Below are 92,558 nucleotides of genomic sequence, written 5' to 3'. Positions count from 1 at the left end.
CGTCGACGATGTTCACGTCCAGCGTCGCATTGGCGGTGGTGCCGTTGTCATCGACCACGGTCACGGCGAACTGCTCGTTGAGCACGTTGGCGCCGTTGGCATTCGGGTGCGCTTCGTTGTCGACCAGCGTGTAGCTGTAGCTGACGACGCCGGTGGCGGCGTTGAAACCGGTGATGGTCAGGGTGCTGCCCAACGGAGTGACGATGGATTGCGGGAAGCCTGCCGCCACACCGTTGGTGACCACGGCAATGCCGCCGATGGTCAGCGTAGTGACGCCGTCCAGTGCGGTGATGGTGAAGGTGCCGCTCTGGGTCAGGGCTCCCGAATCCGGGGCGCTACCGTCGCCGAGGTTTTTCTCGTAAACGGTGAGTTCACCGCCCTCGACGTTCAACCCGTTGATGATCACTGGATCGTCGTTGTTGTGGATCTGCAGCACGAGGTTGGCGGTGCTGGTGTCGCCGTCGGCATCGGTCAGGGTGTAAGTGAAAGTCTCGGTGCCATTGCCACCGCCATGCAGATTTTTGAAGTCCGCATCACTGGTATTCAGCGTGTAGGTGTAGGTGCCGTTGGCATTCAGCACCAAGGTGCCGTAAGTCCCGACGAATGTACCGGGGGTGATCGGGCCGGCATTTTCGCCGACGGGTACGCGGTCGGCGCCCTGCACATCGTTGGTCAGCACGTTGCCGGTCAGCGTCAGTTGAGTCTCCGTCGCCGTACCGTTGTTGTCATCGAACGCTTTCGGCACGTCGTCGGTGATGTTGACGTCCAGCGTGCCGGTGGCGGTGTCGCCATTGCTGTCGCCGGCGATCACGGTGAATTGTTCGCTGAGGTTATTGGCACCGTCGCCCGCCGCGTGGGTTTCGTTGCCATTGAGTGTGTAGCTGTAGCTGACCGTACCGGTGGCCGGGTTGTAGCCGGTGATGGTCAGGGTATTGCCCAGTTGTGTGGTGATCGATTGCGGGAAACCGATCGGCACGCCACCGACGATCACGTTGATGCCGCCGATGCTCAGGCTGCTCAGGCCGTCCGGTGCCGACACCGTGAAGCTGCCGGTCTGGGTCAGCGCGCCAGGGTTGGCGGCGGAACCGTCGGGCAGATTGGCTTCGTTGAGATTCAATTCACCACCGGCAACAGACAGCCCGGTGAGTGTTACCGGGTTGTTGACTGGCGGTGGTGGTGGAGCGGGCGGCGCGGTGTCGTCACCGTTGTCGATCACCGCGTTGTGGCGTTCTTCGGGAAACTCGGGAATGCCATTGAAACCGGCGGTGGGGAAACCGATGACCGGATCGACCCGGCCCGCCACTTCAGTCAACAACACGAAACTGTGGCCGCCACCCAGTGCGCCCGGCGCACCACCGGTGGCGCCAGGACCAGCCGCCGTCGCTTCGGCGGTTTGGGTCGGGTCATCGCCGGCGGCAATGGCTTTCTGGATCTGTTCGACGTCGGTCAGTTGCGACTCGCTCGGGGTCACCGCTTCCGGTGCATTGACGTGAGCCGCCTGATCGGCGAGCAACTGGCCGGTCATGGTCAGGCTGCTGTCGCGGCCGAGGGTCAGTTCCTGGCCGTTTTGCAGATGAACGGCAACCGCCCCCTCCGCCCCGGTGATCAATTGATCCCCTGCAAACAGCCGATCGCCTTCGACCAGTGCGCGACGAGTGCCGTCCGCCGACTGAGCGAAAACCTGACCAATGACTTTAGTGACGATCCCGATGAGCGTTGCCATGTGCATTCCTCCGCTGCCGACCACCGTCGGCGCTGGTTCGCGAAGCAGCCCATGGCTCAAGCGGGTTGTCGGGGCGACGCTCGCACCTCGACAGTTCGTTTCGCAGGTTGTGCAAATCCAGAAACGCCAGCGCCATCAAGCACTTGGAATCTCTGTTCGATGCAGCACGCCCACTAGCGCTACGTAACGGTGGTGAATCACCCGAGTGACAAAAAACTGTCGCTCATCAGCCGCTACGCGTCCCTCCCCTTTAGCAGTACTTCGCCGTATGTCGCAAAGTGAGTGGAACTTTCCTCAAGCCTTTCTGCACTCCCTAAAGCGCATAAAACAAAGGCTTTCGAGTGGAACAATGTGCTGGATTTGGCGAAGCGCATAAGTTTTTTTTGGCATAACCCTTATGAAAATTTTTTCTTAGCTACGCTTCAGGATGTTCTTAGCTCTGTTGTTACAGGCATGAAACGCTTTTTACTAAAAATATCGTCAATAAATTGGCGACAGCGAAACACCATCAGGACTCAGGGAGATGCACCCATGCGCGTACTAACCCCCCTCTGCAGCGCGGTTTTGCTGGCCATGGCTTGCACTTCTCAAGCCCAGGCCATGAACCTCACCGAAGCGATCCAGAGCACCATCGCCACCCATCCGGAACTGGCCTCGCGCGTGGACGCGCGCCTGTCAGCTGATGAACAGGTGAAGGTCGCCAAGGGCGGCTTCTATCCGTCGGTGGATCTGAACGCTGCTTACGGGCGCGGCTACAGCGACAACACCAACACCCGGGCCTTCGGTAACCACCACACCGAAATCCTCAACTACACCCAGTCCGAGCTGCGGCTGCGGCAGATGCTGTTCGACGGTTTCAACACCGCCAACGAAGTCGAACGCACCAAGGGCGTTTCCAACTCGCGCGCCTATTACGCGCAAGGCACCGCCCAGGATTTGGCCCTGCGCACCATCGAGGTCTACCTCGAAGTGCTCAAGCGCCGTGAACTGGTGACCCTGGCCAAGAACAACCTGCAGGCGCACTTGCGCGTCAACGATCAGATCGGCCTGCGCACCGAGCGTGGCGTGGGCAGCACCGCCGACTCCGATCAATCGGTCGCCCGTAAGGCGCTGGCCCAGAACAACCTCGACACCGCCGAAGTCGATCTGGCCGACGCCGAGTCGAACTTCTACAGCGTGGTCGGGCGCATGCCCGATGAGCTGGAAACCCCGGCCTCTACCCGCGGCGAATTGCCCGCCACCTTGCCTGAAGCCCAGCAGAGCATGGTCGAGAACAACCCGTACCTGAAATCTGCCCAGGCCGACGTGCAATCGGCCGAGAGTCAGTATGAAGTTGCCAAGTCGCCGTTCTACCCACGCTTCGACGCAGAAGCGGCGGTCGGCGCCAACAACAACGTGCAGGGTGACGAGGGCCACGACAACGAATGGCGGGTCGGCGTAGTGATGAACTACAACTTGTTCCGTGGCGGCAGCGACAAGGCGCGACTGGCCTCCGACGCGCACCAGATCAACCAGGCGATGGACATCCGCAACAACGCCCTGCGTCAGCTCAACGAGAACATTCACCTGGCGTGGAACGCCATGCTCAACGCCAAGAAACAAACCCCGACCGCCCGCGAATACGCCGAAACCACCAAGCGTGTACGCGCCGCGTATCAGGATCAGTTCGGCCTCGGTCAGCGCACCCTGCTCGATGTGCTCGACAGTGAAAACGAGCTGTACAACGCCAACCGTCGCTACACCGAAATCCGCTACACCGAGGAATACTCGATGTACCGCGTGCTGGCGAACATGGGCCAGTTGTTGAGCAAGCAGCGCGTGGTGCTGCCGGCCGATGCGATTGCCGCGACCGAGGTGAAGAACGAAGCACGCTTGCCCGAGCTGAAATAACCACTCTGCCGGAGCTGCCGAAAGCTGTGATCTGATCGTTCCCACGCTCCGCGTGGGAATGCAGCCCGTGACGCTCCGCGTCACTGGACGCGGAGCGTCCCTAGAGGCATTCCCACGCGGACGGTTCGACGCCTCGACGTGGGAACGATCAACTGAAGTAGTGCCAGGGGGAGCGATCAATATGACCAGCATGCAACCCGGTAACGCCGGGATCGATCCGCGGCTGAGCTTCGATGACCCGTTGCTCGACGGTCTGTTGATCCTCTGCAAACTCCATGGCGCGACGGTCAGTCGCGCCAGCCTGAGCGCCGGGCTGCCCCTGGACAAACAACGCCTGAGCCTGGACCTGCTGCCCCGCGCCGCCGCCCGGGCCGGGTTGCAGGCGCGCTTGTTGCGTCGGGAACTCAAGGACATTTCACCGCTGAACCTGCCGGTGCTGTTGCTGTTGGGCAACGGGCGTACGGCGGTGTTGCGACGTTTTGCCGAAGACGGCAAGGCGCTGATCCTGCCCAGCGAAGCCGACGGCGGCGAGCAATGGGTCAGTCGTGAAGAACTCACCGAACACTACAGTGGCCAAGCCCTGTTCGCCCGGCCACGGCATGAACTGGAAGACCTGCGCTCGCCGCTGGTGCCAAGGGTGCAAGCGTGGTTTCGCGACACCCTGAAGCTGTCGAAATGGCTGTACAGCGACGCGATCCTCGCCAGTTTCCTGATCAACCTGCTGGGCCTGATGGTGCCGCTGTTTGTCATGCAGACCTACGACCGTGTGGTTCCGAACCAGGCCACGTCGACCCTGTGGGTGCTGGCCATCGGGCTGTTGATCGGCACCGGTTTCGAACTGGTGCTGCGGGTGGTACGTGCGCATCTGCTGGACACCGCCGGCAAGAAGACCGACGTGATCCTTTCCGCGACTTTATTCGAGCGCATCACCGGCATGTCGATGAAGGCCCGGCCGGCGACCATCGGCGGATTCGCCCAGAGCATTCACGACTTTCAGGGCCTGCGCGAATTTCTCACCGCCGTGACCCTGACCAGCCTGATCGACCTGCCTTTCGTGGTGTTGATGCTGGTGGTGATCGGCCTGCTCGGTGGCTGGCTGGTGGTGATTCCGCTGCTGGCGTTTCCAATCACGATCGTCTTCGCGATGATCATTCAGGCCCGTCTGCGCGACACCGTGCAGAAAAGCCTGAGCCTCGGCGCCGAGCGTCAGGCGTTGCTGATCGAAACCCTCGGCGGCCTGGAAACCCTCAAGGCGTGCAGCGCCGAAAGCGAGCGCCAGCACAAATGGGAAAGCACCCACGGCGCCCTCACCCGCCTCGACAGCCATGCGCGCAATCTCTCGGCGCTGGCCACCAACGGCACACTGTTCATCCAGCAGTTTTCGGGGATGGCGACGATTGTGGCCGGGGTCTACAGCATCATCGCCGGTAACCTCAGCGTCGGCGCGCTGGTAGCGACTTACATGCTCGGCAGCCGCGTGCTCGCACCGCTGGGCCAGATCGCCGGGCTGATTACTCGTTACCAGCAAGCGCAACTGACCATGAAAAGCACCGACGCGCTGATGTCCCTGCCTCAGGAGCGCGACGGCAAACAACGGCCACTGGAGCGCACGCAACTGCAAGGCGCGCTGGACGCCAACGCGGTGACCTTCCACTACAACGGCCAGAACGCGCCGGCCCTGAATAACGTCAGCTTCAGCGTCAAACCCGGCGAGCGGATCGGTATCATCGGCCGCAGCGGCTCCGGCAAAAGCACCCTGGCGCGGCTGGTGATGGGCTTCTACGAACCGGAAGAAGGCCAGTTGCTGCTCGACGGCCTCGACCTGCGGCAACTGGATGTCGCCGACCTGCGCCAGCAGATCGGTTACGTCGCCCATGACTTGCCGCTGCTGGCCGGCAGCCTGCGTGACAACCTGACCCTCGGCGCCCGCTATATCAGCGATTCGCGGATGCTTGAAGTGGCCGAACTGACCGGCGTCACCGAGCTTGCACGGCAGCATCCGCAAGGCTTCGACCGGCCGGTGGGCGAGCGCGGGCAACTGCTTTCCGGTGGCCAGCGCCAGGCGGTGCTGCTGGCGCGGGCGCTGTTGCTCGATCCGCCGATCATGCTGCTCGACGAACCCACCAGTGCCATGGACAACAGCAGCGAAGACGTCCTGCGCCAGAAGCTGCACGGCTGGGTGCAGGGCAAAACCTTGTTGCTGGTCACCCACCGCACCTCGATGCTGAGCCTGGTGGACCGGTTGCTGGTGCTGGACAACGGCCGGATCGTCGCCGACGGTCCGAAAGAAGCGGTCATCGATGCACTGCGCAAGGGCCGGGTCGGCTCGGCAGCGGTCTAGGAGTTGCCCCATGTCTGCTTCTTCCTCTTCAAAACCCCGCGGTTATTTCGACAGCTTCGGTAAAAGCGCCGAAGCCGAATTCATGCCGGAAACCGCCGGTGCCTCGCTGCAGGATTCGCCGCGCTGGTCGCGCATTACCGTGTGGCTGGCGGCGGCGCTGCTAATCAGTGCGCTGGTCTGGGCCAAGTTCGCCGTGCTCCAGGAAGTGACCATGGGCGAAGGCAAGGCGATTCCGTCGAGCAAGGTTCAGGTGATCCAGAACCTCGAGGGCGGGATCGTCACCGAGATCTTCGTCCGTGAAGGGCAAATGGTCAGCAAGGGCGACACCTTGCTGCGGCTGGATGACACGCGGTTTCTGTCGAACAAGGGTGAGAGCGAGGCCGATCGTTATGCCCTGACCGCGCAGGTCGAACGCTTGTCCGCCGAGGCCGAGGGCCGGCCGTTCAAGCTCTCGGACGAGGTGATCGCCAAGGCCCCGCAAGTCGCCGAGGACGAGCGCTCGCTGTACGAACAACGGCAACGGCGGCTGGCCAGCGAGCAACGCACCCTCAGCGAACAGCTGCGACAGAAGGCGCAGGAGCTGGCGGAATTTCGGTCGAAACAGGGGCAATACAGTTCGAGCCTGGCGCTGCTGCAACAGGAAATGAACATGTCGGAACCGCTGGTGAAAACCGGCGCGGTTTCGCCCGTGGAGATTCTCCGCCTGCGTCGTAGCGCAGTGGAAATTCGCGGTTCGTTGAATGCCACGACGCTCGCCATTCCCCGGGCCGAATCGGCGATCAACGAGATCAAGAGCAAGATCGACGAATCGGAACAGACCTTCCGCTCCGAGGCGGCCAAGGAGCTCAACGAGAAACGCACCGACCTGTCGAAAATCACCGCGTCGAGCATCGCCATCGACGACCGCGTCAGCCGCACCACCGTGACTTCGCCGGTACGCGGGGTTATCAAGCAGATGAAGGTCAACACCATCGGCGGCGTGGTGCAGCCGGGCAGCGACATGGTGGAAATCGTGCCGCTGGAAGACAACCTGTTGATCGAAGCCAAGGTCCGGCCGCAGGACGTGGCGTTTCTGCATCCGGGCCAGAAAGCCATGGTCAAGTTCAGCGCCTACGACTACACGATCTACGGCGGGCTCAGCGCCAAACTTGAGCTGATCGGCGCCGATACCATCACCGACGACAAAGGCAACAGCTTCTACCTGATCCAGGTGCGTACCGACAAAAATCATCTGGGCGGGGATGTGAAACCGCTGCTGATCATTCCGGGGATGGTGGCGACGGTGGACATCATCACCGGAGAAAAAAGCGTGCTGGATTACCTGCTCAAACCGGTGCTGAAGGCCCGGACCGAGGCGATGCGCGAACGCTAGTGATGATCCGGACTGATCGTTCCCACGCTCCGCGTGGGAATGCAGCCCGGGACGCTCCGCGTCCCTTCGCGACGGTGACGCAGAGCGTCACTGTATGCATTCCCACGCAGAGCTTGGGAACGATCAGTACCCGTCCGATCAGCCACCGTGATTCTTCTGGAAAGTCTCCTCCCCCATCGCCGCAATCTGCCCTTCAATCAACACCTCGAACGGCTTGAGCAACGGCTCGAACGACGTCGGCGCTTCCAGCGTCTGCAACGCCTGAACAATCGCTTCGATCGTCGACAACGCCCCCGGCCCCGGTGCCTTGCGCAGCCGATACCGCGACACCCCACCCTCCGCCAAAGTCACCCGTGGCAACGCCGCCAGCAGCGGATTGAGGTGCAGCATCTTGCGCGCCTTGCGCCACGTGCCATCCGGCACCACCAGCAACAGCGGTTCATCGGACGCGGCGTAAGCCTGCATCGGTTGCGCATCGTCCGCCGGAAACAACAACCGCGCCCGATACCCCGGCCGGTTCAGCAGCGCGGGCAGATCCTCGAACACTTCACCGACAATCAGCTCGGCATTGTTCAAACCGAGCGCCGCCAGCCGAGCCGTGTTGAGCGCGTGATTGACCTCGCTCGGGTGCTGCAACAGCAACACCCGGGTGCGGCTGTCGAGGCTGGGGATCAGCGGGCAAAGGCAATGGGTTTGTGGGCGCAGGCAGCGCGGGCATTGGGGTCTGGACATTGTCTTATGCCTGATTGAGCTGCGCTTTGAGCAGATCGCGGAAAGTCTGGATCAGCGGCTCGCGGCTGCGGCCCCGGCGCATGATCATGGAAAACGGTGCCTGATAACCGAAGGTCGCCGGCAGCAGCACCCGCAGGTCACCTTTGTCGGCCCAGGCCTGGGCGTAGTGCTCCGGCAGATAACCGATGTAGGCGCCGGACAGCACCAGAATCAGCTGCGCCTCCATACTTTCCACGGTCGCGGCGCTGTGTTTGAAACCGTGGCGCGCCAGTTCGGCCTGGCTCCAGTAACCGCGTCCGACCATGCGTTGCTGGGTGATGACCTGCTCGGGAATCCGCCGCTCGTTGAACAACGGATGACGGCTGCTGCAATACAGCCAGTGCTGCTCGCGGTACAGCGGCATGTACACCAGACCGCTCATGCGCGTTGAGAATGCGCCGATGGCCAGATCGAGGCGGTTGTCCTGCACGCCGAGTTGCAGTTCGTAAGGGCTCATCACCGACAGATGCAAATGCACCGCCGGGTGTTCCTGGCTGTAGGCGCCGATGGCTTCGGCGAACGGCAGGGCCTTGTCGCTGACCGTCGAGTCGATCACCCCGAGGTTGAGCGTGCCGCGCAATTCGCCCTTGAGCGCTGCTGCGTATTGCTCGAAACCTTCGAGTTCGGCCAGCAGACGCAGGGTTTCCTGGTGGAACAGTTCGCCCTTGCTGGTCAGGCTGAAACCACCGCGCCCGCGATGGCACAGCACCAGACCGAGCGCGGCTTCGAGCTGACTCATGTAGGTGCTGATCGCCGAGGTCGACAGGTTGAGTTCCTGCTGCGCGTTGGCAAACCCCTGATGACGCACGACGCTGACGAAGATGCGCAACAGTTTCAGGTCGGGTAAAGCGTTGGCCATGTCTACTCCAAGGATCGTTCCCACGCTCTGCGTGGGAATGCCGCCCGTGACGCTCTGCGTCACCTGCGATTACGGCTGGACGCGGAGCGTCCGTGGATGCATTCCCACGCAGAGCGTGGGAACGAGCACGTAGGGGAAGTCTGGCATTAGTTTAGAAATTTCTGAACTAAGTATTTGCCCGTAGCGATTCTTCCGCCCCACTACATTTCGCAGAATCGGCCCACAGCGGTGCCCGTGCTCCTTGCGAATGCGGTGCGCCGACATAAATAAAACAAAGACGATGAGGCCCTACCCGTGGACAAGATTCTTCACCAACCACTGGGCGGCAACGAAATGCCGCGCTTCGGCGGCATCGCCACCATGCTCCGACTCCCCCATGTACCGACCGCTGCCGGCCTGGACGCTGCCTTCGTTGGCGTGCCACTGGACATCGGTACTTCGCTGCGCCCCGGCACCCGCTTCGGGCCGCGCGACATCCGCACCGAATCGGTGATGATCCGCCCGTACAACATGGCCACCGGCGCTGCGCCGTTCGACTCGCTGTCGGTTGCCGACATCGGTGACGTGGCGATCAACACCTTCAACCTGCTCGACGCCGTGCGCATCATCGAAGAAGCCTACGACAACATCCTCGAGCACAACGTGATCCCGATGACCCTGGGTGGCGACCACACCATCACCCTGCCGATCCTGCGTGCGATCCACAAAAAGCACGGCAAGGTCGGTCTGGTACACATCGATGCCCACGCTGACGTCAACGATCACATGTTCGGCGAGAAGATCGCCCACGGTACGACCTTCCGTCGCGCCGTCGAAGAAGGCCTTCTGGACTGCGACCGCGTGGTGCAGATCGGTCTGCGGGCGCAGGGCTACACCGCTGACGACTTCAACTGGAGCCGCGATCAGGGCTTCCGCGTGGTGCAGGCCGAAGAGTGCTGGCACAAGTCGCTGGAACCGCTGATGGCCGAAGTCCGCGAGAAAGTCGGTGGCGGCCCGGTGTACCTGAGCTTCGACATCGACGGCATCGACCCGGCGTGGGCGCCTGGCACCGGCACTCCGGAAATCGGTGGTCTGACGACCATTCAGGCGATTGAAATCGTTCGCGGCTGCCAGGGCCTCGACCTGATCGGCTGCGATCTGGTAGAAGTCTCGCCCGCTTATGACACCACCGGCAACACCTCGCTGCTGGCCGCCAACCTGCTGTACGAAATGCTCTGCGTACTGCCGGGCGTCGTCCACCGCTGAGGGTCGGGTCATGAACGAACGTGATCAGGTTCTGAAAGCGGCCGCCGATCTGGTGTCCGCCTTCGCCCGCAACGATCGCGAAGCCTACTTCGGCGCGTTCAGCGCCGATGCCAGCTTCGTGTTCTACACCCTCGAACAGCCCCTGCTGTCGCGCGATGCCTATCAGGCGTTGTGGGACAGCTGGCGCGCCGAGGATGGCTTCGAGGTGTTGTCCTGCACCTCGAGCAACGCCTTCGTCAGCCTGCAGGGTGACGTGGCGATTTTCATCCATGACGTGGCCACCGAGCTGCGCATGCAAGGGGAGCAACATTTCAGCCAGGAGCGCGAGACGATTGTTTTCAAGAAACAAGCGTCGAGCCTAGAACAACAAGGCCATTGGCTGGCCTGCCACGAACATTTGTCCGCAATGCCGGAAGGGCTGCCATCCCCTTAGCCAAGACAGGTGACGCTCACGCACGATGAGCGCGCCTTTATGATCGGAGCAGATCATGAATAACAACAACAAAGACCAAAGCCTTACGCAGATTGAAACCCACGGGGTCGAACAGATCCCGGACAACGAACGCACCGCCGGTCCCGTGGACTTGTTCCGCATGATCTTTGGCGGCGCGAATACCTTTGCCACCGCCGTGCTCGGCAGTTTCCCGGTGCTGTTCGGCCTGTCCTTCCAGGCGGGCGTCTGGGCGATTGTCTCGGGCGTGCTGCTTGGCTCGCTGATCCTCGCACCGATGGGCCTGTTCGGTCCGCTCAACGGCACCAACAATGCCGTGTCGTCCGGTGCGCACTTCGGCGTGCACGGGCGGATCGTCGGTTCGTTCCTGTCGCTGCTGACCGCCATCGCCTTCTTCTCGCTCTCGGTGTGGAGTTCCGGAGATGCGCTGATCGGTGGTGCGAAACGCCTGATCGGCCTGCCGGAAACCGACCTGACCCTGGGCCTGGCCTACGGTCTGTTCGCGATTCTGGTGTTGACCGTGTGCATCTACGGCTTCCGCTTCCTGCTGTGGGTGAACAAGGTCGCGGTGTGGAGCGCGAGCCTGCTGTTCCTGCTGGGCATCTTTGCCTTCGCCGGTCCCTTCGATTCGCACTACGCCGGCACCGTCAGCCTCGGCCAGCCGGGCTTCTGGGCCGCGTTCATCGGCGCCGCGCTGGTGGCCATGAGCAACCCGATTTCCTTCGGCGCGTTCCTCGGCGACTGGGCCCGCTACATCCCGCGTGAGACCTCGCGCAAGCGGATCATGGCGGCGGTGGTGCTCTCGCAGATCGCCACCTTCATCCCGTTCCTGTTCGGCCTGACCACCGCGACCATCGTCGCGATCCAGGCGCCGGACTACATCGCGGCCAACAATTACGTAGGCGGTCTGCTCGCGGTGTCGCCGAGCTGGTTCTTCCTGCCGGTGTGCCTGATTGCGGTGATCGGCGGCATGTCCACCGGCACCACATCGCTGTATGGCACCGGGCTGGACATGTCCAGCGTGTTCCCGCGCCTGCTGTCGCGGGTCAAGGCGACGCTCCTGATCGGTGTGCTGTCGATTGCCTTCATCTTCATCGGGCGCTTTGCGGCGAACCTGGTGCAGAGCGTGTCGACCTTCGCCGTGCTGATCATCACCTGCACCACCCCTTGGATGGTGATCATGATCATCGGCCTGGTGGTACGTCGCGGCTTCTACTGCCCGGACGACCTGCAAGTGTTCACGCGCGGCGAGCAAGGCGGACGCTACTGGTTCAGCCACGGCTGGAACTGGCGCGGTCTGGGTGCGTGGATCCCGAGCGCGGCGGTCGGCCTGTGCTTCGTCAACCTGCCGGGGCAGTTCGTCGGCCCGCTCGGTGAACTGGCCAGCGGCATCGACATCAGCCTGCTGGTGACCCTCGGTCTGGCGTCGGTGATGTACCTGATGCTGCTGAGCCTGTTCCCGGAACCGGCGCTGGTCTACGGCCCGAAGGATCCCCGCAGCAAAGGCGCGCATGCGCCGGCTGAAGCGGCGCTGCGTCAGGCTGCCTGAATAAACGAATCGCCTGTGGGGGTCAGCCTTCTCCCACAGTGTTCCACCCCATAAAAAAGACAATCGGAGACACGCCATCATGGCTTTGGATTTATTCGTCGTCCTCATCTACGCCGCCGGCATGCTCTTGCTCGGCTACTTCGGCATGCGCAAGGCCAAGACCAACGAGGACTTCCTGGTCGCCGGGCGTAACCTCGGCCCGAGCCTGTACATGGGCACCATGGCCGCGACCGTTCTCGGTGGCGCGTCCACCGTCGGTACCGTCCGCCTGGGCTACGTGCACGGCATTTCCGGTTTCTGGCTGTGCGCGGCACTGGGTTGCGGCATCGTGGCGCTGAACCTGTTCCTGGCCAAGCCGCTGCTGAAACTGAAGATCTACACCGTTACCCAGGTCCTGGAAAAACGCTACAACCCGATGGCCCGCTCGGCGAGCGCGGCGATCATGCTGGCCTACGCGCTGATGATCGGCGTGACCTCGATCCTCGCCATCGGCACCGTGCTGCAAGTGCTGTTCGGCCTGCCGTTCTGGATCTCGGTACTGCTCGGCGGTGGCGTGGTCGTGGTGTATTCGGCCATCGGCGGCATGTGGTCGCTGACCCTGACCGACATCGTCCAGTTCATCATCAAGACCGTCGGCCTGATGTTCATCCTCCTGCCAATCTGCCTGTACCGCGTCGGCGGCTGGGACGAGCTGGTGCTGAAACTGCCGGCCACCGCCTTCAGCTTCACCACCATCGGCTGGGACACGATCATCACCTACTTCATGATCTACTTCTTCGGCATCCTGATCGGTCAGGACATCTGGCAACGGGTGTTCACCGTCAAGAACGAAAAAGTCGCTCAGTACGCCGGTAGCTTCGCGGGCATCTACTGCATCCTTTACGGTCTGGCCTGTGCCCTGATCGGCATGGCGGCGCACGTTCTGATCCCGGATCTGGACAACGTCAACAACGCCTTCGCCGCGATCGTCAAACTGTCGCTGCCGGACGGCATCCGTGGTCTGGTGATCGCCGCTGCCCTGGCCGCGATGATGTCCACCGCCAGCGCCGGCCTGCTCGCCGCTGCCACCACCCTGACCGAAGACCTGCTGCCAAAACTGCGTGGCGGCAAACAGTCGAGCCTGGGTGTGAACCGTCTGTTCACCCTGCTGACCGGTGTCGTGGTGCTGGGTATTGCTCTGGTTGTGAACGACGTGATCAGCGCTCTGACCCTCGCTTACAACCTGTTGGTGGGCGGCATGCTGATCCCGCTGATCGGTGCGATCTTCTGGAAACGCGCGACCACTGCCGGCGCCATCGCCAGCATGGGCCTGGGTTTCGCCACCGCCCTGCTGTTCATGTTCAAGGACGGTCTGGATGCCAACACGCCGATCTACTACAGCCTGGCTGTGGGTCTGGTGAGTTTTGTGGTGGTCAGCCTGTTTTCCCGTCGCCCTGCCCCGGTGGCCAGCGCGGTCTAAGCTCGCTATAACGACTTGATGCTTTCTTCGGCGGGTGTGGCGTCGGTTGCCACACCCGTTTTTTTCGTCTGGAGAAAATGCTTGATGAAGATTGTTTCTCGCGATCAGTGGTTCGAAGTGCAAACCCTGAGCGACGGCATTCGGCTGATTCACGAGCCGTTCATCCGCCCGTTCTATCGCTGCAACCTGTGGCACGTTCAGGGGCGGGACAAGGATCTGCTGCTCGACAGCGGTTCCGGGCTGGTCAGCCTGCGCGAACAGCTGCCGTGGCTGACCGAACGGCCGCTGGTGGCGGTGGCCAGTCATTGCCATTTCGACCACATCGCCGGGCACCACGAATTTGCCGAACGGCTGGTGCATCCGGCCGAAGCGGACATTCTGGCGGCGCCGGATGGCGAGAACGATCTGAGCCGGGCCTTCGTCGGCGACGACATGTTCGAAGCGCACCCGGATTGCCCGTTGTGCTACGCCGAATACCGGGTCAAGGCTGCGCCGGCCACCGGTTTTGTCGAGGATGGCGATGTGCTGGACCTCGGCAACCGCGCGTTGCAGGTGCTGCACACGCCGGGCCATTCACCGGGCGGGATCAGCCTCTACGAAGCGGCCAGCGAAACCCTGTTCAGCGGCGACATCATTTACGACGGGCCGTTGATCGAAGACGCCTACCATTCCAACCTCGACGACTACGCCGCCAGCCTGCGCCGCTTACAGGCTCTGAAGATTCGCACCGTGCATGGCGGTCACTTCGGCAGTTTTTCCGCAGAGCATCTGCACGGGATGATTGACGAATGGTTGCGCCGCCACGCCTGAGGCCTGCTGTACTTCAGTCAGACTAACAACACAAAGATCTGCCATGAGAAGAGCTGCCGTGCGTGCTGCCGTGCACCGGTTCATCCTGCGCCTGCTGGAAAATCGTGAATTCGACGACAACACCAGCCTCGCGCAGCTGGGGCTGGAAAAAGCGGATATCGAGGATCTGATCTTCCATCTGGAAGATGAATTCGGCCTGACGGCCTTCACCGCCGAAGAGGACCGGATGCTCAAGACCGCGAAGACCGCGAATGACCTGAGCCAGTTTCTGATGGAAATCGGGCGTCACTGAAAACAAAAGATCGCACCCGCCCGCCACTCCAATGGAGCGACAGCCGGGTGCGATCTTTTGTCGTTTAAATCCTTTGATCCTTCAAAGCGGGGCATTACCGCCGACGTGGCTGACGCCGACGCTGTTCGTCATCGGTGCGAATCGGGACCGGTTGCAGAGGCGGTTCGATCAAGCCGAGGGCAACACCCAAATCGTGCAGCCAGTTTTGAATTTTCTCTTTCATCGTCATGCCCCCTTCAGGGTGGTGCTGAGCGTCCGGAATTCTGAGGCCGCTTCGCACTGATAATAGTCCGAAGTCCTACGCAATGCTCGGCCAAATCCGCAATGATCTGTTACTGAATTGATCCAAATCCCTGACCGTACGTTCAAGCCGTGTCCCGCACGTCTTCGCCAGCCACGGGATAGAGCGTCTGCTGCTGTTCGATCCATGCGTTGAGGTTGGCACCGACCATGCCCCGCCGCCACATGAGCCATGTTGTCGCACTGGCAAAAGGCTCGGCCAGCGGGTGCACCGCCACGCTTTCGCGCCCCGGCAGGCTTGCGAGCATCGACTCCGACATCAGCGCCACACCACTGCCGGCAATCACGCAGGCAAGCATGCCCTGATAGGACTCGATCTCCATCGCCCTCCCCATCGCCGCCTGATAGTGGGCAAACCACGCTTCCAGCCGCGCACGATAGGCGCAGCCATGGCGAAAGGTGAATACCGCCCGACCTTCGACATCCCTGGCGCTGCGTATCGGCGGGTGATCGGCCTCGCTGATCAGCACCAGCCGTTCGTTGCACAGTGGCACACCGTCGATCCCGGCCAATTGCGGCGGGCCGTCTACCAGCGCCGCGTCGAGACGCCCGGTGAGCAGGCCTTCGAGCAATTCACCGCTGGGCCCGGACTGCACCTGAAGATTCACCGCCGGATATTGCTTGTGATAGCGCGCCAGCAGCGCCGGCAAATGGATCGCCGCCGTGCTGTACAGCGTGCCGAGCACGAAATCCCCCGCCGGTTGCCCGCCCATCACCGCTGCACTCGCCTGATCGCGAAGGGCGAACAGTTTGCCGGTGTAGTCCAGCAGGACTTTTCCCGCAGGCGACAACTGCAAACGCTGACGCTCACGGACGAACAGTTCGACACCCAGTTGCTCCTCCAGCTGTTTGAGCCGGGTCGACAGGTTCGACGGCACGCGGTGCAAACGTTCGGCGGCGCGGGTGATCGAGCCCTCCTCTGCCACGGCCTGGAAGATCCGCAATTGGCTGAACTCCACAACCTTTCTCCTGAACAGAACAAGTTACTCACTATTATTCAATTTTAAAGAAAGTCAATCAGTCCTAGCCTGACGGTCATTGAACCTCCAACGGAATTCAGAACATGTCACCGCTGATTCGCTTATCCGCCTGTTTCATTGCCCTGATGATGGCCATGGGCATCGGGCGTTTCGCCCTCACCCCGCAACTGCCGCACCTGCTCAGTGAAGGGCAGATCGACCTGACTGCCGCCGGTCTGATTGCGGCGGCCAACTACCTCGGTTATCTGCTCGGCGCGGTGGATGCGATGTTTTCCCGCCGGCCGGATCAAGTGCAGCGGCGCCTGCACGGCGGTCTGTGGTTGTGTGTGTTGCTGACGCTGGCATCGTTCTGTGCCAACGGTTTCTGGTCGCATTTGTTGCTGCGCTTCGGTACCGGTGTGGCGAGTGCCTGGGTGCTGGTGATGATTACTGCGTTGAGTCAGCCGCTGGCTGCGGCGGCGGGTCGTCCGCGATTGGGCGCGCTGGTCTTTGCCGGGCCGGGGCTGGGGATTTTTCTGACGGGATTGCTGGCGCTGTTCTCACATCTGGCGCAGCAGACTTCCGCGACTCTGTGGCTGATCTATGCCGCCGTGGCGCTGGTGATGTTGCTGGGAATCGTGCGGATCCTGCCGCAACCGGGCGGCGGTGTGCCGGTCGTGCCGGCTGCCGTGAGTTCATCAAATCGTGGCATTGGGCGCTTGGCGGCGGTGTATGCCTTGTATGGCGTGGGCTACATCATCCCGGCCACGTTTCTGTCACAGATGGCCAACGCGCAATTTCACGGGCAGTGGCAGGCCGATCTGTTCTGGCCGTGCTTTGGCCTCGGTGCCGCAATTGGCGTTTTGCTGGTAAGTTTGCGTCGGCACGATCCGCAAACCACCCGGCACTGGTTGATGGCGACGTTGTGGCTGCAGGCTGCCGGGGTGTTCGCTTGCCTGTTGGGCAGCGGCCTCGGTCTGGCATTGGGCGTGGTCCTGTGCGGCACGCCGTTCCTGGCCTGCATGCAACTGGTGATGCAACGCTCCCGGGAACTGGCGCCCCACGCCACCCAGCGCAACGCCGGCCTGCTCACCGCGTGCTTCGCCGTCGGTCAACTCAGCGGGCCGTTGCTGGCGGCGGTCAGCAGCCATTTCAGCGGCGGCCTGCAACCGGCGCTGGTGATTGCCGGCAGCGGCCTGCTGATTGCCGGCGGTCTGGCCTGCAAATCGGTTACGGCTGACCGAGGGCTTTGCGCAAACGCCGACGCACCCACTGTTCCGCGCTGACGAAGGTGATGCCGAGCAACACCAGCACGGCGCCGATGATGAAGTTCAGGCTCAGTTCTTCGCCGAGCAGCACCACGCCGAACGTGACGCCGAACAACGGTGTCATGAAGGAAAACACCGCGAGGTTGGCCGCCAGATAACGGCGCAGCAGCCAGAACCAGGTCAGGTAACTGAAGAACGACACCACCAGCCCCTGGAACAGCACACTGCCCACGGCCACGACGGTCAGGCTGACGTGGGTGATCTGGCCGCTGAGCAGCGCGATCAGCAACAGGCCGATGAAACCGACGATCAGTTGATAGAACAGGGTCAGGGTCACCGGCGCCTCGGACAGGCGCGAGGCGCGCACCACCACGGTGGTCGCGCCCCAACTGGCACCGGCCAGCACGCCGAGGGCATCGCCCATCAACATCCGGCGGTCGAGGTTGTCCCACGACACGCCGCCGGCAAACGCGATGGCAATGCCGACAAATGCGAGGAAGATCCCAACCCATTGCACCGGTCGTAGGCGCTCGCTCGGCAACAGAAAATGCACGCCCAGCGCGGTGAAGATCGGCGCGGTGTAGAGGAACACCGACATGTGCGCGGCGGTGGTCAACTGCAAGCCTTCGGAGATGAACAGGAATTCGAGCCCGAACAAGGCACCGGCCAGCAAGCCGCCGCGCCAGGTAGCGCCGACCTGATCCCAGCCGCCCTTCCAGCAGATCAGCAGTCCTACCAGCAACGCGGATATCCCCGACCGCCCCGCCGCCTGCATCACCGGCGCAATGTCGGTCGCCGCCCACTTGATCATCACCTGCTGCACGCCCCAGATCAGGCACAGGCCGATCATCACTTGCAGGGCAAACCCGTCGGCACTGCGCCGACTGACGCTCACCTCGACACCTCTAACACACACAACATGGCAGTTTTTCCAATGGTCAAACAAAGCCCCGGCTCTTTGTCCGGGGCGAAAAGTAGTGAGTGGATTATTAACCAGTCAGCCAGAAAAAGCCGTCTGGAAAAGACATTTCATGCTCCTGCAACGTCAGCGGAGAATGGCTGACGACTGCGCCGTCAATCGCTGGCAAGCCAGCGATGGCGTCAGGTCAGGCGACCAAGATCAACGAGCTGATCTGCCAAACCGGCTGGCCACAACAAATCCGACCGTACAGGCCAGCGCCGTGGCGAACGTCCCCCAAGCCCAATCCATCAGCGACACCTGCGCCGACCAGCCGCGCAATGTCGCCCAGTTGGTCAGGTCATAGGTGCCATAAGCGACCAGCCCGAGCAGCGCTCCCATCCGGGCGGCGCGTTGCCAGGTCAGCGACGGCAACACCACGAACACCACACAGCCGAAAACATACAGGCAATAAAAAACCGCTGCTGGCACCAGCAACGGTTTTTCGAGCATCAGCGAACCGAGCAGTTCGCGATAGGTCGGCGCCATCAGCACGCCAAGCCAGACGCCGTCGAGCAGAAGAAACGTCAGCAGCGTGGCGACGTAGGCAATCAGTGGTTTTTTCATCTGCCCGACCTCAAGTAAGCCCATGCAACATGGGCCACGTCAGGCTCAGGTTAGTTCAATGCGATCGGCGTGAATGACGATCTTGCCTTCCTTGTACAACGAACCGATGGCCTTCTTGAAGTTGCCCTTGCTGACACCGAACAGGCTGCTGATCAGCGCCGGGTCGCTCTTGTCGCTGACGGCCAGGGTGCCATCGTTTTCGCGCAACTTGGAGAGGATCTTCGAGTTCAGGCTGCTGGCTGCTTCCTGCCCCACCGGTTGCAGGCTCAGGCTGATCTTGCCGTCGGCGCGCACTTCCTTGATGAAGCCTTTCTCGCGCATGCCGGAACGCATGAACTTGAAGATTTCATTCTTGTGAATCAAACCCCAGTGCTTGTTGTTGATGACGGCCTTGAAACCCATGTCGGTGGATTCGGCCACCAGCAGATCAACTTCCTGGCCCACGCTGTAGTTGGCGGGGGTCTTGTCCAGATAACGATCCAGGCGCGCGGTCGCGGTGATGCGGCGGGTGTGCTTGTCGAGGTAGACATGCACCACGCAGTACTCGCCGGCGGTCATCTGGCGTTTTTCTTCGGAGTAAGGCAGCAGCAGATCCTTCGGCAGGCCCCAGTCGAGGAACACGCCGATGCTGTTGACTTCAACAACTTTCAAACTGGCAAATTCACCGACCTGAACTTTTGGTTTTTCAGTGGTGGCAATAAGTTTGTCGTCACTGTCCAGATAAATGAAAACATTGAGCCAGTCTTCATCTTCGCTGGGAATATCTTTAGGAATATAACGGTTGGGCAAAAGAATTTCGCCGTCGGCACCGCCGTCCAGATATAAACCGAAGTTAGTGTGTTTAACCACTTGCAAACTGTTGTAACGCCCGACTAAAGCCATTTCCAATACCCTCATTGCGTGGGCGGCATTCTACCCGGTTTTGCCGGGTTCGTCGGTCGCCAGATCGGACGGCCGAGTGAAAATCTGCGGGAGGCCTTGATTTTCCTGGATTTCGCGCCGCACGAGCACCACTCGTCAGGCCAGCGTGACGGCTTTTGCCTGATCCCGAGGCCGGCCAGCATCCTCAAATCGAATAAATGTTGTTATTTAAAACAGCAGGTTAGCGGGATATTTCGAATAATTAATCGAGAATAATCCACCTGCACGCTGGGTTATTCCGAGGGATATTTACCAAGCAATTGTCAAGTTATTCCTGTACGATGCCTGGCCGAGTTACTTTTCTACAGGTTAATGGCCGCCATGCGTGTAAAAGCATCCACCAGCAAAGCAAAGCCAGCTCCAGCCGTTGAAACCAGCGAATCGATCAACGATCAGATCGCGGCATTCCTCAAGTCCGGCGGCGAGATCCAGCAAATTGCCAAGGGCGTCAGCGGCCAGACGTTCGGCCCGTCCAAGCAGATCAGCCTGGGCAAGAAGTAACACCCCGCAGCACACCTGTCCAAAGGCGCTTTGAGCTTCGAAGCGTCTGGACCGGATCCCTCGCAAGACCTCTCTTACGTTTAATCAAACATTCAAAACTGCAAAAATCGACGAACGGCCCTCGATGCCGATCATTCGCCGGTATCCTTGCACGCGTCTGGATCAAGCGTTTCAGCAGGTTTGTCGCACCTGCGCTCGCTGCTCAAGGAGTGACGCATGCTCAAATCTTCCTGTTTATTGCTTGTAGGCCTGCTGGCGAGCCCGGTGGCGCACGCGCAGATTTTCCAGCGTGAGCTCGGTGACTTCGACCTCAAGCTCGGCACCACGCCCAGCCGCAGCATGGCCCAGGGGCTGGTCAAGCCTTCGGCGGTCGGCTCGTTCCACGGCGGCCTGGACCTGAGCCACGACAGCGGCCTGTATGTCGGTCAGTACGCACCGAGCATGGGCCTCACGCCGGGGAAGAATCTCGAAATCGATTCCTACGTCGGCTTTAAACAACCTTTCGATCAGACCCTCGGCTACGAAGTCGGGATGATCCATTACAGCTATCCCAAGGTCGACACCCTCGACAGCCAGGAACTGTTCGGTGGCCTGACCTTGCTCGGCAGCCGGATCGGCATCGCCCTGAGCAACGACCCGGATAAACAGAACAACACCCTGTTTGCCGACCTGGGCGGCAATCAGCCGTTCGGCATCGGGATCAGCATGAAATACACCACCCATCAGCTCAACACGCCGGTCTCGGTGGACGGGGGGTATGTCAGCAGTTTTACCGATTGGTCGGTGAAATTTTCCCGGCCGTTCATGGGCATCGACCTCGACCTGATCTACAGCAATTCGAGCCTCAGCGGCAGCGATTGCTCAGCCTATTCCGGGCATAACAGTCAGTGCGACGGGCTGGTCACGCTCAAGGCCGAACGCGCGTTCTATTGATTGGCTGAACTGCCGGGGCCATCCTGCGTTCACATGAGCATCAGACCCTCAAGGCTGGCTTTCGCAAGGACTCGCCCATGTCTAGCTGGTTCAAACGCATCGCGATTCTACTGATCCTGACCCTCGCCCTCGGCGCCTGCAGCCGTGTCGGCCTGGCCTATCGCAATCTCGACGTGATCATTCCGTGGACGCTCAGCGACTACCTGGACATGAACGGCGAGCAGAAAGGCTGGTTCAACGAACGCCTCAGGGAACACCTGAGCTGGCACTGCACCACGCAGTTACCGGGTTATCTGGACTGGCTTGATCGCCTGCAAACCATGGTCGAGACCAATCAGGTCACCGACGCCGCACTTCAGGCCCGCACCGCAGAGGCCAAGCAGGCAATCGCCGAAACCGCCCGGGAAATCACCCCGTCGGCGATTGAATTGCTGCAAGGCCTGGATGATCGGCAGGTCGCTGAAATGAACGACGCCTTTGCCAAAGACCTGCAGAAACGCCAACAGGAATACCTCAAGCCACCGCTTTCACAGCAGATTGCCGAGCGTGGCGCGCGCATGGACAAGCGTCTCAACGATTGGCTCGGCCCGTTGAACGCCAAACAGGAACAGCGGGTGATGGCCTGGTCGACCGCTCTGGGCGATCAGAACACCCAGTGGATTGCCAACCGTGCTCACTGGCAGAAGCAGTTCAGCGCGGCGGTGGCGCAACGCAACAGTCCTGAATTTCCACAACGGATCGAGACGCTTCTGGTCAATCGCGAGCGGTTATGGACAGCGGATTACCAAAAGGCCTACGCCAATACGGAGGCGCAGGCCCGTTCGCTGTTCGTCGATCTGATGGCCGACAGTACGCCGCAGCAGCGCCAGCGCCTGTTGAAAAAGATCGAGGGAGTGCGCAAGGACTTCAATGATTTGAAGTGCCTGAAGGCCGCACAAAAAAGCTGAGACCACTGCGAAACCCATGTGGGAGCGAGCACGTTCGCTCCCACATTTTTTTGTGCAAACCTCAGGCGATCTGCGCTTTGGAAGCTACCTCATCGAACGTCAGCTCATCCAGCGCGTCTTCCTGATCATCCAGCACTTCGCGCGGATGATCATTGCCGGGAATGCTGCTGTCGATCAGGCTCAACAGACTGGAGCCGCGCGGGGTCAGGCTGAAGTTGTTGCCGGTGCTGCCCTCGTCTTCGCCACGGGGCTGGATGTAACCGCGCAACAGCAGCAGTTGCTCATAGTCGCAGGCAAGCGTTTTCAGGTGATCCAGATTCTCGATCGGCTGGCCCGCCGCCGCTTTCTCCGCCGCATAGTCTTCGGCAAAAGACCGTGGCGCAAAGCTGTGGCCCGCGCCGTTCTGCACTTCATGCAGCAGGCGTTCAATCAAATCCCAGTTATAAGTCGTCATCCTGATTCAACCTCCGGTGCGCGTGATTTTTTGGCGCGTTCACAGGTTGTGACCGGAGCGTTGCGCCACCGTTCAGGATTATTCGGCGCCCCGACCGACCGGCGGTCTGTCGATTTCCCGGGTGGTTGAACGACTAGTCTGAGACAGACGGTTTCAACCCCCGCAGGAGAAATCATCATGAACGTTGAGAATCATCCGGTGGTGTCGCGCGAAGAATGGCTCGCCGCCCGCAAGCAGCATCTGGCCGATGAAAAGGCCTTCACCAAAGAACGCGACCGCCTCAGCGCCAAACGCCGCGCCCTGCCCTGGGTAAAGATCGACAAGGATTACCGCTTCATGGGGCCGAACGGCGAATTGAAACTCGCCGACCTGTTCGGCAAGCACAGCCAACTCGTCGTTTACCACTTCATGTTCGCCAAGGGCTGGGAGGAAGGTTGCCCGGGCTGTTCATTCCTCAGCGACCACATCGACGGCGCCAACCTGCACCTGGCCCATCACGACATTGCGCTGGTGGCGGTGTCCCACGCACCGTTCGCCGAATTCCAGGCCTTCAAGCGGCGGATGGGCTGGACATTCGACTGGGTGTCGTCGGACGGTTGCGATTTCAACTACGACTTCGGCGTGTGCGCCCGTGCTGAGGATGTCGACGCTGGCAAAGCTACGTACAACTACGAAAAGACCGACAGCGCCGAGGAAGAAATGCCCGGGCTCAGCGTGTTTTATCGCGCTGACAACGGCGAGATTTTCCACACTTACTCAACCTACGCGCGAGGCCTGGACTTGCTGGTCGGTGCCTACAACTACCTCGACCTCACGCCCAAGGGCCGGAACGAGGACGAGATCATGGAATGGGTGCGGCACCATGACCGCTATGACGGCGCCGCAAAATCCAGTTGCTGCCATGATGGGTAGCCCGTCTGCGTGAACGGGTTCAATGGTGCCGCAGGATGTGCGATGCTAGGTCGAACGAGCCGTCACGGCTTCGTTCGACTATAATTGGCGCATTCCCGCATCAAGAGGCCGATATGGAAAAGCTGAGTCTGCAAACCAAGAAAGCCTGGTTCGCGAAGCAACGCAGAGCCAATTTCGCGGCCAGTCTGCGCCTGGAAGGCTTTGTTCCATCTCCGACTGATGGCGATATCAAACTTCCCACCAGGGCCGCTGCCTTGAGAGCGGTCCAGCTCTTGAAAGCTTGAGCAACGATAAATACGGTTCTGACCAAGCCCCGGATTGTTATCCGGGCACTGACGTTCTTGTCAATTTGCTCGACTTACGCAACGCCGAAGACCTGGATGAAGCAGAACGCTACATCAATGAAGTCGCCTCTGCGCGTTTGGAATTCATTCCTCCTCCCTACAGCCTTGCAACGTTAAAACGGGTGCACCGCACCTTGTTTGAAGCGATCTATCCATGGGCTGGCGAAATCCGGACACTGGCGATCAGTAAAGGCAGTACGCGATTTTGCAGCCCGGAATACATTGAGCGTGAAGTCGCAAGAGAACTTTCGAAAATGGCGGACGCTGGGTGGTTTGAAGGGTTTTCCCGTCAACAACTGGTTTCAGCAGTCGCCGCTTCGTATGGCACTCTCAATGTGGCTCACCCGTTCAGGGAAGGAAATGGCCGAACCCAGCGCATCCTGTTTGAATACATCATTTTCAACGCCGGTTATCTCATCGACTGGGGGATGGTCGATCAAGAGGAATGGATCAAGGCATGTATTCACTCCTACCACGGTGATGACGATCTTCTTGTCGATGTATTCAACCGATGCATAGGCATTTCAATTGCCGAGGTCGACTTTTGAACAAGGCATCCCCCCAACGCCAGTCGCAGTGAACTTTTCGCTAGCCAGAACCCTCAACCGGTTAACCCGCCTTAACCGGAACTGAGGCCATTCCCCATGAAAACCCTGCTCAAGCTCACCCTCGCCGCCACGCTCGCCTGCGCCCTGCCCGTCTGGGCCTGTACGCCGGAGGAAGCCACCGCCAAACGCGAGCAACTGGCCAAGGAAGTCGCGAAGCTCACAGAGCAAAACCCGACAAAGGCCAAGGAGATCAACGCCGAGTTGCAGAAAATGGACCTGGGCACTGCCTCCGCCGACCTCCCGGACAAATGCCAGTTGATCGATCAGCGCTTGAAGGAACTGGGTTCGGCGGAGAAAAAAACCGAGGGATAACACCCGCTCAGACAACGGCAGGCTTCGGCATCGATCAGGCTAAATCGATACCAAAGCCTGCTTCCTTTTGTCCGGAAATTTGCATTAGTGCATTTTATTATTTGCATAAACGCATATTCAGACCTAGGGTTACCCCGAGCCTGATCAGAACCGGCCATCGGAGATGGCAACCCTTGAACACCGATCGCTCGGCAATACCGTTATCCCGCAAACGCGGAACGTTTGTTTTCATTCATGGAGGATTGAAAAATGTTAACCACTGAAACAACGGCATTCACTGGCAACACCCTGCCCGGGTGCCTGATCGGCCATCTGCTCGACCCGCAACTGGTCGAGGTCGAAGCGGCCCCACAGGCCAGGGCCCTGGCTGCCTCGAGTCTCAACTTTACGATGCAGCAGCAGACCCAGACCAACTGGTGCTGGGCGGCGGTTTCCGCTTCGGTCGGCAATTACTACGGCACCGGGTCCTGGACGCAGTGCGGCGTGGCCAGCACCCAACTGGACCGCAATTGCTGCAGCCAACCGGGGCCGTGCAACGTCTACGGCTATCTGGATTCGGCCCTGCAAACCACCCGCAGCTACAACGGGATGAATCAGGGTTCGTTGCAGATGTCGGCCATCCAGAACCAAATCAACATGGGCCGCCCTGTCGGTCTGCGTTGCGCCTGGTATGGCGGCGGTGCGCACTTTCTGGCGATCTATGGCACCAACGGCAATTACGTGCTGGTTGCGGATTCGATCTACGGCTATTCGACCCGCGCGCTGAGTGCCTTCCCCGGTTCCTACAATGGCGGCGGCAACTGGACTCACACTTACTTCACGGCGAAAAACCAGGGGGCGGCATCATGAAACTGACTTATCCAAAAGCGCCTTCCAACGGCGTACAGACCTTGCGTCCGGCCCTGCAGGCCGCGTTGCAGACCCAGGGCTTCGGCGTCAATCGCCAGTTCGCCAGTGCGGCGCCTGCGAAAATCAGCCTGAGCGAGGCCTATCGCGGCTACTCGCTCAGCCTGGAAGATCTGAGCGATGGCAAAGGCCTGAAAGACGCCCGGCTCGGTGACTGGCATTACCTGGTGTTTGCCGACGGTGTGTCGATTGCCGATGCGCAATTGGCCGAAGTCCGCGGTCACGTCGAGTTCGCCTCGTTAAACCACGGCAACCTGGCGGCCGCTACGGTCGATGCGCTGAAACTGGCCGAGCAATCGCCACAGTTGCAGGGCAAAACCGTTGAGCTGCGAGTGTTGTTCGTTTCGGCGCTGCACGTTGTAGCGATCTGGCTGCACGCGGCGGGTGAAGATGTGCTGATCCCGATCGAGCCGACGCCCAAGGAGTCGGCGCTGCCCGGGCTGTACAGCGAGGCAGCCCTGCTCGCGCAGCTCAAACCGATAGCCGATCAGGCCAAGCGGCGCTTTGATGCCGACACCACTGGCCTGCTGGGCAGTTGATAAACCCTGGCGATAAAAAAACCCGGACCATGTCCGGGTTTTTCTTTGCCTGCCTGAAACGACTTACTCAGCCGCCGGCGCTTCCGGCTTGCGGCGCTTGAGCGGAGCCATGCCATCGCTGCTCACCAGAGAGTCTGGTTTCGGACGATTAGCGTTCTTGCGCTTGGTCGGGGTCTTGGCGGCGGTTTTCTTCTTGTCGCCCTTGGCGTCGGTCTTTTTCTTCTTCACGCCGACGGCCTTGCCCGAGGCCTTGACCTTTTTCGGTCCGCCGTAGGTGCCCTTGACTTCCTTGATGGTACGGCGCTCGAAGCTCTGCTTCAGATAGCGCTCGATGCTCGACATCAGGTTCCAGTCGCCGTGGCAGATCAGCGAGATCGCCAGACCGTCGTTGCCTGCACGGCCGGTACGACCGATGCGGTGCACGTATTCGTCGCCGCTGCGTGGCATGTCGAAGTTGATCACCAGATCCAGGCCGTCAACGTCCAGACCACGGGCCGCCACGTCGGTAGCCACCAGGATCTTCACGCCGCCCTGCTTCAGACGGTCGATCGCCAGCTTGCGATCCTTCTGGTCTTTCTCGCCGTGCAGCACGAACGCCTTGTATTCCTGGGCGACGAGGCGACCGTAGATGCGGTCGGCCATGGCCCGGGTGTTGGTGAAGACGATGGCCTTCTGGTAGGTCTCGTTGGCCAGCAGCCAGTTCACAATCTGTTCTTTGTGCTGGTTGTGGTCGGCGGTGATGATCTGCTGACGGGTGGTGTCGTTCAGCTGGCTGACCGCGTTGAGCTGCAGGTGCTCAGGGTTGTTCAGCACCTTGGCGATCATCTCGCGCAGGCCGGAACCGCCGGTGGTGGCGGAGAACAGCATGGTCTGCTGACGGTTCGGGCATTCGTCGACCAGACGCTGCACGTCTTCGGCAAAACCCATGTCGAGCATGCGGTCGGCTTCGTCGAGCACCAGCACTTCGACTTCTTTGAGGTCGAGGTTGCCGGCGTTCAGTTGCTCGATCATCCGGCCCGGGGTGCCGATCAGGATGTCCGGCACCTTGCGCAGCATGGCGGCCTGGACCTTGAAGTCTTCACCGCCGGTGATCAGGCCGGACTTGATGAAAGTGAACTGCGAAAAGCGCTCGACTTCCTTCAGGGTCTGCTGGGCCAGCTCGCGGGTCGGCAGCAGGATCAGGGTCTTGATGCTGACGCGGATCTTGGCCGGGCCGATCAGGCGGTTGAGGATCGGCAGGACGAAAGCGGCGGTCTTGCCGCTACCGGTTTGCGCCGTCACCCGCAGGTCACGCCCCTGAAGCGCCAGCGGAATGGCCGCGGCTTGCACAGGCGTTGGCTCGACAAATTTCAGCTCGGCCACGGCTTTGAGCAGGCGTTCGTGCAGGGCGAATTGGGAAAACACGGGTGCTACCTCGAAGATATGCAAAAAATCAGCTGCATAGGTTACCGGTTTCGAGCGCTCAGGCCGAGTTTCTTTATGAAATACGCCGTAATCAGTGGCTTTTTTGTTGCTCGATTTGTCTCCAACGGTAATACACAGCGTCTTAAATGCTCTAATCGCCCGTCGCGTCTTACAGAAGAATCGTCTCTCTCATGGATTTCAAACAGCTCTGGCTCAACGCCCAAGACCTCTGGGGTACCCTCGAACAGCACCCGCTCCTGCACGCCGGCCTGGCTTTGCTCCTGCTGCTGGTGATCGCGCTGGTCCTCGGACGAGTGGCGCGCTACCTGATCCTGCATGCCAGTCGCATGCTCGGTCGCCAGCCCGCGCTGCACTGGATCAATGACTTTCGGCATAACAAGGTGTTTCAGCGCCTGGCGCAGATGACGCCGTCGCTGGTGATCCAGTTCGGCCTGCATCTGGTGCCGGAACTGAGCAAGACCGCCATGGTGTTCCTCGGCAACGTCGCGCTGGCGTTCACCATTCTTTTCCTGCTGCTGTCGGTCAGCGCCCTGCTCAATGCACTGCTGGACATCTACGCCCGCACCGAACACGCCCGCACCCGCTCGATCAAGGGTTACGTGCAACTGGCGAAAATGGTTCTGTACGTGTTCGGCGCGATCATCATCGTCGCCACCCTGATCGACCGATCGCCGCTGTTGCTGCTGTCCGGTCTGGGTGCGATGTCGGCGGTGATCCTGTTGGTCTATAAGGACACCCTGCTGTCGTTCGTTGCCAGCGTGCAACTGACCAGCAACGACATGCTGCGGGTCGGCGACTGGATCGAAATGCCGCAGGTCGGCGCCGATGGCGATGTGGTCGACATCACCCTGCACACGGTCAAGGTGCAGAACTTCGACAAGACCATCGTCTCGATCCCGACCTGGCGCCTGATGTCCGAGTCGTTCAGAAACTGGCGCGGCATGCAGCAGTCCGGCGGACGGCGGATCAAGCGCAGTCTGTTCATCGACGCCAGCGGTGTGCGGTTCATCCGCGACGATGAAGAAGAAAAACTCTCCCAGGTGCACCTGCTGACGGCGTACATGGGCCGCAAGAAAGCCGAGCTCAAAGCCTGGAATGAGGCGCAGGGCAACGTCGCGGCGATGTCGGCCAACCGCCGGCGCATGACCAACATCGGCACCTTCCGCGCTTACGCGCTGGCCTATCTGAAGAGCCACCCGGAGATCCAGCCGAACATGACCTGCATGGTCCGCCAGATGCAGACCACGGCCCAGGGCATTCCGCTGGAAATCTACTGCTTTACCACCACCACGGTGTGGGCCGATTACGAGCGGATCCAGGGGGATATTTTCGATTACCTGCTGGCGGTGCTGCCGGAGTTCGGGCTGAGCCTGTATCAGCAACCGAGCGGTGGGGATTTGCGTTCCGGAATATTGCCGGCAGTTCTTGGTGCGAGCCATATTCCGGAAGCCGAAAAACATCTGATGTAACGCTTTCTTCAAACGCAAAAAAAAGACGCAACCCCGGTTGCGTCTTTTTTTGTCCGGCCGATTTATCAGGCCTGCCGCTGCGGTGCCTTGTGCACCATGGTGTAGGCGTAATCGACGCCCATGCCGTACGCGCCGCTGTGTTCCAGCACCAGGTCCATTACCGCCTGATAAGTGTCTTTGTGCGCCCAGTCACGCTGGTATTCGAGCAGCACTTGCTGCCAGGTCACCGGTACTGCGCCCGCCTGAATCATCCGCTGTACCGACATGTCGTGGGCTTCTTTGGTGGTGCCGCCGGACGCGTCGGTGACGATGTACACCTCGTAGCCTTCAGCCAGGGCTTCCAGGGCCGGAAAGGTCAGGCAGACCTCGGTCCACAGCGCGGCGATGATCAGTTTCTTGCGCCCGGTGGCCTTCACCGCGTCAACCAGCGCCTTGTCTTCCCAGGAGTTCATCGAGGTGCGCTCGATCGGCTTCTGCTCAGGGTGTACCGCCAGCAGCTCCGGCCAGATGTAGCCGCTGAAGCTTTCGGTTTCGACCGAGGTGTAGATGGTCGGCACGTTGAAGATCTTGGCAGCCTTGGCCAGGCCGACGGTGTTGTTCTTCAGGGTCTGACGGTCGATCGACTGCACGCCGAAAGCCATTTGCGGCTGGTGGTCGATCAGGATCAGGGCGGAGTTGGTTGGGTTCAGCAGTTCACGGATAGACATGGCGCGTTCCTTTTGATGTCGATTCAAAGTTCGATTGGGTATTGGGTGAGTCGAGGCGTTTTGCCGTCTGCGGCGTTGTTGTCTCGGCTTGGATGTCACTTTAGGGGCTAGCTGATAAAGGGACAATTCCCTAAAATCGAGAATCATTGATTCTAAAAAAGGGACAATCATGGATCGCATCGAATGCATGCGCGCCTTCGTGGTGACGGTCGGCGAAAACGGCTTCGCAGCCGCCGCCCGGGCCATGGACGTGCCCCGCTCGAAAGTCAGCAAACAGATTCAGGCACTGGAAGAAGCCATCGGTGTGCAGCTGCTGCAACGCACCACCCGCAGCCTGCACCTCACCGAAGCCGGCGCCGAGTATTTCGAAGCGGCGCGGGAAGTGATTGCGGCGCTGGACGAGGCCGAGCAGCGAGCTCGGGACGGGGTTGGCGAATTGCGCGGGGTGTTGCGGGTCAACGCACCGATGTCGTTCGGCTTGCGGCGGCTGGGCAAGCTGATTCCGCTGTTCCACGAGCAGCACCCGAACATCGAACTGCAACTGGTGCTCAGCGACCAGCAGGTCGATCCGGTGCGCGGCGGGTTCGACGTGACCATCCGCATCGCCAGCCTGCCCGACTCGACGATGATCGCCCGGCAACTGGCGCCGGCCCCACGGATCATGGTCGCCTCCCCCGCTTACCTCGAACGCGCAGGCACGCCGCAGACCCCGCAGGATCTGCGCTCACATCAATGCTTGAACTACGGCTATCTGCAGAGCGGGGTCAGCCTGCAACTGTGCAACGGCAAGGAAACCCAGCGAGTCAACGTCACCGGGCCGTTGCACGCCAACAACGGCGACCTGCTGGCGCAAGCAGCGGAGGCCGGCATGGGCATTGCGCTGCTGCCGGACTTCATCGTCGAAGAAGCACTGGCGGCCGGGCGACTGGTGCCGGTGCTGTGCGAATGGCAAGCCCCGGCGATCACCATCAACGCGGTGTATTCGTCAGCCCGGCGAGTGCCGCAGAAGACTCGGGCGTTTATCGCGTTTCTGGTGGAGCAATTGGCGCCGACTGGCGAATCCCCAACCGGCTGATCCACACCGCCGCCAGAATCACGCTGCCACCGAGGAACAACCGCCCGAGTTCTTCATGCTGATTCCAGATCAGCAGGTTCAGCAGCAGCCCCACCGGCACGTGCAGGTTGTTCATCACCGCCAGGGTGCCACCGTTGACCAGGCACGCACCCTTGTTCCACCAGTACAGACCGAGTGCGGTCGAGACCAGACCAAGGAACACCAGCACACCCCATTGCAGCGGCGCTTCCGGCAGGAAGTTGGATTTGCCGAACAGCAGGAACGCCGGCAACGCCACCGCCAGTGCACCCAGGTAGAAGAAACCGAAGCGCCGGTAGTGCGGCAGATCGCTCGGGTGCTTCGCCACCAGATGCTTGTACAGCACTTGTCCGGCGGCGTAGGTGAAGTTGGCCAGTTGCAGCAGCAGAAAGCCCATGAAGAAGTCCGGGTTGATCCGGTCGTAGCGAATCACCGCCGCGCCGGCGACCGCCACCAGTGCGGCGATCAGCGCCCACGGGTTGAAGCGTCGGTTGAGCGCATCTTCGATCAGCGTCACGTGCAGTGGCGTGAGGATGGTGAACAGCAGCACTTCCGGCACCGTCAGCACGCGGAAGCTCAGATACAGGCAGACGTAAGTCACGCCGAACTGCAACGCGCCGATCAGCAGCATGCCGCGCATGAACGCCGGTTCGACCGAGCGCCAGCGCGTCAGCGGGATAAACACCAGCCCGGCCAGCACCACCCGCACCAGCACCGCGAAGTAGCTGTCGACATGACCGGCCAGGTATTCGCCGATCAGACTGAAGGAAAACGCCTGGATCAGCGTGACAAAAAGTAGATAGCCCATGCTCGCCTCGATTTCGAATGGCGGCGACGATAGCGTTTTTTGCCGGCCATCGCTAAATCCCGGGCAAAAAAAAGCCCGATCTCGCTAAAGCGTTCAATCGGGCTACAGCACTCAGGAGCAATAAGTGCAAAGGGAGGTTCGATGCGCGTAGAGCCTTGAAGGGGTTGCGCCAGGTCACTAGAACAATCGGCGATTATCTGGCGATTAACATATCAAGCGACCTGGGACAGTTTGGCGTTGGCCTGGTTGAGGCCTTTCTCTTGGAAGTCGCCGCCCAGGTTCATGCCTTCGGCGTGGATGAAGGTCACGTCATTAATGCCGATGAAGCCCATCACCTGACGCAGGTACGGTTCCTGATGATCCGCCGGGCCGCCGGCGTAGATCCCGCCGCGAGCGGTCAGCACGTAGGCACGCTTGCCGCTGAGCAGACCTTGCGGGCCGGTTTCGGTGTACTTGAAGGTCACGCCGGCACGCAGTACGTGGTCGAGCCAGGCTTTCAGGGTGCTCGGGATCGCGAAGTTGTACATCGGCGCCGCCATCACCAGCACGTCGGCTGCCAGCAATTCATCGGTCAATTCGTTGGAACGGTCCAGCGAGGCCTGTTCGCTGTCGTTGCGCTGCTCGGCGGATTTCATCCAGCCGCCCAGCAGGTTGATGTCCAGGTGCGGCACCGGGTTCACGGCGAGGTCACGTACGGTGATCTGATCGGCCGGATGCGCCGCTTTCCACTGGCTGATGAAGGTCTGGGTCAGTTGACGGGAAACCGAGTCTTGCTGGCGGGCGCTGCTTTCGATGATCAGAACGCGGGACATGTTGTGTAGCCTCCATCCGAGAATGTTGTAAGTCGATGGAGTGAAGGTTAAACAGTGTCGTATCGATGAAAAAGCGCAAATAATTGCTGCAAAGCATCGAAAAATTCGTTTAGATGCAAGCCATACCCTGTGGGAGCCCGCCCCCCACAGGGCCGTGACGCTATTTCGGGGTGCAGCTCAGTTTGATGCGCAGCTTGATGATGGTCCGGGTGAACTTGGCCGTGGCGTTTTTATGCTTGCCCGCGGCCACTTCGATGTTGCGGGTGCGCGGCGCTTCCGGGCCGTTGGTGAACACCACCTTGCAGGTCGCGTCGACGTCGCCGTAGTTGTTGACCTGAATGGAGCCGATGTCGTTATCGGTGTCGAACGCGTTGTAGTCGATCTTCAGGCCGTTGAGGTCCTTTTCCACATCGATCGGGTACGCAAACGCAGTCAGCGGAAGCAGCGCCAGCAACACACAACAGAATTTTTTCATTCGGCAGTCTCCATGAGGGACCGCCAGCTTAGGACAAGAGGAGCTATTGATGAAAGCGCCCCGCGTGACCCTTGATCAATGGCGAACGTTGCAGGCCGTGGTCGACCACGGCGGATTCGCCCAGGCCGCCGAGGCCCTGCATCGCTCGCAATCGTCGGTGAGCTACACCGTCGCCCGCATGCAGGATCAGCTCGGCGTGCCGCTGTTGCGCATCGATGGACGCAAGGCTGTGCTGACCGAAGCCGGCGGCGTGTTGCTGCGCCGCTCGCGCCAACTGGTGAAACAGGCCAGCCAGCTGGAAGACCTCGCCCATCACATGGAGCAGGGTTGGGAAGCCGAAGTGCGGCTGGTGGTCGACGCCGCCTACCCGAGCGCCCGTATCGTGCGCGCGTTGACCGCTTTCATGCCGCAGAGTCGCGGCTGCCGGGTGCGGCTGCGTGAGGAAGTGTTGTCGGGCGTCGAAGAAGTGCTGCTCGAAGGCGTGGCCGACCTGGCCATCACCGGGCTGAGCATTCCCGGTTACCTTGGCGCGGAATTGAGCGATGTCGAATTTGTCGCCGTCGCCCATCCTGATCATGCGCTGCACCGGCTCAACCGCGAACTGAGCTTTCAGGACCTGGAAACCCAGATGCAAGTGGTGATCCGCGACTCCGGCCGCCAGCAACCCCGGGACGTTGGCTGGCTCGGCGCCGAACAGCGCTGGACCGTCGGCAGTCTCGCCACGGCTGCGACGTTCGTCAGCAGTGGCCTGGGATTCGCCTGGCTGCCACGCCACATGATCGAGCGGGAACTGAAAGACGGCTCGCTCAAGCTGCTACCGTTGGACAGAGGCGGCAATCGCAACTCCAGTTTCTATCTGTATTCGAACAAGGACAAACCCTTGGGCCCAGCGACGCAAATCCTGATCGAACTGCTGCGCACCTTCGACACCCTGCCGCTGGACGCACCGTTCGCCGCCCCCGAACAAGCCTGACACGGAGTTCACCGATGGCGTATTTCGAGCATGAAGGTTGCAACCTGCACTACGAGGAATATGGCCACGGCGATCCGTTGCTGCTGGTTCACGGTCTGGGCTCCAGCACCCTGGACTGGGAAATGCAGATTCCCGCACTGGCCGCACATTACCGGGTGATCGTCCCGGACGTGCGCGGTCACGGCCGCTCCGACAAGCCCCACGAGCGCTACAGCATCGCCGGCTTCAGCGCCGACATCGTCGCCCTGATCGAGCACCTGAAGCTCGGCCCGGTGCACTACGCCGGGCTGTCCATGGGCGGCATGATCGGCTTTCAGTTTGCGGTCGATCAGCCGTGGATGCTCAAGAGCCTGACCATCGTCAACAGCGCGCCCGAGGTCAAGGTGCGTACCCGCGACGATTACTGGCAGTGGTTCAAGCGCTGGAGTCTGATGCGTGTGCTCAGCCTCGCCACCATCGGCAAAGCCCTTGGCGCCAAGCTGTTCCCCAAACCGGAGCAGGCCGGTTTGCGTCAGAAGATGGCAGAGCGCTGGGCAAAAAACGACAAACGTGCTTATCTCGCCAGCTTCGATGCGATTGTTGGCTGGGGGGTTCAGGAACGACTTTCCCGGGTCACCTGTCCAACCCTCGTCGTCAGCGCCGACCGGGACTACACCCCGGTTTCGCTGAAAGAAACCTATGTCAGACTGCTGCCCCATGCGCGGCTGGTGGTGATCGCCGATTCGCGCCACGCCACCCCGCTCGATCAGCCCGAACGCTTCAATCAAACGCTGCTGGAGTTCCTCGCCACAGCCGATAATCACCCTCAGGATCACTGACCCATGCTGAAAAAACTCGCCCTCGCCGCCGGCACCGTGCTGTTCGCTGCCAACCTGATGGCTGCCACACCGGCAAAAGCGCCGCACGTGCTGCTGGACACCACCAACGGCCAGATCGAAATCGAGCTGGACCCGGTCAAGGCGCCGATCAGTACCAAGAACTTCCTCGAGTATGTCGACAGCGGTTTCTACAACAACACCATTTTCCACCGCGTGATCCCGGGCTTCATGGCCCAGGGCGGCGGCTTCACCCAGCAGATGCAACAGAAAGAAACCAAGGCGCCGATCAAGAACGAAGCCAGCAACGGCCTGCATAACGTTCGTGGCACCCTGTCGATGGCCCGTACTTCCAACCCGGATTCGGCCACCAGCCAGTTCTTCATCAACGTGGCCGACAACGCCTTCCTCGATCCGGGCCGTGACGCCGGTTACGCGGTGTTCGCCAAAGTGGTCAAGGGCATGGACGTGGTCGACATCATCGTCAACTCCCAGACCACCACCAAACAGGGCATGCAAAACGTGCCGGTCGACCCTGTGATCATCAAGTCGGCCAAGCGCATCGACTAAGCTTTACAGGGCATTATCGAGCGGCGCCGATTACCCATCGCGCCGCTCACACTGATAAAAGGAGAGCCCGTGCTCCGGGCGGTTATCTGATGCTCTATCGCCGTTTCGAACAACTGATCGACATATTCCGCGATGCCCCGACGGCATCCCCGCCGGACCGCGTTCTGCCCTTCTATACCTATTACCTGAAGCAGGTCTGGCCGAGTTTCGCCGCCCTGCTGATCGTCGGCCTGTTCGGTGCCTTGATCGAAGTGGCGCTGTTCAGTTACCTGAGCCGCATCATCGACCTCGCCCAGGGCACGCCGAACGCCGATTTTTTCAAGGTGCACGGCGCCGAACTGGCGTGGATGGCCGTCGTGGCATTGCTGCTGCGCCCCCTCTTCCTGGCCCTGCACGACATGCTGGTGCACCAGACCCTGAGCCCGAGCATGACCAGCATGATTCGCTGGCAGAACCACAGTTACGTGCTCAAGCAGAGCCTGAATTTCTTCCAGAACGACTTCGCCGGGCGCATTGCCCAGCGCATCATGCAGACCGGCAACTCGCTGCGCGATTCCGCCGTGCAGGCGGTGGATGCGTTGTGGCATGTGCTGATCTACGCGATCAGTTCGCTGGTGCTGTTCGCCGAGGCTGACTGGCGCCTGATGATCCCGCTGCTGACATGGATCGCGGCCTACGTCGGCGCACTCTATTACTTCGTACCACGGGTCAAGGACCGCTCGGTGGAAGCCTCAGACGCGCGCTCGAAACTGATGGGCCGGATCGTCGACGGCTACACCAACATCGCCACCCTGAAGCTGTTCGCCCACACCAACTTCGAACAGCACTACGCCCGCGAGGCGATCCAGGAACAGACCGAAAAAGCCCAGCTGGCCGGTCGCGTGGTCACCAGCATGGACGTGGCCATCACCACCATGAACGGTCTGCTGATCGTCGGCACCACGGCGCTGGCCCTGTGGCTGTGGACGCAGTCGCTGATCAGCGTCGGCGCGATCGCCCTGGCCACCGGCCTGGTGATCCGCATCGTCAACATGTCCGGCTGGATCATGTGGGTGGTCACCGGCATTTTCGAAAACATCGGCATGGTCCAGGACGGTCTGCAGACCATCTCGCAACCGGTCAGCGTCACCGACCGGGAGCAGGCCAAACCGTTGGCCGTGGCCCGTGGCGAAGTGCGTTTCGAGCACGTGGATTTTCACTACGGCAAGAAGAAAGGCATCATCGGCGACCTCAACCTGACCATCAAACCGGGCGAAAAAATCGGTCTGATCGGGCCGTCCGGCGCCGGCAAGTCGACCCTGGTCAACCTGCTGCTGCGCCTCTACGATGTCGAGGGCGGGCGGATCCTGATCGACGGCCAGAACATCGCCGAAGTCGGCCAGGAAAGTCTGCGCGCGCGGATCGGCATGATCACTCAGGACACCTCGTTGCTGCACCGCTCGATCCGCGACAACTTGCTGTACGGCAAGCCCGACGCCACCGACGCCGAACTCTGGGAAGCGGTGCGCAAGGCCCGCGCCGATGAGTTCATCCCGTTGTTGTCGGACGCCGAAGGACGCACCGGATTCGACGCGCATGTCGGCGAACGCGGGGTGAAGCTGTCCGGTGGCCAGCGTCAGCGGATCGCGATTGCGCGGGTGCTGCTCAAGGACGCGCCGATCCTGATCATGGACGAAGCGACTTCGGCCCTGGACTCGGAAGTCGAAGCGGCGATTCAGGAAAGCCTGGAAACCCTGATGCAGGGCAAGACCGTGATCGCCATCGCCCACCGCCTTTCGACCATTGCCCGCATGGACCGACTGGTGGTGCTGGAGAACGGCAAGATCGCCGAAAGCGGCAACCATGCCGAACTGCTGGCCCATGGCGGATTGTATGCGCGGCTGTGGGCGCACCAGACCGGAGGGTTTGTCGGCATCGACTGATCCTGCGTCAAAACGCAAAAAACCGCCAGAGCCCTTTAACCACGTGCTCTGGCGGTTTTTTATCGACTGCTGGAAATCCGCACAAACCCTGCTGTACTGAGCCAAGGCTCCGGAACGGAACCTGTCGTAAATCTGCAGGGAGCACCACTCGATGCAGTCTCGATAGCACGCCTATCAAGGACTCTGTCATGTCTCTGTTCAAACGTTCAGTCACTGAGTTGTTGGGTACGTTCTGGTTGGTGTTGGGCGGGTGCGGCAGTGCGGTCATCGCCGCGTCTTCACCTTTGGGAATCGGCGTGCTGGGGGTGGCCCTGGCGTTTGGTCTGACGGTGCTGACCATGGCGTTTGCCATCGGCCACATCAGCGGCTGTCACCTCAACCCGGCCGTGTCGGTCGGCCTGGTCGTCGGCGGTCGGTTCCCGGCCAAGGAGCTGCCCGCCTACGTCATCGCCCAGGTGATCGGCGGGATTCTGGCAGCGGCACTGCTCTACCACATCGCCAGCGGCAAGGAAGGTTTCGACATCGCCGCCGGCCTGGCCTCCAACGGTTATGGCGAGCACTCGCCGGGCAAATACTCGATGACGTCCGGCTTCGTCACCGAGCTGGTAATGACCGCCATGTTTGTGGTGATCATCCTCGGCGCCACCGACAAACGCGCCCCGGCAGGACTGGCACCGATCGCCATCGGCCTGGCCCTGACGCTGATCCACCTGATCTCGATTCCGGTGACCAACACCTCAGTCAACCCGGCCCGCAGCACGGGTCCGGCGCTGATGGTCGGCGGCTGGGCCATCGCCCAGTTGTGGATGTTCTGGGTCGCGCCACTACTCGGTGCGGTGGTTGGCGGCGTGCTCTATCGCTGGCTGGGCAAGGAAGACAGCTGAAGGTGTCGGCGAGGATCAGGCTTGCCGATACGGCAAGGCGCTCCTCGCCTCTTCGGCATAGGCCAGTACACCGGCGCGCTCCTGGTGCAGGAAGTCTTTGACCGCGGCTTTTAGACCGGGATGGCGCAGGTAATGCCAGGAATGGGTGATCACCGGTTCGAAGCCGCGAATCAGTTTGTGCTCGCCTTGGGCACCGGCATCGAAACGTTGAAATCCATTGGCAATCGCATAGTCCATGCCCTGATAGAAACAGGTCTCGAAGTGCAGCCGGTCGAACTCGGCCAGGCATCCCCAGTAGCGCCCGTAAAAACTGTCGCCGCCCACCAGACTGAACGCCATCGCCACCGGCCGTGAGCCCTGCCGGGCCAGGACCACGCGGATCGATTCCGGCATGCGCTCGGCCAGCAGGCTGAAGAATTCCCGGGTCAGGTACGGTGCCTGCCGGCGTACCGCGTAGGTGTTGGCGTAACAGGCGTAGACAAAATCCCACTGCGCCTCGTCCAGCTCGCGGCCTTCCAGCCATTCGAACTCGAAGCCCTGCCCCGCCACTTGTTCGCGCTCTTTGCGCATCTGTTTGCGCTTGCGCGAGGCAAGTACGTCGAGGAAATCCTGAAAGTCGCGGTAGCCGCGATTCTGCCAGTGGTACTGACAGCCGATGCGTTGCAGCCAGCCCGGCTGCTCGGCCATGGCGGCATCGGTGAACGCGTCGGTGAAGTTGATGTGGGCGCTGGAGAGCTCTTCGATTTCCAGATACCCCGGCAGGCTCTTGAGCAGTTCGAATCCGTCTTCGACATTCGCTGCCAGCAACCGTGGGCCGCTGACCGGGCTGAACGGCACCGCGCTCAGAAACTTGGGGTAGTAATCGATGCCGGCCCGGGCGCAGGCATCGGCCCAGCCGTGATCGAACACGTATTCGCCGTAGGAATGCCACTTGCGATAACCGGGCAATGCGGCAATTACACGCCCCGCTTCGACGTGCAGCAAATGCTCCGCTTGCCATCCCGTATGCGGGCCGACGCTGCCGCTGTCCTCCAGCGAAGCCAGAAAGGCATGGCGCAGAAACGGCTGGTTTTGCGGGACCAGAACATCCCAGTCGGACGCTGGAATTTCCGACAGTTTGTGCAGACGTTGCAGCGGCATTTTCCTCTCCACTTTCGGGCGTGAACGCCCGGCGAGTATCGCTGATTGGCCGGGCGTTGCCCACGTTCGATTGCACGACAGCGCTCTAGATCAATAGTTCACGGCAGTTTTGTATCGTCATCAACCTGCCATCATCGTGCCACTGCTCTGTCATAAACCATCGCGATACTGGCGCCTGTTTTTAGAGCGCCGGGTTCTACCCCGGACACTGTTTTCCGACCGTCAAACCGTCGGTTGTGCCCAGGATGGTTCAGCCATCCCCTTTTCATCTTCGGAGATTGCTATGCGTCTTGCTTCCACGAAAACTGCGGCGGCCCTGTGCGGTGGCCTGTTGCTGGCCATGAGTGTACCGGCCAGTGCCGCAGTCGACGCCAAACTGCTCGACATGCTCAAGGCTAACGGTTCGATTTCCCAGGCGCAGTACGTTGAACTGCAAACTGAACTGGCCAAGGATCAGAAGGCCCAGCAAATCGCGCAGCAGGCGCAGCAAGAGACCAACGAGCAAATCGCGGCGACCGCGAAGAAAACCAACGAGCTCAGCAGTTTCGACCAGAAACTGGCCTGGGCCGCCAAGACCCAGTTCAAGGGCGACGTGCGTATCCGTCAGGAAACCATCAAGATCGATGGCGAGCCGAACAACGGCGGCCGCGACAAGGATCGTCAGCGCATCCGTGCCCGTCTGGGTGCCTACACCGAGATCAACCCGCAAGTCGACACCGGCATCCGTATCGCCACCGGCGGCGGCGACGACGCCCGTTCGACCAACCAGGACCAGGACAACTACTTCGACAAGAAGCAGATCTGGCTCGACCTGGGCTACATCGACTACCACCCGGATCAGATCAAGAACCTGCACATCATCGGCGGCAAGATGCTGCAACCCTGGGTGAGCATGGGCGACGTGATCTGGGACAGCGACATCAACCCGGAAGGTCTGGCCGTTACCTACAAGTATCCATTGGGCAGCAGCGTCGAACTGTTCGGCAGCCTGGGTAACTACAACCTCAAGGACAACGTCGACGGCGACGGCGTGCAGTTCCGTCACGACCTGCGCCTGACCGCCGGCCAATTGGGCAGCCGCTTTGCCATCACCGACAACCTGAAACTGACCCTGGGCGGCAGCGTCTACGCCTACCAGAACGACGAAGACAGCCGTTGCACCGGCACCTCCACGCCGTGCGCCCTGGCCGTCAACGGCAACTCGGCCGACAACGAATTCCGTCTGTACGAAGGCTTCAGCCAGGTCGACATCGGCGGCCTGCCAATGCCGCTGTCGTTCTACGGGCAGTACGTGAAGAACAACGATGCCGTGACCGATCAGGACACCGCGTGGCTGGTAGGTGCCAAGTCGAAAGTCTTCGGCCTGAACCTCGACTACAACTATCGTGACGTGCAGCGCAACGCTGTGGTCGGCGCCTTCACCGATTCGGACTTCGCCAACGGCACCACCGGTTCCCGTGGCCACAAGTTCAAGGTCGGTTACGACATCGACAAGAACTTCGCCATCGGTGCGACTTACTTCCTGACCAAGGCCGACTTCTCCAGCCGTACCCAGCGTGATGCAGACACCAACACCCTGCAGCTGGATGCGGAAGCGAAGTTCTAAGCAACCCGGCAACAGACTTCAAACGATGGGTTGGACATCCGGTTCCATCGTTTGAAGAGGCTTCAACAGACTGGCGCGACCTCAGCGATCCCCATCATCCGTTCGCTGCGGCCGCGCCAGTCTGTGTTTCAGGGACTATCCTCGCGCCGCAGTTGTGCCAACTGTTCGGCCAACGCGTCCACGCCCTCTTCAGGCTTTTGCGGCATTGCCCGCAACGTCGCCTGCATCAAACGCATCTGGCGAATGAAACGCCGGCAATTGCGGCAGAACATCAGGTGATGACGCACCATCAGTTTCTCGCGAAAGCTCAACTGGCCATCGAGATAATCGCTGGATCGCGCCACTTGCTCCTTGCAGGTCAACATTCTCCCGTCTCCTCAAAATGCTCCACGGTCGCAAAGACCTTCAAACGTGCCCGATGCAGCAGCACGCGGACATTGGAGAGCGAGATCTCCAGAAGATTACAGATCTCCTCCAGCTCCAGGCCCTGGCGTTCGCGCAGCAACAGCACGCTGCTTTGCAGTTCCGACAGGCTCAACAACGTGTGCTCGAGGCATTCACGCAGCTCGCCTTCCGTCAGCAACGCTTCAGGCGTGTCCTGGTGCCAGGCAAACGGTGCAACCAGCCAGTGGCCGTCGCCGGGAGAAAAACGATCATCGTCGATGGTGCCGTGGGGTGACGGCAGATCATCCAGCAACACTTCGCGACGATTGAGTTTGTAGCGGCTCTTGGCCGAGTTGGCGGTGATGGTCAGCAGCCAGGTCTTGAGACTGGAGCGCCCCTCGAAACGGCCGATATTACGCACCACCGACAGCCAGGCGTCCTGTACCACTTCTTCGACATGGCGCTGGCCGACAATCGCGTAGGCCACCGCGCGCATGGGGCTTTGATAGGTGCTGACCAGCTCCTTGAAAGCCTTCTGCTCACCGGCGAGCAGCCGCTCAAGCAATCGGGTGTCGTCAACTGCCATCCATCAATCCCCTGTTCCTGACTTCGAAAATGATAGCGGCAGGACTTCGCCTGCCGCCACTTTCGAAAATTACAGCGTTCGCGCCGATTCGGATGTAGGAAACGTCAGCGCGATTAAGAGGAAATGAACCCGATTTTAGCGTTTACGCAGAATCACACTACCAATCGAGTAACCGGCACCGAACGAACTCAGCACCGCCAGCGAGCCGGCCGCCAGATCGTCCTGATATTTGTGGAACGCAATCACGGAACCGGCGGAGCTGGTGTTGGCGTAGGTGTCGAGAATCACCGGGGCTTCTTCTTCGGTGGCTTCGCGACCCAGCAACTTGCGCACGATCAGGTGGTTCATGCTCAGGTTGGCCTGGTGCAGCCAGAAGCGCTTCACGTCACCGACGTTGAGCTTGTTCTCTTCCAGATGTTCGCCGATCAGCTCGGCGACCATCGGGCACACGTCCTTGAACACCTTGCGGCCTTCCTGCACGAACAGTTTGTCGCGGGCGCCGATGCCCTCTTCCGCTGCGCGGTTGAGGAAGCCGAAGTTGTTGCGGATGTTGTTGGAGAACTTGGTCAGCTGTTTGGTGCTGACCACGTCGAACTGGTGTTTCGACGTTGCCAGATCGGCGCGCTCGATGATCACGGCAGTGGCGGCGTCACCGAAGATGAAATGGCTGTCGCGGTCACGGAAATTCAGGTGACCGGTGCAGACTTCCGGGTTGACCATCAGGATCGCCCGAGCCTGGCCAAGTTGCACGGTATTGGCGGCTTGCTGGATGCCGAAAGTCGCCGACGAGCAGGCAACGTTCATGTCGAAACCGAAACCCTGGATGCCCAGCGCTTCCTGGACTTCGATGGCGATGGCCGGGTAGGCGCGCTGCAGGTTGGAGCAGGCGACGATTACACCGTCGATGTCAGCGGCGGTCTTGCCGGCACGCTGCAGGGCTTGCTCGGCAGCGCCGATGGCCATCTGGCAGAGCACCGACCATTCGTCGTTGGAACGTTCCGGCAGACGTGGCGCCATGCGCGCAGGGTCGAGGATGCCATCCTTGTCCATGACAAAGCGGCTCTTGATGCCGGAAGCTTTTTCGATGAACGCGGCGCTGGACTCGGTCAGGGCCTGGACTTCGCCGCTGGCGATGGCGTCGGCGTTGTCCGCGTTGAACTGGGCGACGTAGGTATTGAAAGACTGCACCAGCTCTTCGTTGGAGATGCTGTTGGCCGGGGTATACAGGCCGGTGCCGCTGATGACGACGTTATGCATGGTCGTTTCTCTAATCTGTTCAGGCAGAAAGTGCTGGCACCGACGTGCCAACACGCAAAGGGTCCATTCCCGTATAAGGGACGCAAAAACCTGGCATCGCTTTATTCCGTTGCGCGGCCCGGCGAAGGCTCTGGGACGCGAAAACGGCATTTATGGTGGCGAAGTTTGCCATAACCGTGGCCATTTGGCGTCTTTCTCAAGATCGACGCGCAATGATCGTTCCCACGCTCCTGCGTGGGAATGCAGCCCGTGACGCTCCGCGTCACTGGACGCGGAGCGTCCCCGAAGGCATTCCCACGCAGACGGTTCGACGCCTCGACGTGGGAACGATCAGTGTCACTGTTCGACCTGGCTCCACTGCTTGTTCAGCCGTTTGTCGGAGATCGGCACTTTCGTCCCCAACTGTTGGGCGAACAGCGAAACCCGATACTCCTCCAGCCACCAGCGATACAGCTCGAGCTGCGGATCGCGTTTGCCTTCCTGCGCATGTTTGGCGGCGCGGGTCTGGTATTGCGTCCAGAGCCCGGCGAGCTCGCCGCTCCACACCCGATCCTTCTGCACCTGCGCGCCCAGTTTCTCGAAACGCTGCTCGACCGCTTTCAGGTAGCGCGGCAACTCCTTGAGCCAGAGCATCGGCGTTTCCCGCACGAACCCCGGATACACCAGATGACTGAGCTGCTGTTTGATGTCGTTGAGCGCCACCGCCTGAGCCAGGTCGATCTTGCCCTTGAAGCGTTTTTGCAGGCCGTGCCAAAGCTTGAGGATTTCCAGCGTCAGGCGTGCCACGCGCTCGGCGTGCTCGGTCCAGCTGCCGCGCTTGCGCTCGGCCAACGCGGCCAGACCCGCGCCATCACGCGGCAACGGGTCTTCGCCGTCGAGAATGCAGCTGTCGAGGCTGGCCAGCAGAATGTCTTCGACCAGTGCATCGACCCGACCCAGTTCGCGGTAGAGCAGGCCCAGTTCGGTCAGGCCCGGCAACTTGCCGCGCAGGAACTTGGCCGGTTCCGCCAGCTGCTGCATCAACAGACGTTGCAAGGCGCGGCGGTGCTGGAACTCGGCTTCGGCCGGGGTCGAGAAACGCCCTTCCTTGACCGTGCCGCCCTCTTCCACCAGCGCCGGATAGACCGTCATCGACAGCCCGGCGATCTTCTGCTGAGTCTTTTCCGCCACCGGCGCGAAGACCTTGGCCTCCACCGGTTGCTGGCTTTTCGCGCTCTGCGGCACGGCCAAAGCAGCCTGGCTGGCTTCGGCGAAACGTGCGGTCAGCTCGGCCAGATCCCGGCCTTCGCCAAGGAACTTGCCTTGGCCGTCGACGATTTCCAGGTTCATCCGCAGGTGACTTTCGACTTGCTGCGCCGCTTCGGCCCAGGCTTCATCGCTGACTCGCGCGCCGGTCATGCGCAGCAGTTCGCGGCCCAGCGCTTGCGGCAACGAACCTTCGGTAAACGTCATGCGTTGCAGCGCGGCCTTGATGAAGTCCGGCACCGGCACGAAGTTTTTGCGCAAGGCCTTGGGCAGGTTGCGCACCAGCGCAATGCACTTGGCCTCGATCAGCCCCGGCACCAGCCATTCCAGGCGTTCCGGCGGCAGCATCGGCAACAGCGGCGCCGGCACACGCAAAGTCACGCCGTCGCGTGGGTGATTCGGTTCGAAGTGATAACTCAGGGCCAGTTCCAGATCGCCGATGTGCAGCGTGTCCGGGTAATGCTGCGCGGTGACTTCGCTGGCTTCGCGGGCCAGCACGTCTTCCTCGCGCATGATCAGCAGTTGCGGATCTTTCTGGCTGTTGACCCTATACCAACTATCGAACGTCGCCGTCTGGTGAATCTCCGCCGGCAGCCGCGCGTCATAGAACGCGTAAAGGGTTTCCTCGTCGGCGAGAATGTCCCGGCGACGGGCCTTGGCCTCCAGTTCGTCGAGCTGTTCGAGCAATTGCTTGTTGGCGGTCAGGCACTTGGCCCGGGACTGAATCTCGCCCCGCACCAGACCTTCACGAATAAACAGCTCGCGCGAAACCACCGGGTCCACCGGGCCGTAATGCACCGGTCGACGGCCGACCACGATCAGGCCGAACAGGGTGATCTGTTCGAACGCGACGACCTGGCCGCGCTTCTTCTCCCAGTGCGGTTCGAAGTGGTTCTTCTTGATCAGATGTCCGGCCAGCGGCTCGATCCAGTCGGCGTCGATCTTCGCCACCATCCGCGCGTAGAGCTTGGTGGTTTCCACCAGTTCGGCAGTCATCACCCACTGCGGGCGCTTCTTGCCGATGCCCGACGACGGGTGAATCCAGAACCGCCGTTGACGGGCGCCAAGATAGTCGCCGTCCTCGGTTTTCTGGCCGATCTGGCTGAGCAGGCCGACCAGCACCGCCTTGTGCAGCTTCGGATAATCCGCCGGCTCTTTATTGAGGCTCAGCTGCAAATCGCGGCAGATCAGGCTCAACTGCCGATGGGAATCACGCCACTCGCGCAGACGCAGGTAGTTGAGGAAATTCTTGCGGCACCAGTTGCGCAGCGGGCTCGCCGTCAGCGCCTGGCGCTGCTCTTCAAAACCGCGCCACAGATTGACCAGCCCGGCGAAGTCGGAGTCGGCGTCTTTCCACTGGGCGTGAGCCTGGTCGGCAGCTTGCTGACGCTCCGGCGGACGCTCGCGCGGGTCCTGAATCGACATGGCGCTGGCGACGATCAGCACTTCCTGCAGGCTGCCGAGCTTTGCCGCTTCCAGCAGCATACGGCCCATGCGCGGGTCCACCGGCAGGCGCGCCAATTGGCGGCCGAGCGGGGTCAGCTGACTGTTGCGGTCCACCGCCGAGAGTTCTTGCAGCAGGTTGAAACCGTCGCTGATCGCCTTGCCGTCTGGCGGCTCGATAAACGGGAAATCGGTGATCTCGCCAAGGCGCAGATGGAGCATCTGCAGAATCACCGCCGCGAGGTTAGTGCGCAGGATTTCCGGATCGGTGAATTCCGGGCGACCGAGGAAATCCTCTTCGCTGTACAAGCGCACGCAGATGCCCGGCTCGACCCGGCCGCAGCGACCTTTACGCTGGTTGGCGCTGGCCTGGGAAATCGCTTCGATCGGCAGCCGCTGAACCTTGGCGCGGTAGCTGTAGCGGCTGATGCGCGCGGTGCCGCTGTCGATCACGTAACGGATGCCCGGCACGGTCAGCGAAGTTTCGGCGACGTTGGTCGCCAGCACCACGCGTCGACCCGGGTGCGACTGGAAAATCCGCTGCTGCTCGGCCGGCGACAGGCGCGCGTACAACGGCAGGATTTCCGTGTGTTTGAGCTGGGCCTTGCGCAGCATGTCGGCGGCGTCGCGGATCTCGCGCTCGCCCGGCAGGAACACCAGCACGTCACCGGGACTGCGGCGCTCGCTGCGTTCATAGGCGGCGATTTCGTCGAGGGTGGCGAGGATCGCCTGATCGACAGTCAGGTCGTCCTCGACGCGGTTGCCCTCTTCGTCCTGCTCAAGCGTCAGCGGGCGATACCAGGTGTCCACCGGGAAAGTACGGCCAGACACTTCGACAATCGGCGCATCGTCGAAATGCCTGGAGAAACGCTCCAGATCGATGGTCGCCGAGGTGATGATGATTTTCAGATCCGGACGACGCGGCAGCAGGGTTTTCAGGTAACCGAGCAGGAAGTCGATGTTGAGGCTGCGTTCGTGGGCTTCGTCGACGATGATCGTGTCGTAGCGTTCGAGGTAGCGATCGTTCTGGGTTTCGGCCAGCAGGATGCCGTCGGTCATCAGTTTGATCAGGGTGTTCGAATCGCTTTGGTCTTCGAACCGTACCTGATAACCGACCAGTGCGCCCAGCGGCGTGCCGAGTTCTTCGGCGACCCGACTGGCCACACTGCGTGCCGCAATTCGCCGAGGCTGGGTGTGGCCAATCAGACCATGCTGGCCGCGACCGATTTCCAGACAGATTTTCGGCAACTGGGTGGTTTTACCCGAGCCGGTTTCGCCGGCGATGATCAGCACCTGGTGCTTTTCCAGGGCCTTCTTGATTTCGTCACGCTTGGCCGCGATCGGCAGGCTGTCGTCGTAACGGATCACCGGCAGGCTGGCCTTGCGCGCCAGCACCTGATCGCAGGACGCCTGCATGCGCGCCACCCACTGGGCCAGCTTGGCCTCGTCGGGTTTCTTGCGCAGCTCAAGCAACTGCCGCCGCAGCCGGTGGCGGTCGGCGAGCATGGCGTGATCAAGGTTTTTCAGCAGTTTGTCGATGGAGGGCGATTCGTCGGTCATCGGGTACGCAATTCGGTCGTCTAGTGGCGCAAGGACGCGATTGTCGCAGAAAAGCAGCTACAAGCGGCAAGCTACAAGCCGCAAGTTGAAAGCGGCGTTTGACTTGAGGCTTGTAGCTTGCTGCTTGCGGCTGCTTTATTCGTTATCGAGGCCCTTTCGCCGATACGGAAAGACGTCGATGACTTTCCCCGCCCGAATCGCCTCCTGCAATCCCTTCCAGTAATCCGCGTTGTACAACTCGCCATGCAGCTGATCGAACAATTTGCGCTGCGCCGCATCGGCAAACAGGAACGGCGGAAACTCCTCGGGGAACACATCCAGCGGCCCGATCGAATACCACGGTTCGGAGGCCATTTCATCCTCCGGCGTGCGCGGTGCCGGGATGTGGCGGAAGTTCGCTTCGGTGAGGAAACAGATCTCGTCGTAGTCGTAGAACACCACCCGACCATGGCGGGTGACGCCGAAGTTCTTCAGCAGCATATCGCCGGGGAAGATATTGGCCGCCGCCAGTTGTTTGATCGCCAGCCCGTAATCCTCCAGCGCTTCGCGCACCTGGGCCTCGTTGGCGTTATCCAGATAGAGGTTGAGCGGCGTCATCCGGCGCTCGGTCCAGCAGTGGCGGATGAGCACGGTTTCGCCTTCCAGCGACACCGTGGACGGCGCGACTTCCAGCAATTCCGCCAGGCACGCCGGCTCGAACTTGCTCAGGGGAAACCGGAAGTCGGCGAATTCCTGGGTATCGGCCATGCGCCCAACGCGGTCGACACTTTTCACCAGTCGGTACTTCTCGATCACTGTGGCGCGGTCGACGTTTTTCGACGGCGAGAACCGGTCCTTGATGATCTTGAACACGGTGTTGAAGCCCGGCAGCGTGAACACGCTCATGACCATGCCGCGCACGCCCGGCGCCATGATGAACTGGTCGTCGGTGTTGGCCAGGTGGTTGATCAGGGCGCGGTAGAACTCGGACTTGCCGTGCTTGTAGAAGCCGATCGAGGTGTACAGCTCGGCGATGTGCTTGCCCGGCAGGATGCGTTTGAGGAAACCGATAAACTCCGCGGGCACCGGCACATCCACCATGAAATACGAACGGGTGAACGAGAAGATGATCGACACGTCGGCTTCGTCGGTGATCAGAGCGTCGATCTGAATCCCCCGCCCCTCGCGGTGCAGCAGCGGAATCACCAGCGGCCATTGATCGTCGTTGGTGTAGATGCGCCCGACCAGGTACGCGCCCTTGTTGCGGTACAGCACCGAGGAAAACAGCTCGACGCTCAGCTCTGGATCCTTGCACACCCAGTCCGGCAGATTCTCGCGCAGTTGCGCTTCCAGGCGATGCAAGTCACCGGGCAGATCGGCGTAGGCCTCGTTGAACCGGTAATCGGCAAAGATGCTCGCGAGCATGCCCGATATCTGCCCTTGCGGTTTATAGGTGCGGGTTTGCGCGGCGCGGGCCCGACGCAGGCTCGGGCGGGTGGTGTGGATGAACATGCAGCCGTCGCTGATCAGGTCGTGGCTGACCAGGCCGCAGAAAATCGAGTTGTACCAGGTCTCGGACAGCTCATCGTCAAAGCGCAGGTCGATGATGCTGATGTAGGCGCTTTTCACCAGCGGCCAGCAGGTGACGTCCATCAAGGTGTCCGGCTCGAAATACTCGCGCAGGCGGGCGACGGTTTCACCGACCTTTTCTTCATAGAGGTTGATCCGTGCTGCCGACGCCGTTTGCGTGTCCTGCCAGCGGGCCTGCTCGAAACGCTCCCGGGCGCCGTCGGTGATCCGCCGGAAATGCTCGCGGTAATCGTCAAAGCCATCGAGGATCAGGCGGGCGATGTCGGTGGCTGGCCATTGCTGCGGCATAGATGAGACCTCTGCGGGAATTGGAGAATCTGTGCTCGAAGGCCTGAGCTTAGCCACGGAAGCGGGCGCAGGAGAAGCGCAATTTCTGCCAAATCCTCTTGCGGCTTGTACAACGACACAGTTTTTATCAAAGTTTTTTTAATCGACCGTTCGGTCAATAAATACCCACTTCGGTTCCCCCCACCACTGGGCGCCAGCCCGCGTCTTCTCTGGGTTTCGGATCCAATTCAGCGGCGACATCTCTAGCCCGCGCTTTTGCCCGAGTTGTTCATGCCTGTCCATTCCCGTCAGCGACTGGCCTTACCAAGATAATGGCACTTTGATATACAGCCCGCCATCACCCGCCTCACAACAAGATCCTCGGCCCACGAGGACGACCTCTCTCCCCCCAAAGCCCAAGGAGCACATTGATGACTATCCGGAATCTGCGCATCGGTTTGCGCGCCAGTTTGTGTTTTGCCGTTCTGGCCAGTCTGCTGGTGGTGGTTGGCCTGTTCGGTCTGGGCCAGATGAAAACCCTGCGCGAAAGCGCGGCGGTGATCGAAGAATCGTGGATGCCCAGCATAGAAAGCATCCATGACGCGGCGGCGAACATCGCCAGCATCCGCCTCGAATCCCTGCGCCTGATCACCAGCACCCAGGCTGCCGTTCGCGAACGCAGCAAGGGCCTTCTCACCGCGCAACGCCAGGAATTGCTCAAGCGCCTCGACGACCACAAAGCCCTGATCGCCAACGATCAGGAACGGGCAATGCTGGATAGCCTGAGCGCCGATACGGCCAAGTACCTGAGCATCCTCGACCAGATCATCAAACAGCTCGACGCCGGACAAAGCGAACTGGCCTACACGCGCCTCAACAATGAACTGGCGCCCCAAGGCAGGGTACTCGACAAAACGCTGGAGCAAATGATCAGCCTCAATCAGCAAGGTGCGGATACCGCCGCCAAGTCTGCTGCGGCGATGTATCAGCAGGCGCTTTGGATCGTCGCCACAATCATCGTCATCGCCCTGATTGCCACGTTGTTGCTGGCCTGGTTGCTGACCCGCAGCATCACTGCGCCGATCAATCAGGCGCTGAACGTGGCACGGCGGATTGCTTCGGGAGACCTCAGCGGTCGCATCGACAGCGACGGCAAGGACGAAGCGGCGCAGTTACTTACGGCGCTGGCGGAGATGCAGGACAATCTGCGTTCGACCATTCGCGGAATAAGCGAGTCGGCACAACAACTGGCCTCCGCCGCCGAGGAAATGAGTTCGGTGATGGAACAGAGCACCCGCGGCCTGCAACAGCAGAATGACCAGATCGAACAGGCGGCCACGGCGGTCACCGAGATGAGCACGGCGGTCGATGAAGTGGCCGCCAATGCGGTGTCCAGTGCCGAAGCCTCCGAAGCCTCGAACGAGGACAGCAAGCATGGGCATGTGCAGGTCAGCGAAACCATCAGTTCGATTCAGGAACTGGTCAGCGCGGTGCTCGGTGCATCCGAACAGGCCGAGGGCCTTGCGACCCAGGCCCAGGACATCAGCAAGGTTCTGGAAGTGATTCGCGGCATCGCCGGGCAGACCAACCTGCTTGCCCTGAACGCCGCCATTGAAGCCGCGCGGGCCGGCGAGGCCGGACGTGGTTTTGCGGTGGTTGCCGATGAAGTCCGCTCGCTGGCCCAGCGCACGCAGAACTCCACCGAAGAAATCGAGCTGATGATCAGCAGCATTCAGCAAGGCACCAGCGCCACCGTCGGCGCTTTGCAAACCAGCGCCGAGCAGGCCAGCCACACCCTGCGCCGGGCCAACAGCGCCGGCCAGGCTCTGGAGAAAATCACCGCGTCGATCTCGCAGATCAACCAGCGCAACCTGGTGATCGCCAGCGCCGCCGAGCAACAGGCGTTGGTGGCCCGGGAAGTCGACGAAAACCTGGTGACCATCCGCGATCTGTCGACCCAGACCGCTGCCGGCGCCACCCAGACGTCTGCCGCCAGCCAGGAACTGTCGCGACTGGCCGTCGACCTGAACGGTTTGGTGACGCGCTTCGTGATCTGATCAGACAATTAAATGCCCGATTAGCGGTTGCCATCGCCGGGGCCCTCGGCAACACTCTCGTCCCGATCAAGGAAGGAGTGGCCCGTGAGCCCTGTCGATATTTTCCGCATGTTGTCGCTGGCCGCCATCTGGGGCGCGAGCTTCCTGTTCATGCGCATCATCGCGCCCGCGATCGGTACGGTCCCGACCGGTTTCTTCCGCGTTTCAATTGCCGCCGTCGGCCTGCTGGTGATCCTCGGGCTGATGCGCATCAGCTGGGACTTCAAAGGCAAACTCAAGACCGTCATGATGCTGGGCGTGATCAACTCCGGCGTGCCGGCCACCTTGTATTCAGTTGCCGCCCAGGTGCTGCCGGCCGGTTATTCGGCGATCTTCAACGCCACCACGCCGTTGATGGGCGTGTTGATCGGCGGGTTGTTCTTCAGTGAAAAACTGACGCTGGCCAAACTCGCCGGGGTGTTCCTCGGCCTGCTCGGGGTGGGCGTGCTGACCCGCGCCGGCCCGGTCGCGTTCGATCTGCACCTGCTGATGGGCGCGGTGGCCTGCCTGCTCGCAACCACTTGCTATGGCTTCGCCGGGTTCCTAGCCCGACGCTGGCTGGATCAGGCCGGTGGGCTCGACAGTCGTCTGTCGGCGCTGGGCAGCATGCTCGGTGCAACCCTGTTTCTGTTGCCGCTGTTCGGTTACAGCATCATCACTCAGCCGCCGGTGAACTGGGGTGGCTGGAATGTCTGGCTGTCGCTGCTGGGCCTGGGTCTGGGCTGCACCGCGTTTGCCTACATCATTTACTTCCGCCTGCTGAGCTCCATCGGGCCGGTGAAGTCGATGACGGTGACCTTCATGATTCCGCCGTTCGGCGTGTTGTGGGGGGCGCTGTTTCTCGATGAGCCGCTGTCGATGGCCCACTTGTATGGCGGGGTCTTGATCGCGATTGCGCTGTGGCTGGTGCTGAAACCCGCTGTGGTGAAACCGGCAGAAATCACCGCCCGCTGATTCGCAGATGCACAAAGGCCCGGGAGTTTCCTCCCGGGCCTTTTTCATGCGCGGCGGTTACGCCGATTTACGGAACACGAACACCAGACCGACGATGATCAACAGCATCCCCAGCACGCTCAACGCGGCCAGGCGATTGCCGAAGATCAGATAGTCCATCACCGCCGTCACGGCCGGCACCAGATAAAACAGGCTGGTGACATTCACCAGATTGCCCCGGGCGATCAGTCGATACAGCAGCAACGTCGCCAGCACGGAAACCACCAGCCCCATCCACAACACCGGCACGATGAAACCGGCGCTGTGCTCGAAGTGGAACGGCTGAAACGGCACGAAGATCCCGCACAGCAACAGCCCCGCCAGATACTGCACCGGTAGCGTGCCGAGAGGGTTGTCGGTGATGCGCTTCTGCATGATCGAACCGAAGGTCATGCTCGCCAGCGCCAGCAGCCCGAACAACATTCCCGCCAGCGACATCCCGGCCAGACCGATGCCCTGGTAAACCACCATGATCAGACCGGCCAACCCCAGCGTCAGACCAAACATCCGGCTCGCCGAGCGCTGCCGCTCCATGATCACCACCGTGAGAATCGGCTGCACGCCCATGATGGTCGCCATCACTCCGGGCGTGACTTTCAGATCCAGCGCCAGCAGATAGAAGATCTGATAAGCCCCCAACAGCACCACGCCGGTGGCCATCGCGTACAGCATCGGCTTGCCGCCCTTGGGCAGTTTCAGCTTGAGCAACGGCACCAGCAGCACCAGCCCGCACAGGGCAATCACAAAACGGATCAGCAGAAAGGCAAAGGGCGAAGCGTGGGCCAGCCCCCACTTGGAGAAGATCGCCCCGCTGCTCCACAGCAGAACGAACAGGCTCGTGGACGCCGCCGCGAGCGCGGACTTTTTCGAAAGGACAAACATGAATACCACCTGTAGTCAGGCAAATAGCCAACTCAGCCGAAGCTGAAATTCAGTAGGTTTTTTCAGGCGGGCACAGGGGTCAGCAGAAAACGCTGATCAGCCCGAAACACCAACGCCCGGCGGTGATACGACTGCGCACACCGGCGTGCTGCTGACAGGTGGAGGGTAATGACTGATCTGCACAGGCTGCTGATTCCTGCACGGCACGACGCCAGCGTTGACCGCTGAATCGACTACCGCGTTGATGAGGGATGCAGGCATCTGGGCTGATCTTTTTTGAAGGGTTGAAAGGTGAGTCGTGGGACTCACGAGCGCCGACTATAACCAGCGCGGGACATGGATTGCAACGACTTGGACAAAGGGCCAGTAGCGACAGGCAGGAGGCAGGCGCATAGGCTCGTTTGCAATTGCAACGACCATTGATGGGGGACATGGAATGCGCGAGATCAAATGCCAAGGGAACGGAATCATCTGCGGTATCAGTTGTACAAATCGCAAGCCAGGAAGCTTGCCCGCCTTGCCACGACTCAACTCCAGATTGACCTGGAGATGGCTGGCCCCACAACGCTTGACCTTTCGAAAGTACGTTTCGAACCCATCGACTCGTTGGCACTGAGTGCTTTTGAGTGTTGGGAGAGCCCACATTTTTCATGGGAAGAAGTCATTGGATGGAAAGCGCGCGAACCTCTCGCTCTCGACATCGCAATCTGGTTTGAATCTGAACTGTGCGGACTTTGCTTCGCCAACCCGAATAAAAGTCGACAACGCATCCGAATCGTACGACTGGAGGGGCGGCCAAGAGAAACACATCCATTGAAAAACCGTGTTGCACCGCTATCCGTTCTGGCAATTGAGCAATACGCCCGCATCATTGGCAGTATTGTGAAAAAGGCTCAAATATTGATCAACCAAGGTGGGAATATGCGCAAAGAAATAAAAAAATCCCCCAGGAAGAAAAAAGCGCATGCAATAAGGGGTGAATCTGATCCGGCGGTTCTGACAGCCAGTCAACGACGGCTCTTACAGATCATTGCAACCGGCACCGCTATCGATGAACCAAGCTTACTTGCTGGCCGTCCCTGATTCCGAAAACAAAAAACCGCTCAAACGAGCGGTTTTTTATGCTTTTAATTCCAGCCTCAACCAAACAGCCAATACCCCAGCAACGTCAACACCACCACCGCCAGCACCGGCCGCATTACGCGGTAGGCCTTCGGATTGCGGCGTTTCCACTGTTTGACCCCACCGCTGAACTTGTCGCTGAAGTTCTTGCTCCACGCGTAAGCCTGGTTGATCCCGCCGACGCGCTCGTCGTCGAGGTTCTGCGGTGCCGTGGCACGGCCCAGCCAGGCGCTGATGAAGCGGTTGATGCGGGTCATCAAGCGATTGCTCAGGGGACGCTCGATGTCGCAGAACAGGATGACGCGGGTCTTGTCGGTTTCGTTCTTGACCCAGTGAACGTAGGTTTCGTCGAACATCACGTCTTCACCGTCGCGCCAGGCGTAGACCTGACCGTCGACGAAGATCCTGCAGTCGTCGGAGTTCGGCGTCGACAGGCCGAGGTGATAACGCAGGGAACCGGCGAACGGATCGCGGTGCGGGTTCAAATGGCTGCCGCCCGGCAACAACGCGAACATCGCGCCTTTGACGTTGGGGATGGCACTGACCAGCGCCACGGTTTTCGGGCACAGGGTTTCGGCCGAAGGCAGCGGTTTGTCGTACCACTTGAGGTAGAAACGCTTCCAGCCCTTCTTGAAGAACGAGCCGAAACCGGCGTCGTTGTTCTTCTCGGCGGCGCGAATATAACCCTCGTCGAACAGGTGCATCGCCTCGTCGCGAATGGTTTCCCAGTTATCGCGCAACACGTCCAGTTCCGGAAACTTGCTGCGGTCCAGATACGGCTTGGACGGCACGCCCGAGAACAGGTACATCAAGGCGTTATATGGAGCGAACAGTGCCGAGTGGTTGACGAACTGACGCAGCACCGGCAAACGCGCCTTGCCGCGCAAATGCACGTAGAGGATGCTGCCCACAAACAGCAGCAACACCGACACCTTGGCGGCTAACGAAAAGGTCATCAACAACTCCTTGAAATAAGACAACGCCACGCCATGCCATTTACCCGAGATGGCGGCCGGCCATGATAAACACTACCGGCTCCGGGAAAAACCCGCCCGACTCAAGATTCAGTGTTAAGAATTGCGCAACAAAGCACTTCTTAACATAACGATCCTGAACCTTGGCTGACCTGAATCAACGCGCCCTTACTGCTGGTTCTCCTGATCGGTGAACAGATCACTGAACAGCATGCTCGACAGATAACGCTCACCAGAGTCGGGCAGCACCACCACAATGGTCTTGCCCTGCATTTCCGGCGTCTCCGCCAGACGCACCGCCACCGACATGGCCGCACCGCAGGAAATACCGCACAGGATCCCTTCCTCCTGCATCAGGCGCAGGGCCATGGCCTTGGATTCGTCATCCGTCACCAGCTCGACCCGGTCAACCATCGACAGATCAAGGTTCTTCGGCACGAAACCGGCGCCAATCCCCTGAATCTTGTGCGGGCTCGGCTTGATTTCTTGACCTGCCAGCGCTTGGGTAATCACCGGCGAAGACACCGGCTCCACCGCCACCGACAGAATCGGTTTGCCCGCCGTATTCTTGATATACCGCGACACGCCGGTAATGGTTCCGCCGGTGCCGACGCCCGCCACCAGCACATCGATGGCGCCATCGGTGTCATTCCAGATTTCCGGGCCGGTGGTTTTTTCGTGGATAGCCGGGTTGGCCGGGTTATCGAACTGAGCGGGCATGAAGTATTTGCCCGTGTCACTGGCTACGATTTCGTTGGCCTTTTCAATAGCGCCCTTCATGCCTTTCGCCGGCTCGGTCAGCACCAGTTCGGCGCCCAGCGCCTTGAGCACCTTGCGCCGCTCGATGCTCATCGAGGCCGGCATGGTCAGCAGCAATTTGTAACCGCGCGCGGCCGCCACGAAGGCCAGACCGATGCCGGTGTTGCCGGAGGTCGGCTCGACGATGGTCATGCCCGGCTTGAGTTTGCCGCTGCTTTCGGCGTCCCAGATCATGTTGGCGCCAATCCGGCACTTGACCGAGTAGCCCGGGTTGCGACCTTCGATCTTGGCCAGAATGGTCACGCCACGGGGCGCGATGCGGTTGATCTGCACCAGCGGCGTGTTGCCGATGGAATGGGCGTTGTCAGCAAAAATACGGCTCATGGCTGGGTCCTTGTGCAGCGTTGAATTCAGCCTTCCAAGGTAAGCCTGTTGCCCGTGTCAGTCCAGTCGGGCCGAACGTCTGCGGCAGGCGGCAGTCAATCGCTTTACACCGTTCGGGATTTGTTGCCATGAAGCGTCGCTACCGCTGGCCGTTGTGGATTTTCGCCACCATCGTGGTATTGCTGGTCACCCTGCATATCGCCCTGCCCTACCTCGTGCGCGACTATCTGAATGACAAGCTTGCCAATATGGGCGACTACCGCGGCCAGATCACCGACGTGGACCTGGCGCTCTGGCGCGGGGCCTACAAGATCAATGGCCTGAAAATCGTCAAGGCCGACGGCAAGGTGCCGGTGCCGTTCGTCGATGCGCCGGTTATCGACCTGTCTGTCAGTTGGCACTCGCTTTGGTACGACCATGCTGTCGTGGCACAGGTGAAATTCTTTAAACCTCAGGTGAACTTCGTCGATGGTGGTGCCAACAAGCAGAACTCCCAGACCGGTCAGGGCACCGACTGGCGTGAGCAACTGGGCAAACTGTTGCCTATCACGCTCGACGAAGTGCAGATCAGCGATGGCCGCATCAGCTTTCGCAACTTCAACTCAAAACCACCGGTGAACATGAATGCGACCAATGTCGACGCCAGCATCTTCAACCTGACCAACGTGGTCGACACCAAGGGCAAACGCGACGCCCGCTTCGAGGGTAAAGCCCTGCTGCTGGGCCATGCGCCGCTGGAAACCACAGCCACCTTCGACCCCTTGAGCAATTTCGAAGACTTCGAATTTCGCCTGCGGGCCCGCGACATCGAACTCAAGCGCATGAACGACTTCGCCTCGGCCTACGGCAAATTCGACTTCAACGCCGGCCACGGCGACGTGGTCATCGAAGCCGCCGCGACCAAGGGCCAGCTCAAGGGCTACATCAAACCGCTGCTGCGCGACGTCGACGTGTTCAACTGGCAGCAGGATGTCGAGAACAAGAACAAGGGGATCTTCCGTTCGATCTGGGAAGCACTGGTCGGCGGCACCGAAACCGTGCTGAAAAACCAGGGCAAGAACCAGTTTGCCACCCGGGTCGAACTCAGCGGCAGCGTGCACCAGCAGGATATCAACGCGTTCGAAGCGTTTTTGCAGATTTTGCGCAACGGATTTATCCAGGCCTTCAATGCCCGGTATGAACGGCCGAAGCCGGATGCCGGATAGCGCGCTTGCTCAACTCGCTCTCGGCCGAAACTGAGTCAACATGTGACGCCCCATTCAGAGACTGAATAAGCCGTCTGCGTTCACAGTCGACCGGGCCGCGCGTTATAGTCGGGCATCCGATTATTTCGCCCCCGCCCTGCCCGTTCAGGTCGGCGTTACCGTTCGAGGATTAGCAGATGAAGTTCGAAGGCACCCAGGCCTACGTCGCCACCGATGACCTGAAGCTGGCGGTCAACGCCGCCATCACCCTGGAGCGGCCGCTGCTGGTCAAGGGCGAACCGGGTACCGGCAAGACCATGCTCGCCGAGCAACTGGCCGAATCGTTCGGCGCCAAGCTGATCACCTGGCACATCAAGTCCACCACCAAGGCCCATCAGGGCCTGTACGAGTACGATGCGGTCAGCCGTTTGCGTGACTCGCAACTGGGCAATGAAAAAGTCCACGACGTGCGCAACTACCTGAAGAAGGGCAAGCTTTGGGAGGCGTTCGAGTCCGAAGAACGCGTCATCCTGCTGATCGACGAAATCGACAAGGCCGACATCGAGTTTCCCAACGACCTGCTGCAAGAACTCGACAAGATGGAGTTCTACGTTTACGAGATCGACGAGACCATCAAGGCCAAGAAGCGTCCGATCATCATCATTACCTCCAACAACGAGAAAGAGCTGCCGGACGCGTTCCTGCGCCGCTGCTTCTTCCACTACATCGCCTTCCCCGACCGCACCACCCTGCAGAAAATCGTCGATGTTCACTACCCGGACATCAAAAAGGACCTGGTCAGCGAAGCGCTGGACGTGTTCTTCGACGTGCGCAAGGTACCGGGCCTGAAGAAGAAGCCTTCAACCTCGGAACTGGTCGACTGGCTGAAACTGCTGATGGCCGACAACATCGGCGAAGCCGTGCTGCGCGAACGCGATCCGACCAAAGCCATCCCGCCGCTGGCCGGTGCGCTGGTGAAGAACGAACAGGACGTGCAACTGCTTGAGCGCCTGGCGTTCATGAGCCGTCGCGGCACCCGCTAAGAGGCTGATGCCATGTTGCTCAACCTGTTCAATGAAATGCGTGCAGCCAAGGTGCCGGTGTCGGTGCGCGAGCTGCTCGACCTGATCAACGCGCTGAAACAGCGTGTGACCTTCGCCGACATGGACGAGTTTTACTACTTGTCGCGGGCGATCCTGGTGAAGGACGAACGGCATTTCGACAAGTTCGACCGTGCGTTCGGCGCCTACTTCAATGGCCTGGAAAAGCTCGACGATCACTTGCAGGCGCTGATCCCTGAAGACTGGCTGCGCAAGGAGTTCGAGCGCTCGCTGAGCGACGAGGAACGTGCGCAGATCCAGTCCCTCGGCGGTCTGGACAAGCTGATCGAAGAGTTCAAGAAACGCCTGGAAGAACAGAAGGAACGTCACGCCGGCGGCAACAAATGGATCGGCACCGGCGGCACCAGCCCGTTCGGCTCCGGCGGTTTCAACCCGGAAGGCATCCGGGTCGGCGATGCTGGCAAGCGCCAGGGCAAAGCGGTGAAAGTCTGGGATCAGCGCGAGTACAAGAACCTCGACGACTCGGTGGAACTGGGCACCCGCAACATCAAGGTCGCCCTGCGCCGCCTGCGCAAATTCGCGCGTCAGGGCGCGGCGGAAGAGCTGGACATCGACGGCACCATCGACCACACCGCCAAGGATGCCGGGCTGCTGAACATCCAGATGCGCCCGGAACGGCGCAACACGGTGAAACTGTTGCTGCTGTTCGACATCGGCGGCTCGATGGACGCCCACGTGAAGATCTGCGAGGAACTGTTCTCGGCCTGCAAGACCGAGTTCAAGCATCTGGAGTACTTCTACTTCCACAACTTCATTTATGAATCGGTGTGGAAGAACAACATGCGCCGCACTTCCGAGCGCACGTCGACCCAGGACCTGCTGCACAAGTACGGCGCCGACTACAAAGTGATCTTCATCGGTGACGCCGCGATGGCGCCCTATGAAATCACCCAGGCCGGCGGCAGCGTCGAGCACTGGAACGAAGAGCCGGGTTACGTGTGGATGCAGCGCTTCATGGAGAAGTACAAGAAGCTTATCTGGATCAATCCGTACCCGAAGGACACTTGGGGCTACACCTCGTCGACCAATATCGTGCGGGATCTGATCGAGGATCAGATGTATCCGTTGACGTTGCGCGGGCTGGAAGAAGGGATGCGGTTTCTGTCCAAGTAAGCGGATGGTTCCCATGTCGAGGCGTCGAACCGTCTGCGTGGGAACGATCAAACGCAGACGCGTTCGACGCGGGAACGATCAAGTAAAGCGCTTTAGATATTCGACGTGTTCCCGGTGTGCCACATCCTGTACCACCGGGCGCAATCTGACCTTCGCCCCCGGCAGACACTGTGCCAAGCGGGCCAGCGCCAACGGCGTCAATGCTCCCAATCGTGGATAGCCGCCAATGGTCTGCCGATCATTGAGCAAAACGATCGGCTGCCCGTCCGGCGGCACCTGCACCGCGCCCAGCGGAATGCCCTCGGAAATCATCGGCTGGCCTTGATACTGCAACGCCGTGCCCAGCATGCGAATGCCCATGCGATCGGCGCGACTGTCCAGCGTCCAGGCACTGTTGAATGCATCGAACAGGCTCTGCCCGCTGAACTGACCGATCTGCGCGCCGAGCACCAGATCGAGCGGCGCGTCGAGACGCAGGTCCGGTCGATGCTCCGCCGGGACCTCACGCACCAATAGGGTTTCGCCCTGATAACTCAGCGAAGCGCCCTTGGCCAATGGCAAGCCAAAACCATCGAGACCGCCGAGTTCCTCACGTACCACCGTGGCACTGCTGCCCAGCACTTTCGGCGCACTGAAACCGCCGGGCGCCGCCAGATAGGCCCGCGCCCCCTGCAACGGCTGGGTGAACTTCAAGGTCTGCCCTTTGCGCAGTTTGAAACTGCGCCACGGCGCCAGCGCTTCACCGTCGATCTGCGCGCCAAGATCGGCGCCGGCCAATGCCAGCAAGCAATCTTCTTCAGCCACCACCGTAAACCCGCCGAGGGTGATTTCGATCACCGGCAAGTCCAGGCCATTGCCCAGCAGCCAGTTGGCCCAGGCCATCGACCGCCAGTCCGCCGCACCGCCCTGGGTCACGCCCAGATGGCGTACGCCAAACCGTCCGGCATCCTGCAACAGGCACAACGGCGTGCTCGCTTCAATCGTCAGTCGGCTCATGCCAGGGCCTCCAGAGGCGTGTCGTCACCGCCCAGACGGATGAATTCGGCATGGCTCACCGCTTCGAAACGCACGGTATCGCCGGGCTGCATGAGGCTGTAGCCATCGCGTTCACGGTCGAACAGTTTTGCCGGCGTGCGACCGATCAGATTCCAGCCACCGGGAGACACCACCGGATACGCCGCTGTCTGCCGCTCGGCGATGCCGACGCTGCCGGCGGCGACTTTCTTGCGTGGGGTATTCAGACGCGGTGCTGCCAGGACTTCTTCCACCAGCCCCATGAAGGCAAACCCCGGTGCGAATCCCAGCGCGAACACCTGATACTCGCGAGCGCTGTGGAGGCGGATCACTTCTTCCACCGCCAAACCGCTGCGTTGCGACAGCAGGCTCAATTCCGGGCCGACGCTCAGGTCGTACCACACCGGCAACACATGACACTGGCCACCGGTTCGCGCATTTGGCGACAGGTCGATCAGCGCTTCGGCGATCAGTTCCCGGGCCTGACCCGGATTCAATTCGGTCAGCTCGTAATGCACCATCAACGTGGTGTACGACGGCACCAGATCGATCAGATGTGCGCCGAACACCGTGCGCAACCGCTCACTGGCGGCGAGCATCCACGGCATGTTGGCTTCGGCGATTTCATCGAACAGGCGCAGCATCAGGCAATCCAGCGCTACCACTTCCACCCGCGGATTCATGGCGCGCTCTGCTCGTTCAGGGCCTGACGAATGCGTTGCACGGCGGCCACTGAACTGGCGTTGTCACCGTGCACGCACAGCGTGTTGGCTTGCAGGTGCAGCGCGCTGCCGTCGCTGGCGGTGAGGTTGTCGCCACGAGCGATGGTCAGCGCTTGCGCGATGATGGTTTCGGAATCGTGATGCACCGCGCCCGGCAGTTGTCGCGAAACCAGTCTGCCAGCGCTGTCATAGGCGCGGTCGGCGAAGGCTTCGAACCACAGGGTCACGCCGTATTCGTCGCCAAGCTGTTGCGCGGCCGTATTGTCGCGGGTGGCCATCAGCATCAGTGGCAAGCTGCGATCGTAAGCCGCGACGGCCTGAATCACCGCCCGCAACTGCGCCGGGTTGGCCATCATGTCGTTGTACATCGCGCCGTGGGGTTTGACGTAACTGACTTTGCCACCCTGGGCACGGCAAATGCCGTCGAGGGCGCCGATCTGGTAATGCAGGATGTCTTGCAGTTCCTGGGCGGTGTAAGCCATGGAACGTCGGCCGAACCCCACAAGATCCTGATAGGCCGGATGCGCGCCGATCTGCACACCGTGGCTCAGGGCCAGGCTGACGGTCTTGCGCATGATGCTCGGGTCGCCGGCGTGAAAACCGCAGGCAATGTTGGCGCAATCGATGAAGGGCATGACTTCCGCGTCCAGACCCATGGTCCAGCTGCCGAAGCTCTCGCCGATGTCACAGTTCAATAGCAGGCGGCTCACGGTGAACACTCCTGTAGCTTTTGTCTTTTTTTATCGTAGGGCGTTGTCGCAGGTTATCAGTTACTGCGCGTCCAGTTGTTTGCCACGGGTTTCCGGCAGGCTCAACGCCGCGAGGATCACCACCCCGTAGGACACCGCCGCAAAGGCACCGATGCCTACGCTCAGCGGCACTTTCTGGCTGAGCAGGCCGATCAGCAGGGGGAACAATGCCGCCAGCGCCCGGCCGATGTTGTAGCAGAAGCCCTGCCCCGAACCGCGAATCCGGGTTGGAAACAGCTCGGTGAGAAACGCGCCCATGCCACTGAAAATCCCCGAGGCGAAGAAGCCCAGCGGGAAACCCAACCACAACATCACGCCGTTGCTGACTGGCAATTGGGTGTAGAGCAGAACGATGGTGAACGAGCCGACCGCGAACAGGATGAAGTTCTTCTTGCGGCCCAACAGGTCGGTCAAATAGGCGCTGATCACATAACCGGCGTAGGAACCGATGATCACCATTGCCAGATAACCGCCGGTGCCGAGTACGCTCAAGCCGCGTTCGTTTTTCAGAAAAGTCGGTAGCCAGGACGTGATCGCGTAGTAACCACCGAGGGCGCCGGTGGTCAGCAACGAGGCGCGAATCGTGGTGAAGAGCATGCCGGGGGCGAAGATCTCGTAGAACTTCGAAGGGCTTTCCGGGGTTTGTCTGGCCTTGGCTTCGCGGTAGATCTCCGGATCTTTCACCAGACGGCGGACGAAAATCACGAACACTGCCGGCACGATGCCAAGGATGAACAGTGCGCGCCAGGCGTCTTCCGGTGGCAGCACCGAGAACAGCAGCGCATACAGAATCGCTGTCAGGCCCCAACCCAAGGCCCAGCCGGATTGCACCATGCCCACCGCCTTGCCGCGGTCCTTGGCCCGGATCACTTCACCGATCAGCACCGCACCGGCTGTCCATTCACCGCCGAAACCGAAGCCCATCAAGGTGCGGGCGATCAACAGCTGTTCGTAGTTCTGGGCGAAGCCGCAAAGGAAAGTGAAGAATGCAAACCACAGCACCGTCAGTTGCAGGGTGCGCACGCGGCCGATGCGGTCGGAGAGAATTCCCGCCACCCAACCGCCGATGGCCGATGCGATCAGGGTGCTGGTATGAATCAGGCCGGCTTCGCCGGTGGTGATGCCCCACATCGCGATCAGGGTCGGCACCACGAAGCTGAGCATCTGGGTGTCCATGCCGTCCAGACCGTAGCCGATCTTGCAGCTCCAGAAGGTCCGGCGCTCCTGCTGATTGATGTTGCGATACCAGTCGAATGGGCCGGGACGGGCCGCAGTCTTGGGGAGGTCGAGGGTGTCGGGCGCACTCATGGCATGTCTCCGCAGGCTTTTATTGGTCTTGTTCGAAGCTCCGACGACGCCTATCGTGGGAACCGGATGCGTCGATTCTTGAGTGCGTCACCCGGTCGCGTCCAACGAATAAAAACCCGCCCAAGACATAAGAAAAATTTGTTGCCATGAACCTGAAGTTTCTCGAAACCTTCGTCTGGGTCGCCCGGCTGAAAAGTTTTCGCCTGACCGCCGACAAGCTGTTCACCACCCAGGCCTCGATCTCCAGCCGGATCGCGGTGCTCGAAGGTGAGCTCGGGGTGAAGCTGTTCCTGCGTGATTCACGCGGCGTCAGCCTGACGCCCGAAGGTTTGAAAGTGCTGGACTATGCCGAGCAGATGCTCGACACGATGCAGGCGCTGAAGCAGTCGATCGAGACCCGATCGAGCAAGGTCGGCCGAGTGCGCATCGGAGTGATGGACACGGTGATTCACACCTGGCTCAGCCCGTTGGTGGCGCAAATGACCGATCTGTATCCACGGGTGGAAATCGAGCTGGTGGCGGATACCTCGCTGAACCTCTGCGATCAGCTGCAAAAAGGCTTTCTCGATCTGATCCTGCAAACCGACCTGGTGCGCCAGGAAAGCGTGCGCAGCCTGGAGCTGGCCAGCCACCCCATCGGCTGGATTGTCGCCAGCAACTCGATCTACAACCGCGACTATCAAAGCCTCGCCGACCTGGCGCAGGAACGGATCATCACCTACTCGAAAAACTCCCGGCCGCACCAGGACATCCTGGCGCTGATGCAGGCCCAGGGCGTGCTGGCGCCAAGGTTGAATTGTGTGAATTCGGTGTCGGCGATCACCCGGCTGTTGCGCGACGGCTTCGGCATTGGCGCGTTGCCGCCGGTGCTGGTGGCCGAGGAACTGGCGCGGGGGGAATTGACTTTGCTCGACATCGAACAGCGTCCACCGAACCTGCAAGTCGTGGTGTCATGGCGGGTCGGTGTGGAATGGGTCGAGGAGATTGTGATGCTGTGTCAGCAGGTGCTTGAGGGGTATGCGCGCAAGGTGGGCAAGGATTACATCGCTTTAAGTTGATCGTTCCCACGCTCTGCGTGGGAATGCAGCCCGGGACGCTCCGCGTCCCTCGCAAGCCGAACGCGGAGCGTCCGTTGAGGCATTCCCACGCAGACGGTTCGACGCCTCGACGTGGGAACGATCTTCATAAGGCTCAGAGCCCGCGCACATCCCGGTCTTCGATCGGCCGGCTCTGGCGCAGGCGCTTGCCGCCCAGCACCACCCAGTCGATCAGACGGAACAGGCATTCAAGACCGAACGACAGCAGCAGCGCGCCGCTCATCCCCCAGATCATCGCTTCCGGCGTCAGCAGGATCTGGTAGCTGTAGCCATTCCAGGTTTCCTTGCGGATGTCCGGGTCGGCGGCCAGCACCACTTGCAGGAAGCGGATGTACCACGGGCCTTGCATCGCCTGGAATTGCTTGTCCAGCGCCAGCTGACGGTTGAGCAAGGTGCTCAGGCTGTCGGCATCACTGCGAAACACCGGATCTTCGCTGGCACGGTAATGGGCGACCAGCGCCTGGATATCACCCTTGAAAAACTGCTCGGCGGTACCCTGGAAGCCGCGCAGACCGGTCTGCGCCTCGATCAGGTGCGCTTCGACCCGCTTGGCGTAATCGTTGATGAAGCCCGGCACCTGGACACCGATCAACAGGCCCGCCGCAAACAACACCAGCCGTAGATAACTGAGCAACATGGGGGTGCAATCCTTATTCGGTCGTGCCTTGGCTGACGCATTCGCCGCGTCGCCACAGGCTCCATTGGCCCGGTTCGTAGCGGGTCCAGGTTTCGTTTTCAGTCAAAGGTTCGGTGGCAATCACCGTGACCACGTCATTGGGCGTGGTTTCGGCCTGGAAATCGACGATCACATCAACGTCCTTGAGCCGCGCCGGGCCAAACGGTGCGCGTCGGGTGATCTGCGCCAGTTTGGTCGAGCAATAGCAGAACAGCCAGTCGCCGTCGCTGAGCAGGCAGTTGAACACGCCTTTGCTGCGATATTCGGCGCAGGCTGCGACCAGATCCGGCAGCAGCACTTCTATATCGACCGGTTCCGGAAACGCTGCACGTACACGGTTGAGCAAATCGCAGAACGCCGCTTCGCTGTCGGTATCGCCGACCGGGCGGTAGAAACTTTTGATCGGCGAGAAGTCGGCGAGCTGGCCGTTGTGCGCAAAGCACCAGTTGCGCCCCCACAGTTCGCGGACGAACGGGTGGGTGTTGGACAGGCAGACCTTGCCGACGTTGGCCTGGCGGATATGACCGATGACCACTTCGCTCTTGATCGGATAGCGCTGCACCAGATTGGCGACTTCCGACTCGCTGCTGGCCGCCGGGTCCTGGAACAGGCGCAAGCCGCGCCCTTCATAAAAACCGATGCCCCAGCCGTCGCGGTGCGGACCGGTGCGACCACCGCGCTGCATCAGCCCGGTGAAGCTGAACACGATGTCGGTCGGCACGTTGGCACTCATGCCCAGTAATTCACACATGTGCGGACTCTCGTGATTACAGACGCGGCTCGACCCGCATGCGCTGCGGATTGCTCGGCACCGGCGGGCGACCGTAGCGGTCATCGCCGGCACCGCCGAACGGTTGATCGGCGTCACGCTCGTCATCGGCACGGGCCGCTGCGCGGGCGGCTTCAGCCTGTTCCTTGCGGGCCTTGGAGGCGCGCTCGATCGGCAGGCGGATCAGCACGAAAATCAGGTACAGGCCGAACGCGATCATGGCGTACATGAGCAATTCGGAAATCGCGCGCCAGGCGTTGTTGCCGACCTTGAACGCCAGATCCAGCGCGGTGATGGCGATGGCCGGGGCGAATTTTTCCTTCACCGGGTCAATGATGGTCGGGCTGAACAGCAACACCGCCATCAATACACGCAGCGGCTCGCGCAGCCAGCGCCACATCCAGCGGGTCATGCGCATCCACACCAGCAGGCAGCCCACGGCGGCAAAGGCGTAAAGGCCCCAGGCGATCAGATAGTCGTTCTCGGTCATGGTGTCCATGGCAAGGCAGGCAAAGAGGCGCTTATAGTAACGACTTTTCGCACGTCAGGCTTCCCCGCCGTCCGTGCGGCCCTTATTTGTCATGTCCGAGAGCTTTCCATGCCCGTATCCGCCAACGTCAGCAGCGCCCCGATTGCCCACAAGGCCGCCGGCCACGACCCGTACGCCTGGCTGCAGGAACGCGACACCGACGCGGTGCTCGACTACCTCAAGGCTGAAAACGACTATCAGCAGGCGCAGACCGCCGATCAGGCGGAGCTGCGCGAAACCCTGTTCGAAGAGATCAAGGGCCGGATTCTCGAAACCGACCTGTCCCTCCCCTCGCCATGGGGCCCATACCTGTATTACACCCGCACCACAGCGGGTGACGAATACGCCCGTCACTACCGCTGCCCGCGCCCGGCCGACGACAGCCTGACCCTCGACGAAAGCCGCGAACAACTGCTGCTCGACCCGAACGCCCTGGCCAACGGCGGCTTTTTCTCCCTCGGCGCGTTCAGCATCAGCCCGGATCACCAGCGCCTGGCCTACAGCGTCGATGCCTCGGGGGACGAGATTTACACGCTGTTCGTGAAGGAATTATCCAGCGAGCGCGTCAGCGAACTGGAATTTCAGGACTGCGACGGCAGCATGACCTGGGCCAATGACAGCCTCACGCTGTTCTTCGGCGTACTCGACGACACCCATCGTCCGCACAAACTGTTCCGCTATCGTCTGGACGGCACCGCCGCCGAAGAGGTCTTCCACGAGCCGGACGGGCGTTTCTTCCTGCATTGCTACCGCGCCAGCTCCGAGCAGCAATTGCTGTTGTCCCTGGGCAGCAAGACCACCAGCGAAGTCTGGGCGCTGGACGCCAATCAGCCGCAGCAGCCGTTTACTTGCCTGGCACCACGGGTCGAGGATCATGAGTACGACGTCGACCACGGCAAGCTCGATGGCGAATGGACCTGGTTTATCCGCACCAACCGCGACGGCATCAACTTCGCCCTGTATCAGGCGCCGGACACCGGCATCGCACCGAGCGAAGACGACTGGCAGAACCTGATCCCTCATAGCGATTCGGTGATGCTCGATGGCGTGACCCTCAACGCCGAAGCCCTGACCCTGAGCCTGCGCGAAGGTGGCCTGCCGATCATCGAAGTTCGCCCACACGGCCTGGCGCCTTATCGCGTGCAATTGCCGGACGCGGCCTACAGCCTCTACGTGCAAAACAGCCTTGAATTCGAAAGCGACCGCATCCGCCTGCGCTATGAAGCGCTGAATCGTCCGGCTCAGGTTCGGCAACTGATCCTCGCCACCGGCGAACAGACCGTCCTCAAGGAAACCCCGGTGCTCGGCCCGTTCGACGCCGACGCCTACGTCAGTCAGCGCCTGTGGGCGACCGCACCGGACGGCACCCAGGTGCCGATCAGTCTGGTGATGAAACGGGAAATGGTCGGCAAAGCGGTGCCGCTGTACCTGTACGGTTACGGCGCCTACGGTTCGAGCCTCGACCCGTGGTTCTCCCACGCCCGCCTGAGCCTGCTGGATCGCGGCATGGCGTTCGCCATCGCCCACGTGCGCGGCGGCGGTGAGCTGGGCGAAGCCTGGTACCGCGCCGGCAAACAGGAGCACAAGCACAACACCTTCAGCGACTTCATTGCCTGCGCCGAATTCCTGATCCTCAACGGCATCACTACCGCGCCACAGCTGGCGATCAGTGGTGGCAGCGCCGGTGGCTTGCTGATCGGCGCGGTGCTCAACCAGCGTCCGGATCTGTTTGGTGTGGCGATTGCCGAAGTGCCGTTCGTCGACGTGCTCAACACCATGCTCGACCCGGACCTGCCGCTGACCGTCACCGAATACGACGAGTGGGGCAATCCCGAAGAGCCGGAGGTCTACGAGCGGATCAAGGCCTATGCGCCGTACGAAAACGTCACTGCACAGGCGTATCCCGCAACACTGGTGATCGCCGGCTACAACGACAGTCGCGTGCAATATTGGGAAGCGGCCAAGTGGGTGGCGAAATTGCGCGCGACCAAGACCGATGACAATCCATTGCTGCTCAAGACCGAACTGGGCGCCGGCCACGGCGGCATGAGCGGGCGTTATCAGGGATTACGTGACGTAGCGCTCGAATATGCATTTGTTTTCAAGGTTCTGGGCATTGCCTGAGGAACTCCGCCGGTCAGTCAGGTCTTAATTCCGGGCACCGGGAGCCGATAAGCAGATCGGCCCCCGGTGGCGAGCCTGCCACCCGACACAACAAAAAGACCGCACGACATGTCAGAACCCACTCTACTGAACAACGAAATCCGCGACTGGCTGATGGACTGCGGCCTGTTCGATCAATTGCAGCTGGCGGATTTTGCCGCCGCTTCGGGCTACTTCAGCATCAGCACCGTGGCTGAAGGCGAAGCGATCTTTCGCGAAGGTGATGCCGGCAGTTTCATGTGCATCATCCACACCGGCCAGGTGGCCGTGCAGAAAACCGGCGGCGACGGCCAGGTCGTGACCATGGCGACTCTGCGGAGCGGCCGGGCGTTCGGTGAAATGGCCGTGCTCGACGGCGAGCGCCGCTCGGCAACATGCGTCGCGGCGAGCAACTGCCAGTTGCTCAACCTCGGCAAGGATTCACTGGAAAAAATGCTCAACGACGCACCGAAGATCGCCGCCAAGATCATCCGCGCCCTCGCTGTCTCCCTGTCCAAACGTCTGCGCATGGCCGACGGCCAGCTCGCCGCCCAGCAGATCTAGCCTCCCGGGGATTTGGGTTTGCTGTCGTTCTGTTCCAGGCCCGGCAATGGCTGATCCTTGGTCGGCGGGCTGGGCATTTCGATCGGCACCAGCGGCGGGCCGCCACTGCCGGGGCCGGCCTTGGGAATCGGCACCGGGCTGATCTGCGGATACGGGGTTGGCGTCGCCGTACCGGGCGAGCCCGGTTGCGGTGTCGGGCTGACGGGAATCGTCTGTTGCGCCTGTACGGCAGTTATCGAGAGCGCGGCCAGGGTAATGACCGTTAGAATGATGCGCTTCATCAAGGGCTCCGTTGGCCTGAAGTCTGCCTTCAGGCTACTCCCAACGCGCCGGCTTGCCTTCCCCCCTGTAGAGATTTCCATGAAACGTTTCGTTCTGCTCGACACCACGCCGATCCCTGACAACGGTGGCGCCCTGTGCCTGTTCGAGTATGGCGAGGACTTCGTCATCAAGATCCAGGGCGGCGACGGCGGCCAATTGATGAACACCCGCATGCACGGTTCCGAAGACGCGCTGGCCGAGATTCCGTGCCGCAAGGTCGCCGGCCGGCCGAACTCGCGGGTGCTGATCGGCGGTCTGGGCATGGGCTTCACCCTTGCCTCCGCGCTCAAGCATCTGGGCAAGAGCGCCGAAGTGGTGGTCGCCGAACTGGTACCCGGCGTGGTCGAGTGGAACCGCGGCCCGCTCGGTGAAAAGTCCGGACGCCCGCTGCTCGATCCGCGCACGGTGATTCGCCAGGAAGACGTGGCCAAGGTGCTGCAAAGCGAGCCCGACGGCTTCGACGCGATCATGCTCGATGTCGACAACGGCCCCGAAGGCCTGACCCAGAAAGCCAACAGCTGGCTGTATTCCGCCGCAGGCCTTGCCGCGTGCGCCAAGGCGATGCGCCCCAAAGGCGTGCTGGCGGTGTGGTCGGCCAGCGCCGACCGGCAGTTTTCCGACAAATTGAAGAAGGCCGGTTTCAAGGCCGAGGAAGTCCAGGTCTTCGCCCACGGCAACAAGGGCACGCGCCACACGATCTGGATTGCCGAGAAGCTCAAGGGCTGAGCTAAACTTGCCTCATAACCGTCATTAGTCTTTCTACAAAGGTGAACCCATGAGTTCGTCCACCCCGACCAACACTTCGAAGCTGGATCGCATCCTCGCCGACAACCAGCGCGACAAGGAAATGGGCTACCGCGACAAGGCCCTGAAGATGTACCCGCACGTGTGCGGCCGCTGTGCCCGTGAGTTTTCCGGCAAGCGCCTGAGCGAGCTGACCGTGCATCACCGCGACCACAACCACGACAACAACCCGCAGGACGGTTCCAACTGGGAACTGCTGTGTCTGTACTGCCACGACAACGAACACTCGCGCTACACCGACCAGCAGTACTTCGGCGAAGGCTCGCTGAGCACGCCGAAAATCGCCAAGGCTACGCACAACCCGTTTGCTGCCCTGGCCGGGCTGATGAAAAAAGAAGACTGAGCCACCACTCCGATCGTTCCCACGCTCCGCGTGGGAATGCAGCCCGGGACGCTCCGCGTCCCAAAGCGGACGCAGAGCGTCCATTGAGGCATTCCCACGCAGAGCGTGGGAACGATCAGCACCGCAGATCCTGAATCTGCCCGCCCTCCCCCAATCCCCGTATAATCGCCCTCTTTTTCCCGAAGGCACCCCGCTCGTGGCAGACAAACGGTACAGCTGCATTGGTTTGTATAACCCCAAATCACCGGAAAACGTCGGTTCGGTGATGCGCGCCGCAGGCTGCTACGGCGTGTCGACCGTGTTCTACACCGGCAAGCGCTATGAGCGCGCCGCCGATTTCGTCACTGATACCAAGCGCGTGCACTACGACATCCCGCTGATCGGCATCGACGACCTGAAAAAGATCCTGCCGCTCAACTGCGTCCCGGTCGCCGTGGAACTGGTCGACGGCGCCCGCCCGCTGCCGGAATACACCCACCCGGATCGCGCCCTGTACATCTTCGGCCCCGAAGACGGTTCGCTGGATCAAGAGATCCGCGACTGGTGCGAAGACGTCGTGTACATCCCGACCACTGGCTGCATGAACCTCGCCGCCACGGTCAACGTCGTGCTCTACGACCGCATGGCCAAAGGCCTGAACACCCGCTCCGGGCCGAAATTCCGCTGAAACGCCGCACATTAGATGGAACGAGCTGACCGCCTGCGCAGTCAGCTTGTTTATCGATTACTCATTGCCTGGAGAAAGATCATGACCGAGCTCAAACGCGTCGAGCGTATCGAATCCACCCCGTTCCAGAGCCGTTCCGAGCAGAACGTCGAAGGCTGGGAGCGCATCGGCTCGCTGGCCGGCGGCGTGATCATGGTCGGCAAGGGCCTGCGCCGTGGCGGTGTATTCGGGTTGATTCAGGTGGCGATTGGCGGCGTGGCCATGGCCCGCGGCATCACTGGTCACAGCTCGGTGAAAAGCCTGCTGGAGAAAAGCCGCCAGGACATGAACAACGTGCGGGCGAAGATCGAACGGGCCGGTGAAGAACTGAGCAAGCTCAAGGCCAATGCCGAGGCGGCGACCAACACCGCCACCGTGACCGGCAACGACTCGGTGAAATCGCCGAAAGCCGGGGTTTGATTCTGGATTTGCCTTGAGGCTGATGGCCTCATCGCTGGCAAGCCAGCTCCCACAATGTTTTGAGCTGGAGACCAATCGGTGGTCACCGCACAAACCTGTGGGAGCTGGCTTGCCAGCGATGGCGGTATTACTGCAGTAACCCGGTATCAAGGACTTTGGACGACTCGCCGAGAATGCTTTCGGCGAGTTGGACGAACTCTTTGGTATCCACCGTCCCCAGGTGCATCGCCCCGCGCAGCACGTCATCCAGCGAGCGCTTGTTGCGGGTCTTCAGGCGAATCTCGCCGTCCAGCTCCTGTAACAACAGCACCGCTTTCGACAGCTGCGCCGGGCTGATCTGCTCGCCGCGCAGGGTCGTGACTTTCTGGCTGTCCTTGACCAGTTTCGCCTGCAACGCCTGATAACGCTCGTCGCTCATGCCCCCGGCACGGCGTACCAGTTCGATGGCGTAATACTCGGCAAAACCCTCGCTGATCCAGTCGCTGCGCTGTTCGTCGTTGATCCGTCCGAACACCTGCGCCAACTCGCGCACCAAAACACTGCTGCCGCTTTCGCTGACCAGCGGCAAGCGCGTGTTGAGGTAGATCGACTCCCGCGCCGCCAGGCTGCCGCGCCACATCGGGTCATTGGCGCCGACGATCAGCAGTTTGCTCGGGTGGCGCGGAAACACCGCTTGCACCTGCGGCCAGACGAACGTCAGCAGCGTCAGCACGTCCATCCGGCGCATGCCCTGCCCTTGCGGCGAGGCCACGGTAACTTCGGTTTCCCCCAGTCGGGTGCGGCGGCTGCCAAGGTGGCCGGCGAGCATCCAGCCGGTCGGGCGGTCGAACAGGCGTGACGGATTGTCGATGCGGAATTTGTTCTTGCCGATGCGCGGCCAGGCGGTTTCGACGCTTTTCCAGCCGTCGGGCAATTCGAAGTGCAGGCGCGCGACCAGTTCGATGCCATCCTGCTGATCGAGCCTGGCCGGCGGCACCAATTCATCGCCGCGCATCAGCGCCCAGGTCGGGGTCATGCGCGTGTCGAAGCTGCCGTTCTTGCGGCCGTGGCTGATGCGCACGCGGTAGGTCAGGCTGGCCTTGTCCGCCGTCGGGCGCCATACGCCGCGTGCGTGTTGGCCCGGCGTCAGTTGCCATTGGCCGTCGGCCTTGAAGTCGCTGTAATGGCTGCCATCGCCCAGATCGAAATCCAGACTGCGCACCGCTTCGCCTTTGGCGAGGGTCAGGCGCACTTCGGCCTGATCGCTCTGCGGCAGCAGGCGTACCTGATAATCCAGATCGACTTTCTTGGCCGCCCACGCCGGCGCACTCAGCGCCAGCAACGTGACGATCAGCGCCCGGCGCAATCCCGTCGCCATACCTGCTCCTTGGTCAATCGTTAACCTGCGCGGAAAATCAGGTGATCTTCCCAGTCGTCTTCCGGCACGCTGCCTTCGGCGAGCATGCGCCCGGACTGGGAAATCCGTTCGTGGTGCACCGCGTCGCGATCACCGCAGACCAAGTGATGCCACAACGGCAGATCCTTGCCTTCGCTGACCAACCGATAACCGCAGGTCGGCGGCAGCCATTTGAATTCTTCAGCCTGGCCCGGGGTGAGCTGGATGCAGTCCGGGACAAACTGCATGCGGTTCGGGTAATCGCTGCACTGACAGGTTTTCAGGTCCAGCAGTTTGCAGGCGATGCGCGTGTAATAGACGCTGTTGTCTTCTTCATCCTCGAGCTTCTGCAGGCAGCACAGGCCACAACCGTCGCACAGCGATTCCCATTCCTCGTGATCGAGTTGATCGAGGGTTTTGCGTATCCAGAACGGTTCGACTTTGGCGGCCATGGCTCAAGCATCAACATCAGGTGGTGAAAAGGCCGCCAGTCTAGTGCCCAAGGCCCCGTGGGCCAAGCGCTGGCGACTGCCGGTTGTGCGGGGGCTTGTCAGTTTTTGCGCGGCCAAGTAGCTTTGCCGGTCTCACCAGGCCTTTGCCGGATGCCATTAACGCTCGACCACGTTGCATCCGGTGAACTGCTGGCTTGCGCCACAACCCCATCGTTCAGCCCAACTGATCTCGCCGGGTTTCGCTTCCAACCTGTCCTCAAACGTAGCAAGGAATCTTTCGATGAGTGCCAACCCTCGCGTTGCCGAATACGCCATTCACCCGCAGTTCACCGATCGCTGGTCGCCCCGCGCCTTCACCGGCGAAGCGATTTCCGAGGAAACCCTGCTGAGCTTCTTCGAAGCCGCGCGCTGGGCGCCGTCGGCGTACAACTCGCAGCCGTGGCGTTTTCTCTACGCCCGTCGCGATACGCCGAACTGGGAGCGTTACCTGGGCCTGCTCAATGAGTTCAACCGCAGCTGGGCCCAGCACGCGTCGGCGCTGGTGATCGTGATTTCGAAAACCACCTTCACCGCACCGGGCGCGACCGAAGAAACGCCTGCGCTGTGGCACACCTTCGACACCGGTTCCGCGTGGGGCCATCTGGCGCTGCAAGCGAGCCTGAGCGGCTGGCACACCCACGGCATGGCCGGTTTTGATCAGGAGCTGACCCGCAAGGAGCTGAACATTCCGCAAGGTTATGCGCTGCATGCCGCCATTGCGGTGGGCAAGCTGGGTGACAAGGCAACCCTGGCGGATTACCTGCAAGCACGGGAAACGCCGAGCCCGCGTCGCCCGCTGAGCGAACTGGCGGCTGAAGGCGATTTCACCCTCTAAGCCACACCCGTGATCGCCGCTGATTTATCGTTCCCACGCTCCGCGTGGGAATGCAGCCCGTGACGCTCCGCGTCACTGGACGCGGAGCGTCCCTTGAGGCATTCCCACGCGGAGCGTGGGAACGATCTCTCACGATCTTCGTAGTCAGTAACCGCGTGCGAAATCCACTTCCCCGCGCAACGCCTCTCCCGCCTGATACGCCCGCAAGTTATCCAGAAACAACTGCACCATCATCGGTGGCGATGTCGGCGCCGAGCTGTGCCCGGTCAGCAGCAAGCCCCATGCGGTCCAGAACGGATGCCGTTGCGGCAGCGGTTCCTGACGGCAAACGTCGATCACCGCGCCGGCCAGATGGCCTTCCTTCAACGCTTCGACCAGATCCGCATCGACCACCGCCACACCGCGCCCGGCGTTGATGAACAAACCGGTCGGTTTGAATTGCTTGAACAGCGCCGCGTCGTAGATATCGTGGGTGTGCTCGGTGTTGGGCAGCAGGTTGACCACGTAATCCGCTTCGCCCACCAGCCGCGGCAAGTCCGCCATCGAACCGACTTCGACAAACGGCGCCTGCTCGCGGGCGCTGCTGGCGACGCCGTACAACTCGACGCCGAACGGCAGCAGGAACTGCGCCACGCTCTGGCCGATGTCACCGGTGCCGACGATCAACACCTTGCGTCCGACCAGACTCTGGCCGGTGCGGTTGTCCCACTTGCGCTCGACCTGGCTGACCAGCCGCGCCAGCACTTCGCGCTCGTGACCAAGCATGTAAGTCAGCACGTATTCAGCCATCACCTGACCGAAAATGCCGACCGCCCGGGTCAGGCGGTAATCCCGGCGCAGGCCGTCGGCCAGCAGCGGCGTGATGCCGGCCCAGGTCGATTGCAGCCATTGTGGCTGGTGGCCCTGACGCAACAGGGTCGCCAGCAGATCCGGCTGGCCCAGCCACACCGGGCAATCGACGGCCTGGCGGGCCAGTTCGGCGGAGTCGCCGCTGGTCAGCACTTCAAGCTCCGGAGCCGCCTGACGCAGCAGTCGGGCGTATATCGCGTGGTCGTGTTCAGCAATCAGAACGCGCATCTTCAAACCTTTCGCAAACCGTGCAGGCGGCCGCCAACTTCGTGGCAGCCGTCGCCGTAAAAACCGTTCCAGGGGTTACAAGAGGCCCAGGACAGGGCCTCGCGGATCAGACCGGGTCGTTGCGTCGCAGCAACTCTTCGGGCAAGTGCTCGATGTACTCTTCCTCGGCCGGTGGCATTTGCAGGTGATAGCCCTGCTTTTCGAGGTTTTCCAGGACCACGGCAATGTCTTCGCTGGCCAGCTTGCGCTCGGGGGTCAGCACCAGATCGAAGGAATGCCTGGCCTTGCCGAACGCCGCCATCAGGCCTTCCGGCACACGCTCCAGCGCATCGCTCTTGAGCACGTACAGGTACATGCCGCTTTTCTTCGAACTTTGATAAATGGAACAAATACGTTTCAAGGCTGTTCTCCGGCGGTGGCCAGGCTGTCGAGCAGCTTCTGGCCCATCAACTCGCGGCGCCAGCCACGCAGCGAATCAGGCAATTGGTAAGGGCCCTCGGGGAAGCCGCTTTTGACCAGTGCTTCGAGGGTTTTCTTGCGCAGCATCAGTTCCGGCGCGATGCCCAGACGTTCAGCTTCGGCCTGACCGAGCGCCCGCAGCTGTTTGATCAGCGCGGCGGCTTCGATCGGCAACGGCTCCGGCACGGCTGGCGGCCATTGATCAGGCCCCACACTGCCAGAACGCTTGATCAGATCAAGCAGAAACTCGCCGTCCTGACGCACGGTACGCGGGTGCATGTCTTCGATCTTGCCCAGCGCGCTGAGGTTGTCCGGTTGGGTCCGGGCCAGCGGCCACAGCGAGTGTTCACGGACGATGCGGTTGCGCGGCAAGTCGCGGGCGCGGGCTTCGCGTTCACGCCAGGCACACAGCTCACGCAGCACGGCCAGTTGGGCGCGGGACAGTTTCCACGCCAGTTTGGCCTCGCGATACACCTCGTACGGATCGGTTTCGCGGCGCAGGTTGGCGACCAGTTCGGCGCCGTCCTCCAGCACCCAGGCGAATTTGTCGTCGGACAGTTTCGGACGCAGTTGTACGAAAACCTCCGCCAGATGCACGGCGTCTTCGGCGGCATAGCTGATTTGCGTGTCAGACAACGGACGCTGCAACCAGTCGGAACGGGTTTCGCCCTTCGGCAGTTCGATGCCGAGCACTTCCTGCACCAGACGCGAATAACCCATCGAGAACCCGAGGTTCAGATAGGCAGCGGCCAGTTGCGTGTCGAACAGCGGCGCCGGCAGGCTGCCGGTCAGGCGCAGCAGGACTTCGAGGTCTTCGCTGCAGGCGTGCAGGACTTTGAGCACCGCCGGGTTTTCCAGCAACGCGGCCAAGGGTTGCCAGGCGTTGATGGTCAGCGGGTCGATCAGGTAGGCGCGTTTGCCGTCGCCGACCTGCAACAGACCGGCAATCGGGTAGAAGGTGTCGACCCGCATGAATTCGGTGTCGAGGGCAACGAACGGCAGCTGCTGCCACTCGGCGCAAAACTGCGCGAGGCTATCGTTGTCGCGAATCCAGTGAATATCGATGGCCACACGGCTCTCCCTTCAAGAATGGCGCGCAGTATATATCGCCACCGGCGCTTTCCGCGCCTCTACAGGGCAAGAGCTTGATGAAATCTCCTGCCTGAGGGAAAGAATAGTCTTACAGAGTGAGTCTGCCGGCTCAGTCCTTGGCCAGCACCCCGTCGATCACCGCCCCCCGGCAGCCGGCAAACATGTCCAGATCCGGCTGGTAGACCTTGCTCTGCACTTCCAGCAGACCGAGCATCGAGTGAAACAGGTTGTCCTGACTCAATGGCTTGTCGCGGCTCATTTGCAGGCAATGGGTGTCGACCGAGTAGGACTTCTGATAGCTGTCGGAGAACCACGCCAGCATCGCCACGTGTTTCTGCTGCTCCGGCGCCAGCATGTACGGCGTGCCGTGGAGGAACAGGTTGTATTCGCCCAGGGATTCGCCGTGGTCGGACAGGTACAGCATGGCTGTATCGACCTTGTCCTGATTGCTGCGCAGCACATCGATCAGGCTCGACAGCACATGGTCGGTGTACACCAGCGTGTTATCGTAGCCGTTGACGATGCTTTCGCGGCTGCAATTGTTCAGCGCGTTGCTTTCACACACCGGGGTGAAGCGCTCGTATTCCTTCGGATAGCGCTTGAAGTATTCCGGGCCGTGGCTGCCCATCTGGTGCAGGACCAGCACGGTGTCCTTGTCCAGGTGATCGATGAAGCTTTGCAGGCCCTGCAACAGGATTTCGTCGCGGCATTCGCTGTTGGCGCACAGCGCCGGGTCTTTCAGATTGCTGACATCCTGCAGGGTGACGCGATCGCAGGTGCCCTTGCAGCCGGACTGGTTGTCGCGCCAGACCACGTCGATCCCGGCACGTTTGAGCACGTCCAGCAGCCCTTCCTCATTCTTCGCCTTGCTGGCGTCGTAATCCTTGCGGCCCATGTTGGAGAACATGCACGGCACCGACACGGCGGTTTCCGTGCCGCAGGAATGCACGTCGGTGAAAGCGATCAGGCCGGCTTCCTTGTCCAGTTTCGGCGTGGTGTCGCGGCCATAACCGAGGATGCCGAAGTTTTCCGCCCGGGCACTCTCCCCCACCACCAGCACCGTCAGGGATTTGCGCGGATGGTTCTGCACGGCGGCGTTGCGCTGGGCGTCTTCGCCGATTGTGACGAACGGTTGCTGCACCGAGGCCACCTGCTCACGCAGATAACCGGCCGAGGCGCCAATGTAGTTGCTCGGCACCAGCATCAAGCGAATTTCGTGGTGATTGCGAAACAGCGACGACAGCCCTTGATAATTGGCCAGCGCCACGCCGCCAATGACTGCAACCGACGCGACACTCACCACAACTTTACTTAATAACTCGCGATGCCAGCGACGATAATTGACTGGAACTTTCCACAACAACCAGGACGGCAAGACACCCAGAAAAACGATATAAGCCAGCAACTTCAAAGACAGCAGATCGCGCACTTCAGTGGCATTGGTTTCGGCAAAGTTGCGAAACATGCCGGCATCGATCATTACACCGTATTGGCTCATGAAATAAGCCACGCCAGCGCTGACCATAAACAACAACGTCAACACGGGTTTCAACACGGGTCGAAACGCCAGCAACGTCAGCACGATGTTGTACGCCGCGAAGATCATCACCCCGAACGCAATGCGCATGGCAATGCCTTTGCCGTCCGCAGCGGTGATATCGAACAGGTGCTGCCAGAGAACGAAATTGAATCCGGTCAAAAGAAAGGCGCTGGCAAACAACGTCACCCATTCCGGGCGCACGGCTTTTAACTTGAGCATGGCGAGGGGCTATTTCCTTGAAAGAAGTGCCGTCGTCAATTGTGAAAATTTCATTGACTCAGACCACACAAACTTTAAGCACGCAACCATCAATTTTTTGTGAAAAAGAAGCCAACGATTAGTTGGCCCATGAAATAACCATGAAACTTTTGGAGTATTTGAGAATGGTTCAGCTGTGGTTCAGTCGCAGGCGACGAGGTGCCGTATCGATTTTCTCGATAGCGACCCTGACTTTCTGATTTGCCGCCCCGCTCGCCTGCCCGCCTAATCGACCGCCTACGGTTCAAAGGTCTGAAGATGGAAAACGTTCGCGCCACCGCCCGCCCCGCTGTCTGGCTGATGCTCGGCATCATCCTGGTCGCCCTCAACCTGCGCCCGTCGATGGCGGCAGTCGGGCCCTTGCTCTCGGCCATTCGCGGCGATATGGCGCTCAGTTTCAGTCTCGCAGCGTTGCTGACCCTGCTGCCGGTGATGGCGATGGGGCTGGCGATGTTCTTCGGCATGGCGGTCAGCCAGCGCCTCGGTGAACAGCGCACGGTGCTGCTGTCGTTGTTGATCATCGGCGTGGCGACGCTCTCACGGCTGTTTCTCGACTCGGCAGGCGGATTGATCGCCAGCGCCATACTGGCCGGGATCGGCATTGCACTGATCCAGGCCTTGATGCCCGCGCTGATCAAATCGCGGTTTCCCGACAATGTGGCGCTGTGCATGGGCCTTTACGTCACCTCGATCATGGGCGGCGCGGCGCTGGCCGCTTCGTTCGCACCGTGGGTGCTGATGCAGACCGGCAACTGGCGGGTGGGGCTGGCGGTCTGGGCGGTTTTGACACTGCTCGCCATTCCTGTGTGGTGGGCAACCCGCGCCACGTCAACGGACACCATCCGGACCGTCGTCAGAAAAGAATCCTTCTTCACGAATTCCCGCGCCTGGCTGCTCGCGATCTTCTTCGGTCTCGGCACCGCGTCCTACACCTGCGTGCTCGCCTGGCTGGCGCCGTACTACGTGGAAAAGGGCTGGAGCGAACAAAACGCCGGCCTGATGCTGGGTTTTCTGACGGCCATGGAGGTGATTTCCGGGCTGGTGGTGCCGGCCATTGCCAATCGCAGCCGTGACCGACGTCTGGTGCTTGGCGCCCTGCTCGGCCTGATCATCGCCGGATTCCTTGGCCTGATTCTCAGCCCGCAGCATCTGAGCCTGTTGTGGCCCTGCCTGCTCGGACTCGGCATCGGCGGGCTGTTCCCGATGAGCCTGATCGTGTCCCTCGATCACCTCGACGAACCACAACGTGCCGGCGGATTGACCGCATTCGTACAAGGGATCGGCTACCTGATTGCCGGGTTCTCGCCACTCATGGCCGGCATCGTTCGAGATCGACTGGGCAGCTTCGAGTGGGCCTGGTGGTCCCTGACAGCAGTGATGGCGCTCATGCTGCTGATGGTGCTGCGCTTCAACCCACGGCATTACGCCCGGCACATGGGCTGATCAAGCGAATGGCAGGCCGACCCGTCTGGATAAAGGCTTCTGGCCACCTTTTCCGGGTTTGATGGTGTACGTCGTGTTACTAAAACTTTCTGTCCCACAACTGACCGTGAAAAGTCCTACAGGGCTTTGTCCTGGCACCATCGTTCCGTTACGATCATGCGCACACGTTTGCGCGGATTCGGCGCAAGGAGCACAGCGAGACAGAACGGATGCTGAACAGTAACTTGCTTAGAAAGCTCGACATGCAGGATCTCATGGTGTTTGTCGCCGTGTATGAGCAAAGCAGCGTCACCGACGTGTCGGAGGCGCTGTTCGTCAGCCAGTCCACCGTCAGTTACTGCCTGAAAAAACTGCGCACCAGCTTCGAAGACGAATTGTTCGTCAACACCCGCACGGGCATGCGCCCGACCTACAAGGCCAGCAGCATGTACGGCCATGTGCAGAAAATCCTCGAAAGCATCAACCTCTGCCACGCCGGCGCTCCGACCTTCGACCCGATGGCGCAACCGGTGACCTTCAACATCTGCGCCCCGGAATACTTCGAGCAACTGATCCTGCCACGGATGTTGAAGCGCTTTGACTTCGATGACTTGCCGGTGATGGTCAACATGCACAAGTTCGAAACCGACGTGCCGGTCGAAGAATTGCGCGATGGCAGTCTCGATCTGGTGATCTGCTTCGGCCCGCACTTCCATCGCAGCCACGCCGACCTGAAATCAAGGATGTTGCTGGAAGATGACCTGGTCTGCGTCTTCGACAAACGCGCCACGCCGCTGGAGCCGCGCCTGAGCCTGCAAGCCTTCACCGAACGCCGGCATGTGTTCCCGACGCCGTGGACGTCGACCACCAACATGGTCGATGGCTGGCTGGCGCGGCAGGCGCAGAAACGCCAGATCGTCGCCCGCTCCAACAGTTACAGCGCAGCGTTGAAGATGATCACCGGCACCGATTTCATCCTGACCCTGCCCCGGCGGATCCAGCGTTTGCTGACCAACGACGCCGTGTTCAATCACTGCGAGGCGCCGAACGGCTTGCCGGGTTTCACCCTTGACATGCAGTGGTGCCACAACGTCGATCAGGACAGCGCCAACCTCTGGCTGCGCGAGCAGGTCATCAAGACCTGCGCGGAGCTGGAGGCAGCCTGAGTCCTACACGCCGATGGCGACTTTGCTGTAGGACTCGCGGTCGATATCGAGCAGTTCCACGCTCAACTGCACTTCGACACCGACCGGCCATTCGCACAGGTCCTGCAGTACCGCCAACAGGTTTTGCGAGAGTTGTTTCTTGATCTCCGGGGAACGACCGCTGAGCAGCGCCAGCCTCACCGCGACAAAGGCGCGCTCGTTCATGGCGGTGCCGACCTTGAAGGTTTCAACCTTGAGCGCACGGCTCTTGATATCGAACTCCGCCGCGAACTGACCGGAACCCACCAGCGTGTTATTGAGCCGGATCAACGCCACATCGGCGTTCAGTTGCGGCAGGTTGGCGGTGTATTCCAGGTGCAGGTGTGGCATCTCGGTGCTCCAGTTGTTCGGCGGAAAGGTCGTACATATAACACAGCGACGCCTGACTCACGCCAGCGACGACATCACCGGGCGCTCGCTCATGAACTGCTCCAGCCGCGAGCGCAGCCAGCGCTCGGCCGGGTCGCTGTCGACGTGGCTGAGCCAGACCATCGACAGGTCGAGGGTCGGGGTCTTGAACGGAAACGGCTCCTTGAACAAGAACCCGGAAGCGGCCATGGCGTCGGCGGTGTAATCCGGCAGGCTGGCGATCAGATCGGTGCCGGCCAGCAGCGCCGGCAACGAACTGTACTGCGGCACCGACAGGACCACCTGACGGGTGCGACCGATGTCCGCCAGCCATTCATCGGCGTAGCCACTGACATTGGCAGTGTGGGAAACCAGCACATGGGGTCGTGCGCAATATTCGTCGAGGGTCAGCGGCGTGTCGGACTTGTCGGCACGCAGGATGCTCGGTTGGATGTGTCGCAATAGCTTGCGTTTGGCATTGGCCGGCAAGCCGCGGGTCTGGCTGATGCCGACGGTGATGTCGCCCGCCGCCAGAAGATCGGGAATCCGCCAGTAATCGACGTGTTGCACCACGAATACCACGCTCGGTGCTTCCTGGCGCAAGGCGCGCAACAGCGGCGGTAAAAGACCGAATTCGACGTCATCCGACAGACCGATGCGAAAGGTCATGGTGCTGACGGCGGGATCGAAATCCCGGGTCAGGCTGAGCGCCACCGACAGCGAGTCGAGCGCGGGTTTCAGGTGGCGATAAATGTCTTCGGCGCGGGCGGTCGGCTCCATGCGATGGCCGACGCGAATGAACAACGGATCGTTAAGCATGGTGCGCAGACGGTTGAGCGCCGAACTGATGGTCGGCTGGCCGAGAAACAGCTTCTCGGCGGCCCGGGTCACGTTGCGTTCGAGCATCAAGGTCTCGAACACCACCATCAGGTTGATGTCGGCCTTGCGTAATTCATTGCGGTTCATCCATTGCCCCCCGATCCCCAGATTGCGGCAGTGTAGAAAGGCCGCGGGGGCGGCGTCCATCGAAACGGCGTGTCATTGCACCGTCAACGTCTTCAGCCCCAGGCCCATGATCCGCGAATCGTCGTTGATACCCAGCTGTCGGGGGCTGACGGCATCCGGCAAGTGCAATTCGATATCGACCCGGCCATCGTTCCCGAGGCGCTGGCTGAGCTGGGCGCTGATCGGGATTTCCAGGCGATTGCCTTGAAACTGCGTCAAACGGGTCTCCAGTACCTGTTGGTCATTCAGGCTGACGATCACCCGCTGGCCGGGGTGCCCAGGCGAGATGAACGCCAGCGCGTCGATCACGATCGAACGCGCCGGCGGCTGCACCCGCAATTGGATTTTCGCCTGTCGCCCTTCTGTCCACGTCCCCCAGTTTTCCGGCTTCGACCAGCCGCTGGCCAGTTGTCGATTGCGATAATTGAAGGTCAGTGTTTGCCCTGGACGAGTGAGGGGCGTGAGCAAAATCTGCCGCCCTTCATCGGGCACCTGCAGGCACTCACTGCAGCGCTTCCAGCCCGGCGCCAGCACCGCCACCCCGTCCACGCGCGTCAGCAGATCGGTTTCACTGTTGATGCTCCGTGCGGCATCGACCAGAGCATCGTCGTCCAGCAGGTACAAAGAGTCAGCGTCGTATTGCCCCGAATCGAGCATCGCGCGTGCTTTCTGCTGTGCTTGCGCCAGCGCCGAAGTGCTCATGCGTCCCAGATACACTGCATCGGTTTTCATCCCGTGGGTCGCTGCGAAACCGGCGATCATCTGCCAGCGATCGCTCTGATTCTGCGGCATCAGGCTGCGCACATTGGCGTAACGCTCAGCAGCACTGGCCCAGAAGGGATCAGTCATCGGACTGGTCCAGTACGATGACGGGGTCAGCATTTTCCCCTGCCTGATGCCCATCCAGCCGCCGTGGGTGTCGGCCACCTGGATCAACAGCGCGACCGCAAGCAAACCGATGGCGATGCGTGGCCGGTAACCGCGTACCACTAGAAAAATCATGGTCAGGACGCAGGCATACAACACCGGCCAGAACATCCGACCCGAGGCACGAAAAATACTGGCCAAGGCGATGATTCGATCGGGTAGCGGATACTCGAACGTCAACGAGCCTATGCCTATTCGGTTCGACAGCGCGAACAGCCATAAACCGAGCATGGCCACCAGCAGCCATGGACGAGCACGCAATTCATCGTTCAAGAGTCGCCGGTTTCGCAGCCAGGCAAAAAAAGCCGGCGGCACCAGCAACAGAACACCCAGGCCGAAGTAGTTGAAACCTTCGTAATCCCCCTCCTCTTTCGGCAGACCGGGAAGGAGACGGGACCAGCCTGCCGGGTCGGCGGGCGACAGCAGATTCATCCGGTACAAACCAAAACCACTGGCTGCCGCGCCATCGGCAATGCTGAAGTAACCGGCCTGCCAGCAGCACACACTCACCAAGGCGAAAAGCACGCCGCCCTCGATCAGCCCTTGCCCCCGGGTCAATGACCGACTGAATGTCTTGCCCAGCAGGTCCGCCAGCCAGATCAGCGCAACCATGGCCAGCAGGTAGGCGTGCACCCAGGCCGTCACCGCCAGCAACGTGCCCCACGCCAGGCGACGACGTTGCAGATCCGGCAGCAACACCAGGTACAGCGCCGCCAGAATCAGGAAATGGCCCGCCAGGGAAAGGTGCCCCACCAGGCGAAAAAACATCACCGGCGAAAACGCCAGCAACCCTGCACCCAGAAGGCGAATCACGGGGTGGGGCGTCATCAGCCCCAGCAGTTTCCAGCCAAACCAGGCTTGCAGGACACAACAGGTCAGCAGCCACAAACCAAAATACTGGAAGGTCTCCGGCAACCAGCCACTGAACGGCTTGAACAACAGCGCCAGCAGTGGGTTGGAGTCGGAAAAAATGATTGCGCTGCCCAGTTCCAGGCCGTAAGACGGATTGAGCCCGAGCGGAAATGTCCAGGGCGCATGCCGGAAAAACGCCCAGCCCAGATAATGCGTGGCCGGATCGCCCTGCTCCAGCCAGCCAATGTTTTGCGGGTTCAGCGCTTGCGGTCCGACCACCAGAAAAAACACCAGAACACCCAAGAACAATGGCAGCAGGGAAAGTGCCGGGTGCTCCCGTGAATCCGTCATCGATATGTCCAGAAGTTGTGCAGTACAAAGGTGAATGCCGGAATCGTCAGCGCCACGGCAACGATTCCGGCGAGATAGTGCAGCCCGGCCATCTGCGCCGCCCAGGCCACGAACATCGCCAACAGAAAGCCGCCCGCCGAAACCAGCATGAAACGCAGCAGGGTTTTGCCGTGCAGTCGGGCAGAAAAACTCCAGGTGGTGTTGATCACATAGGACACCACCGTCGCCACGATAAAGGCCACGCCGTTCGCCAGAGGCGGCTGGTGGCTGACGAAATTGATGAACAGCACCGCCACCAGCGCATGCAGCGCGGTGACGAACAGACCGGTCACGGCGAAACGCAGACCGCGCTGGATCAACGGGGACTTTTCGGCGGCCGTCACGGTTTGCGCGCCAGCACGAACACGCTCAAACCGGCGAGGCGATTCATGCCCATCAACGGCAGCTCGAGACTGCACAGGGTTTTCAGCAGCGTATTGACCAGCGGATGATGTTTTTTCAGCTGCGAACGCGGTGCCGAACCCCGAGCGCCGCCGGGTATCAGGCGCGACGCCAGCGCAATCGGGAACACCGCTCCGAAGTAATAAGCGCCCCGCTCTACCGCCAATCCGGCCTTACCCGCCAGAGCCTCGAATTGCCCCAGGGTATAGCGACGTTTGTGTTCGAGAAAATCATCATGCCCGCTCCACATGAACTGGAACGCCGGCACGGTCATCAAAAAACGGCTGCCGGACGGCACTTTGTCGACGTAGGACTTGAGCAGGCCGAGGTCGTCATCGACGTGTTCCAGCACATCCATCAGTAACACCAGATCAGCGTCCACGCTGTCGATCGAGCGACGGTAATGCACGGGTTTGCCGGCAGTGGTGGCGCTCGAGTCGGCCGGGTAACTGATGTCCACGCACCACGCTTCGCGCGCCGCCGTGTGGGTCAATAAATGGTGGGAAAAGAAGCCTGAACCGGCACCGACATCGAGGATTCGCTTGATCGGCGCTTCACCCAGCAAGCGCCGGGTCGCAGCCGCTTTGGAGCAGTAATACCAATGCTGGCCGATGCTGTCGCCGAGGATGTCGGTTTCCTTGAGGTCCATCGGTCAGTCCTTGGGATCGTAAACGCGGCGCACCAGAAAGACCGGTCGGCGCTTGGCTTCAATGTAAGTGCGCCCCAGGTATTCACCGAGTACGCCAATGCCGATCAGTTGCAGGCCACCGAGGAATGTCACGGCCACCATCAGCGACGCATAACCCGGCAGATCGACACCGTACAGTAGCGTGCGCACCACGATGAACATGGCAAAGGCGAACGACACCAGCGACACCATCGCTCCCAGATATGTCCAGATCCGCAGCGGTTCGGTGCTGAAACTGGTGATGCCTTCCAGCGCAAAATTCCACAGTCGCCAGCCATTGAACTTGGTCTGCCCCGCCGCCCGCTCCGGGCGCTCGTATTCGACTTGCGTGGTGCGGAAACCGACCCAGGCGAACAGGCCCTTCATGAAACGCCGCGATTCCGGCAAGGTGAGCAATGCATCGACCACACAGCGATCCATCAAGCGAAAATCGCCGACATTCTCCGGCAACGGCTGATCGGCAATCCGGTTGTGCAGGCGATAGAACCAGTTGGCGGAGGTCTGCTTGGCCCAGGTGTCGTTGCGCCGGCTGAGACGATGCCCCAGCACCACTTCGAAGCCTTCTCGCCAACGCTCGATCATCTGCAAGATCACCTCGGGAGGGTCCTGCAGATCGACATCGATCGGCACCACGATCTGCCCGGTGGCGATCTGCAAACCGGCGGACAGCGCCGCTTCCTTGCCGAAATTGCGGCTCAGATCAACGATGCGGATGCGTGAATCGCTCTGCTGGCAGTTCAGGAGACGCTCCAGCGTCGTATCGGAACTGCCGTCGTTGACGAACACCAGTTCCAGGTTGATTAGCGCCTCTTGCTCGAATACGTGACGAATGCGCAGGAGGAAGCCGTCGAGGCTGTCCTCTTCGTTGAACACGGGAACCACCAGCGACAACTTCACCGGGCCCGCGTGCTGCGTTCCATTCGAGTGGGTCAATGGACTGCTCTTTTTTTATAGTGATTGTCGGTCGCCGAACGCTGTTCGACGCCATGAGCCGCACCGTATTAAGCAGCAGCCCGAAATGTCATGCAAGGGTGAAACGACGGCGTTCCGGCCAATCCGGAGGGCGATCCCTGCGCTCTGGCCCGCGCCTTCCAGAAACATTCACGAACGATTGGAAACAAATCCCCGATAGCCAAAAAACCGCGCTCCGCTAGGCTTGCGTCGAGGCGTCACACAGGTTGTCGCACATAAATCGCATGGAGCGAACTGAATGTATTTCGAGATTTACAGGCAATCCAAGGGCACCCCGAGCACCGGCAAGGGCCAATGGCGCTGGCGGCTACGGGCAGGCAACCACGAGACGGTCGCCAGTGGCGAATCGTATGTGAACAAGGCGGATTGTCTGCATGTGATCGAGTTGATCAAGGGTGTGCAGGAAGAGACCCCGGTCAAGGAGATCTGAGGACTGTCCAGGACGCCGGGCTGCCTGAGTTGGCAGCTCCGGCGACTTCTGAAGTTGCTTCAGAACCTTTCGGGAATGTGCCTGAAGGGATAATCCGACTCTTTGTATCCCCCCGGTTTCTGCCGCTTGGGCAAAGTCACCTTCTCTCGCGGCACTTCTTTGTAGGGAATGCGACTGAGTAGGTCGGAGATGATATTGAGCCGCGCCCGACGCTTGTCGTTCGAGTTGGCCACCAGCCACGGTGCGTAATCGGTGTCGGTCGCTTCGATCATGTCGTCCCGCGCCCGGGAGTAGTCATACCAGCGGCTGTAGGACTTGAGATCCATCGGCGACAGTTTCCAGATCTTGCGCCCGTCGACAATGCGCGCCTCCAGGCGCCGGGTCTGTTCTTCCTGGCTGACATTCAGCCAGTACTTGAGCAGGATCACCCCCGAACCGACAACTGCGCGCTCCACCAGCGGCACGGTCTTGAGAAACTTGTCGACCTGTTTGTCCGTGCAAAAGCCCATCACCCGCTCGACGCCGGCGCGGTTGTACCAACTGCGGTCGAAGATCACCACTTCGCCGGCCGCCGGCAAATGTGGCAGATAACGCTGCATATACATCTGGCTCTTCTCTCGATCGGTCGGGGCCGGCAACGCGATGACGCGAAAGACCCGCGGGCTGACCCGTTCGGTGAGCGCCTTGATGGTACCGCCCTTGCCCGCACCGTCACGGCCTTCGAAGATGATGCAGATCTTGATGCCTTCGGCCTTTACCCATTCCTGCATTTTCACCAGTTCGATATGCAAACGGCGCAGCTCGGCAAGGTAGTCCTTGTTCGACAGTTTTGTATGTTCGTCAGTTTTTTCTCGGGGCGAGTCTTTCTTCTTTCCCTTTGCCATGACCAGACCTCTCGGGTTGGAACGACAGCCAGGCTCGTTGGCAATGCATGACCTGGAACCGGAAAGTTTAGTCATTTATCGCAAAACGCAAGGAAACGTGCAGTAAGTCACAGACAACGTGCTTATTTCGAAAAAGCCTGTGCAGTTTTTGACGGAACGCCAATCGCCAACCATCCTCCTTCACGGCGCAGCGTCCGATGTTGGCCGTTGATGCCTCGCGTGTTGCAAACCTGCCATTTGGATGTGGGGAAAAGGTCATGCACAGTTCGCTCTTGCGTGCCGCGTCGCTCCTGCTCGCCTTGAGCGTTGCACCGCTCTTGTTGCAGGCCGCCGATGCGCCTGCGGCCCCGGCAGCTGCCAGCGCTGCGACCAAAGATGCCGTGTTTACCACGGAACAGCTCGATCAGATGCTCGCGTCGATTGCCCTGTATCCCGATCCACTGCTCGCTCAAGTGCTGATGGCCACCACCTATCCGGGAGAAGTCGCCGAAGCCGCAGCCTGGTCCAAGGCCCATCCGGACGCCAAGGGCGATGACGCAGTCAAGCGAGTAGCCAGCCAGACGTGGGATCCGAGCGTGCAGGCGTTGGTGGCGTTTCCGCAGGTTTTGGCGACACTGGGGCAGGATCCGGTCTGGGTGCAACGTCTGGGGGATGCCTTTCTGGCTCAGCCTGACGAACTCATGGCGGGCGTTCAGCGTTTGCGGCGTCAGGCTCAGGCGGCGGGCAATCTGCAGAGCAATCAATATCAGAATGTGACCGTGCAGAACGTAACGCCGCCCATCTCTGCCGGGACAACCAAACCGGCCGACAACACGACCATCATCATTCAGCCCGCCGATCCGCAGGTGGTCTACGTCCCGACCTATAACCCGACGACCACTTACGGCACCTGGCCTTATCCGGCCTCGCCGCCGGTGTATTACCCGCCGCCGCCCGCTTACTACCCGGGTCAGGCACTGGTGGCAGGATTGGCTTTCGGTACGGGCGTGGCGGTCGTCGCGTCGTTGTGGGGCGACTGCGACTGGGGCAATAACGACATCGACATCGATGTGAACCGTTACAACAATATCAACGGCAATAACCGCATCACCAACAACCAGAACAAGTGGCAGCACAACACCGTGCATCGCGATGGCGTGCCCTATCGTGACAACCGCAGCCGCGCCCGGTATGGCCGGCAGCTGGACGGTGCGGCTCAGCGTGACGCCTATCGCGGCGACAACGCGCAGCGGGCGCAGGCTCGGGAACGGGCGCGCAGTTCGATGGACAGGGCCGGTTTCGAACGCCCCGCCACCAGCAATCGGGAAGCCCGCAATCAAGTCCGCGAAGCGCAATCTGCCAATGCCGGCAACCGGATGCAGGGCGGTGCGGACAGACCCAGAGCCGCCGACCGCGCTCAAGCCAACACGCGGGAGGCGCGCCAGCCGGGCGTTAATCAACGTGACAACCGTGCGTCCCAGGCCCGACCTGCAGCGGGTAGTGCACGGAACAACGCTTTCGCTGGCGCGCGCTCCCCGTCGCAGACCCGAGTCCAGGCTGATCGCGGCCGGGCCAGCCAGATTTCCGCGCAACGTCCCAACACCTCCCGCGCCGCCGGACATCAGATCAGCCGGCCATCCGGCGGGGGCATGCGTCAGAGAGGAGGTGGCCGCCGATGAACATTCATTCTCTGGTCAGGAGCTGCCTGACCCTCGCTGCCGGCCTCGCATTCTCGACCTTCGTCTCGGCCCAGCAAGTATTTCCAACCCCAGAAAAAGCCGCTGACGCCTTCGTCGAAGCCCTCGGTACGCAACACGCCGACCAAAAACGCCTGACCGAACTGCTGGGCGAGGAATGGCACAGCTTCATTCCCCGTGAAGGCGTGCAGCGCAGCGATGTCGATGCCTTCCTGCAGCAATACCGCGAACAGCACACCCTGGAAAAGATTGGCGAAAGCAAAGCAGTGCTCTCCGTCGGGCCCGATCACTGGACGCTGCCCATCCCGCTCATCAAAGACAAAACCGGCTGGCGCTTCGACATGAAAGCCGCGCAGGTCGAAATCCGTGCCCGCCGCATCGGCCGTAACGAACTGGCGGCAGTGCAATCGGCGCTGGCCTACCACGACGCGCAAATGGACTACGCCTCGGAAGACCGCGACGGCGACGGCGCCCTCGAATACGCACAGAAAATCTTCAGCTCCCCCGGCAAACACGACGGCCTCTATTGGCCAGAAGACGACAGCGGCCAGATCAGCCCCCTCGGCCCCGCCTTTGGCCAGGCCATCAACGACGAAGACTGGCACGGCTACCACTTCCGCATCCTCGACGCCCAAGGCCCGTCAGCCCCGGGCGGCGCCTATAGCTATCTGATTGGAGACAAGATGAGCCGCGGATTCGCCTTGATCGCCTGGCCTGCGAAGTATGCCGACACCGGGGTGATGAGCTTCATGATCAGCCATGAGGGCCAGGTGTTTCAGAAGGACCTCGGGCCGGATGGAGAGAAAGTGGCGAAGGCGATGAAGCGGTTTGATCCGGATGATAGTTGGGAGGTGGTGGATTTGGGGCAGAAGTAGTTGGGGTAGCGAATTGCGTTGGATCGGAAACGAAAAAGCCCCGTAGCTTCTCAGCTACGGGGCTTTCGTTTATTCGCCCCAAGTCGGGCGCAGGTTTCCAGATAGTCTGTGACGGCTTCTTCAAATGACTTGCGGAGTTCGTTGATCGACTCGCCATGAAACCCCACGACATCCCTTATTCCCGCGATATGACCGATAAACAGACCATCCTCGTCGCTGTACTCAACGCGGGCGCTGAAGCCGTTGTAGCCCATCACGTTCATAGGGTATTTCCTCGTCGCTATCGGGTTTGAGCATCACGCCGACAAGAATAATCAGGTGACTCAAAACGAGCTTGTAGGCAGAATCCGCGAGTTGCGTGTGAATGGGCTGTAGCGGTGCACAACGGCCGGTTGCTGCCTTGTTGGCCTTTCTTTCGGCGGGATATTCTCAAGACGTCGCTGCCTATTCAGCGGCCGGGCTTGGTAACCCGACGGAATAAGGCGCACCAGCGTCCCCATACAATTACGGCCGATATTCGTCTGTAATTGTGTTTTATGGCGGCTGTGCGTGGGACGGCTTCGGCCGTGCCGGTTTCCTTGATTCTCCGGTTTACCAACCCGCGCATAGCTGCCACCCCATTCGCTTGGTATCGGATGCGGCAGCTCAAAAATCAAGGGAATTGAAAAATGCACACCAGCAACCGATTACGAAAGCCTCCCCTCGCCGCTTTACCTCTCTTCATGTCGAGCACATACGGAGGTGAAGAATGACTGACAAAACAGAAGAAAAAACTGTCGGCTCCACACCGTTTCTCTACTGCTCGGACAATCCACTATTCAGCGTTTGCGCTGGCGTTCCCATTAGCGAAGCGTTGTCACAAGCCTCCGACCTGTTGGCCCTTGCAAAAGCGCTTGCAGAGGATGCAGCGTTTATTCGAGAAACCGATCGATATGCCTGGGCTGCGCATTTCCTGACGGAGATGGGTAAGGCGCTTGTTGATGATGTGATGAAGGTGGTTTCGCCGAGGTCTGCGAAAACGCTGAGAACGGAAAAATAACGATTACTTCCCTGATCGGTCATCCAGCAAAAAACGAAAAAGCCCCGCTGCGGCTCAGCTACGGGGCTTTCAAAAGCAATGACATGGAAAGAGAAGGAAACCATCCCTGACGCCAGAGTCAAAATCAATACGTCCCCATTTCCCTACACACTGCTTGCTTCTCTAGTGCTTGAAGGCTTGGGAACGCTGAGGGCGGCCCGGTGGCAAAATGCCAATAGGATAAACTGGTTGCATCACCCCTAGGACGCCCAGCATGAAGACACCCTCGGACCTCAAGGTTCTCAGCATCATCTACAAGCTGTACTACGAAGAGTTCACGAATC

General features: G+C 60.8%; 91 protein-coding genes and 1 pseudogene. 47 read left to right on the top strand and 45 right to left on the bottom strand.

Annotation, left to right across the window (positions count from 1 at the left end; all coding sequences use genetic code 11):
- The coding region (locus tag EIY71_RS21255; protein WP_134023003.1) for a retention module-containing protein at positions 1–1,723 on the bottom strand (1,723 nt) is incomplete at its 3' end.
- A gap of 531 nt (positions 1,724–2,254) precedes the next feature.
- Here EIY71_RS21255 and EIY71_RS21250 point away from each other — a divergent pair.
- The 3 genes from EIY71_RS21250 to EIY71_RS21240 all read left to right on the top strand — a co-directional run bounded on the left by EIY71_RS21250 (position 2,255) and on the right by EIY71_RS21240 (position 7,326).
- The gene (locus EIY71_RS21250) at positions 2,255–3,613 is read left to right on the top strand and encodes a TolC family outer membrane protein (RefSeq protein WP_064383226.1); all 1,359 of its coding nucleotides are present in this window, start codon (positions 2,255–2,257) and stop codon (positions 3,611–3,613) included.
- Between the two features lie 181 nt (positions 3,614–3,794).
- Positions 3,795–5,954 carry a type I secretion system permease/ATPase gene (locus EIY71_RS21245; RefSeq protein ID WP_102686009.1) on the top strand — a complete coding sequence of 720 codons (2,160 nt, stop codon included), beginning with the start codon at positions 3,795–3,797 and terminating at the stop codon, positions 5,952–5,954.
- A 10-nt stretch (positions 5,955–5,964) separates the two neighbouring features.
- Positions 5,965–7,326 (top strand): HlyD family type I secretion periplasmic adaptor subunit, encoded by a 1,362-nt coding sequence (locus tag EIY71_RS21240; protein ID WP_085605682.1) that lies wholly within the window; start codon positions 5,965–5,967, stop codon positions 7,324–7,326.
- Positions 7,327–7,464: 138 nt separating this feature from the next.
- Here the strand turns inward: EIY71_RS21240 and EIY71_RS21235 are convergent, their stop codons facing one another.
- A complete protein-coding gene (locus EIY71_RS21235) occupies positions 7,465–8,058 on the bottom strand; it encodes a tRNA-uridine aminocarboxypropyltransferase (protein ID WP_134023001.1) in 594 nt (197 codons plus the stop codon).
- Between the two features lie 4 nt (positions 8,059–8,062).
- Positions 8,063–8,956, bottom strand: coding sequence for a LysR family transcriptional regulator (locus EIY71_RS21230; RefSeq protein WP_007956593.1), 894 nt, complete (start codon positions 8,954–8,956; stop codon positions 8,063–8,065).
- A 294-nt stretch (positions 8,957–9,250) separates the two neighbouring features.
- On the opposite strand from EIY71_RS21230, the gene speB reads away from it, so the two are divergent.
- The 6 genes from speB to EIY71_RS21200 all read left to right on the top strand — a co-directional run bounded on the left by speB (position 9,251) and on the right by EIY71_RS21200 (position 14,762).
- Positions 9,251–10,201, top strand: a complete 951-nt coding sequence (speB, locus tag EIY71_RS21225; RefSeq protein WP_007956591.1) for an agmatinase — start codon at positions 9,251–9,253, stop codon at positions 10,199–10,201.
- Between the two features lie 10 nt (positions 10,202–10,211).
- Complete coding sequence (locus EIY71_RS21220; RefSeq protein ID WP_011332982.1) at positions 10,212–10,634, top strand: nuclear transport factor 2 family protein; 423 nt, start codon at positions 10,212–10,214, stop codon at positions 10,632–10,634.
- A 55-nt stretch (positions 10,635–10,689) separates the two neighbouring features.
- A complete protein-coding gene (locus tag EIY71_RS21215; RefSeq protein WP_134022999.1) occupies positions 10,690–12,201 on the top strand; it encodes a cytosine permease in 1,512 nt (503 codons plus the stop codon).
- Positions 12,202–12,280: 79 nt separating this feature from the next.
- Positions 12,281–13,660, top strand: a complete 1,380-nt coding sequence (locus tag EIY71_RS21210) for a sodium:solute symporter (RefSeq protein ID WP_102686007.1) — start codon at positions 12,281–12,283, stop codon at positions 13,658–13,660.
- 84 nt (positions 13,661–13,744) lie between these two features.
- The gene (locus EIY71_RS21205) at positions 13,745–14,470 is read left to right on the top strand and encodes an MBL fold metallo-hydrolase (RefSeq protein WP_085747170.1); all 726 of its coding nucleotides are present in this window, start codon (positions 13,745–13,747) and stop codon (positions 14,468–14,470) included.
- A 43-nt stretch (positions 14,471–14,513) separates the two neighbouring features.
- Positions 14,514–14,762, top strand: a complete 249-nt coding sequence (locus EIY71_RS21200; protein ID WP_102686006.1) for a phosphopantetheine-containing protein — start codon at positions 14,514–14,516, stop codon at positions 14,760–14,762.
- 94 nt (positions 14,763–14,856) lie between these two features.
- On the opposite strand, the gene EIY71_RS28775 is transcribed toward EIY71_RS21200, so the two are convergent.
- Together EIY71_RS28775 and EIY71_RS21195 are read right to left on the bottom strand one after the other, a co-directional pair.
- Entirely contained in the window at positions 14,857–14,985 is a 129-nt protein-coding gene (locus tag EIY71_RS28775) for a PA1414 family protein (protein WP_003184145.1), read from the bottom strand.
- Between the two features lie 142 nt (positions 14,986–15,127).
- Entirely contained in the window at positions 15,128–16,021 is an 894-nt protein-coding gene (locus EIY71_RS21195; protein WP_102686005.1) for a LysR family transcriptional regulator, read from the bottom strand.
- A 104-nt stretch (positions 16,022–16,125) separates the two neighbouring features.
- On the opposite strand from EIY71_RS21195, the gene EIY71_RS21190 reads away from it, so the two are divergent.
- Positions 16,126–17,307 carry an MFS transporter gene (locus tag EIY71_RS21190; RefSeq protein WP_134022997.1) on the top strand — a complete coding sequence of 394 codons (1,182 nt, stop codon included), beginning with the start codon at positions 16,126–16,128 and terminating at the stop codon, positions 17,305–17,307.
- Here EIY71_RS21190 and EIY71_RS21185 read toward each other — a convergent pair.
- The 3 genes from EIY71_RS21185 to EIY71_RS21175 form a co-directional block, all read right to left on the bottom strand.
- Positions 17,252–18,184, bottom strand: coding sequence for a DMT family transporter (locus EIY71_RS21185; RefSeq protein ID WP_102686003.1), 933 nt, complete (start codon positions 18,182–18,184; stop codon positions 17,252–17,254). The genes EIY71_RS21190 and EIY71_RS21185 overlap by 56 nt on opposite strands.
- Positions 18,185–18,409: 225 nt before the next feature.
- A complete protein-coding gene (locus EIY71_RS21180; protein WP_085747173.1) occupies positions 18,410–18,814 on the bottom strand; it encodes a DUF2177 family protein in 405 nt (134 codons plus the stop codon).
- Between the two features lie 45 nt (positions 18,815–18,859).
- Positions 18,860–19,696, bottom strand: a complete 837-nt coding sequence (locus EIY71_RS21175; RefSeq protein ID WP_085747174.1) for a S1 RNA-binding domain-containing protein — start codon at positions 19,694–19,696, stop codon at positions 18,860–18,862.
- Between the two features lie 351 nt (positions 19,697–20,047).
- Here EIY71_RS21175 and EIY71_RS21170 point away from each other — a divergent pair, with 351 nt between their 5' ends.
- The 3 genes from EIY71_RS21170 to EIY71_RS21160 all read left to right on the top strand — a co-directional run bounded on the left by EIY71_RS21170 (position 20,048) and on the right by EIY71_RS21160 (position 22,116).
- A complete protein-coding gene (locus EIY71_RS21170; RefSeq protein WP_016985943.1) occupies positions 20,048–20,236 on the top strand; it encodes a hypothetical protein in 189 nt (62 codons plus the stop codon).
- A 216-nt stretch (positions 20,237–20,452) separates the two neighbouring features.
- Positions 20,453–21,169 carry a TorF family putative porin gene (locus EIY71_RS21165; protein WP_085747175.1) on the top strand — a complete coding sequence of 239 codons (717 nt, stop codon included), beginning with the start codon at positions 20,453–20,455 and terminating at the stop codon, positions 21,167–21,169.
- A 77-nt stretch (positions 21,170–21,246) separates the two neighbouring features.
- Positions 21,247–22,116 carry a DUF6279 family lipoprotein gene (locus EIY71_RS21160; RefSeq protein WP_102686002.1) on the top strand — a complete coding sequence of 290 codons (870 nt, stop codon included), beginning with the start codon at positions 21,247–21,249 and terminating at the stop codon, positions 22,114–22,116.
- Between the two features lie 61 nt (positions 22,117–22,177).
- Here EIY71_RS21160 and EIY71_RS21155 read toward each other — a convergent pair whose 3' ends face one another.
- Entirely contained in the window at positions 22,178–22,570 is a 393-nt protein-coding gene (locus EIY71_RS21155; protein WP_102686001.1) for a transcriptional regulator, read from the bottom strand.
- Between the two features lie 177 nt (positions 22,571–22,747).
- Here EIY71_RS21155 and EIY71_RS21150 point away from each other — a divergent pair, with 177 nt between their 5' ends.
- The 6 genes from EIY71_RS21150 to EIY71_RS21125 all read left to right on the top strand — a co-directional run bounded on the left by EIY71_RS21150 (position 22,748) and on the right by EIY71_RS21125 (position 26,191).
- Positions 22,748–23,482 carry a thioredoxin family protein gene (locus tag EIY71_RS21150; RefSeq protein WP_085747177.1) on the top strand — a complete coding sequence of 245 codons (735 nt, stop codon included), beginning with the start codon at positions 22,748–22,750 and terminating at the stop codon, positions 23,480–23,482.
- Positions 23,483–23,595: 113 nt separating this feature from the next.
- Complete coding sequence (locus EIY71_RS21145; RefSeq protein ID WP_007956564.1) at positions 23,596–23,766, top strand: YhfG family protein; 171 nt, start codon at positions 23,596–23,598, stop codon at positions 23,764–23,766.
- Positions 23,763–24,374: a Fic family protein gene (locus EIY71_RS21140; protein ID WP_085605659.1), complete on the top strand. Its 612-nt coding sequence runs from the start codon at positions 23,763–23,765 to the stop codon at positions 24,372–24,374. Before EIY71_RS21145 ends, EIY71_RS21140 begins: the two co-directional genes overlap by 4 nt.
- A 96-nt stretch (positions 24,375–24,470) precedes the next feature.
- Positions 24,471–24,746 carry a hypothetical protein gene (locus EIY71_RS21135; protein ID WP_007956561.1) on the top strand — a complete coding sequence of 92 codons (276 nt, stop codon included), beginning with the start codon at positions 24,471–24,473 and terminating at the stop codon, positions 24,744–24,746.
- A 249-nt stretch (positions 24,747–24,995) separates the two neighbouring features.
- Complete coding sequence (locus tag EIY71_RS21130) at positions 24,996–25,595, top strand: papain-like cysteine protease family protein (RefSeq protein ID WP_102686000.1); 600 nt, start codon at positions 24,996–24,998, stop codon at positions 25,593–25,595.
- Positions 25,592–26,191 carry a hypothetical protein gene (locus EIY71_RS21125; RefSeq protein WP_102685999.1) on the top strand — a complete coding sequence of 200 codons (600 nt, stop codon included), beginning with the start codon at positions 25,592–25,594 and terminating at the stop codon, positions 26,189–26,191. Before EIY71_RS21130 ends, EIY71_RS21125 begins: the two co-directional genes overlap by 4 nt.
- A gap of 63 nt (positions 26,192–26,254) precedes the next feature.
- On the opposite strand, the gene EIY71_RS21120 is transcribed toward EIY71_RS21125, so the two are convergent.
- Complete coding sequence (locus EIY71_RS21120) at positions 26,255–27,595, bottom strand: DEAD/DEAH box helicase (RefSeq protein ID WP_102685998.1); 1,341 nt, start codon at positions 27,593–27,595, stop codon at positions 26,255–26,257.
- A gap of 191 nt (positions 27,596–27,786) precedes the next feature.
- Between EIY71_RS21120 and EIY71_RS21115 the strand changes: the two genes are divergently transcribed.
- Complete coding sequence (locus EIY71_RS21115) at positions 27,787–29,085, top strand: mechanosensitive ion channel family protein (RefSeq protein ID WP_085747182.1); 1,299 nt, start codon at positions 27,787–27,789, stop codon at positions 29,083–29,085.
- 65 nt (positions 29,086–29,150) lie between these two features.
- Here EIY71_RS21115 and EIY71_RS21110 read toward each other — a convergent pair whose 3' ends face one another.
- Positions 29,151–29,792, bottom strand: coding sequence for a hydrolase (locus EIY71_RS21110; RefSeq protein ID WP_007956548.1), 642 nt, complete (start codon positions 29,790–29,792; stop codon positions 29,151–29,153).
- Positions 29,793–29,961: 169 nt separating this feature from the next.
- On the opposite strand from EIY71_RS21110, the gene EIY71_RS21105 reads away from it, so the two are divergent.
- The gene (locus EIY71_RS21105; RefSeq protein WP_011332964.1) at positions 29,962–30,867 is read left to right on the top strand and encodes a LysR family transcriptional regulator; all 906 of its coding nucleotides are present in this window, start codon (positions 29,962–29,964) and stop codon (positions 30,865–30,867) included.
- Here the strand turns inward: EIY71_RS21105 and EIY71_RS21100 are convergent.
- From EIY71_RS21100 to EIY71_RS21090, 3 genes are all read right to left on the bottom strand, one after another.
- Complete coding sequence (locus EIY71_RS21100) at positions 30,812–31,693, bottom strand: carboxylate/amino acid/amine transporter (RefSeq protein WP_102685997.1); 882 nt, start codon at positions 31,691–31,693, stop codon at positions 30,812–30,814. The genes EIY71_RS21105 and EIY71_RS21100 overlap by 56 nt on opposite strands.
- Positions 31,694–31,905: 212 nt before the next feature.
- The gene (locus EIY71_RS21095; RefSeq protein WP_011332962.1) at positions 31,906–32,505 is read right to left on the bottom strand and encodes an FMN-dependent NADH-azoreductase; all 600 of its coding nucleotides are present in this window, start codon (positions 32,503–32,505) and stop codon (positions 31,906–31,908) included.
- Between the two features lie 160 nt (positions 32,506–32,665).
- Complete coding sequence (locus EIY71_RS21090) at positions 32,666–32,980, bottom strand: hypothetical protein (protein WP_011332961.1); 315 nt, start codon at positions 32,978–32,980, stop codon at positions 32,666–32,668.
- Positions 32,981–33,029: 49 nt separating this feature from the next.
- Between EIY71_RS21090 and EIY71_RS21085 the strand changes: the two genes are divergently transcribed.
- From EIY71_RS21085 to aqpZ, 5 genes are all read left to right on the top strand, one after another.
- Positions 33,030–33,953 (top strand): LysR family transcriptional regulator, encoded by a 924-nt coding sequence (locus EIY71_RS21085; RefSeq protein WP_011332960.1) that lies wholly within the window; start codon positions 33,030–33,032, stop codon positions 33,951–33,953.
- A 14-nt stretch (positions 33,954–33,967) separates the two neighbouring features.
- Complete coding sequence (locus EIY71_RS21080) at positions 33,968–34,771, top strand: alpha/beta fold hydrolase (RefSeq protein WP_085747184.1); 804 nt, start codon at positions 33,968–33,970, stop codon at positions 34,769–34,771.
- Positions 34,772–34,774: 3 nt separating this feature from the next.
- The gene (locus EIY71_RS21075; RefSeq protein WP_102685996.1) at positions 34,775–35,338 is read left to right on the top strand and encodes a peptidylprolyl isomerase; all 564 of its coding nucleotides are present in this window, start codon (positions 34,775–34,777) and stop codon (positions 35,336–35,338) included.
- Positions 35,339–35,427: 89 nt separating this feature from the next.
- Positions 35,428–37,260, top strand: a complete 1,833-nt coding sequence (locus tag EIY71_RS21070) for an ABC transporter ATP-binding protein (protein ID WP_102685995.1) — start codon at positions 35,428–35,430, stop codon at positions 37,258–37,260.
- Positions 37,261–37,448: 188 nt separating this feature from the next.
- Positions 37,449–38,144 carry an aquaporin Z gene (gene aqpZ, locus EIY71_RS21065; RefSeq protein ID WP_102685994.1) on the top strand — a complete coding sequence of 232 codons (696 nt, stop codon included), beginning with the start codon at positions 37,449–37,451 and terminating at the stop codon, positions 38,142–38,144.
- A 15-nt stretch (positions 38,145–38,159) separates the two neighbouring features.
- Here the strand turns inward: aqpZ and EIY71_RS21060 are convergent, their stop codons facing one another.
- Positions 38,160–39,284 (bottom strand): GNAT family N-acetyltransferase, encoded by a 1,125-nt coding sequence (locus EIY71_RS21060; RefSeq protein WP_085747187.1) that lies wholly within the window; start codon positions 39,282–39,284, stop codon positions 38,160–38,162.
- Positions 39,285–39,567: 283 nt separating this feature from the next.
- Here EIY71_RS21060 and EIY71_RS21055 point away from each other — a divergent pair, with 283 nt between their 5' ends.
- On the top strand, positions 39,568–40,890 hold the full coding sequence (locus tag EIY71_RS21055) for a putative porin (RefSeq protein ID WP_039772596.1): 1,323 nt from the start codon (positions 39,568–39,570) through the stop codon (positions 40,888–40,890).
- A 128-nt stretch (positions 40,891–41,018) separates the two neighbouring features.
- Here EIY71_RS21055 and EIY71_RS21050 read toward each other — a convergent pair whose 3' ends face one another.
- From EIY71_RS21050 to aceK, 5 genes are all read right to left on the bottom strand, one after another.
- Positions 41,019–41,255, bottom strand: a complete 237-nt coding sequence (locus tag EIY71_RS21050) for an anti-sigma factor (protein WP_085747188.1) — start codon at positions 41,253–41,255, stop codon at positions 41,019–41,021.
- Positions 41,249–41,860, bottom strand: a complete 612-nt coding sequence (locus EIY71_RS21045; protein ID WP_085747189.1) for an RNA polymerase sigma factor — start codon at positions 41,858–41,860, stop codon at positions 41,249–41,251. Before EIY71_RS21045 ends, EIY71_RS21050 begins: the two co-directional genes overlap by 7 nt.
- Positions 41,861–41,995: 135 nt before the next feature.
- The gene (locus EIY71_RS21040; RefSeq protein ID WP_102685993.1) at positions 41,996–43,117 is read right to left on the bottom strand and encodes a beta-ketoacyl-ACP synthase III; all 1,122 of its coding nucleotides are present in this window, start codon (positions 43,115–43,117) and stop codon (positions 41,996–41,998) included.
- Positions 43,118–43,453: 336 nt separating this feature from the next.
- Positions 43,454–47,365, bottom strand: coding sequence for an ATP-dependent RNA helicase HrpA (hrpA, locus tag EIY71_RS21035; protein WP_134022995.1), 3,912 nt, complete (start codon positions 47,363–47,365; stop codon positions 43,454–43,456).
- Positions 47,366–47,500: 135 nt separating this feature from the next.
- Positions 47,501–49,222: a bifunctional isocitrate dehydrogenase kinase/phosphatase gene (gene aceK / locus EIY71_RS21030; protein ID WP_134022993.1), complete on the bottom strand. Its 1,722-nt coding sequence runs from the start codon at positions 49,220–49,222 to the stop codon at positions 47,501–47,503.
- 410 nt (positions 49,223–49,632) lie between these two features.
- Here aceK and EIY71_RS21025 point away from each other — a divergent pair, with 410 nt between their 5' ends.
- On the top strand, positions 49,633–51,258 hold the full coding sequence (locus EIY71_RS21025) for a methyl-accepting chemotaxis protein (protein ID WP_134022991.1): 1,626 nt from the start codon (positions 49,633–49,635) through the stop codon (positions 51,256–51,258).
- An 84-nt stretch (positions 51,259–51,342) separates the two neighbouring features.
- On the top strand, positions 51,343–52,251 hold the full coding sequence (locus tag EIY71_RS21020; RefSeq protein ID WP_134022989.1) for a DMT family transporter: 909 nt from the start codon (positions 51,343–51,345) through the stop codon (positions 52,249–52,251).
- A gap of 57 nt (positions 52,252–52,308) precedes the next feature.
- Here EIY71_RS21020 and EIY71_RS21015 read toward each other — a convergent pair whose 3' ends face one another.
- Positions 52,309–53,172, bottom strand: coding sequence for a DMT family transporter (locus EIY71_RS21015; protein ID WP_134022987.1), 864 nt, complete (start codon positions 53,170–53,172; stop codon positions 52,309–52,311).
- Positions 53,173–53,721: 549 nt separating this feature from the next.
- Here EIY71_RS21015 and EIY71_RS28770 point away from each other — a divergent pair.
- Positions 53,722–54,255 (top strand): hypothetical protein, encoded by a 534-nt coding sequence (locus EIY71_RS28770; RefSeq protein ID WP_236189480.1) that lies wholly within the window; start codon positions 53,722–53,724, stop codon positions 54,253–54,255.
- Positions 54,256–54,311: 56 nt separating this feature from the next.
- On the opposite strand, the gene EIY71_RS21005 is transcribed toward EIY71_RS28770, so the two are convergent.
- Together EIY71_RS21005 and cysK are read right to left on the bottom strand one after the other, a co-directional pair.
- Positions 54,312–55,250 carry an aspartyl/asparaginyl beta-hydroxylase domain-containing protein gene (locus tag EIY71_RS21005; RefSeq protein ID WP_085747194.1) on the bottom strand — a complete coding sequence of 313 codons (939 nt, stop codon included), beginning with the start codon at positions 55,248–55,250 and terminating at the stop codon, positions 54,312–54,314.
- 186 nt (positions 55,251–55,436) lie between these two features.
- Complete coding sequence (gene cysK, locus EIY71_RS21000) at positions 55,437–56,411, bottom strand: cysteine synthase A (RefSeq protein ID WP_085747195.1); 975 nt, start codon at positions 56,409–56,411, stop codon at positions 55,437–55,439.
- 128 nt (positions 56,412–56,539) lie between these two features.
- On the opposite strand from cysK, the gene EIY71_RS20995 reads away from it, so the two are divergent.
- From EIY71_RS20995 to EIY71_RS20985, 3 genes are all read left to right on the top strand, one after another.
- A complete protein-coding gene (locus tag EIY71_RS20995) occupies positions 56,540–57,616 on the top strand; it encodes a DUF748 domain-containing protein (RefSeq protein ID WP_134022985.1) in 1,077 nt (358 codons plus the stop codon).
- A 176-nt stretch (positions 57,617–57,792) separates the two neighbouring features.
- Positions 57,793–58,638 carry a MoxR family ATPase gene (locus EIY71_RS20990; RefSeq protein ID WP_007911294.1) on the top strand — a complete coding sequence of 282 codons (846 nt, stop codon included), beginning with the start codon at positions 57,793–57,795 and terminating at the stop codon, positions 58,636–58,638.
- 12 nt (positions 58,639–58,650) lie between these two features.
- Complete coding sequence (locus tag EIY71_RS20985) at positions 58,651–59,829, top strand: VWA domain-containing protein (RefSeq protein WP_016771218.1); 1,179 nt, start codon at positions 58,651–58,653, stop codon at positions 59,827–59,829.
- A gap of 78 nt (positions 59,830–59,907) precedes the next feature.
- On the opposite strand, the gene EIY71_RS20980 is transcribed toward EIY71_RS20985, so the two are convergent.
- The 4 genes from EIY71_RS20980 to EIY71_RS20965 are packed head-to-tail and all read right to left on the bottom strand — an operon-like array spanning position 59,908 to position 63,622.
- A complete protein-coding gene (locus EIY71_RS20980) occupies positions 59,908–60,825 on the bottom strand; it encodes a biotin-dependent carboxyltransferase family protein (RefSeq protein WP_134022983.1) in 918 nt (305 codons plus the stop codon).
- Positions 60,822–61,526 carry a 5-oxoprolinase subunit PxpB gene (pxpB, locus tag EIY71_RS20975; protein ID WP_134022981.1) on the bottom strand — a complete coding sequence of 235 codons (705 nt, stop codon included), beginning with the start codon at positions 61,524–61,526 and terminating at the stop codon, positions 60,822–60,824. The genes EIY71_RS20980 and pxpB overlap by 4 nt, the downstream gene beginning before the upstream one ends.
- Positions 61,523–62,275 carry a 5-oxoprolinase subunit PxpA gene (locus EIY71_RS20970; protein WP_085747199.1) on the bottom strand — a complete coding sequence of 251 codons (753 nt, stop codon included), beginning with the start codon at positions 62,273–62,275 and terminating at the stop codon, positions 61,523–61,525. Before EIY71_RS20970 ends, pxpB begins: the two co-directional genes overlap by 4 nt.
- Positions 62,276–62,335: 60 nt before the next feature.
- The gene (locus EIY71_RS20965) at positions 62,336–63,622 is read right to left on the bottom strand and encodes an MFS transporter (RefSeq protein WP_102685983.1); all 1,287 of its coding nucleotides are present in this window, start codon (positions 63,620–63,622) and stop codon (positions 62,336–62,338) included.
- Positions 63,623–63,768: 146 nt separating this feature from the next.
- Between EIY71_RS20965 and EIY71_RS20960 the strand changes: the two genes are divergently transcribed.
- A complete protein-coding gene (locus EIY71_RS20960; RefSeq protein WP_134022979.1) occupies positions 63,769–64,680 on the top strand; it encodes a LysR family transcriptional regulator in 912 nt (303 codons plus the stop codon).
- A gap of 133 nt (positions 64,681–64,813) precedes the next feature.
- Here EIY71_RS20960 and EIY71_RS20955 read toward each other — a convergent pair whose 3' ends face one another.
- The 3 genes from EIY71_RS20955 to EIY71_RS20945 are packed head-to-tail and all read right to left on the bottom strand — an operon-like array spanning position 64,814 to position 66,663.
- Positions 64,814–65,356: a DUF2937 family protein gene (locus EIY71_RS20955; protein WP_007956487.1), complete on the bottom strand. Its 543-nt coding sequence runs from the start codon at positions 65,354–65,356 to the stop codon at positions 64,814–64,816.
- Between the two features lie 13 nt (positions 65,357–65,369).
- Positions 65,370–66,146, bottom strand: a complete 777-nt coding sequence (locus EIY71_RS20950) for a class II glutamine amidotransferase (protein WP_007956486.1) — start codon at positions 66,144–66,146, stop codon at positions 65,370–65,372.
- A gap of 16 nt (positions 66,147–66,162) precedes the next feature.
- On the bottom strand, positions 66,163–66,663 hold the full coding sequence (locus tag EIY71_RS20945; RefSeq protein WP_007956485.1) for a hypothetical protein: 501 nt from the start codon (positions 66,661–66,663) through the stop codon (positions 66,163–66,165).
- 99 nt (positions 66,664–66,762) lie between these two features.
- Here EIY71_RS20945 and EIY71_RS20940 point away from each other — a divergent pair, with 99 nt between their 5' ends.
- Both EIY71_RS20940 and EIY71_RS20935 read left to right on the top strand, forming a co-directional pair.
- The gene (locus EIY71_RS20940; RefSeq protein WP_134022977.1) at positions 66,763–68,817 is read left to right on the top strand and encodes a S9 family peptidase; all 2,055 of its coding nucleotides are present in this window, start codon (positions 66,763–66,765) and stop codon (positions 68,815–68,817) included.
- Between the two features lie 108 nt (positions 68,818–68,925).
- Complete coding sequence (locus EIY71_RS20935; protein ID WP_007956482.1) at positions 68,926–69,399, top strand: cyclic nucleotide-binding domain-containing protein; 474 nt, start codon at positions 68,926–68,928, stop codon at positions 69,397–69,399.
- On the opposite strand, the gene EIY71_RS20930 is transcribed toward EIY71_RS20935, so the two are convergent.
- Complete coding sequence (locus tag EIY71_RS20930; RefSeq protein WP_127797214.1) at positions 69,396–69,680, bottom strand: hypothetical protein; 285 nt, start codon at positions 69,678–69,680, stop codon at positions 69,396–69,398. The two genes, EIY71_RS20935 and EIY71_RS20930, sit on opposite strands and share 4 nt — an antisense overlap.
- Before the next feature lie 79 nt (positions 69,681–69,759).
- Between EIY71_RS20930 and EIY71_RS20925 the strand changes: the two genes are divergently transcribed.
- The 4 genes from EIY71_RS20925 (at position 69,760) to EIY71_RS20910 (ending at position 71,993) form a co-directional block, all read left to right on the top strand.
- On the top strand, positions 69,760–70,446 hold the full coding sequence (locus EIY71_RS20925; protein ID WP_129972844.1) for a hypothetical protein: 687 nt from the start codon (positions 69,760–69,762) through the stop codon (positions 70,444–70,446).
- A 49-nt stretch (positions 70,447–70,495) separates the two neighbouring features.
- Entirely contained in the window at positions 70,496–70,867 is a 372-nt protein-coding gene (locus EIY71_RS20920) for a YajD family HNH nuclease (RefSeq protein WP_007944009.1), read from the top strand.
- Positions 70,868–71,063: 196 nt separating this feature from the next.
- Positions 71,064–71,534: an RNA methyltransferase gene (locus EIY71_RS20915; protein ID WP_007958066.1), complete on the top strand. Its 471-nt coding sequence runs from the start codon at positions 71,064–71,066 to the stop codon at positions 71,532–71,534.
- A gap of 81 nt (positions 71,535–71,615) precedes the next feature.
- Positions 71,616–71,993: a DUF2892 domain-containing protein gene (locus tag EIY71_RS20910; RefSeq protein ID WP_134022975.1), complete on the top strand. Its 378-nt coding sequence runs from the start codon at positions 71,616–71,618 to the stop codon at positions 71,991–71,993.
- Between the two features lie 127 nt (positions 71,994–72,120).
- On the opposite strand, the gene EIY71_RS20905 is transcribed toward EIY71_RS20910, so the two are convergent.
- Both EIY71_RS20905 and EIY71_RS20900 read right to left on the bottom strand, forming a co-directional pair.
- A complete protein-coding gene (locus EIY71_RS20905) occupies positions 72,121–73,350 on the bottom strand; it encodes a hypothetical protein (protein WP_134022973.1) in 1,230 nt (409 codons plus the stop codon).
- Positions 73,351–73,370: 20 nt separating this feature from the next.
- Positions 73,371–73,820: a YcgN family cysteine cluster protein gene (locus tag EIY71_RS20900; protein WP_064594159.1), complete on the bottom strand. Its 450-nt coding sequence runs from the start codon at positions 73,818–73,820 to the stop codon at positions 73,371–73,373.
- A 280-nt stretch (positions 73,821–74,100) separates the two neighbouring features.
- Between EIY71_RS20900 and EIY71_RS20895 the strand changes: the two genes are divergently transcribed.
- The gene (locus EIY71_RS20895) at positions 74,101–74,694 is read left to right on the top strand and encodes a nitroreductase family protein (protein ID WP_085747207.1); all 594 of its coding nucleotides are present in this window, start codon (positions 74,101–74,103) and stop codon (positions 74,692–74,694) included.
- Positions 74,695–74,838: 144 nt separating this feature from the next.
- On the opposite strand, the gene EIY71_RS20890 is transcribed toward EIY71_RS20895, so the two are convergent.
- From EIY71_RS20890 to EIY71_RS20875, 4 genes are all read right to left on the bottom strand, one after another.
- Complete coding sequence (locus EIY71_RS20890; protein ID WP_102685977.1) at positions 74,839–75,771, bottom strand: D-2-hydroxyacid dehydrogenase; 933 nt, start codon at positions 75,769–75,771, stop codon at positions 74,839–74,841.
- A 106-nt stretch (positions 75,772–75,877) separates the two neighbouring features.
- Positions 75,878–76,171, bottom strand: a complete 294-nt coding sequence (locus tag EIY71_RS20885) for a YcgL domain-containing protein (protein WP_039772642.1) — start codon at positions 76,169–76,171, stop codon at positions 75,878–75,880.
- Positions 76,168–77,301 (bottom strand): ribonuclease D, encoded by a 1,134-nt coding sequence (rnd, locus tag EIY71_RS20880; RefSeq protein WP_007958043.1) that lies wholly within the window; start codon positions 77,299–77,301, stop codon positions 76,168–76,170. Before rnd ends, EIY71_RS20885 begins: the two co-directional genes overlap by 4 nt.
- Before the next feature lie 130 nt (positions 77,302–77,431).
- Positions 77,432–79,081, bottom strand: coding sequence for a phosphoethanolamine transferase (locus tag EIY71_RS20875; protein WP_134022971.1), 1,650 nt, complete (start codon positions 79,079–79,081; stop codon positions 77,432–77,434).
- 297 nt (positions 79,082–79,378) lie between these two features.
- Here EIY71_RS20875 and EIY71_RS20870 point away from each other — a divergent pair, with 297 nt between their 5' ends.
- Together EIY71_RS20870 and EIY71_RS20865 are read left to right on the top strand one after the other, a co-directional pair.
- Entirely contained in the window at positions 79,379–80,563 is a 1,185-nt protein-coding gene (locus EIY71_RS20870) for a cyanate transporter (protein WP_134022969.1), read from the top strand.
- 209 nt (positions 80,564–80,772) lie between these two features.
- Positions 80,773–81,708, top strand: a complete 936-nt coding sequence (locus EIY71_RS20865) for a LysR family transcriptional regulator (protein ID WP_085747210.1) — start codon at positions 80,773–80,775, stop codon at positions 81,706–81,708.
- A 3-nt stretch (positions 81,709–81,711) separates the two neighbouring features.
- Here EIY71_RS20865 and EIY71_RS20860 read toward each other — a convergent pair whose 3' ends face one another.
- From EIY71_RS20860 to EIY71_RS20835, 6 genes are all read right to left on the bottom strand, one after another.
- Positions 81,712–82,077 carry a 5-carboxymethyl-2-hydroxymuconate Delta-isomerase gene (locus tag EIY71_RS20860; RefSeq protein WP_085683117.1) on the bottom strand — a complete coding sequence of 122 codons (366 nt, stop codon included), beginning with the start codon at positions 82,075–82,077 and terminating at the stop codon, positions 81,712–81,714.
- A gap of 57 nt (positions 82,078–82,134) precedes the next feature.
- Positions 82,135–83,061, bottom strand: coding sequence for a LysR substrate-binding domain-containing protein (locus EIY71_RS20855; RefSeq protein ID WP_045121852.1), 927 nt, complete (start codon positions 83,059–83,061; stop codon positions 82,135–82,137).
- Positions 83,062–83,133: 72 nt separating this feature from the next.
- The gene (locus EIY71_RS20850) at positions 83,134–85,230 is read right to left on the bottom strand and encodes a DUF6311 domain-containing protein (protein WP_134022967.1); all 2,097 of its coding nucleotides are present in this window, start codon (positions 85,228–85,230) and stop codon (positions 83,134–83,136) included.
- The gene (locus tag EIY71_RS20845) at positions 85,227–85,613 is read right to left on the bottom strand and encodes a GtrA family protein (RefSeq protein ID WP_085747212.1); all 387 of its coding nucleotides are present in this window, start codon (positions 85,611–85,613) and stop codon (positions 85,227–85,229) included. Before EIY71_RS20845 ends, EIY71_RS20850 begins: the two co-directional genes overlap by 4 nt.
- Entirely contained in the window at positions 85,610–86,320 is a 711-nt protein-coding gene (locus EIY71_RS20840; RefSeq protein WP_134022965.1) for a bifunctional 2-polyprenyl-6-hydroxyphenol methylase/3-demethylubiquinol 3-O-methyltransferase UbiG, read from the bottom strand. Before EIY71_RS20840 ends, EIY71_RS20845 begins: the two co-directional genes overlap by 4 nt.
- A gap of 3 nt (positions 86,321–86,323) precedes the next feature.
- Positions 86,324–87,292, bottom strand: coding sequence for a glycosyltransferase family 2 protein (locus EIY71_RS20835; RefSeq protein WP_129972851.1), 969 nt, complete (start codon positions 87,290–87,292; stop codon positions 86,324–86,326).
- Positions 87,293–87,569: 277 nt separating this feature from the next.
- On the opposite strand from EIY71_RS20835, the gene EIY71_RS20830 reads away from it, so the two are divergent.
- On the top strand, positions 87,570–87,761 hold the full coding sequence (locus tag EIY71_RS20830; RefSeq protein WP_129972852.1) for a DUF1508 domain-containing protein: 192 nt from the start codon (positions 87,570–87,572) through the stop codon (positions 87,759–87,761).
- A gap of 59 nt (positions 87,762–87,820) precedes the next feature.
- Here the strand turns inward: EIY71_RS20830 and ppk2 are convergent, their stop codons facing one another.
- Entirely contained in the window at positions 87,821–88,645 is an 825-nt protein-coding gene (gene ppk2 / locus EIY71_RS20825; RefSeq protein WP_129972853.1) for a polyphosphate kinase 2, read from the bottom strand.
- A 257-nt stretch (positions 88,646–88,902) separates the two neighbouring features.
- Here ppk2 and EIY71_RS20820 point away from each other — a divergent pair, with 257 nt between their 5' ends.
- A complete protein-coding gene (locus tag EIY71_RS20820) occupies positions 88,903–90,303 on the top strand; it encodes a DUF3300 domain-containing protein (RefSeq protein ID WP_134022963.1) in 1,401 nt (466 codons plus the stop codon).
- The gene (locus tag EIY71_RS20815; RefSeq protein ID WP_134022961.1) at positions 90,300–91,196 is read left to right on the top strand and encodes a DUF2950 domain-containing protein; all 897 of its coding nucleotides are present in this window, start codon (positions 90,300–90,302) and stop codon (positions 91,194–91,196) included. The genes EIY71_RS20820 and EIY71_RS20815 overlap by 4 nt, the downstream gene beginning before the upstream one ends.
- A 53-nt stretch (positions 91,197–91,249) precedes the next feature.
- On the opposite strand, the pseudogene EIY71_RS20810 reads toward EIY71_RS20815, so the two are convergent.
- Positions 91,250–91,459: pseudogene (locus EIY71_RS20810) on the bottom strand (type II toxin-antitoxin system HicB family antitoxin); the annotation flags it as partial.
- A gap of 485 nt (positions 91,460–91,944) precedes the next feature.
- Between EIY71_RS20810 and EIY71_RS20805 the strand changes: the two are divergent.
- The gene (locus EIY71_RS20805; RefSeq protein WP_134022957.1) at positions 91,945–92,235 is read left to right on the top strand and encodes a DUF3077 domain-containing protein; all 291 of its coding nucleotides are present in this window, start codon (positions 91,945–91,947) and stop codon (positions 92,233–92,235) included.
- The last annotated feature ends 323 nt before the right edge of the window (positions 92,236–92,558 follow it).

Source organism: Pseudomonas sp. CH235 (genome assembly GCF_004368175.1).
GTDB lineage: Bacteria > Pseudomonadota > Gammaproteobacteria > Pseudomonadales > Pseudomonadaceae > Aquipseudomonas > Aquipseudomonas paraglycinae.
Note: the sequence above shows the minus strand (reverse complement) of the source record. Positions and strands in the feature narration are given on the sequence as shown.

Excerpts from the sequence above, each read along its gene's own strand:
- EIY71_RS21250 (WP_064383226.1), top strand. The coding sequence starts at position 2,255 with ATGCGCGTACTAACCCCCCTCTGCAGCGCGGTTTTGCTGGCCATGGCT.
- EIY71_RS21245 (WP_102686009.1), top strand. The coding sequence starts at position 3,795 with ATGACCAGCATGCAACCCGGTAACGCCGGGATCGATCCGCGGCTGAGC.
- EIY71_RS21240 (WP_085605682.1), top strand. The coding sequence starts at position 5,965 with ATGTCTGCTTCTTCCTCTTCAAAACCCCGCGGTTATTTCGACAGCTTC.
- EIY71_RS21235 (WP_134023001.1), bottom strand. The coding sequence starts at position 8,058 with ATGTCCAGACCCCAATGCCCGCGCTGCCTGCGCCCACAAACCCATTGC.
- EIY71_RS21230 (WP_007956593.1), bottom strand. The coding sequence starts at position 8,956 with ATGGCCAACGCTTTACCCGACCTGAAACTGTTGCGCATCTTCGTCAGC.
- EIY71_RS21220 (WP_011332982.1), top strand. The coding sequence starts at position 10,212 with ATGAACGAACGTGATCAGGTTCTGAAAGCGGCCGCCGATCTGGTGTCC.
- EIY71_RS21215 (WP_134022999.1), top strand. The coding sequence starts at position 10,690 with ATGAATAACAACAACAAAGACCAAAGCCTTACGCAGATTGAAACCCAC.
- EIY71_RS21210 (WP_102686007.1), top strand. The coding sequence starts at position 12,281 with ATGGCTTTGGATTTATTCGTCGTCCTCATCTACGCCGCCGGCATGCTC.
- EIY71_RS21205 (WP_085747170.1), top strand. The coding sequence starts at position 13,745 with ATGAAGATTGTTTCTCGCGATCAGTGGTTCGAAGTGCAAACCCTGAGC.
- EIY71_RS21200 (WP_102686006.1), top strand. The coding sequence starts at position 14,514 with ATGAGAAGAGCTGCCGTGCGTGCTGCCGTGCACCGGTTCATCCTGCGC.
- EIY71_RS28775 (WP_003184145.1), bottom strand. The coding sequence starts at position 14,985 with ATGAAAGAGAAAATTCAAAACTGGCTGCACGATTTGGGTGTTGCCCTC.
- EIY71_RS21190 (WP_134022997.1), top strand. The coding sequence starts at position 16,126 with ATGTCACCGCTGATTCGCTTATCCGCCTGTTTCATTGCCCTGATGATG.
- EIY71_RS21180 (WP_085747173.1), bottom strand. The coding sequence starts at position 18,814 with ATGAAAAAACCACTGATTGCCTACGTCGCCACGCTGCTGACGTTTCTT.
- EIY71_RS21175 (WP_085747174.1), bottom strand. The coding sequence starts at position 19,696 with ATGGCTTTAGTCGGGCGTTACAACAGTTTGCAAGTGGTTAAACACACT.
- EIY71_RS21170 (WP_016985943.1), top strand. The coding sequence starts at position 20,048 with ATGGCCGCCATGCGTGTAAAAGCATCCACCAGCAAAGCAAAGCCAGCT.
- EIY71_RS21165 (WP_085747175.1), top strand. The coding sequence starts at position 20,453 with ATGCTCAAATCTTCCTGTTTATTGCTTGTAGGCCTGCTGGCGAGCCCG.
- EIY71_RS21160 (WP_102686002.1), top strand. The coding sequence starts at position 21,247 with ATGTCTAGCTGGTTCAAACGCATCGCGATTCTACTGATCCTGACCCTC.
- EIY71_RS21155 (WP_102686001.1), bottom strand. The coding sequence starts at position 22,570 with ATGACGACTTATAACTGGGATTTGATTGAACGCCTGCTGCATGAAGTG.
- EIY71_RS21150 (WP_085747177.1), top strand. The coding sequence starts at position 22,748 with ATGAACGTTGAGAATCATCCGGTGGTGTCGCGCGAAGAATGGCTCGCC.
- EIY71_RS21145 (WP_007956564.1), top strand. The coding sequence starts at position 23,596 with ATGGAAAAGCTGAGTCTGCAAACCAAGAAAGCCTGGTTCGCGAAGCAA.
- EIY71_RS21135 (WP_007956561.1), top strand. The coding sequence starts at position 24,471 with ATGAAAACCCTGCTCAAGCTCACCCTCGCCGCCACGCTCGCCTGCGCC.
- EIY71_RS21130 (WP_102686000.1), top strand. The coding sequence starts at position 24,996 with ATGTTAACCACTGAAACAACGGCATTCACTGGCAACACCCTGCCCGGG.
- EIY71_RS21125 (WP_102685999.1), top strand. The coding sequence starts at position 25,592 with ATGAAACTGACTTATCCAAAAGCGCCTTCCAACGGCGTACAGACCTTG.
- EIY71_RS21115 (WP_085747182.1), top strand. The coding sequence starts at position 27,787 with ATGGATTTCAAACAGCTCTGGCTCAACGCCCAAGACCTCTGGGGTACC.
- EIY71_RS21110 (WP_007956548.1), bottom strand. The coding sequence starts at position 29,792 with ATGTCTATCCGTGAACTGCTGAACCCAACCAACTCCGCCCTGATCCTG.
- EIY71_RS21105 (WP_011332964.1), top strand. The coding sequence starts at position 29,962 with ATGGATCGCATCGAATGCATGCGCGCCTTCGTGGTGACGGTCGGCGAA.
- EIY71_RS21100 (WP_102685997.1), bottom strand. The coding sequence starts at position 31,693 with ATGGGCTATCTACTTTTTGTCACGCTGATCCAGGCGTTTTCCTTCAGT.
- EIY71_RS21095 (WP_011332962.1), bottom strand. The coding sequence starts at position 32,505 with ATGTCCCGCGTTCTGATCATCGAAAGCAGCGCCCGCCAGCAAGACTCG.
- EIY71_RS21090 (WP_011332961.1), bottom strand. The coding sequence starts at position 32,980 with ATGAAAAAATTCTGTTGTGTGTTGCTGGCGCTGCTTCCGCTGACTGCG.
- EIY71_RS21085 (WP_011332960.1), top strand. The coding sequence starts at position 33,030 with ATGAAAGCGCCCCGCGTGACCCTTGATCAATGGCGAACGTTGCAGGCC.
- EIY71_RS21080 (WP_085747184.1), top strand. The coding sequence starts at position 33,968 with ATGGCGTATTTCGAGCATGAAGGTTGCAACCTGCACTACGAGGAATAT.
- EIY71_RS21075 (WP_102685996.1), top strand. The coding sequence starts at position 34,775 with ATGCTGAAAAAACTCGCCCTCGCCGCCGGCACCGTGCTGTTCGCTGCC.
- EIY71_RS21070 (WP_102685995.1), top strand. The coding sequence starts at position 35,428 with ATGCTCTATCGCCGTTTCGAACAACTGATCGACATATTCCGCGATGCC.
- aqpZ (WP_102685994.1), top strand. The coding sequence starts at position 37,449 with ATGTCTCTGTTCAAACGTTCAGTCACTGAGTTGTTGGGTACGTTCTGG.
- EIY71_RS21060 (WP_085747187.1), bottom strand. The coding sequence starts at position 39,284 with ATGCCGCTGCAACGTCTGCACAAACTGTCGGAAATTCCAGCGTCCGAC.
- EIY71_RS21055 (WP_039772596.1), top strand. The coding sequence starts at position 39,568 with ATGCGTCTTGCTTCCACGAAAACTGCGGCGGCCCTGTGCGGTGGCCTG.
- EIY71_RS21050 (WP_085747188.1), bottom strand. The coding sequence starts at position 41,255 with ATGTTGACCTGCAAGGAGCAAGTGGCGCGATCCAGCGATTATCTCGAT.
- EIY71_RS21045 (WP_085747189.1), bottom strand. The coding sequence starts at position 41,860 with ATGGCAGTTGACGACACCCGATTGCTTGAGCGGCTGCTCGCCGGTGAG.
- EIY71_RS21040 (WP_102685993.1), bottom strand. The coding sequence starts at position 43,117 with ATGCATAACGTCGTCATCAGCGGCACCGGCCTGTATACCCCGGCCAAC.
- hrpA (WP_134022995.1), bottom strand. The coding sequence starts at position 47,365 with ATGACCGACGAATCGCCCTCCATCGACAAACTGCTGAAAAACCTTGAT.
- aceK (WP_134022993.1), bottom strand. The coding sequence starts at position 49,222 with ATGCCGCAGCAATGGCCAGCCACCGACATCGCCCGCCTGATCCTCGAT.
- EIY71_RS21025 (WP_134022991.1), top strand. The coding sequence starts at position 49,633 with ATGACTATCCGGAATCTGCGCATCGGTTTGCGCGCCAGTTTGTGTTTT.
- EIY71_RS21015 (WP_134022987.1), bottom strand. The coding sequence starts at position 53,172 with ATGTTTGTCCTTTCGAAAAAGTCCGCGCTCGCGGCGGCGTCCACGAGC.
- EIY71_RS28770 (WP_236189480.1), top strand. The coding sequence starts at position 53,722 with ATGGCTGGCCCCACAACGCTTGACCTTTCGAAAGTACGTTTCGAACCC.
- EIY71_RS21005 (WP_085747194.1), bottom strand. The coding sequence starts at position 55,250 with ATGACCTTTTCGTTAGCCGCCAAGGTGTCGGTGTTGCTGCTGTTTGTG.
- cysK (WP_085747195.1), bottom strand. The coding sequence starts at position 56,411 with ATGAGCCGTATTTTTGCTGACAACGCCCATTCCATCGGCAACACGCCG.
- EIY71_RS20995 (WP_134022985.1), top strand. The coding sequence starts at position 56,540 with ATGAAGCGTCGCTACCGCTGGCCGTTGTGGATTTTCGCCACCATCGTG.
- EIY71_RS20990 (WP_007911294.1), top strand. The coding sequence starts at position 57,793 with ATGAAGTTCGAAGGCACCCAGGCCTACGTCGCCACCGATGACCTGAAG.
- EIY71_RS20985 (WP_016771218.1), top strand. The coding sequence starts at position 58,651 with ATGTTGCTCAACCTGTTCAATGAAATGCGTGCAGCCAAGGTGCCGGTG.
- EIY71_RS20980 (WP_134022983.1), bottom strand. The coding sequence starts at position 60,825 with ATGAGCCGACTGACGATTGAAGCGAGCACGCCGTTGTGCCTGTTGCAG.
- pxpB (WP_134022981.1), bottom strand. The coding sequence starts at position 61,526 with ATGAATCCGCGGGTGGAAGTGGTAGCGCTGGATTGCCTGATGCTGCGC.
- EIY71_RS20965 (WP_102685983.1), bottom strand. The coding sequence starts at position 63,622 with ATGAGTGCGCCCGACACCCTCGACCTCCCCAAGACTGCGGCCCGTCCC.
- EIY71_RS20960 (WP_134022979.1), top strand. The coding sequence starts at position 63,769 with ATGAACCTGAAGTTTCTCGAAACCTTCGTCTGGGTCGCCCGGCTGAAA.
- EIY71_RS20955 (WP_007956487.1), bottom strand. The coding sequence starts at position 65,356 with ATGTTGCTCAGTTATCTACGGCTGGTGTTGTTTGCGGCGGGCCTGTTG.
- EIY71_RS20950 (WP_007956486.1), bottom strand. The coding sequence starts at position 66,146 with ATGTGTGAATTACTGGGCATGAGTGCCAACGTGCCGACCGACATCGTG.
- EIY71_RS20945 (WP_007956485.1), bottom strand. The coding sequence starts at position 66,663 with ATGGACACCATGACCGAGAACGACTATCTGATCGCCTGGGGCCTTTAC.
- EIY71_RS20940 (WP_134022977.1), top strand. The coding sequence starts at position 66,763 with ATGCCCGTATCCGCCAACGTCAGCAGCGCCCCGATTGCCCACAAGGCC.
- EIY71_RS20935 (WP_007956482.1), top strand. The coding sequence starts at position 68,926 with ATGTCAGAACCCACTCTACTGAACAACGAAATCCGCGACTGGCTGATG.
- EIY71_RS20930 (WP_127797214.1), bottom strand. The coding sequence starts at position 69,680 with ATGAAGCGCATCATTCTAACGGTCATTACCCTGGCCGCGCTCTCGATA.
- EIY71_RS20925 (WP_129972844.1), top strand. The coding sequence starts at position 69,760 with ATGAAACGTTTCGTTCTGCTCGACACCACGCCGATCCCTGACAACGGT.
- EIY71_RS20920 (WP_007944009.1), top strand. The coding sequence starts at position 70,496 with ATGAGTTCGTCCACCCCGACCAACACTTCGAAGCTGGATCGCATCCTC.
- EIY71_RS20910 (WP_134022975.1), top strand. The coding sequence starts at position 71,616 with ATGACCGAGCTCAAACGCGTCGAGCGTATCGAATCCACCCCGTTCCAG.
- EIY71_RS20905 (WP_134022973.1), bottom strand. The coding sequence starts at position 73,350 with ATGGCGACGGGATTGCGCCGGGCGCTGATCGTCACGTTGCTGGCGCTG.
- EIY71_RS20900 (WP_064594159.1), bottom strand. The coding sequence starts at position 73,820 with ATGGCCGCCAAAGTCGAACCGTTCTGGATACGCAAAACCCTCGATCAA.
- EIY71_RS20895 (WP_085747207.1), top strand. The coding sequence starts at position 74,101 with ATGAGTGCCAACCCTCGCGTTGCCGAATACGCCATTCACCCGCAGTTC.
- EIY71_RS20890 (WP_102685977.1), bottom strand. The coding sequence starts at position 75,771 with ATGCGCGTTCTGATTGCTGAACACGACCACGCGATATACGCCCGACTG.
- EIY71_RS20875 (WP_134022971.1), bottom strand. The coding sequence starts at position 79,081 with ATGCTCAAGTTAAAAGCCGTGCGCCCGGAATGGGTGACGTTGTTTGCC.
- EIY71_RS20870 (WP_134022969.1), top strand. The coding sequence starts at position 79,379 with ATGGAAAACGTTCGCGCCACCGCCCGCCCCGCTGTCTGGCTGATGCTC.
- EIY71_RS20865 (WP_085747210.1), top strand. The coding sequence starts at position 80,773 with ATGCTGAACAGTAACTTGCTTAGAAAGCTCGACATGCAGGATCTCATG.
- EIY71_RS20860 (WP_085683117.1), bottom strand. The coding sequence starts at position 82,077 with ATGCCACACCTGCACCTGGAATACACCGCCAACCTGCCGCAACTGAAC.
- EIY71_RS20855 (WP_045121852.1), bottom strand. The coding sequence starts at position 83,061 with ATGAACCGCAATGAATTACGCAAGGCCGACATCAACCTGATGGTGGTG.
- EIY71_RS20850 (WP_134022967.1), bottom strand. The coding sequence starts at position 85,230 with ATGACGGATTCACGGGAGCACCCGGCACTTTCCCTGCTGCCATTGTTC.
- EIY71_RS20840 (WP_134022965.1), bottom strand. The coding sequence starts at position 86,320 with ATGGACCTCAAGGAAACCGACATCCTCGGCGACAGCATCGGCCAGCAT.
- EIY71_RS20830 (WP_129972852.1), top strand. The coding sequence starts at position 87,570 with ATGTATTTCGAGATTTACAGGCAATCCAAGGGCACCCCGAGCACCGGC.
- ppk2 (WP_129972853.1), bottom strand. The coding sequence starts at position 88,645 with ATGGCAAAGGGAAAGAAGAAAGACTCGCCCCGAGAAAAAACTGACGAA.
- EIY71_RS20820 (WP_134022963.1), top strand. The coding sequence starts at position 88,903 with ATGCACAGTTCGCTCTTGCGTGCCGCGTCGCTCCTGCTCGCCTTGAGC.
- EIY71_RS20815 (WP_134022961.1), top strand. The coding sequence starts at position 90,300 with ATGAACATTCATTCTCTGGTCAGGAGCTGCCTGACCCTCGCTGCCGGC.
- EIY71_RS20805 (WP_134022957.1), top strand. The coding sequence starts at position 91,945 with ATGACTGACAAAACAGAAGAAAAAACTGTCGGCTCCACACCGTTTCTC.